This is a genomic window from Streptomyces sp. SLBN-118, assembly GCF_006715635.1.
In the GTDB taxonomy this organism is placed as follows: domain Bacteria; phylum Actinomycetota; class Actinomycetes; order Streptomycetales; family Streptomycetaceae; genus Streptomyces.
The window spans coordinates 3,830,070-3,945,412 of record NZ_VFNP01000001.1 but is presented as its reverse complement, the minus strand read 5'-3'; the positions used below and the strand labels follow the sequence as shown (position 1 = coordinate 3,945,412).

General features: G+C 67.8%; 101 protein-coding genes, 3 tRNA genes, 2 pseudogenes and 1 riboswitch (2 of these 107 cut by a window edge). Of the genes and pseudogenes, 59 read left to right on the top strand and 47 right to left on the bottom strand.

What is annotated here, in order from left to right; genetic code table 11:
* From FBY35_RS18070 to FBY35_RS18050, 5 genes are all read left to right on the top strand, one after another.
* Positions 1 to 1,296, top strand: partial view of a copper resistance protein CopC gene (locus FBY35_RS18070; protein ID WP_142214780.1) — the 3' portion only. The gene continues 630 nt to the left of window position 1, outside the view; the window shows 1,296 of its 1,926 coding nt (coding positions 631-1,926); its start codon lies off the left edge, out of view; the stop codon is at positions 1,294 to 1,296.
* 18 nt (positions 1,297 to 1,314) lie between these two features.
* Positions 1,315 to 2,574, top strand: a complete 1,260-nt coding sequence (efeB, locus tag FBY35_RS18065) for an iron uptake transporter deferrochelatase/peroxidase subunit (RefSeq protein WP_142215135.1) — start codon at positions 1,315 to 1,317, stop codon at positions 2,572 to 2,574.
* A gap of 131 nt (positions 2,575 to 2,705) precedes the next feature.
* Positions 2,706 to 3,641: a prephenate dehydratase gene (gene pheA, locus FBY35_RS18060; RefSeq protein ID WP_142214779.1), complete on the top strand. Its 936-nt coding sequence runs from the start codon at positions 2,706 to 2,708 to the stop codon at positions 3,639 to 3,641.
* Positions 3,642 to 4,211: 570 nt separating this feature from the next.
* Positions 4,212 to 5,489 (top strand): serine--tRNA ligase, encoded by a 1,278-nt coding sequence (serS, locus tag FBY35_RS18055; protein ID WP_142214778.1) that lies wholly within the window; start codon positions 4,212 to 4,214, stop codon positions 5,487 to 5,489.
* Positions 5,486 to 6,298 (top strand): HAD family hydrolase, encoded by an 813-nt coding sequence (locus FBY35_RS18050; RefSeq protein WP_142214777.1) that lies wholly within the window; start codon positions 5,486 to 5,488, stop codon positions 6,296 to 6,298. The genes serS and FBY35_RS18050 overlap by 4 nt, the downstream gene beginning before the upstream one ends.
* 103 nt (positions 6,299 to 6,401) lie before the next feature.
* On the opposite strand, the gene FBY35_RS18045 is transcribed toward FBY35_RS18050, so the two are convergent.
* The 6 genes from FBY35_RS18045 to FBY35_RS18020 all read right to left on the bottom strand — a co-directional run bounded on the left by FBY35_RS18045 (position 6,402) and on the right by FBY35_RS18020 (position 11,282).
* Positions 6,402 to 6,488 (bottom strand) — tRNA-Ser (locus FBY35_RS18045).
* A gap of 278 nt (positions 6,489 to 6,766) precedes the next feature.
* Positions 6,767 to 7,480, bottom strand: coding sequence for a hypothetical protein (locus tag FBY35_RS18040; protein WP_142214776.1), 714 nt, complete (start codon positions 7,478 to 7,480; stop codon positions 6,767 to 6,769).
* A 268-nt stretch (positions 7,481 to 7,748) separates the two neighbouring features.
* On the bottom strand, positions 7,749 to 8,468 hold the full coding sequence (locus FBY35_RS18035; protein ID WP_142214775.1) for an ABC transporter permease subunit: 720 nt from the start codon (positions 8,466 to 8,468) through the stop codon (positions 7,749 to 7,751).
* A 17-nt stretch (positions 8,469 to 8,485) separates the two neighbouring features.
* Positions 8,486 to 9,397 (bottom strand): ABC transporter ATP-binding protein, encoded by a 912-nt coding sequence (locus FBY35_RS18030; protein ID WP_142214774.1) that lies wholly within the window; start codon positions 9,395 to 9,397, stop codon positions 8,486 to 8,488.
* Positions 9,394 to 10,311, bottom strand: a complete 918-nt coding sequence (locus FBY35_RS18025; protein WP_142214773.1) for an ABC transporter permease — start codon at positions 10,309 to 10,311, stop codon at positions 9,394 to 9,396. The genes FBY35_RS18030 and FBY35_RS18025 overlap by 4 nt, the downstream gene beginning before the upstream one ends.
* Positions 10,308 to 11,282 carry an ABC transporter ATP-binding protein gene (locus FBY35_RS18020; RefSeq protein ID WP_142215134.1) on the bottom strand — a complete coding sequence of 325 codons (975 nt, stop codon included), beginning with the start codon at positions 11,280 to 11,282 and terminating at the stop codon, positions 10,308 to 10,310. Before FBY35_RS18020 ends, FBY35_RS18025 begins: the two co-directional genes overlap by 4 nt.
* Before the next feature lie 240 nt (positions 11,283 to 11,522).
* Between FBY35_RS18020 and FBY35_RS18015 the strand changes: the two genes are divergently transcribed.
* The 5 genes from FBY35_RS18015 to FBY35_RS17995 all read left to right on the top strand — a co-directional run bounded on the left by FBY35_RS18015 (position 11,523) and on the right by FBY35_RS17995 (position 16,793).
* Entirely contained in the window at positions 11,523 to 12,365 is an 843-nt protein-coding gene (locus FBY35_RS18015) for a M24 family metallopeptidase (protein ID WP_142214772.1), read from the top strand.
* Positions 12,366 to 12,379: 14 nt separating this feature from the next.
* Positions 12,380 to 14,152, top strand: a complete 1,773-nt coding sequence (locus FBY35_RS18010; RefSeq protein ID WP_142215133.1) for an SDR family oxidoreductase — start codon at positions 12,380 to 12,382, stop codon at positions 14,150 to 14,152.
* The gene (locus FBY35_RS18005; protein WP_142214771.1) at positions 14,149 to 15,066 is read left to right on the top strand and encodes a metal-dependent hydrolase; all 918 of its coding nucleotides are present in this window, start codon (positions 14,149 to 14,151) and stop codon (positions 15,064 to 15,066) included. The genes FBY35_RS18010 and FBY35_RS18005 overlap by 4 nt, the downstream gene beginning before the upstream one ends.
* A gap of 71 nt (positions 15,067 to 15,137) precedes the next feature.
* Positions 15,138 to 16,091, top strand: coding sequence for a MerR family transcriptional regulator (locus FBY35_RS18000; protein ID WP_142214770.1), 954 nt, complete (start codon positions 15,138 to 15,140; stop codon positions 16,089 to 16,091).
* 126 nt (positions 16,092 to 16,217) lie between these two features.
* Positions 16,218 to 16,793, top strand: a complete 576-nt coding sequence (locus FBY35_RS17995; RefSeq protein WP_142214769.1) for an RNA 2'-phosphotransferase — start codon at positions 16,218 to 16,220, stop codon at positions 16,791 to 16,793.
* A 14-nt stretch (positions 16,794 to 16,807) separates the two neighbouring features.
* Here the strand turns inward: FBY35_RS17995 and FBY35_RS17990 are convergent, their stop codons facing one another.
* On the bottom strand, positions 16,808 to 17,707 hold the full coding sequence (locus tag FBY35_RS17990) for an LLM class flavin-dependent oxidoreductase (protein WP_142214768.1): 900 nt from the start codon (positions 17,705 to 17,707) through the stop codon (positions 16,808 to 16,810).
* A 93-nt stretch (positions 17,708 to 17,800) separates the two neighbouring features.
* On the opposite strand from FBY35_RS17990, the gene FBY35_RS17985 reads away from it, so the two are divergent.
* A complete protein-coding gene (locus FBY35_RS17985) occupies positions 17,801 to 18,661 on the top strand; it encodes a Cof-type HAD-IIB family hydrolase (protein WP_142214767.1) in 861 nt (286 codons plus the stop codon).
* Positions 18,662 to 18,685: 24 nt separating this feature from the next.
* Here the strand turns inward: FBY35_RS17985 and FBY35_RS17980 are convergent, their stop codons facing one another.
* From FBY35_RS17980 to FBY35_RS17965, 4 genes are all read right to left on the bottom strand, one after another.
* Positions 18,686 to 19,732: a M23 family metallopeptidase gene (locus tag FBY35_RS17980; RefSeq protein WP_142214766.1), complete on the bottom strand. Its 1,047-nt coding sequence runs from the start codon at positions 19,730 to 19,732 to the stop codon at positions 18,686 to 18,688.
* Between the two features lie 79 nt (positions 19,733 to 19,811).
* Positions 19,812 to 23,393, bottom strand: a complete 3,582-nt coding sequence (cydD, locus tag FBY35_RS17975; protein WP_142214765.1) for a thiol reductant ABC exporter subunit CydD — start codon at positions 23,391 to 23,393, stop codon at positions 19,812 to 19,814.
* A gap of 15 nt (positions 23,394 to 23,408) precedes the next feature.
* Entirely contained in the window at positions 23,409 to 24,410 is a 1,002-nt protein-coding gene (gene cydB / locus FBY35_RS17970) for a cytochrome d ubiquinol oxidase subunit II (RefSeq protein ID WP_142214764.1), read from the bottom strand.
* Between the two features lie 22 nt (positions 24,411 to 24,432).
* Positions 24,433 to 25,941 (bottom strand): cytochrome ubiquinol oxidase subunit I, encoded by a 1,509-nt coding sequence (locus tag FBY35_RS17965; RefSeq protein ID WP_142214763.1) that lies wholly within the window; start codon positions 25,939 to 25,941, stop codon positions 24,433 to 24,435.
* A gap of 219 nt (positions 25,942 to 26,160) precedes the next feature.
* On the opposite strand from FBY35_RS17965, the pseudogene FBY35_RS17960 reads away from it, so the two are divergent.
* Positions 26,161 to 26,543, top strand: a pseudogene (locus tag FBY35_RS17960) (cyclophilin-like fold protein).
* Positions 26,544 to 26,566: 23 nt separating this feature from the next.
* Here FBY35_RS17960 and hisC read toward each other — a convergent pair.
* Positions 26,567 to 27,646 carry a histidinol-phosphate transaminase gene (gene hisC, locus FBY35_RS17955; RefSeq protein ID WP_142214762.1) on the bottom strand — a complete coding sequence of 360 codons (1,080 nt, stop codon included), beginning with the start codon at positions 27,644 to 27,646 and terminating at the stop codon, positions 26,567 to 26,569.
* Positions 27,647 to 28,016: 370 nt separating this feature from the next.
* Here hisC and FBY35_RS17950 point away from each other — a divergent pair, with 370 nt between their 5' ends.
* The 3 genes from FBY35_RS17950 to FBY35_RS17940 all read left to right on the top strand — a co-directional run bounded on the left by FBY35_RS17950 (position 28,017) and on the right by FBY35_RS17940 (position 31,355).
* Complete coding sequence (locus FBY35_RS17950) at positions 28,017 to 29,129, top strand: LacI family DNA-binding transcriptional regulator (protein ID WP_142214761.1); 1,113 nt, start codon at positions 28,017 to 28,019, stop codon at positions 29,127 to 29,129.
* Positions 29,130 to 29,303: 174 nt separating this feature from the next.
* Complete coding sequence (locus FBY35_RS17945) at positions 29,304 to 30,380, top strand: metallophosphoesterase (RefSeq protein ID WP_142214760.1); 1,077 nt, start codon at positions 29,304 to 29,306, stop codon at positions 30,378 to 30,380.
* 147 nt (positions 30,381 to 30,527) lie between these two features.
* On the top strand, positions 30,528 to 31,355 hold the full coding sequence (locus FBY35_RS17940) for a hypothetical protein (protein ID WP_186356960.1): 828 nt from the start codon (positions 30,528 to 30,530) through the stop codon (positions 31,353 to 31,355).
* A gap of 130 nt (positions 31,356 to 31,485) precedes the next feature.
* On the opposite strand, the gene thiC is transcribed toward FBY35_RS17940, so the two are convergent.
* Entirely contained in the window at positions 31,486 to 33,276 is a 1,791-nt protein-coding gene (thiC, locus tag FBY35_RS17935) for a phosphomethylpyrimidine synthase ThiC (protein WP_142214759.1), read from the bottom strand.
* Positions 33,270 to 33,404, bottom strand: a riboswitch (TPP riboswitch). (Overlaps the previous gene by 7 nt.)
* A gap of 70 nt (positions 33,405 to 33,474) precedes the next feature.
* On the opposite strand from thiC, the gene FBY35_RS17930 reads away from it, so the two are divergent.
* The gene (locus FBY35_RS17930; protein ID WP_142214758.1) at positions 33,475 to 34,803 is read left to right on the top strand and encodes a YibE/F family protein; all 1,329 of its coding nucleotides are present in this window, start codon (positions 33,475 to 33,477) and stop codon (positions 34,801 to 34,803) included.
* A gap of 66 nt (positions 34,804 to 34,869) precedes the next feature.
* Here the strand turns inward: FBY35_RS17930 and FBY35_RS17925 are convergent, their stop codons facing one another.
* The 4 genes and pseudogenes from FBY35_RS17925 to FBY35_RS17910 all read right to left on the bottom strand — a co-directional run bounded on the left by FBY35_RS17925 (position 34,870) and on the right by FBY35_RS17910 (position 36,777).
* Positions 34,870 to 35,304, bottom strand: coding sequence for an SsgA family sporulation/cell division regulator (locus FBY35_RS17925; protein WP_142215131.1), 435 nt, complete (start codon positions 35,302 to 35,304; stop codon positions 34,870 to 34,872).
* 229 nt (positions 35,305 to 35,533) lie between these two features.
* Positions 35,534 to 35,934, bottom strand: a pseudogene (locus tag FBY35_RS17920) (helix-turn-helix domain-containing protein); the annotation flags it as partial.
* Between the two features lie 184 nt (positions 35,935 to 36,118).
* Complete coding sequence (locus FBY35_RS17915) at positions 36,119 to 36,331, bottom strand: DUF5326 family protein (protein WP_142215130.1); 213 nt, start codon at positions 36,329 to 36,331, stop codon at positions 36,119 to 36,121.
* Positions 36,332 to 36,459: 128 nt separating this feature from the next.
* The gene (locus tag FBY35_RS17910) at positions 36,460 to 36,777 is read right to left on the bottom strand and encodes a cupin domain-containing protein (protein WP_142214757.1); all 318 of its coding nucleotides are present in this window, start codon (positions 36,775 to 36,777) and stop codon (positions 36,460 to 36,462) included.
* A gap of 51 nt (positions 36,778 to 36,828) precedes the next feature.
* Between FBY35_RS17910 and FBY35_RS17905 the strand changes: the two genes are divergently transcribed.
* From FBY35_RS17905 to FBY35_RS17885, 5 genes are all read left to right on the top strand, one after another.
* Complete coding sequence (locus FBY35_RS17905; protein WP_142214756.1) at positions 36,829 to 37,206, top strand: phage holin family protein; 378 nt, start codon at positions 36,829 to 36,831, stop codon at positions 37,204 to 37,206.
* A 64-nt stretch (positions 37,207 to 37,270) separates the two neighbouring features.
* Complete coding sequence (locus FBY35_RS17900; RefSeq protein WP_260848706.1) at positions 37,271 to 37,711, top strand: low molecular weight protein-tyrosine-phosphatase; 441 nt, start codon at positions 37,271 to 37,273, stop codon at positions 37,709 to 37,711.
* Entirely contained in the window at positions 37,708 to 38,862 is a 1,155-nt protein-coding gene (locus tag FBY35_RS17895; protein WP_142214754.1) for a cystathionine gamma-lyase, read from the top strand. The genes FBY35_RS17900 and FBY35_RS17895 overlap by 4 nt, the downstream gene beginning before the upstream one ends.
* A 307-nt stretch (positions 38,863 to 39,169) precedes the next feature.
* The gene (locus FBY35_RS17890; RefSeq protein ID WP_142214753.1) at positions 39,170 to 40,060 is read left to right on the top strand and encodes a LysR family transcriptional regulator; all 891 of its coding nucleotides are present in this window, start codon (positions 39,170 to 39,172) and stop codon (positions 40,058 to 40,060) included.
* Between the two features lie 52 nt (positions 40,061 to 40,112).
* The gene (locus tag FBY35_RS17885; protein WP_142214752.1) at positions 40,113 to 40,592 is read left to right on the top strand and encodes an NUDIX domain-containing protein; all 480 of its coding nucleotides are present in this window, start codon (positions 40,113 to 40,115) and stop codon (positions 40,590 to 40,592) included.
* A gap of 27 nt (positions 40,593 to 40,619) precedes the next feature.
* On the opposite strand, the gene FBY35_RS17880 is transcribed toward FBY35_RS17885, so the two are convergent.
* Positions 40,620 to 42,386 carry a globin domain-containing protein gene (locus FBY35_RS17880; RefSeq protein WP_142214751.1) on the bottom strand — a complete coding sequence of 589 codons (1,767 nt, stop codon included), beginning with the start codon at positions 42,384 to 42,386 and terminating at the stop codon, positions 40,620 to 40,622.
* A 241-nt stretch (positions 42,387 to 42,627) separates the two neighbouring features.
* A complete protein-coding gene (locus FBY35_RS17875; RefSeq protein ID WP_142214750.1) occupies positions 42,628 to 43,344 on the bottom strand; it encodes an HAD family phosphatase in 717 nt (238 codons plus the stop codon).
* A 180-nt stretch (positions 43,345 to 43,524) separates the two neighbouring features.
* On the opposite strand from FBY35_RS17875, the gene FBY35_RS17870 reads away from it, so the two are divergent.
* Genes FBY35_RS17870 through FBY35_RS17860 form a run of 3 tightly spaced genes read left to right on the top strand, consistent with a single transcriptional unit; the run spans position 43,525 to position 46,059 of the window.
* Positions 43,525 to 44,385, top strand: coding sequence for a GNAT family N-acetyltransferase (locus tag FBY35_RS17870; protein ID WP_142214749.1), 861 nt, complete (start codon positions 43,525 to 43,527; stop codon positions 44,383 to 44,385).
* A 45-nt stretch (positions 44,386 to 44,430) separates the two neighbouring features.
* Positions 44,431 to 44,883 (top strand): GNAT family N-acetyltransferase, encoded by a 453-nt coding sequence (locus FBY35_RS17865; RefSeq protein WP_142215129.1) that lies wholly within the window; start codon positions 44,431 to 44,433, stop codon positions 44,881 to 44,883.
* A 15-nt stretch (positions 44,884 to 44,898) separates the two neighbouring features.
* On the top strand, positions 44,899 to 46,059 hold the full coding sequence (locus FBY35_RS17860) for a winged helix DNA-binding domain-containing protein (protein WP_142214748.1): 1,161 nt from the start codon (positions 44,899 to 44,901) through the stop codon (positions 46,057 to 46,059).
* Between the two features lie 64 nt (positions 46,060 to 46,123).
* Here the strand turns inward: FBY35_RS17860 and FBY35_RS17855 are convergent, their stop codons facing one another.
* Positions 46,124 to 47,494, bottom strand: a complete 1,371-nt coding sequence (locus tag FBY35_RS17855; protein WP_142214747.1) for a serine hydrolase — start codon at positions 47,492 to 47,494, stop codon at positions 46,124 to 46,126.
* A 40-nt stretch (positions 47,495 to 47,534) separates the two neighbouring features.
* Positions 47,535 to 49,001, bottom strand: a complete 1,467-nt coding sequence (gene dnaB / locus FBY35_RS17850) for a replicative DNA helicase (protein WP_186357001.1) — start codon at positions 48,999 to 49,001, stop codon at positions 47,535 to 47,537.
* 444 nt (positions 49,002 to 49,445) lie between these two features.
* Between dnaB and FBY35_RS17840 the strand changes: the two genes are divergently transcribed.
* The gene (locus tag FBY35_RS17840) at positions 49,446 to 50,783 is read left to right on the top strand and encodes an MATE family efflux transporter (RefSeq protein WP_142214745.1); all 1,338 of its coding nucleotides are present in this window, start codon (positions 49,446 to 49,448) and stop codon (positions 50,781 to 50,783) included.
* A gap of 135 nt (positions 50,784 to 50,918) precedes the next feature.
* On the opposite strand, the gene rplI is transcribed toward FBY35_RS17840, so the two are convergent.
* The 4 genes from rplI to rpsF form a co-directional block, all read right to left on the bottom strand.
* A complete protein-coding gene (gene rplI, locus FBY35_RS17835) occupies positions 50,919 to 51,365 on the bottom strand; it encodes a 50S ribosomal protein L9 (RefSeq protein ID WP_142214744.1) in 447 nt (148 codons plus the stop codon).
* An 18-nt stretch (positions 51,366 to 51,383) separates the two neighbouring features.
* Positions 51,384 to 51,620: a 30S ribosomal protein S18 gene (gene rpsR, locus FBY35_RS17830; RefSeq protein WP_003956534.1), complete on the bottom strand. Its 237-nt coding sequence runs from the start codon at positions 51,618 to 51,620 to the stop codon at positions 51,384 to 51,386.
* Between the two features lie 43 nt (positions 51,621 to 51,663).
* Entirely contained in the window at positions 51,664 to 52,257 is a 594-nt protein-coding gene (locus tag FBY35_RS17825) for a single-stranded DNA-binding protein (protein ID WP_142214743.1), read from the bottom strand.
* Between the two features lie 73 nt (positions 52,258 to 52,330).
* Positions 52,331 to 52,621, bottom strand: a complete 291-nt coding sequence (rpsF, locus tag FBY35_RS17820; protein ID WP_004950685.1) for a 30S ribosomal protein S6 — start codon at positions 52,619 to 52,621, stop codon at positions 52,331 to 52,333.
* 258 nt (positions 52,622 to 52,879) lie between these two features.
* On the opposite strand from rpsF, the gene FBY35_RS17815 reads away from it, so the two are divergent.
* The 3 genes from FBY35_RS17815 (at position 52,880) to FBY35_RS17805 (ending at position 55,553) form a co-directional block, all read left to right on the top strand.
* Entirely contained in the window at positions 52,880 to 53,197 is a 318-nt protein-coding gene (locus tag FBY35_RS17815) for a hypothetical protein (RefSeq protein WP_142214742.1), read from the top strand.
* Positions 53,198 to 53,305: 108 nt separating this feature from the next.
* Positions 53,306 to 54,424 (top strand): peptidoglycan bridge formation glycyltransferase FemA/FemB family protein, encoded by a 1,119-nt coding sequence (locus FBY35_RS17810; protein ID WP_142214741.1) that lies wholly within the window; start codon positions 53,306 to 53,308, stop codon positions 54,422 to 54,424.
* A gap of 97 nt (positions 54,425 to 54,521) precedes the next feature.
* Positions 54,522 to 55,553, top strand: coding sequence for an alanine racemase (locus FBY35_RS17805; RefSeq protein ID WP_142214740.1), 1,032 nt, complete (start codon positions 54,522 to 54,524; stop codon positions 55,551 to 55,553).
* Between the two features lie 46 nt (positions 55,554 to 55,599).
* Here FBY35_RS17805 and FBY35_RS17800 read toward each other — a convergent pair whose 3' ends face one another.
* Together FBY35_RS17800 and FBY35_RS17795 are read right to left on the bottom strand one after the other, a co-directional pair.
* The gene (locus tag FBY35_RS17800) at positions 55,600 to 57,120 is read right to left on the bottom strand and encodes a glycosyltransferase family 87 protein (RefSeq protein ID WP_142214739.1); all 1,521 of its coding nucleotides are present in this window, start codon (positions 57,118 to 57,120) and stop codon (positions 55,600 to 55,602) included.
* Between the two features lie 119 nt (positions 57,121 to 57,239).
* Positions 57,240 to 59,939, bottom strand: a complete 2,700-nt coding sequence (locus FBY35_RS17795) for a transglycosylase domain-containing protein (RefSeq protein ID WP_142214738.1) — start codon at positions 59,937 to 59,939, stop codon at positions 57,240 to 57,242.
* 359 nt (positions 59,940 to 60,298) lie between these two features.
* Here FBY35_RS17795 and FBY35_RS17790 point away from each other — a divergent pair, with 359 nt between their 5' ends.
* The 3 genes from FBY35_RS17790 (at position 60,299) to FBY35_RS17780 (ending at position 63,501) form a co-directional block, all read left to right on the top strand.
* Positions 60,299 to 61,015 carry a PadR family transcriptional regulator gene (locus FBY35_RS17790; RefSeq protein ID WP_142214737.1) on the top strand — a complete coding sequence of 239 codons (717 nt, stop codon included), beginning with the start codon at positions 60,299 to 60,301 and terminating at the stop codon, positions 61,013 to 61,015.
* 58 nt (positions 61,016 to 61,073) lie between these two features.
* A complete protein-coding gene (locus tag FBY35_RS17785) occupies positions 61,074 to 62,156 on the top strand; it encodes an inositol-3-phosphate synthase (protein ID WP_142214736.1) in 1,083 nt (360 codons plus the stop codon).
* 76 nt (positions 62,157 to 62,232) lie between these two features.
* Positions 62,233 to 63,501: an MFS transporter gene (locus FBY35_RS17780; protein WP_142214735.1), complete on the top strand. Its 1,269-nt coding sequence runs from the start codon at positions 62,233 to 62,235 to the stop codon at positions 63,499 to 63,501.
* Positions 63,502 to 64,176: 675 nt separating this feature from the next.
* Here the strand turns inward: FBY35_RS17780 and FBY35_RS17775 are convergent.
* Positions 64,177 to 65,631: a CCA tRNA nucleotidyltransferase gene (locus FBY35_RS17775; protein WP_142214734.1), complete on the bottom strand. Its 1,455-nt coding sequence runs from the start codon at positions 65,629 to 65,631 to the stop codon at positions 64,177 to 64,179.
* Between the two features lie 178 nt (positions 65,632 to 65,809).
* Between FBY35_RS17775 and FBY35_RS17770 the strand changes: the two genes are divergently transcribed.
* From FBY35_RS17770 to trxA, 7 genes are all read left to right on the top strand, one after another.
* A complete protein-coding gene (locus FBY35_RS17770; protein ID WP_142214733.1) occupies positions 65,810 to 68,176 on the top strand; it encodes a DUF6049 family protein in 2,367 nt (788 codons plus the stop codon).
* Between the two features lie 45 nt (positions 68,177 to 68,221).
* Positions 68,222 to 70,354, top strand: coding sequence for a murein biosynthesis integral membrane protein MurJ (murJ, locus tag FBY35_RS17765; protein WP_142214732.1), 2,133 nt, complete (start codon positions 68,222 to 68,224; stop codon positions 70,352 to 70,354).
* A 119-nt stretch (positions 70,355 to 70,473) separates the two neighbouring features.
* The gene (locus FBY35_RS17760; protein ID WP_142214731.1) at positions 70,474 to 72,177 is read left to right on the top strand and encodes a protein kinase family protein; all 1,704 of its coding nucleotides are present in this window, start codon (positions 70,474 to 70,476) and stop codon (positions 72,175 to 72,177) included.
* A 25-nt stretch (positions 72,178 to 72,202) separates the two neighbouring features.
* A complete protein-coding gene (sigM, locus tag FBY35_RS17755) occupies positions 72,203 to 72,907 on the top strand; it encodes an RNA polymerase sigma factor SigM (RefSeq protein WP_142214730.1) in 705 nt (234 codons plus the stop codon).
* The gene (locus tag FBY35_RS17750) at positions 72,904 to 73,806 is read left to right on the top strand and encodes an anti-sigma factor (RefSeq protein ID WP_142214729.1); all 903 of its coding nucleotides are present in this window, start codon (positions 72,904 to 72,906) and stop codon (positions 73,804 to 73,806) included. The genes sigM and FBY35_RS17750 overlap by 4 nt, the downstream gene beginning before the upstream one ends.
* A 126-nt stretch (positions 73,807 to 73,932) precedes the next feature.
* Positions 73,933 to 74,907, top strand: a complete 975-nt coding sequence (gene trxB, locus FBY35_RS17745) for a thioredoxin-disulfide reductase (RefSeq protein WP_142214728.1) — start codon at positions 73,933 to 73,935, stop codon at positions 74,905 to 74,907.
* Between the two features lie 51 nt (positions 74,908 to 74,958).
* Entirely contained in the window at positions 74,959 to 75,291 is a 333-nt protein-coding gene (gene trxA, locus FBY35_RS17740; protein WP_142214727.1) for a thioredoxin, read from the top strand.
* 88 nt (positions 75,292 to 75,379) lie between these two features.
* Here trxA and FBY35_RS17735 read toward each other — a convergent pair whose 3' ends face one another.
* The 9 genes from FBY35_RS17735 to rpmH all read right to left on the bottom strand — a co-directional run bounded on the left by FBY35_RS17735 (position 75,380) and on the right by rpmH (position 82,248).
* Positions 75,380 to 75,997, bottom strand: a complete 618-nt coding sequence (locus FBY35_RS17735; protein WP_142214726.1) for a GNAT family N-acetyltransferase — start codon at positions 75,995 to 75,997, stop codon at positions 75,380 to 75,382.
* A 308-nt stretch (positions 75,998 to 76,305) separates the two neighbouring features.
* Positions 76,306 to 77,403 carry a ParB/RepB/Spo0J family partition protein gene (locus FBY35_RS17730; protein ID WP_142214725.1) on the bottom strand — a complete coding sequence of 366 codons (1,098 nt, stop codon included), beginning with the start codon at positions 77,401 to 77,403 and terminating at the stop codon, positions 76,306 to 76,308.
* Positions 77,400 to 78,476, bottom strand: coding sequence for a ParA family protein (locus FBY35_RS17725; RefSeq protein ID WP_142214724.1), 1,077 nt, complete (start codon positions 78,474 to 78,476; stop codon positions 77,400 to 77,402). Before FBY35_RS17725 ends, FBY35_RS17730 begins: the two co-directional genes overlap by 4 nt.
* Before the next feature lie 265 nt (positions 78,477 to 78,741).
* Positions 78,742 to 79,458: a 16S rRNA (guanine(527)-N(7))-methyltransferase RsmG gene (rsmG, locus tag FBY35_RS17720; protein ID WP_142214723.1), complete on the bottom strand. Its 717-nt coding sequence runs from the start codon at positions 79,456 to 79,458 to the stop codon at positions 78,742 to 78,744.
* A gap of 112 nt (positions 79,459 to 79,570) precedes the next feature.
* Positions 79,571 to 80,083 carry a R3H domain-containing nucleic acid-binding protein gene (locus FBY35_RS17715; protein ID WP_142214722.1) on the bottom strand — a complete coding sequence of 171 codons (513 nt, stop codon included), beginning with the start codon at positions 80,081 to 80,083 and terminating at the stop codon, positions 79,571 to 79,573.
* A gap of 18 nt (positions 80,084 to 80,101) precedes the next feature.
* A complete protein-coding gene (yidC, locus tag FBY35_RS17710) occupies positions 80,102 to 81,361 on the bottom strand; it encodes a membrane protein insertase YidC (RefSeq protein WP_142214721.1) in 1,260 nt (419 codons plus the stop codon).
* A 3-nt stretch (positions 81,362 to 81,364) separates the two neighbouring features.
* Complete coding sequence (yidD, locus tag FBY35_RS17705; RefSeq protein WP_142214720.1) at positions 81,365 to 81,724, bottom strand: membrane protein insertion efficiency factor YidD; 360 nt, start codon at positions 81,722 to 81,724, stop codon at positions 81,365 to 81,367.
* The gene (gene rnpA, locus FBY35_RS17700; protein ID WP_142214719.1) at positions 81,721 to 82,092 is read right to left on the bottom strand and encodes a ribonuclease P protein component; all 372 of its coding nucleotides are present in this window, start codon (positions 82,090 to 82,092) and stop codon (positions 81,721 to 81,723) included. The genes yidD and rnpA overlap by 4 nt, the downstream gene beginning before the upstream one ends.
* A gap of 18 nt (positions 82,093 to 82,110) precedes the next feature.
* Complete coding sequence (rpmH, locus tag FBY35_RS17695) at positions 82,111 to 82,248, bottom strand: 50S ribosomal protein L34 (RefSeq protein WP_006381191.1); 138 nt, start codon at positions 82,246 to 82,248, stop codon at positions 82,111 to 82,113.
* Positions 82,249 to 82,608: 360 nt separating this feature from the next.
* Here rpmH and dnaA point away from each other — a divergent pair, with 360 nt between their 5' ends.
* The 11 genes from dnaA (at position 82,609) to FBY35_RS17635 (ending at position 97,226) form a co-directional block, all read left to right on the top strand.
* Positions 82,609 to 84,405 carry a chromosomal replication initiator protein DnaA gene (gene dnaA, locus FBY35_RS17690; RefSeq protein WP_142214718.1) on the top strand — a complete coding sequence of 599 codons (1,797 nt, stop codon included), beginning with the start codon at positions 82,609 to 82,611 and terminating at the stop codon, positions 84,403 to 84,405.
* A gap of 864 nt (positions 84,406 to 85,269) precedes the next feature.
* Positions 85,270 to 86,400 carry a DNA polymerase III subunit beta gene (dnaN, locus tag FBY35_RS17680; protein WP_142214717.1) on the top strand — a complete coding sequence of 377 codons (1,131 nt, stop codon included), beginning with the start codon at positions 85,270 to 85,272 and terminating at the stop codon, positions 86,398 to 86,400.
* Positions 86,401 to 86,534: 134 nt separating this feature from the next.
* On the top strand, positions 86,535 to 87,413 hold the full coding sequence (gnd, locus tag FBY35_RS17675) for a phosphogluconate dehydrogenase (NAD(+)-dependent, decarboxylating) (protein WP_142214716.1): 879 nt from the start codon (positions 86,535 to 86,537) through the stop codon (positions 87,411 to 87,413).
* Positions 87,414 to 87,442: 29 nt separating this feature from the next.
* On the top strand, positions 87,443 to 88,606 hold the full coding sequence (recF, locus tag FBY35_RS17670) for a DNA replication/repair protein RecF (RefSeq protein WP_142214715.1): 1,164 nt from the start codon (positions 87,443 to 87,445) through the stop codon (positions 88,604 to 88,606).
* Positions 88,603 to 89,154, top strand: coding sequence for a DUF721 domain-containing protein (locus FBY35_RS17665; RefSeq protein ID WP_142214714.1), 552 nt, complete (start codon positions 88,603 to 88,605; stop codon positions 89,152 to 89,154). The genes recF and FBY35_RS17665 overlap by 4 nt, the downstream gene beginning before the upstream one ends.
* Positions 89,155 to 89,650: 496 nt before the next feature.
* Positions 89,651 to 91,717: a DNA topoisomerase (ATP-hydrolyzing) subunit B gene (gene gyrB, locus FBY35_RS17660; RefSeq protein WP_142214713.1), complete on the top strand. Its 2,067-nt coding sequence runs from the start codon at positions 89,651 to 89,653 to the stop codon at positions 91,715 to 91,717.
* Positions 91,718 to 91,758: 41 nt separating this feature from the next.
* Positions 91,759 to 94,341, top strand: coding sequence for a DNA gyrase subunit A (gene gyrA / locus FBY35_RS17655; protein WP_142214712.1), 2,583 nt, complete (start codon positions 91,759 to 91,761; stop codon positions 94,339 to 94,341).
* An 87-nt stretch (positions 94,342 to 94,428) separates the two neighbouring features.
* Entirely contained in the window at positions 94,429 to 94,974 is a 546-nt protein-coding gene (locus tag FBY35_RS17650; RefSeq protein ID WP_142215127.1) for a DUF3566 domain-containing protein, read from the top strand.
* Positions 94,975 to 95,043: 69 nt separating this feature from the next.
* Positions 95,044 to 95,120: transfer RNA gene (locus FBY35_RS17645), tRNA-Ile, on the top strand.
* Positions 95,121 to 95,296: 176 nt separating this feature from the next.
* A complete protein-coding gene (locus tag FBY35_RS36630; RefSeq protein ID WP_003958712.1) occupies positions 95,297 to 95,431 on the top strand; it encodes a DLW-39 family protein in 135 nt (44 codons plus the stop codon).
* Between the two features lie 325 nt (positions 95,432 to 95,756).
* Entirely contained in the window at positions 95,757 to 97,226 is a 1,470-nt protein-coding gene (locus FBY35_RS17635; protein ID WP_260848644.1) for a hypothetical protein, read from the top strand.
* Between the two features lie 18 nt (positions 97,227 to 97,244).
* Here FBY35_RS17635 and FBY35_RS17630 read toward each other — a convergent pair whose 3' ends face one another.
* Positions 97,245 to 98,588 (bottom strand): serine/threonine-protein kinase, encoded by a 1,344-nt coding sequence (locus FBY35_RS17630; protein WP_142214711.1) that lies wholly within the window; start codon positions 98,586 to 98,588, stop codon positions 97,245 to 97,247.
* A 54-nt stretch (positions 98,589 to 98,642) separates the two neighbouring features.
* Positions 98,643 to 99,191, bottom strand: a complete 549-nt coding sequence (locus tag FBY35_RS17625) for a DNA-binding protein (protein ID WP_142214710.1) — start codon at positions 99,189 to 99,191, stop codon at positions 98,643 to 98,645.
* A gap of 182 nt (positions 99,192 to 99,373) precedes the next feature.
* Between FBY35_RS17625 and FBY35_RS17620 the strand changes: the two genes are divergently transcribed.
* Together FBY35_RS17620 and FBY35_RS17615 are read left to right on the top strand one after the other, a co-directional pair.
* Positions 99,374 to 99,446, top strand: a tRNA-Ala gene (locus FBY35_RS17620).
* A gap of 214 nt (positions 99,447 to 99,660) precedes the next feature.
* Positions 99,661 to 100,044 carry a DUF6344 domain-containing protein gene (locus FBY35_RS17615; protein WP_186356959.1) on the top strand — a complete coding sequence of 128 codons (384 nt, stop codon included), beginning with the start codon at positions 99,661 to 99,663 and terminating at the stop codon, positions 100,042 to 100,044.
* Between the two features lie 53 nt (positions 100,045 to 100,097).
* Here FBY35_RS17615 and FBY35_RS17610 read toward each other — a convergent pair whose 3' ends face one another.
* Positions 100,098 to 100,778 (bottom strand): DUF5324 family protein, encoded by a 681-nt coding sequence (locus tag FBY35_RS17610; RefSeq protein WP_142214709.1) that lies wholly within the window; start codon positions 100,776 to 100,778, stop codon positions 100,098 to 100,100.
* Between the two features lie 273 nt (positions 100,779 to 101,051).
* Here FBY35_RS17610 and FBY35_RS17605 point away from each other — a divergent pair, with 273 nt between their 5' ends.
* Both FBY35_RS17605 and FBY35_RS17600 read left to right on the top strand, forming a co-directional pair.
* The gene (locus FBY35_RS17605) at positions 101,052 to 101,585 is read left to right on the top strand and encodes a peptidylprolyl isomerase (protein ID WP_142214708.1); all 534 of its coding nucleotides are present in this window, start codon (positions 101,052 to 101,054) and stop codon (positions 101,583 to 101,585) included.
* A 109-nt stretch (positions 101,586 to 101,694) separates the two neighbouring features.
* Positions 101,695 to 102,585, top strand: a complete 891-nt coding sequence (locus tag FBY35_RS17600; RefSeq protein ID WP_142214707.1) for a rhomboid family intramembrane serine protease — start codon at positions 101,695 to 101,697, stop codon at positions 102,583 to 102,585.
* A 255-nt stretch (positions 102,586 to 102,840) separates the two neighbouring features.
* Here FBY35_RS17600 and crgA read toward each other — a convergent pair whose 3' ends face one another.
* Positions 102,841 to 103,098 carry a cell division protein CrgA gene (crgA, locus tag FBY35_RS17595; protein WP_142214706.1) on the bottom strand — a complete coding sequence of 86 codons (258 nt, stop codon included), beginning with the start codon at positions 103,096 to 103,098 and terminating at the stop codon, positions 102,841 to 102,843.
* Positions 103,099 to 103,311: 213 nt separating this feature from the next.
* Between crgA and FBY35_RS17590 the strand changes: the two genes are divergently transcribed.
* Genes FBY35_RS17590 through FBY35_RS17570 form a run of 6 tightly spaced genes read left to right on the top strand, consistent with a single transcriptional unit; the run spans position 103,312 to position 107,572 of the window.
* On the top strand, positions 103,312 to 104,055 hold the full coding sequence (locus FBY35_RS17590; protein ID WP_186356958.1) for a DUF881 domain-containing protein: 744 nt from the start codon (positions 103,312 to 103,314) through the stop codon (positions 104,053 to 104,055).
* A gap of 31 nt (positions 104,056 to 104,086) precedes the next feature.
* On the top strand, positions 104,087 to 104,788 hold the full coding sequence (locus tag FBY35_RS17585) for a class E sortase (RefSeq protein ID WP_142214705.1): 702 nt from the start codon (positions 104,087 to 104,089) through the stop codon (positions 104,786 to 104,788).
* 56 nt (positions 104,789 to 104,844) lie between these two features.
* Complete coding sequence (locus tag FBY35_RS36445; protein WP_186356957.1) at positions 104,845 to 105,018, top strand: hypothetical protein; 174 nt, start codon at positions 104,845 to 104,847, stop codon at positions 105,016 to 105,018.
* Positions 105,015 to 105,653, top strand: coding sequence for an aminodeoxychorismate/anthranilate synthase component II (locus FBY35_RS17580; RefSeq protein ID WP_142214704.1), 639 nt, complete (start codon positions 105,015 to 105,017; stop codon positions 105,651 to 105,653). The genes FBY35_RS36445 and FBY35_RS17580 overlap by 4 nt, the downstream gene beginning before the upstream one ends.
* Positions 105,650 to 106,852 (top strand): class E sortase, encoded by a 1,203-nt coding sequence (locus tag FBY35_RS17575; RefSeq protein ID WP_399208285.1) that lies wholly within the window; start codon positions 105,650 to 105,652, stop codon positions 106,850 to 106,852. The genes FBY35_RS17580 and FBY35_RS17575 overlap by 4 nt, the downstream gene beginning before the upstream one ends.
* 42 nt (positions 106,853 to 106,894) lie before the next feature.
* Positions 106,895 to 107,572, top strand: coding sequence for a class E sortase (locus FBY35_RS17570; protein WP_142214703.1), 678 nt, complete (start codon positions 106,895 to 106,897; stop codon positions 107,570 to 107,572).
* Between the two features lie 105 nt (positions 107,573 to 107,677).
* On the opposite strand, the gene pknB is transcribed toward FBY35_RS17570, so the two are convergent.
* From pknB to FBY35_RS17535, 6 genes are all read right to left on the bottom strand, one after another.
* Positions 107,678 to 109,648: a Stk1 family PASTA domain-containing Ser/Thr kinase gene (gene pknB / locus FBY35_RS17565; protein ID WP_142214702.1), complete on the bottom strand. Its 1,971-nt coding sequence runs from the start codon at positions 109,646 to 109,648 to the stop codon at positions 107,678 to 107,680.
* Positions 109,649 to 109,816: 168 nt separating this feature from the next.
* Entirely contained in the window at positions 109,817 to 111,283 is a 1,467-nt protein-coding gene (locus tag FBY35_RS17555) for a penicillin-binding protein 2 (RefSeq protein ID WP_142214701.1), read from the bottom strand.
* Entirely contained in the window at positions 111,280 to 112,689 is a 1,410-nt protein-coding gene (locus tag FBY35_RS17550; RefSeq protein ID WP_142214700.1) for an FtsW/RodA/SpoVE family cell cycle protein, read from the bottom strand. Before FBY35_RS17550 ends, FBY35_RS17555 begins: the two co-directional genes overlap by 4 nt.
* A gap of 26 nt (positions 112,690 to 112,715) precedes the next feature.
* The gene (locus FBY35_RS17545; protein ID WP_142214699.1) at positions 112,716 to 114,215 is read right to left on the bottom strand and encodes a PP2C family serine/threonine-protein phosphatase; all 1,500 of its coding nucleotides are present in this window, start codon (positions 114,213 to 114,215) and stop codon (positions 112,716 to 112,718) included.
* Between the two features lie 129 nt (positions 114,216 to 114,344).
* Positions 114,345 to 114,857, bottom strand: a complete 513-nt coding sequence (locus tag FBY35_RS17540) for an FHA domain-containing protein (protein ID WP_142214698.1) — start codon at positions 114,855 to 114,857, stop codon at positions 114,345 to 114,347.
* Between the two features lie 10 nt (positions 114,858 to 114,867).
* A protein-coding gene (locus FBY35_RS17535; RefSeq protein WP_142214697.1) for a DUF3662 and FHA domain-containing protein crosses the window boundary here: on the bottom strand, positions 114,868 to 115,343 show its 3' portion. Its footprint extends 364 nt past the window's final position; only the last 476 of its 840 coding nucleotides appear in the window; its start codon lies beyond the right edge, outside the window — the gene reads right to left on this strand; it ends in the stop codon at positions 114,868 to 114,870.

Here is a 115,343-nt window from a genome sequence, read left to right as displayed (position 1 = left end):
ACTCTCGCGACGCTGCTGCTGCGCACCCCGTACACCGGCTCCGGGAAACTGCAGGACGCCTTCGACCTCGGCGGTCTGCGGGACGTCCTGCAGACCAAGACCGGCACGGCACTCAGCTCCCGGCTGATGCTGCTCGGGGCGGCCGCGCTGTTCATCGCCGTGCTCTTCGGGGCGTACGCGAGGCGGGAGGACGAGGGCGAGAAGAAGGACCTGACCTTCGGTCTCGCCGTCGGGGGCACGGTCGTCGCGGGCGGGATCGCGGCGACCTGGGCGCTGTCGGAGCATGCGTCGACCGGCATCCAGCCGGGACTTGCGATGCCCGTGGACGTCACTCATCTGCTGGCCGTCGCCACCTGGCTCGGCGGGCTCGCGGCGCTGCTCACCGCGCTCTTCCGTGCGCCGTCGATCGAGCGCGCCGCGGTACGGCGGTTCTCCAAGGTGGCGTTCGGCAGCGTCGTCGTCCTCGCGGCGACCGGGATCTACCAAGCCTGGCGGCAGGTCGGCTCCTTCTCGGCGCTGACCGGGACGTCGTACGGGCAACTACTGCTGATCAAGGTGGGCCTGGTCGCCGTCCTGGTGAGCGTCGCGTGGATCTCGCGCCGGTGGACGGCGCAGCTCGCCGAGACGGCGGAGGTGACCGAGGCTGCCGAGGAGGAAGCTACCGAGGAGACGGTTCCCGAGACCGGCTCCGACGATGCGGCCGATCCCGAGCGGGCCGCCCAACTCGCCCGGCAGAAGGCCGCGGTGGCCACGGCCCAGAAGAGGAAGACCCGGGACAAGGCCAGGGACGCGGACCCGGCGCGTTCCGGACTACGTCGTTCCGTACTGGCCGAGGCGGGCATCGCGGTGGTCCTGCTGGCCGTGACCACCATCCTGACCACCACCGAACCGGGCCGTACGGAAGAACGGGCGGCCAACGCCGCGGGCTCGCAGGCAGCCGTGCCCGTGCCGAACGGCCCCACCGAGATCAGGCTGCCCTTCGACACCGGGGGCAAGAACGGCAAGGGCACAGTCCGGCTCAGCCTCGACCCGGCCACCCCCGGCGCCAACGTGATGCACGTCTGGATCTACAACCCGGCCCTGAAGCCGATGGACGTGCCCGAAGTGAAGGTCTCCTTCACCCTGAAGGCCAAACAGATCGGCCCGCTGCCGATCACGCCCGACCGCATCGCCACGGGACACTGGAGCGCGGACGCCGTCCACATCCCGATGCCCGGCGACTGGCAGGTCCAGGTGACTGTGCGGACCTCCGACATCGACCAGACCACCACCGCCGAGAACATCAAGATCGGCTGACCACACGTGAGTGACCCTGTGCGCGACAACGACATCTCCAGGCGGCGGCTGCTCGGCACCGTGGGTACGGCCGGCGCCACCGGCCTTGTGCTGGGGGCCGCGGGCGGCGCCGCCGCGCATGCCGCGGCATCCGGCGACGCCCCCACCTCACTGACGACGCTCGGCTCGACCGCCGTCCCCTTCCACGGCACCCATCAGGCGGGCATCACCACACCGCTGCAGGCGCGCGGCCATCTGATCGCCTTCGACCTGGTGCCCGGCGCAGGCCGCAAGGAAGCGGCCGCGCTGATGCGCCGCTGGTCCACGCTGGCGAGCGAGCTGATGGCGGGCCGGGGGGCGGGCGAGGGCGACACGGGCGTCGCGCTGGACGCCGGGCCGTCCTCGCTGACGGTCACGTTCGGCTTCGGCCGCACCTTCTTCGACCGTACGGGGCTGGTGGCGCAGCGCCCGCCGCAGCTGGACCCGCTGCCCGCCTTCTCCTCGGACCAGCTGGACAAGAAGCGGTCGGACGGCGATCTGTGGGTGCAGATCGGCGCGGACGACGCACTGGTCGCCTTCCACGCACTGCGCGCGATCCACAAGGCGGCGGGGGACGCGGCACGGGTGCGCTGGCAGATGAACGGATTCAACCGGTCGCCGGGGGCCACCGGGAAGCCGATGACCGCGCGCAATCTGATGGGCCAGATCGACGGCACCCGCAATCCGAAACCGTTGGAGCCCGAGTTCGACAAGCGGATCTTCGTGCCGTCCGAGACGTCGGGGACGTCGGGGACGTCGGGGACGAAGTACGCATGGATGGCGGGTGGCTCGTACGCCGTCGTACGCCGGATCCGGATGCTGCTCGACGACTGGGAGCGGCTTTCGCTCACGAAGCAGGAGCAGGTCATCGGCCGCCGCAAGTCCGACGGTGCTCCACTCAGCGGCGGCAGCGAGACGACCGAGCTTGCGCTGGACAAGACCGGCCCTGACGGCAGGCTGATCATCCCGGACAACGCCCACGCCCGGATCTCCGCGCCGGAGCAGAACGGCGGCGCGGCGATGCTCCGGCGGCCGTTCTCCTTCCACGACGGGATCGGCGCCGACGGGACGCCGGACGCCGGGCTGCTGTTCGTCTGCTGGCAGGGCGATCCCCTGCGCGGCTTCGTTCCGGTGCAGCGCAAGCTCGACCGGGGCGATGCGCTGTCGGCCTTCATCCGGCACGAGGCGAGCGGACTGTTCGCGGTGCCGGGCGGGCCCAAGGAGGGTGAGTACGTGGGTCAGCGGCTCCTGGAGTCCTGAGGACTCCGGGCCCATTAGGGTGACGGTATGTCGGCCACGCGTTGCAAACATTGGGGGACAACCCCCGGCCCCCCGCCGGGGGCGTGCGCGGTCACCGACGCCGACCTCTGCCGCTGCATCGAGGATGACGTATGTCAGCCACTCGTTATACCTACCTCGGCCCCGAGGGCACGTTCACCGAGGCCGCCCTGCGTACGCTTCCGGAAGCCGCCACACGGGAACTGGTCCCGATGGTGTCCGTGCCCGCCGCGCTCGATGCCGTACGCAACGGCGACGCCGCGGCTGCCCTCGTACCGATCGAGAACTCCGTCGAGGGCGGCGTCACCGCGACCCTCGACGAGCTGGCCTCCGGTGAACCGCTGATGATCTACCGCGAGGTGCTGCTGCCCATCGCCTTCGCGCTGCTGGTACGCCCGGGCATCAAGCTGTCCGAAGTGAAGACGGTGACCGGTCATCCGGTGGCCCAGCCGCAGGTGCGCAACTGGCTGCGGGCCAATCTCCCGGACGCCCTGTGGGAGTCCGCGGCATCGAACGCGGACGGCGCGCGCCTGGTGCAGGAGGGCCGGTACGACGCGGCCTTCGCGGGCGAGTTCGCGGCGGTGACCTACGGCCTTGAGCCGCTGGTCACCGAGATCCATGACGCCGAGAACGCGGAGACCCGCTTCGTGCTGGTCGGCCGGCCGGCCAGGCCGGCGGCGCCGACCGGTGCGGACAAGACCTCGGTGGTCATCTGGCTGGGCGACGACCACCCGGGTGCGTTGCTCGAACTGCTGCAGGAGTTCGCCGTGCGCGGGGTCAACCTGATGCTGATCCAGTCCCGGCCGACGGGTGCGGGGATCGGGAACTACTGCTTCGCCGTGGATGCCGAGGGCCATATTTCGGACCGCCGGGTGGGCGAGGCGCTGATGGGGCTGAAGCGGATCTGTCCGAAGGTGCGGTTCCTCGGTTCGTATCCGCGGGCGGGTGTGGCGGTCGGGGACGTACGCGCCCTGCGCGCGGGGACGTCGGACGCCGAGTTCACGGCGGCGTCCGACTGGCTGGCGCGCTGCCAGGACGGCCGCGCCTGAACCGGCTTCGCAGCCCAGGATCCGACGACCGGTCTTACCTGCAGATTTTCGTTGTCCACAGAAGTTATCCACAGGCGCGCTTCTCGACCTGGGGACAAGTCGACAACGCAGCCCGACATGGTCGACAAATCGGCCCAGTCACCCCACTTCCGTCCACAGGTACGCACGGTGCCCCGTGTCACCTCAATTCCATTGATCAACTCTTTGGAGCGAGGAATTCCCACCCGAAAGAGGGTGTGAGGTGGGTTTAGGAGGGGAATCCTCCGGCGCACGCACGGCATTGAAAACGATCATTTCCGTGGTCCACAGACGCCGCACACAGCCTGTGGATAACCTTGCGAGAGTTCGCATCCCTGTGGACAAGCGGCCACCAGGTCCCGCGCCTCCGCAAGGGAAGCGGGTCAATTCGGACAACGGCCGGATGCCCCATTTCGGCGAGAAGTCGAGCGCTTATTGACGCCCGCCCGGGTAATTGGGTGTCGGCTTTCTAAATTCCGGCAATTCGGACAAAGTGATACGCAAGGCAATATCGAGTGAGGTTGAACGAGTCGGCACCGGTAGCCTGGTGGGGTGATTGACCTTCGCCTGCTCCGTGAGGACCCCGACCGTGTTCGCGCCTCCCAGCGCGCCCGTGGAGAGGACGTCGCGCTCGTCGACGCCCTGCTCCGGGCCGATGAGCGGCGCAGGTCGTCCGGCGTCCGCTTCGACGAACTGCGTTCCGAGCAGAAGCAGCTCGGCAAGCTCATCCCCAAGGCCACTCCCGAAGAGCGCGCCGAGCTGCTGAAGAGGGCCGAGCAGCTGAAGACCGACGTCAAGGCTGCCGACGCGGCCCAGGACGAGGCCGACGAAGAGACCAAGCGGCTGCTGCTCCAGCTCGGGAACATCGTCCACGAGGACGTCCCGGTCGGCGGCGAGGAGGACTTCGTCGTCCTCGAGACGCACGGCACGATCCGCGACTTCGGCGCCGAGGGCTTCGAGCCCAAGGACCACCTGGAGCTCGGCGAGGCGCTCGGCGCCATCGACGTCGAGCGAGGCGCCAAGGTGTCGGGGTCGCGCTTCTACTACCTGACGGGCGTCGGCGCGCTGCTCGAGCTCGCGCTCGTCAACGCCGCGATCGCGCAGGCGACCGAGGCCGGGTTCATCCCGATGCTGACGCCCGCGCTGGTCCGTCCGCGCGCCATGGAGGGCACGGGCTTCCTCGGCCAGGCCTCCGAGAACGTCTACCACCTGGAGAAGGACGACTACTACCTGGTCGGCACCTCCGAGGTCCCGCTCGCGGCGTACCACATGGACGAGATCATCGACGCGGACAAGCTGCCGCTGCGGTACGCCGGCTTCTCGCCGTGCTTCCGCCGCGAGGCCGGGACGTACGGCAAGGACACCCGCGGCATCTTCCGGGTGCACCAGTTCGACAAGGTCGAGATGTTCTCGTACGTCGCTCCCGAGGACGCGGAGGCCGAGCACAAGCGGCTCCTCGACTGGGAGAAGCAGTGGCTGACCGGCCTGGAACTGCCGTTCCAGGTGATCGATGTGGCCACCGGCGACCTGGGCGCGTCCGCCTCGCGCAAGTACGACTGCGAGGCGTGGATCCCGACGCAGGGCAAGTACCGCGAACTGACCTCCGCCTCGAACTGCGACGGCTTCCAGGCGCGCCGCCTGGCGGTCCGGATGCGTGACGGCAAGAAGGTACAGCCGCTGGCGACCCTGAACGGGACGCTGTGCGCCGTACCGCGCACGATCGTGGCAATCCTGGAGAACCACCAGCTTGCGGACGGTTCGGTGCGCGTGCCCGAGGTGCTGCGGCCGTATCTCGGCGGTCGTGAAGTGCTCGAGCCGGTCTCCACGTGAGCCCCGCGCCCTTTCCGTACGGCCTGATAGCGACAGATCTCGACGGCACGCTGCTGCGGGGCGACGAGACGGTCTCCCCGCGCACGCGCGACGCGCTCGCCGCAGCTACCGCGACGGGCGCCGCGCACATCATCGTCACCGGACGCGCGGTGCCCTGGACCCGGCACATCCTGGACGACCTCGGCTACGACGGACTGGCCGTCTGCGGCCAGGGCGCGCAGATCTACCACGCGGGCGAACACCGGCTGCTGACGTCCCTGACGCTGGACCGGCAGCTGGCCGGTCTCGCGCTCTCCAAGATCGAGGCGGAGGTGGGCCCGCTGGCGCTGGCCGCGAGCCGCGACGGGCTCGACGGCGATGTGCTGGTCGGACCGGGATACCGGGTGCAGGAAGGCCCGCTGCCCGTGGTGGCGTTTCAGGACCCGGCTGAGCTGTGGTCGGCCCCGCTGAACAAGGTGTACATCCAGCATCCGGAGCTGGACGACGACGCGCTGGCGAATGCGGCCAGGGCGACGGTCGGCAGCCTCGTGGACGTGGTGATGGCGGGCGAGGGCATCGTCGAGATCCTGCCGCTGGGGCTGAGCAAGGCGACAGGGCTCTCGCTGGCGGCGAGGCGACTGGGGCTGCGGGCAGCGGACACGATCGCTTTCGGCGACATGCCGAACGACATCCCGATGTTCGGGTGGGCCGCGCACGGGGTGGCGATGGCCAATGCGCATGAAGAGCTGAAGGCCGTGGCGCACGAGATCACGGCGTCCAACGAAGATGACGGCATCGCGGTGGTACTGGAGCGGTTGCTGGCGCGCTGACGCGCCCGTTGTGGGCTCAACGCCCCGGCACAGGTGGCCTTTTTGCGTCGGGTGGTCACGGCGAAGGGCCAGAATACGGTCTGCGGCCCGCCCAAGGGCCCTGCGGAGGATGCGCGGATCGAACGCGCGCGGAGCTTCCGCCCCGACGACGGCTTAGCAAGCCGCTGCCTTACCACTCGGCCAATCCTCCGGGAGGGGGCGGCCCGCGCAGATGCGCGCTCGAAGCGGCCGCCCCCGGGCAGCTGCCTGGGGGCGGCTTCGCGGAGTCGTCGGTGGCTACTCCGCTGGCTGCCCGGCGCTGCCCTGTCGGGAGCTCGACGGACTCGCACTCGTACTCTCGGTCATCGCCGCGCTCCTCTCCCGGTCGGTGGCGTCGGTCGCACTGGCGTGCGCCCGACTCAACCACTGTGCCCCGGGCGGCGATTCGGTGCCACCGAATTTCCTGTCCGAGTACCTGTCCGCCTGGTGTCAGCGGCGCTTACGGCACTGGCTGCGCTGCAGTTCTCTCAGCTGATGGGCGAAGTCGTCCATCCTCCTGTCCATCCGGCGCTCCATCCGCCGCATGTCGTCGGAGAGATCGCAGAGCCGGTTGCTGATGGCTCCGACGACCTGGTTGGTGGTGTTGAGCCGCCGGTCGAGTCGGTCCAGCCGCACCGAGATCCCGTTGATCACCGGGCCGAGTTCCTGCAGCGCGCGGCCGACGGTGTCCTGATTCGCCTCGACGGCGGTGACCCGGCGGTCGAGGGATGTGTACCCCTTGCGCCAGCCTTCCTCGGCGTCGAGGAGGTAGGTACGGACGCAGCGGGCGATGTCGCTGTCGCGAAGAAGCATCGCGACGTTGAGCACCGACCGACGGGTGTACAGCCTGAGCTGGGTGACCGCCTGTGGATAACTTTCCCCCTCGTTGACGCTCCATAGCGACAGGATGTCGCTATGGAAGGTGCGCAGCTCAGCGCCGCGCAGCACCCTCATCCCGTTCTCGGTGAACTCCTTGTGATGCCGGTCGGTCAACCTCCTGATGACGACTGTGGATACTTCGAAGTACCGCGCCACTTCCTCTGTGCGAACGTGAACTCCGTCCGGGAGCATGACAAGAGCCTTCACCTTGTCGAGGACGTCGACGCGTCCCAGATGCTCGTCGCGCATCGTGCGCGATTCGAGCAGGGCGACTTCCGATGGCATGGGGATGCCTTCCGTTCGTGAAACCGGTCATGGACGGCCCTCTCCCCGGGCACAGGGGTGGAGGTCGGCTCACGGTGCTACTCACCCAATGACCGGCCCGGCTTTCGATCCAGTACCGGCAATCCCCAACTTCACGAACTCTCGTCGCCACGAACTGCAGTTGCCTCCACGCACGGTGAACAACGAGCCGATAAACGTACAGTTACGCGTATATGCGTCAACCCCCGTCCACTGGACGGGGGTTGACCGACAAGGCAAGGTCTTCGTCTCATTCCTCGCCGGCGAGCTTCAGCACCCTCAGTTTCTGACCGGCGTACCAGGTCGCCACGACCGTGACCCCCGCCAGCAGCGTCACGGCGAGCGGCAGCCCCACGTCCGAGCCGATCAGCCCCTCCCCGCCGATCTTCTCGGCGAGCGCCAGCGACCACTGCTGCACGCTCAGCGTGCGCGCCCCCGGCACGAGGCTGCCGAAGAGCGTCTCCCACACCAGCGCGTAGACGAGTCCGATGACGACCGCATGGCGGCTGACCGTCCCGAGGAGAAGGAACAGCGCGCTGTACGCGATCGAGGCGACCAGCGCCGCGACCGTGTAGGCGATCGCGACCTGCTGGCCGTTGCCGTTGAGGATGAATCCGGCGATCAGTGTGGGAATCGCGGAGAAGGCCATGGTGATGGCGATGGCCACGATCAGCTTGGTGACGATGATCGTCGGGCGCTTCACCGGCTTGGCGAGCAGGTAGACGATCGACCCGTCGTCGATCTCGGGCCCGATCGCACCGGTGCCCGCGATCACTCCGATCAGCGGAACCATCGTGGCGATGGCGAATCCGCCCAGGACGTCGGCCGCGACCTGGTCGTCCAGGCCGTTGAAGCTCCGGACCGCCGCAGCGATGAGCAGCAGCAGACCGGGCAGTACGAACAGGATCGCCGCGCGGCGCCTGCCGAGCACCGCCCGATAGGTGAGCCGGGCGACTGTGGGGTTGTACATGGACGTCACAGCTCCTTTCAGGCCGCTACGAGGTAGGAGAAAACCGATTCGAGGGACTCGTCCGAGGGCGAGACCGTGAGCAGCCGGATCGAGTGCTCGCGGGCGACCCGGGGCAGCAGCTCGGTGAACCGGCCGAAGTCGACGGCCTGGATGCGCAGCGCGCCCTCTACCAGGTCGACTTCGATGCCCGCCGTCGACGGGTCGGCGATCAGGGCAGCGGCGAGCGCCCGGTCGTCGCTGGACCGTACGAGATAGCGGTGCGGCCGGTCCGTCATCAGCCGGCGGATCTTGCGGAAGTCGCCCGATGCGGCATGCCGTCCGGCCACGATCACCTCGATGTGCGAGGCGAGTTGCTCGACCTCCTCCAGGATGTGCGAGGAGAACAGCACCGTGCGGCCCTCCGCGCCCATCCGCCGCAGCAGGTCCATCAGCTGCATGCGCTGGCGCGGGTCCATACCGTTGAACGGCTCGTCGAGCAGCAGCACGGACGGCTCGTGAACCAGGGCGGATGCCATCTTGACGCGCTGCCGCATGCCTTTGCTGTACGTCGCGATCTTGCGGTCCTGCGCGTACTCCATCTCGACCGTGGCGAGCGCCTTCTGAGCGGCCTTCTTGCCCAGGTTGTGCAACTCGGCGTTGGCGACGACGAATTCGCGGCCGGTGAGGAAGTCGTACATGGCTTCCCGCTCCGGGACGACGCCGATCTGCCGGTAGACCGACTCGTTGCGCCAGATCGCCTGGCCGTCGAGCGTGACGCTTCCCGTCGAGGGGGCGAGGAAGCCGCCCATCATGTTGATGATCGTGGACTTTCCGGCGCCGTTGGGACCGAGCAGTCCGGTGACGCCCGGGCCGATGGTCATGGTCACGTCGTTGACGGCCACGACATTCCCGAACCACCGCGAGGTGTGTTCGATGTTGATGGTTGTCACAGCCCGACCTTTCGGTAGCGGCGCATCAGTACGGCGTACGAGCCGGCGACGAGCGCGAGGACGACGAGCAGGTAGACCATGCCCGGGCCCGCGCCTGGGCCCGCCTCGCCGGGGAAGGCGGAGGTGGCGCCGAGGAAGGCGGTCTGGACGCCGTCGATGAGGGTGACCGGCGAGAAGAGACCGAGCCACTTGATCACTCCGGGCGATCCGGTCTCCCAGGCGATCGCCTGGACGGTGGAGACCGCGCCGTAGGTGATCGTCATCGTCGCGATGACGGCGGCGACGCCGAAGCCCCGGCGCGGGGTGAGCGCGGCCATCACCAGGCCGATGCCGCCGAAGAGCACCGACAGCAGCGCGACGGAGACCATGCCCTGCGCGAAGCCCTTCGTCTGGTCCGCGAAGTCCATCTTGGCGAGCAGCGAACCGATGTAGAGGATGACCAGGGGCGCGCCGGTGAGTACGAACAGCGCCGAGGCCATGGCCCCGTATTTGGCGAGCACGTAGTCGATGCGCTCGATGGGACGGGAGAAGTACAGCGGAACCGTCTTGAAACGCAGATCGCGCGAGACGGACTGTGGGGCCTGTGCGGCGAGGTACAGCCCGATGACCGCCTGGGTGACGATCGCATAGCGGGTGTAGTCGAGCGGCAGGTCCTTGAGCTTCGTGGCGACGGCGACCGCGACGATGATCGCCGCCGGCAGGCACATCACCGCGAAAAGGATCATCGGCAGGACCTTGGACTTGGCCGAACGGCCCAGTCCGTACGCGCCGCGCAGCGACTGCGAGTAGAGCGAGCGGCGGGCGTACGCGCGGCCGAGCCGCGGGCCTTCGTAATTGCGGTATCCGATGTTGTGGATCCGGGTGGTCTCGTTCTGGACCCCGCTGCTCTGGACCCCGGTGAGCTCTGTGCTCATCGCGCCTGCACCTCCATCGGCTGGGCCGCTGCCTGGGGACCTTCGGGACGGAAGACCTCCGCGATGTGGTGGCGGCGCTGTTCCATCCGTACGAGACCGAGGCCGAGCCCGGCGACGGTGTCGCGCACGACGTCGTATGTCTCCTCGCCCGTCGCCTCGACGAGCAGGATGTGGCCCGCTCCGGGCAGACCTTCCTCCACGCGTGCGTGGAGCGTGATTCCGGCGGCGGCGAGCGCCTCACGGAGCACCGCGGTGCCGTCGGGATGGGTGTCCGTGTCGGTGACCTCGACCGCGAGGGTCGTGGTGATCTGGGTGAAGTCGCTGGTGGAACTGGAGCGCAGCAGTGAGCCACCGTCGATGACGACGACATGGTCACAGGTGCGCTCGAGTTCGCCGAGGAGGTGCGAGGTGACCAGAACCGAGATGCCGAAGTCGGTGTGGACGCGGCGGATCAGGTTCAGCATCTCGTCGCGGCCGACCGGGTCGAGCCCGTTGGTCGGCTCGTCCAGGAGGACCAGCTTCGGGTCGTGGACCAGGGCCTGGGCGAGCTTGACGCGCTGCTTCATGCCGGTCGAATAGCCGCCGATGGGGCGGTACCGCTCCTCGTACAGGCCGACATGGCGCAGGGTGTCGGCGGTGCGCTCGCGGGCGGCCGTCGGCGGCAGCCCGGACATGCGCGCCATGTGGACCACGAACTCGGTGGCCGAGACATCGGGCGGCAGGCAGTCGTGCTCGGGCATGTACCCCACCTGTTCCCGGATGGCGGCGCCGCTCGTGGCGACGTCGAGGCCGAGCACGGCGGCCCGGCCCTCCGTGGCGGGGGACAGACCCAGCAGGATCTTGATCAACGTGGACTTGCCGGCTCCGTTGGCGCCCACCAGGCCGGTCACACCGGGTCCGATGTCCAAAGAGAGCCGGTCAAGCGCGGTCACCCGGGGGAACCGCTTGCTCAGGCTTTCGGTCGCGATCACAGTCACAACTCGAAGGTAGTGGCGCACGACACAACCGGCGTCAGCCTTGGCGGCTGGATCCGTGTCCGACTCCAGAGGTACGGACCCGTAAGGGGCTGCTACCTGAGTCCATGGCTCCCGGCCCCCCTCCTCCCGGTTTTCCACAGGCTGAGTCACGGGCCTTGACGCAGCCGCCGCGCATTGTCACATTCATCAGTGTCAACTTCAGAGCGAGCACCGCACACGAGACGGGCGGGCGGCATGATCTCAGCAGTGGCAGGCGAACTGACCACGGAACTACGGGGGTTCAGGGAGGTTCAGCGTCTCGCGTACGAATGCGCGGAGGCGGTGGCGGCACAGCTCAAGCCAGGCGTGACGGAGCGCGGGGCGGCGCGGATGCAGCGCGAGTGGCTGCGGGAGCGTGGTGTGCGCGACTGGTTCCACCTCCCGTTCGCCTGGTTCGGGGACCGAACGGCCTTCGTCAACTTCCGCATACCGCTGCAGTTCTTCCCGACCAACCGCGCCCTCGAAGCGGGCATGCCCTTCATTCTCGACCTGGCCCCCGTCCACCAGGGCTTCACCGCGGACATCGGGTACTCGGGCTGTCTCGGCCCGAGGCCCCTGCACAACAAGCTGCTGGCCGACCTTCAGGCGCACCGCGAGCTGATCCTGCGCGAGGTACGGGAGCGGCGCTCGCTGCGCGAGATATACGAGGACGTGGACCGGCTGATGGTCCGGCAGGGCTACGCCAACCGGCACCGTGCCTATCCCTTCGGTGTCATTGCCCACAAGATCGACCGGGTGAAGCAGCGGCGCTGGGCGCCACAGCTCTTCGGCTTCGGCACCCGGTCGCTGAAGGGACTGGCGAGCGACGCCCTGCGCGGTCACCGGGAGGGCTGGTCGCCGCTGTGCAGCCCGTACACATTCTCGGACCATCCGCCGAGGCCGGGGCTGTGGGCGGTCGAGCCGCACCTCGGATTCCGGGGCACGGGCGCGAAGTTCGAGGAGATCCTTGTGGTCACGGACTCCAAGGACCCCGGGCAGAGCGCGTTCTGGCTGGACGATGATCTGCCGCATGTGCGGCGCTGGGCGGAGGACTTGTGAGCGAGGGAGTCGGCGTGGGTCTCGACGGTGCGAGGGAGCGCTGGGTCCGTGCGGGCGGTGTCGAGCTGTGCGTCGCCGAGCTGGGCGACGCGGCGCACCCGACCGTGCTGCTCGTGCACGGCTATCCGGACAGCAAGGAGGTCTGGTCGGATGTCGCGCGGCGGCTCGCGGACCGTTTCCATGTGGTGCTCTACGACGTCAGGGGGCACGGTCGTTCGACCGCCCCGGTCCCGCTGCGCGGCGGCTTCACGCTGGAGAAGCTGACGGACGACTTTCTGGCGGTCGTGGACGCGGTGAGCCCCGACAACCCGGTGCATCTGGTGGGTCACGACTGGGGTTCGGTGCAGTCGTGGGAGTTCGTGACGGTCAAGCGCGCCGAGGGCCGCATAGCCTCCTTCACCTCGATGTCCGGTCCCTCGCTTGACCACTTCGGGCACTGGATCAAGAAGCGGATGAGCCGGCCCACACCGCGCCGGGTCGGCCAGCTGCTCGGCCAGGGCGCCAAGTCCTGGTACGTGTGCATGCTGCTCACGCCCGTACTGCCGGAGCTCGCCTGGCGCGGGCCGCTCGGCAGGCAGTGGCCGAAGATCCTTCAGCGGGTGGAGAAGGTGCCGTCGGCCGCCTATCCCACCCCCTCGCTGCCGCAGGACGCGGCACACGGCGCCTGGCTCTACCGCGACAATGTCCGGGCCAGACTGCGCCGCCCGCGCACCGACGCGTACGCCCATGTGCCCGTCCAGCTGATCACGCCGACCGGCGACGTCTTTCTGTCCGAGCGGCTCTACGACGAACTGGGCGAATGGGCACCGCAGTTGACGTGCCGATCACTGCCGGCCAAGCACTGGGTGCCGCGCACGCGGCCGGACCAGCTGTCGGCCTGGATCAGCGAGTTCGTCACCGCAAGCGAGGGCAGCGGCGCCGGGGTGGCACGAGCGGCCGGGACTGTGGCCCGAGGACCGTATGCCGAACGGTTCGGGGGGCAGCTGGTCCTGGTGACGGGCGCGGCCAGCGGCATCGGACGGGCCACGGCCTTCGCCTTCGCCGAGGCGGGGGCGCGGATCGTCGCAGTGGACCGGGACGCGGAGGGGGCGGCCAGGACCGCGGAGATGTCACGGCTGATCGGCGCACCCGAGGCCTGGGGCGAGCCGGTCGACGTGAGCGACGAACAGGCGATGGAGAAGCTGGCCGTGAAGGTCGCCGGCGAGTACGGCGTGGTGGACGTCCTGGTCAACAATGCCGGGATCGGCCTGGCCGGTCCCTTCCTCCGGACCAGCCCCGCGGACTGGAAGCAGGTCCTCGACGTCAATCTGTGGGGTGTCATCCACGGCTGCCGGCTTTTCGGCAGGCAGATGGCCGAACGCGGACAGGGCGGCCATATCGTCAACACCGCATCGGCTGCGGCCTATCAGCCCTCGAAGGCGCTGCCCGCCTACAGCACGTCCAAGGCGGCGGTACTGATGCTCAGCGAATGCCTGCGCGCCGAGCTGGCAGGACAAGGGATCGGGGTCTCGGCGATCTGCCCCGGCCTTGTCAACACCAACATCACGTCCACGGCGCGGTTCGCGGGAGTCGACGAGGCCGAGGAGAAGCGCCGCCAGAAGAAGTCCGCCCGGCTGTACAACCTGCGCAACTACCCGCCGGAGAAGGTCGCCGAGGCGATTGTGCGGGCCGTCGTGAAGAACCAGGCGGTGGTGCCCGTGACGCCCGAGGCGCGCGCTACCCACTTCATGTCCCGTTTCACGCCCAGGACCCTGCGGGCGATCGCGCGATTGGAGCCGCCGCTGTGAGCGCCGAGGAGCCCGCCGGCCACTACCCCATCACACCGCGCCGTGTTTCCTTCGACTGGCACCGGACCCCGCTGCACTGGATACCGGACGAGCCCACGGCCACGCATGTGATCAATGTGCTGCATCTGCTTCTGCCTGCCGGGGAGCGGTGGTTCGTCAAGGTCTTCAAGGAGGCCCTGCCACTGGTCCGTGATCCCGTCCTGAAGAAGGACGTCAAGGGCTTCATGGGCCAGGAGGCCACACACAGTGTCCAGCACGCGTATGTACTGGACCACCTGGCCGCCCAGCGGCTCGACACCGAGGGTTTCACCAAGTACGTCGAGTTCCTCTTCGAGAAGCTCCTCGGCGAGAAGCCACCGTTCGGGGCGCCGGTACCGGCCCGGGAGTGGCTTCGCTTCCGGCTGGCGATCATCGCCGCGATCGAGCAGTTCACGGCGGTCCTCGGCGACTGGGTGCTGCACGCCGAGGGACTGGACCGGGCGGACGCCGACACGATCATGCTGGATCTGCTGCGCTGGCACGGCGCGGAGGAGGTCGAACACCGGGCCGTCGCCTTCGACATGTACCAGCACTGCGGAGGCGAGGGCCTCGTGCGCTATGCACGCCGTATCGAGGGCATGGTCGTCACCGCACCCGTGCTGCTCTGGCTGTGGGCGTGGGGTACGGCCTATCTGATCCGGCACGATCCCCAGCTCGCCGGGCGGATGCGCCACTCCCTGCGCGAGCACAACCGCGCGGTGGGCAAGGGACTGCTGCCCACCTGGCGGGAGTTGGGCGCGGCCGTACCCCGCTACCTCCGGCGGTCGTACCATCCCTCGCAGGAGGGCTCGCTGCGCAAGGCCGTCGACTATCTCGCGACCTCGCCCGCGGCCCGCGCCGCGGCGGGGGCGGTGGGGCGGGCCGCCATGTCATAGAGACGCCTCTCACCGGCCTCGCAAGAGGTCCCGCATCAACGTGTCATCCATCTGTCCTCGAGGGGGCGGGCTTGTCCGAGCAGTCAGGGGCCCAGTCAGTGGCCGAGTACCGGATCGAGGATCTGGCGCGCCACAGCGGCGCCACCGTCCGTACGATCCGCGCCTACCAGGACCGGGGACTGCTGCCCAAGCCGGAGCGCCGCGGCCGGGCCAACGTCTACGGCTCGTCGCACCTCGCCCGGCTGCGGCAGATCGCCGACCTGCTCGACCGCGGCTACACCCTGGCCTCGATCAAGGAACTACTCGAGGCCTGGGACGCAGGGCGGGGGCTGGGAGGCGTACTGGGTCTGGTCGCGGAGGTGCAGGGCCCTTGGACGGACGAGGAGGCGGCCAGAATCAGCCGTACGGAGTTGGACGAGAAGTTCGGCGGGCAGTCGGACGAGGAGGCCGTCGCGGAGGCGGTCGAGCTCGGAGTGCTGGAGCGCATCCCGGGACGGGACGACGAATTTCTCGTGCCGAGCCCCCAAGAGCTGGCGGTGGCCGCCGAGTTGCACGCGGCAGGCGTACCGCTGTCGGCAATCTCTGGTCATCTGCGGGAACTTCGCGGACAGGTCGAGCACATCGCCTCCCGCTTCCTGGAGTTCACCACCGAGCATGTCTTCGCCCGCTATCTGGGTCACCGTCCGCCGACCGATGCGGATGCGGCAGAGGCGGCCGCGATGGTGCGTCGGCTGCGGCCGCTGGCACAGCAGACGGTCGACGCCGAACTGGCGCGAGCCATGCGGACGTTCGCCACTCGCCACCTCCAGCACCATCTGGTTTCCGAGGGGCCGCCGCCGACGGACAGTGAACCCCGTTCGGTGACCTTGCCGCCGGAGACAATACGAGCGGTGCAGGGCCTGGTTGGGCAGGAGCACGCGGCAGAGTTCATCGCGGCGGCGGCCGAACGGGAGGTACAGGCCAGGACATTGGATGCCCTTGCCTCAAAAGCGCATGTTTACCAGCAAATTGACCAAACCACCTAAATCAGACCGCCGTTGTCCACAGAAACGCCAATTCCCTTGTGGATAACTACAGTTGGCTGTGGATCAAACCTATGGAGCGATTTTTTTCGGTGGCACGGGGAGGCGATAGAGAGGCACGCTGGCGGGATGAACCAAAGACCCGACGAGAAAGACAGGACAAATGAGAGACGCACCGTCAAGGTGTCCAAGTACCTCTCGAAACATCTGCGGCACCAGCCGGAGCGGATCGGCATCACCCTCGACGAGAACGGCTGGGTGGCGGTAGACGAGCTGATGCGCGCCGCAGCGGCGCACGGCTTCCGGTTCACCCGCGCCGAGCTCGATCATGTCGTCGCCGTCAACGACAAGAAGCGCTTCACCATCGACGGCACGCGCATCCGTGCCAACCAGGGCCACACCGTCGAGGTCGACCTGGACCTCCCCACAGCCGAGCCGCCCGCGTATCTCTACCACGGCACCGTCGCCCGCAGCCTGGACGCGATCCGCGCCGAGGGCCTGCGTCCCATGAAGCGCCACCACGTCCATCTCTCGCCCGACCGCGAGACCGCGACCCGCGTGGGCGCCCGCCGCGGCCGCCCCGTCGTTCTCTCTGTGGACGCCGGAGCGATGCACCGGGCGGGCCACCTCTTCCGCGTCAGCGCCAACGGCGTCTGGCTGGCCGACGCCGTACCGCCGGAGTTTCTGCGCTTCCCCGGCGCTTAGGGCGTGGGGCGCACTCAGCGACGCAGCTGGGCGAGGCCCTCCGTCGCGATCTGCTCGAAGACGGCCTGGTCGGCTGCGAAGTCCGAGTCCGGGATCGGTGCGTGGATCACGATCTCCGTGAAGCCGAGCTCGAAGTGCTTGCCCGCGAAGTCCACAAAGGCATCGAGCGACTCCAGCACCTTGCCCGGTTCCGGCGTGAAGCCGGTGAGCAGGATCTTGTCCAGCTCGGCCACGTCCCGGCCGATGTCGGCGCACGCCTTGGAGAGCTTCTCGATCTGACCCCGCATCGCCTCGACGGACTGCTCGGGCGTACCCGTCTCGAAGAGCTTCGGGTCGCCGGTGGTCACCCATGCCTGCCCGTGCCTGGCCGCGAGCCTCAGCCCGCGCGGCCCGGTGGCGGCGACCGCGAAGGGAAGCCGAGGCCGCTGTACACAACCGGGGATGTTGCGGGCCTCCACCGCCGAGTAGAAGGTCCCCTCGTATGTCACGGAGTCCTCGGTCAGCAGGCGGTCGAGGAGCGGGACGAACTCACCGAAGCGGTCGGCACGTTCGCGAGGCGTCCAGGCCTCCTGGCCCAGCACCGTGGCGTCGAAGCCCATGCCGCCCGCGCCGATGCCCAGCGTGATCCGGCCGCCGGAGATGTCGTCGAGCGAGATCAGCTCCTTGGCGAGGGTCACCGGATGCCGGAAGTTCGGCGAGGTGACCAGGGTGCCCAGGCGCATCCGCTCGGTCGCGGAGGCGGCCGCGGTCAGCGTCGGGACCGCGCCGTACCACGGGCCGTCGCGGAAGGTACGCCACGAAAGGTGGTCGTAGGTGTACGCGGTGTGGAAGCCGAGCTGCTCGGCCCGGGTCCACTCGTCGTGGCCACCGTCGTGCCAGGGACGGACAGGAAGGATCACGGTACTCAAACGCATGCTTCGAGGTTACGTGGCCCCGCAGGCGCCCACGCCCACTCAAATGTGCGACCGCCCGCACGCCCGTGCGCCGGCGTACGGGAGAATGGATCTGTGACCTCAGCTACCGATCCCCGCGCCCTGCCCGTTTCTCCCCGGCTGATCGCCACCGATCTCGACGGCACCCTGCTGCGCGACGACAAGTCGGTCTCGGACCGCACCATCGCCGCACTTGCCGACGCCGAGGAGGCCGGGATCGAGGTCTTCTTCGTCACGGGCCGCCCGGCCCGCTGGATGGACGTCGTCAGCGACCACGTCCACGGCCACGGTCTGGCAATCTGTGCGAACGGCGCGGCCGTCGTAGATCTTCACGCCGGCGGGAAGGTGATCGAGGTCCGTCCCCTGGAGCGGGATACGGCCCTCGATGTCGTACGCACGCTGCGCGATGCCGCCGCCGGCACGTCGTTCGCCGTCGAGACGACCACCGGCATCCACTACGAGCCGTACTATCCGCCGTTCCACGCCGACCCCGGCGCGACCGTGGCGGTCGCCGAGAAGCTGCTCCGCGAGGAGGAGCCCGGCTCCGGAGCCCCGGTGATCAAGCTCCTCGCCCATCACCCCGAGCTCACGCCCGACGGTTTCCTCACCCTGGCCCGTACGGCAGCCGGTGAGCTCGCCTCTTTCACCCGCTCCAGCCAGAGCGCGCTGCTGGAGATCAGCGGCCCGGGTGTGAGCAAGGCCAGCACGCTGGCGCTCTGCTGCGCCGAGCGCGGGATCTCCGCCGACGAGGTTGTCGCCTTCGGTGACATGCCCAATGACGTGGAGATGCTGACCTGGGCGGGAACCTCGTACGCGATGGGCAACGCCCATCCGGACGTGGTCGCCGCGGCATCCGGGCGGACCGTCGCCAACAACGAGGACGGCGTGGCGGTCGTGATCGAGCAGATACTCGCCCGCCGCCTGGAGCACAACTAAGGCAACGACACCCTTCAGCCACGGCTAGAGCGGGACCCCGTGCTCGCGCAGCCAGACGGCCGGATCCACCCCGGACCCCAGATACGGCGTGAGCCGCACCTCGAAATGCAGGTGCGGCCCCGTCGAATTCCCCGTCGTGCCCGCCTGCCCGATCCACTGCCCGGTCCGCACCTGCTGGCCCTGGTCGACGGTGACCGCAGCCAGATGCCCGTACTGCGTGTAATAACCGCCCGGGTGCTCCACCACGATCTGGATCCCGAAGCTGCCGCCACAGGAGACCGAGATCACGCGCCCCGCCCCGACCGAGCGCACCGGGGTTCCGATGCTCACCGCGAAATCCTGTCCGGTGTGCCGCTTTGCCCAGTGTTCACCGGTGCTGTCGAACCCGGCCGACAGCGCGTAGTGCTCCACCGGCGTCACCCACGCGGTGCCCGGAGGCGGCGGGCTCCCGGTCTTGTCGAGATGTACGGCACCCGCGCACTTTCCCGCCGCGACGCTCTCTTCCGCCTCCGCCTGAAGCTGCCACTGGGCGGCCTCCAGCTTTGTCTCGATGCCCTGCTTGATCGCGGCGAGCCGCTCCTTGCGTACGTCGAGTTCACGCCAGGCCGACCTGGCCCGCCCCTCGGCGACGGCGAGCCGCCGCTCGGCCGCCCGGGCCCGGCCGATCAGCTCGTTCACAGCCCTCTCCGCCTGCCATGCCAGCCGCCGTCCGCGCATCAGCTCGTCGGGGTTCTTGGCGAGCAGCATCCCGGCGGTGAGCGCGAGCGGGCCGCCGGTGCGGTACTGAGCACGGGCCACAGCGCCCACCGCGTCGTGGATCGCGGCGAATTCGAGCCGCTGCCGGTTCAGCCGCTCCTCCAGCAGGCCCGCGGCGGTGCGCTGTGCGTCGGCCGCGCGCCTGCCCTGTTCGTACGTCTCGGTGGCCTTGGCAGCGTCCTCGTACAACCGCGCCACCTCGGCACTGGTGCTGCTCGGCCCGTCGGACGCCGTGGCCGGGGCCACCGCCGTACCCATGAGCGCGCACAGCAGCACTGGGACGAGCAGTAGCCGGTCGCGGTGTCTCAGGCACATGCCCGGATCGTCACCCGGCACCGGGACAATTGCGGGTACCCGTGAGGTGTCGTACACCCGACTGGCCCAGCAATTAGTCCTATTTCACCAAGAAAGCCGGTTGCTCGGCCTCGTCGATCCGGGCGGCGAGCAGGTCGGCGGCCCGTTCACGCTCCAGCATCAGGCGGAGGGGGCCGTCGGCCACGGCGAGCTCCTTGTACGAGCCTCTCTGCACGGTACGTCCCGCCTCCAGGACGATGATCTCGTCCACGGCATCGAGTCCCTGCAGCCTGTGTGTGATCAGCAGCGTCGTCCGGCCCTCGGTCGCCGTCAGCAGATCCGCCGTCAGCGCGTCGGCCGTCGCCAGGTCGAGATGCTCGGCGGGCTCATCGAGAACGAGCACCGGGAAGTCGGCCAGGAGCGCACGCGCCAGCGCCAGCCTCTGCCGCTGGCCGCCGGAGAGCTGCGCGCCGTGCTCGCCGACGAGAGTGTCGAGGCCGTCGGGAAGCGCGTCGACCCACTCCAGCAGCCGTGCCCTGCCCAGTGCCTGCCGGAGTTCGTCCTCCGTCGCCTGCGTCCGCGCGAGCCTCAGGTTCTCCCGTACGGAACTGTCGAAGAGGTGGGCGTCCTGCGCGCACAGTCCGACAAACCGCCGGACCGTGTCCCCGTCGAGGGCGGCCGCTTCCACTCCGCCGATCGTGTACGTCCCCTCCCTGGCGTCCAGGAAGCGGAGCAGCACCTGCGCGAGCGTGGTCTTGCCCGAACCCGAAGTGCCGACCACGGCGATGCGCCTGCCCGCGCTCAGGGTGAACTCGAAGCCGTCGAGCGCGTCCCGCTCCTGCCCTGCGTACCGGGCGCTCAGTCCCCGTACTTCGAGCGGGAACGCCCTCGCGGGCGGCGTGGCAGCGTGCTCCGGCTCGTGTACGGGAAGAGGCGTGTCCAGGACCTCGTGGATGCGCTGGGCACTGCGCTTGACCAGCTGCCGGTACTGCACAGCCTGCGGCAGTGGGGTGACTGCCTCGAAGGCGGCGAGCGGAGTGAGCACCACGACAGCCAGGAACACCCCGTCGAGGCGTCCGTCCCGCACCGCCTGTACTCCGGCGAACGCCGCGCACACCACGGTCAGCCCGCAGGCCAGGGCACAGAGCCCGCCACCCAGCGCCGTGGCCGCCGCGCCGCGCGAGGCGATGCGTGTCAGCCGAAGGTCGGCCTCCCGTGTCTTCTCGATCCGGCCCTTCAGAGCTCCGGCGACGGTCAACTCGGCGGTCCCACCCAGGAGATCGACGACCCGGGTGGCCAATGCCCCACGGGCGGGCGCCAGTTGCCGTTCGGCCCGCCGGGCGAAGGTCCCGCTGATCAACGGTACGGCAAGACCTGCGACAAGCAGGCCGACAGCAAGAACGGCCCCGGCCTCCGGCAGCAGCCATGCGGTGAATCCGACCGATCCCGCACCCACAACGACGGCCACGCCCGCCGGCAGCAGCCACCGCAGCCAGTAGTCCTGCAGCGCGTCCACATCGGCGACGAGCCGGGTGAGCAGATCCCCGCGCCTGGTCTGCCGCAGGCCGGCGGGCGCGATGCGCTCCAGCCTGCGGTAGACGGCCACCCTCAGCTCGGCGAGCATCCGCAGCACGGCGTCGTGCGAGACGAGGCGCTCGGCGTAGCGGAAGACGGCCCGACCGATTCCGAAGGCCCTGGTCGCCGTCACGGCCACCATGAGATAGAGAACCGGGGGCTGCTCGGAGGCGCGCGAGATCAGCCACCCCGAAACGGCCATGAGCCCTACGGCGGACCCCAGCGCGAGGCTCCCCAGCAGCAGCGCGAGCGCGAACCGCCCGCGCAGGTGACCGGCCATCCCCCGCACCCGCGCAAGCCCACCGGTTCCTGAGAGGGAGGAGCCCGGGACAAGGCCCCCTGCACGTCCCGGCCCGCAGGGAAGAATCGCACCGTCCGGTGAAGCTGATGAGGCACCCTCCTCGAAGGGAGAAACCGCGCCGCCGCCCCCTCTGTCCGACGAAGCCGACGGCCCCGGCACCACAGGTGAGCCCGCGCGAAGGCCCACCTCCACCACGCGGTCCGCCACCGCCAGAAGCGCCGGCCGGTGGACGACCAGAAGCACCGTCCGGCCGGAGGCCAGCCGCCGAACCGCGTCGACGATGCCCGCCTCGGTCTCGCCGTCCAGCGCCGCCGTCGGCTCGTCGAGCAGCAGCAGGGGCCGGTCCGCGAGGAACGCCCTGGCCAGCGCGAGACGTTGCCGCTGACCGGCCGAGAGACCGGCCCCGTCCTCGCCGAGCCGCGTGTCCACACCCTGGGGGAGTTCCGCCACGAAGTCGTACGCCCCCGCCTGGCGCAGCGCCTCCCGCACCGCAGCCTCATCGGCGTCCGGCCGTGCCAGCCGCACGTTTTCCGCGACCGTTCCGGCGAAGAGGTACGGCCGCTGCGGCACCCACGCGATCCGCTGCCGCCACCGCTCCAGGTCCAGTGAGGAGAGGTCCACGCCCCCGACCCGCACCTGCCCTGCCGCGGGCTCCACGAACCCGAGCAGCACATTCAGCAGCGTCGACTTCCCGGCGCCGCTCGGCCCGACCAGTGCGACCGTCTCCCCGGGCTCGACCACCAGGGATGCCCCGTCCAACGACGCCTCACTGCGCCCCGCATGGCGGACGGTCACCCCGTCCAGCTCGAGGCGCAGGCTGCCCGGAGTCTCCCCCGTACCGCCCGCCCGCGGCTTCGTTTCCAGGACCTGGAAGATCTCCTCCGCGGCCGAAAGCCCCTCTGCCGCCGCGTGGTACTGCGCCCCCACCTGCCGGATCGGCAGATACGCCTCGGGCGCGAGGATCAGGATCACCAGCCCCGTATACAGATCCAGATCCCCGTGCACGAGCCGCATCCCGATGCCGACGGCGACCAGTGCCACCGAGAGCGTCGACAGCAACTCCAGGGCGAAGGAGGAGAGGAAGGCGATCCGCAGCGTCCGCAGGGTGGCCCGCCGGTACTCCGCGGTGATGGAGCGGATCGACTCGGCCTGCGCCTTCGCCCGCCCGAAGACCTTCAGGGTCGGCAGACCGGCGACCACATCGAGGAAGTGCCCCGACAGCCGGGACAGCAGCCGCCACTGGCGGTCCATCCGGTCCTGGGTGGCCCATCCGATGAGGACCATGAACACAGGGATCAACGGCAGCGTCACTACGATGACCGCCGCCGAGACCCAGTCCTCGGTCACGATCCGCGCCAGCACCGCCACCGGCACCACGACCGCCAGCCCCAACTGCGGGAGATAACGCGAGAAGTAGTCGTCGAGGGCGTCGACTCCCCGCGTGGCGAGCGCGACCAACGACCCCGTGCGCTGCCCGCTCAGCCAGCCCGGCCCCAGCTCGGCGGCCCGCTCCAGCAACCGCCCCCGTAGCTCCGACTTGACCGCCGCGCTCGCACGGTGGGCGGCCAGTTCGGTCAGCCAGGAGACCAGTGCCCGGCCGATGGCGACCGCGGCGAGGAGGAGCAGCGGTGTCCCGAGACCGGAGGTGGAGAGCCCCTTCTGGAAGGCTCCCACCACCACGTCGGCGATCAGCATCGCCTGGGCGACGACCAGCGCCGCCCCGACAAGACCGAGGAGCACCACCGCGATCAGGAATCGGCGGGTGGCCCGGGCGTAGCGGAGCAGACGCGGGTCGATCGGTTTCACGTGAAACATCCCCCACTAATGGGCATCGACGATGTGCTGCGTACCGATCCGCTTGCGGAAGACCCAGTACGTCCAGCCCTGGTAGAGCAGCACCAGCGGAGTGGCGATGCCGGCACACCAGGTCATGATCTTCAGGGTGTACGGACTCGACGAGGCATTGGTGACCGTCAGGCTCCACTCCTCATTGAGCGTGGACGGCATGACGTTCGGAAAGAGCGTGAGGAACAGCATCGCGACCGCGGCCGTGATCGTGACACCGGAGAGCGCGAACGACCATCCCTCACGTCCTGCCGTGATGGCCACGATCGCGCCGACGAGTGCCACCACAGCGATCACCATCGCGACCAGACTCTTACCGTCGCCGTGAGAGGCCTGGGTCCAGAGAAGGAAGCCGAGCGCCAGGGCCGCCGTGAGCAGCCCCAGCTTCAGGGCCAGAGTCCGTGCCCGTGCGCGGATGTCTCCCACCGTCTTCAGTGCGGCGAACACCGCACCGTGGAAGGTGAACAGAGTCAGCGTGACCAGCCCGCCCAGAATCGCGTACGGGTTGAGCAGGTCGAAGAAGTTGCCGACGTACTCCATCTGTCCGTCGATCTTCACCCCACGCACGATGTTGCCGAAGGCGACGCCCCACAGCAGGGCAGGCAGCAGCGAGGTCCAGAAGATCGCATGCTCCCAGTTGGTCTGCCAGCGCTCCTCCTCCCGCTTGTGCCGGTATTCGAAGGCCACTCCGCGCACGATCAGGCAGACCAGGATGAGCAGCAGCGGCAGATAGAAGCCGGAGAAGAGCGTGGCGTACCACTCGGGGAAGGCGGCGAAGGTCGCACCGCCTGCGGTCAGCAGCCACACCTCGTTGCCGTCCCAGACGGGTCCGATGGTGTTGATCAGGACCCGCCGCTCGGTCCGGTCCCTGGCCAGCAGCTTGGTGAGGACGCCGACCCCGAAGTCGAAGCCCTCCAGGAAGAAGTAGCCGATCCACAGGACGGCGATGAGTACGAACCAGACGTCGTGAAGTTCCATGCCTCAGCAGCTCCTCAGGGCCTCAGTACGAGAAGGCCATCGGCCGGTCGGCGTCGCGGTCGTCGCCGCCGATCTTGGTGGGCGGGTTGAGGTCGGCCTCGGTGAGCTCAGGCGGTCCGGCCTTGATGTACTTGACGAGCAGCTTGACCTCGACGACGGCGAGCACTGCGTAGAGCAGGGTGAACACGAGCATCGAGGTGAGGACTTCACCCTGCGAGACACCGGGGGAGACCGCGTCACGGGTGCGCAGCACGCCGTACACGACCCAGGGCTGCCTCCCCATCTCGGTGAAGATCCAGCCCCAGGAGTTGGCGATCAGCGGGAAGGCCATCGTCCACAGGGCGATGATCCAGTACCACTTCGTGAGCCTGGGGTTCAGCGCCTTGCTCTTGAAGAGCACCAGATGGGGCACTTCGTCCTCGCCCGTCCGCAGGTGGGCCGGCAGCATGAACTTCTTGCGGGTGAGCCAGAGTCCGATCAGGCCGATGGTGAGGGATGCCATCCCGAAGCCGATCATCCAGCGGAAGCCCCAGTAGGCCACGGGGATATTGGGCCGGTAGTCGCCGGGACCGAACTTCTCCTGCTCGGACTTGTTGACGTCGTTGATGCCGGGGACGAACGAGGTGAAGTCGTCGTTGGCCAGGAAGGACAGCAGTCCTGGGATCTCTATGGCGACCTTGTTGTGGCCCCTTTCGACATCGCCGTAGGCGAAGACCGAGAAGGGCGCGGGCGCCTCGCCGTCCCACAGCGCCTCAGCTGCGGCCATCTTCATCGGCTGCTGCTTGAACATGACCTTGCCGAGCAGATCCCCGCTGACAGCGGTGAGCAGTCCGGCAACGACGATGGTGACCAGCCCGAGCCGCAGCGAGCTCCGCATCACGGGGATGTGCTTCTTGCGCGCCAGATGGAAGGCTGCGATGCCGACCATGAAGGCGCCACCGACGAGGAAGGCGGCCGTGATGGTGTGGAAGAACTGGGTGAGCGCGGTGTTCTGGGTGAGTACGTGCCAGAAGTCGGTGAGTTCGGCCCGGCCGCGCTCCTTGTTGATCCGGTAGCCGACGGGGTGCTGCATCCAGGAGTTGGCGGCCAGGATGAAGTACGCGGAGAGGATGGTGCCGATCGACACCATCCAGATGCAGGCGAGGTGGATCTTCTTCGGCAGCTTGTCCCAGCCGAAGATCCACAGTCCGATGAAGGTGGACTCGAAGAAGAACGCGATCAGCGCCTCGAAGGCGAGCGGGGCGCCGAAGATGTCACCGACGAAGCGCGAGTAGTCGGACCAGTTCATGCCGAACTGGAACTCCTGGACGATGCCGGTGACGACACCCATGGCGATGTTGATCAGGAAGAGCTTGCCCCAGAACTTCGTGGCCTTGAGATACTTCTCGTTCTGAGTCCGGACCCAGGCGGTCTGCAGGCCGGCGGTGAGCGCGGCGAGCGAGATCGTCAGAGGAACGAAGAGGAAGTGGTAGACGGTGGTGATGCCGAACTGCCATCGGGCCAGAGTCTCGGGGGCCAGGGCTATGTCCACGTCATCTTCTCCTTGCATCGCCGGAGTGATCGGCAGCTTGCCCCTCTCATCCCACCGATCTCGGGACAATCGAGACGCGCTTGTGAACGCGTTCACATTCACAAGCAATTATGACCCATGCGAAATCCATCCTGTCAGGGGGGTACCTCTTCTCGAGAACGTCAACATCTTGTTGAAGTTCGCGGGTGCAGATACGCATCTCATAATCCGGCCGGGCACCTGCCCGCAACCCTCGACGAAACCCCCACGAGCAAGGCGCTCGCGGGGTCTCTGCCACTCACCTCCACCGCCCTGACCTGGGGCAACGAGGACTGTTTCGACACGAACGTCTCCCCCGCCCTGGAGGCGGACACACAACACGTGGTCGCGCCGGGCACAGTCGCGTTCTGGACCGAGGGCAACGCGCTCACGCTGCCTTCGGTGCCACTCCGATCTCGCGCGGCTGGGGGTCTCCCAGCACGGAGTTCGAGGGAGAATGCCGCCGCGCGAGCCCGTGCAATGTCCTCGGCCGGATCGACGGCGACCCCCGCCTGCTGGCGACGGTCCGCCCCGGCGACCCGGTCCGCGTCGAACGAGCCGACGCGGCCCAGGAGGTCTTCTAGGTCTCTTCCAGGTCCTGTCCGCCCTAGATCTCCTTGCGGAACGCCTCGGTGGTGTGCAGGAAGAGGTCGTTGGCCTCGGTCTCCCCGATCGTGACCCGCACGCCCTCACCGGCGAAGGGCCGGACCACTACACCGGCCTTCTCGCACACTGCCGCGAAGTCGAGTGTGCGGTCGCCGAGCCGCAGCCAGACGAAGTTCGCCTGGGTCTCGGGCACCGTCCAGCCCTGCCGGACCAGGCCGTCGTAGACCCGCGCGCGCTCGCACACGAGCGAGCCGACCCGGCCGAGCAGTTCATCCTCGGCACGCAGCGAGGCGACCGCCGCGTCCTGCGCGAGCTGCGAGACACCGAAGGGCACCGCGGTCTTGCGCAATGCCGCGGCCACCGGCTCATGCGCGATCGCGAAGCCGACCCGCAGTCCCGCCAGGCCGTACGCCTTGGAGAAGGTGCGCAGCACCGCCACATTGGGCCGGTTGCGGTAGATCTCGATACCGTCCGGAACGTCGGCATCGCGGATGAACTCGCGGTACGCCTCGTCCAGCACCACCAGAACGTCCGACGGCACACGGTCGAGGAACCGCTCCAGCTCGGCCCTGCGCACCACGGTGCCGGTCGGGTTGTTGGGGTTGCAGACGAAGATCAGCCGGGTCCTGTCGGTGATCGCATCGGCCATCGCGTCCAGATCGTGCACATCACCGGCGGTCAGCGGCACCTGCACCGACTTCGCTCCGCTGATCTGGGTGATGATCGGGTACGCCTCGAAGGACCGCCAGGCATAGATGACCTCGTCCCCCGGACCCGAGGTGGCCTGTAGCAAGGACTGCGCGACGCCGACCGAGCCGGTGCCCGTGGCCAGATGCGTCACCGGCACACCGAAGCGGTCTGCCAGCTCATTCATCAGGCCGGTGCAGGCCATGTCCGGGTAGCGGTTGAACCCGTGCGCCGCGGCGATCGCGCTCTCGATCACACCGGGCAACGGCGGATAGGGGTTCTCGTTGGACGACAGCTTGTACGCGACCGGGCCGCCGGCAGCCGCGGGCTTGCCCGGCTTATAGGTGGGGATGCCGTCCAGCTCAGCGCGCAGCTTGGGGCTCGTCTCGCTCACCGCAGGTCCTCCTCGTGCTTCTCGTAGCTTCTCGCACCGTGGGCAGGTTCGATTACTGCTCACCTTATGAGGATTCCCGGCCACTGCGAATGGCGGTGGCCAGGAAAGGGGGGAGCGCTCGTCTCCGTGGCGCGCGCCGGTAGCTCACGCCGTGGCGCGCATCACCCGTAGTGGTGAGTTGAGACCTCTTCGAAACATCGACCATTCGACAGGCCTGTGTGGCCCGGTACCCGGGACGGTGCGAGTGCAGCACCCAACTCCCTTGATTTCCAAGGCAGTTAAGCGTGAATGATCATGCAGAAACGTGCCTGTCGATGGGTGAATATGCGACCGGCTCAACCGCCCACACGAGCCCTACTATCGGCTCGCCATGACAGCAGCAGGGAAGCACCAGGTGAGCCGGACGGAGACATCCCGCCGGAGCAGCCGGCAGAGTCGGGCGGGCATCCGAGACGTGGCCGCCGCAGCCGGTGTCTCGATCACGACTGTCTCAGACGCGCTCAACGGCAAGGGCCGGCTCCCGGACGCCACCCGCCAACATGTCCGCGAAGTCGCCGACCGGCTGGGCTACCGCCCTTCCGCAGCGGCCCGAACCCTCCGTACCGGAAAATCGGGCCTCATCGGCCTGACGGTGACGACGTACGGGGATGAACCTTTCACCTTCACCGAATTCGCGTACTTCGCCGAAATGGCGAGAGCCGCGACCTCGGCCGCGCTCGCCCGCGGCTACGCGCTCGTCATCCTGCCCGCCACCTCACGCCACGACGTCTGGTCGAACGTCGCCCTCGACGGCACCGTCGTCATCGACCCCTCCGACCATGATCCTGTGGTTACCGAACTCGTCCGCCAAGGCCTGCCCGTAGTCTCCGACGGACGGCCGGGCGGCACGCTTCCGGTCACCGCCTGGGTCGACAACGACCACGAAGCCGCCGTACTCGACTTGCTCGACCACCTCGCCGACGCAGGAGCCCGCCGGATCGGCCTGCTCACCGGCACCACCACCGACACCTACACCCGCCTGTCCACCACCGCGTATCTGAACTGGTGCGAGCGCGTGGGCCAGGATCCGGTCTACGAGTCCTACCCCGCCCACGACCCGTGCGCCGGCGCAGTCGCCGCCGACCGGCTGCTCGCCCGCCCGGACAGACCCGACGCGGTCTACGGGCTCTTCGACCCCAACGGCACCGATCTGCTGGCCGCCGCCCGGCGGTACGGCCTGCGCGTCCCCGAGGATCTGCTGCTCGTCTGCTGCAGCGAATCGACCGTGTATGCCACCACCGAACCGCCCATCACCACGCTCTCGCTCAAACCGCGCAGGATCGGCACGGCGGTCGTCCAGCTCCTCATCGACGCCATCGAAGGCGTCGACGAGGACCGGCCGGTGGAACAGGTGATACCCACTGAATTGATCGTGCGGACGTCCTCGCAGCGCCGCCCTCCGCGAACGACCGTGAGCGCCCCGCGATCACCTTCACCGGACTAGACCTTACGAATCGGGATGAAACAACCGGCGAACCAGGGGTGCTGATGGATTCACCACCCCTGGTGCGTCACAGAGCGCCGACCTCATTCCTATGATGGGCGCACGACACCGCGGACCACCCCGACCAGGCTGGGCCGAGAGGTGAACGGCGGCGCGACGGTGGTGGAGGGGTCGATGACTCAGGGGGCCGGTCAAGGACCCGTGGTGCGGACGGCGACATTGCGCGATTTCCGCGTGCCGCCCTATGCGCAGGTGCCCGTGCAGTCACAACAGCCCACACCTTCCTCCCATCCCGGCAACGCGGTCCCCGAGGGCGAAACCCCTGACGGCTACACCCCCACCGAGCGCGACCTACCGGTGATCAGCTCCGGCGGTCCCGGCGACACCGTCCAGGTGGAGATCACACCCGACGAGGCGCCAGCGCCCGACGGCCTCGGCCCGCTCTATGTCGTCGGCGATGTCCACGGCTATCTCGACGAACTCGTGGCCGCCCTCACCGGACAGGGCCTCATCGACGCCGAGGGCCACTGGGCCGCGGGCCATGCCCGCCTCTGGTTCCTCGGCGACTTCACCGACCGCGGTCCCGACGGCATCGGCGTCATCGACCTCGTCATGCGGCTCTCCGCCGAGGCGGCGGCCGCCGGCGGCTACTGCAAGGCCCTGATGGGCAATCACGAACTGCTGCTCCTCGGCGCCAAACGGTTCGGTGACACACCGGTCAATTCCGGCGCCGGCACCGCCACCTTCCAGGCCGCCTGGCTGCTCAACGGCGGTCAGAAGTCGGACATGGACCGGCTCCAGGAGGTCCATCTGCAGTGGATGGCCCGCCTGGACGCGGTGATCGAGGAGGACGAGCATCTGCTGATGCACTCCGACACCACCGCGTATCTGGACTACGGCTCCAGCATCGAGGACGTCAACGACACGGTGCACGCGATCCTCACCCGCAATGACGCCGACGAGTGCTGGGACCTGTTCCGCAAATTCACCAAGCGCTTCGCCTTCCGCGACGACGCGGGACCGCAGGCCGTACGCGAACTGCTCTCGGCCTACGGCGGCAAGCGCGTCGTGCACGGCCACAGCCCCATTCCGTATCTGCTCGGCGAGGTGGGCACCGAGGACGGCGAGGACGGGGCGCGTCCGGTTGTCGAAGGCCCGCATGTGTACGCGGACGGGCTCGCGATCGCGATGGACGGGGGCGTGACGATGGCCGGAAAGCTGCTTGTCGTTCAACTCCCGCTGTCCAACTGAGCCGAGCCCGACAGGCGATTTACCGAAACCCCCTGTCACGCCGTGCCGTAACGGCTCTACCATCGCCTTATCCGTAGCAGGCTCTCCTCCGTTTCTGCCCGACCGCCCGATCGACTCGGGCAACCCGGCCCTACGGAGCATCGGGGGATGCACATGAACAGCGCTCCGCACCTGCTGACCGAGGACCGCGCCGAGTACGAGCGCATCCTCGACGACGCACTGCGCAACGCCCATGACCGCCCGGATCTCGCCGCCGTGGGGCAGCGCCTGAACGCCGAACAGCTGCGCACGATGGCTCTGAACGCGACGGCGCTGATCACCACGGCGGCGGCCGCCGAGTACGAGCACTACACAAAGATCCGCGAGGAGATGCGTTCCCCCGCGGCCGCAGCTTCCTTGCGGCAATCCGTGCCGGCCTCCCCCGAGGTCGGGGTGTCCCAGAGCGGTGCCGGGTTCGGCGCCGTCATAGCCGTGCTCGCACCGGTACTCGCGGGGACAGCCGCACTGATCTTTCTGCTGGTCGGCTACATCCTGAAGATGCTCAGCCCCGCACCCTCCTTCGCACAGACCCTGGTCTCGGCGGGCTGGTTCTTCGCGGCCCTCACAGCGGCCGCCATTCTGGCCGCCGCGATAGGGCTGCTGCTGACCGCGCTGCGCAACGGCGCGACCCAGGTCCAGGCCGAGGAATCGACGGGCGAACTACCCGACGAGGTGTCCCGGGCCAAAGAGGCCTGGCGGCACGCCCTGCTGGAGCGCGGTCTCCTGCCCTTCCTCAGAGCGGCGCTCGACGACCCCAGCGCAGACCCGACCTCCGCGACCCCGCCACGCCATGTCAGCCGCATCCCGAAGGTCGGCTACAGCGGTCCGGACTACTCCAGCCCGAGCGAGGGCTCGACGACGGGCCAGCGGCCCACTTTCACCAGCCCGGACTTCACGAGCCCGGACTTCGGCGGCCCCGAGCACCAGCCCGAGTGATCCCCGGTTCTTGGATCCCCCTGACGCCGTGTTCCGCCCACCAGGTCCCGGTCCGGCCGGCGGTACGAGCACGGCCCGCGCCTGCGACAGGGCTGGGGCCCCGGAGGCACGGACCGTCTACGCGTGCGCCTCAGTCAGCCAGCGGCAGATAGACCCGGTTTCCCGCTTCGGCGAACTCCTTCGACTTCCGGAGCATCCCCTCAGCGACTTCCTCAGCCGTCGCCCCCGCCGCCGCAGTGCCGCCGAACTGCTCGTTGATGCTCTGGCTGATCTTCATGCTGCAGAACTTCGGACCGCACATCGAGCAGAAGTGCGCGGTCTTCGCCGGCTCGGCCGGGAGCGTCTCGTCGTGGAACTCCCGTGCCGTGTCCGGGTCGAGGGCCAGATTGAACTGGTCCTCCCACCGGAACTCGAACCGGGCGTCGGACAGCGCGTCGTCCCACTCCTGCGCGCCCGGGTGCCCCTTGGCGAGGTCGGCGGCATGAGCAGCGATCTTGTAGGTGATGACGCCCGTCTTGACGTCGTCACGGTTGGGCAGGCCCAGGTGCTCCTTGGGCGTGACGTAGCAGAGCATCGCAGTGCCCCACCAGGCGATCATCGCCGCCCCGATGCCGGAGGTGATGTGGTCATACGCGGGGGCCACGTCCGTGGTGAGCGGGCCGAGCGTATAGAAGGGGGCCTCCTCGCAGATCTCCTGCTGGAGGTCGATGTTCTCCTTGATCTTGTGCATCGGGACGTGACCGGGTCCTTCGATCATCGTCTGGACGTTGAAACGCTTGGCGATCGAGTTGAGTTCCCCGAGCGTGCGCAACTCCGCGAACTGCGCCTCGTCGTTGGCGTCCGCGATCGAGCCGGGCCGCAGACCGTCGCCGAGGGAGTAGGTCACGTCGTACGCGGCGAGGATCTCGCAGAGTTCCTCGAAGTTCTCGTACAGGAACGACTCCTTGTGGTGCGCGAGACACCAGGCCGCCATGATCGAGCCGCCGCGCGAGACGATGCCGGTCTTGCGGTTGGCGGTCAGGGGGACGTACGGCAGGCGCACACCCGCGTGGACCGTCATGTAGTCGACGCCCTGCTCGGCCTGCTCGATGACCGTGTCCTTGTAGATCTCCCAGGTCAGTTCCTCTGCCTTGCCGTCGACCTTTTCGAGCGCCTGGTAGAGCGGCACGGTGCCGATCGGCACGGGAGAATTGCGAAGCACCCACTCACGGGTGGTGTGGATGTTGCGGCCGGTGGAGAGATCCATGACCGTGTCCGCGCCCCAGCGCGTCGCCCAGGTCATCTTCTCAACCTCCTCCTCGATGGAGGAAGTGACCGCGGAGTTGCCGATGTTGGCGTTGACCTTCACCAGGAACCGCTTGCCGATGATCATCGGCTCGATCTCCGGGTGGTTGACGTTGGCGGGAAGGACCGCGCGGCCTGCGGCGATCTCCTCGCGTACGACCTCGGGGGAGACGTTCTCGCGGATCGCGACATACTCCATCTCCGGCGTGATCTCGCCACGGCGGGCGTACGCGAGCTGCGTCACCGCCTGCCCCTCGCGTCCCCGCCGGGGCTGGCGGGGGCGGCCGGGGAAGACCGCGTCGAGGTTGCGCAGACCGCCCCTCGGCGAGGTGTGCTTGATCCCGTCGTCCTCGGGGCGGACCGGGCGGCCCGCGTACTCCTCGGTGTCGCCGCGGCCGATGATCCAGTTCTCCCGCAGTGGCGCAAGCCCGCGGCGGACGTCGGTCTCGACGTTCGGATCGGTGTACGGGCCGGACGTGTCGTACAGCGTCACGTCTTTGCCGTTGGTGAGGTGCACCTGGCGGACGGGCACCTGGAGGTCGGGACGCGAGCCCTCGACGTATCCCTTGTGCCAGCCGATGGACTTCCCGGCCTCTGGCTGATTCGAGGCAGGCGTGCGTGCGTCCTGAACGGTCATCGTGACCTACTCCCTACGCCGGCATTACCCGGTAACAGGTTCGGCGGTCGGCGCAGCCGCTTCCGTACGGTTCGTACGGATTTCAGCGCCCTCTCAGCCCGGTGCTCCGAGCTCCCGCGTGTGCAAAGGTGTCACCACGCTAGCGTCATTTCGAGCGTGCTGAACAGAGGCCCCCCTCGTTCTTGCGATGATCTGCCGGTGACCTCATCGCCGACACCCGCGCCGCAGACGCCCGAGCCCCATGGCCATTCCCACAGCCATGGGCCCGCCGTACCTGTGTCACAGCACCTCCGCAAGGTCATCGCCGCAGTGCTGATTCCTTTCGCCGCGGCCGTGGTCGTCGGCCTCGTCGTGCTCTGGCCGGGCGGCGCTCCGGGCCATGAGCGCACCGGTGTCGGCTTCGACCGACAGACCGAGCAGGGCAAGGTGGTGCGGGTCGAGAAGGTCAACTGCAAAGACGTGAACGCCGCGCAGGTTTCGCCGACCGGCGACACCTCCACACCGGAGGGGGGCGAGGCGGCCGATGCCCGGCAGGGCAGGTGCGCGAAGGCGACGGTCAAGGTCACCACCGGCAAGGACAAGGGCCGCACCTTCGTCGAGATCGTCCAGCCGGACGCGCCCCGTCAGTTGAGCGAGGGCCAGGGTGTGGTGGTGGCGTACGCACCCGACGCACCCCGGGAACTTCAGTACTCCGTTACCGATGTGGACCGCGAGTTCCCGATGGCGCTGCTGGCCGGGATCTTCGCGCTCGCTGTGGTGCTGGTGGGGCGCATGCGTGGCCTGATGGCACTGATCGCGCTCGCCGCCTCCTTCGCCGTACTGACCCTGTTCATCCTGCCCGCGATCCTGCAGGGCTCCAATCCGCTGATCGTCGCGGTGGTCGGAGCGAGCGCGATCATGCTGATCGCGCTCTATCTGTGCCACGGGCTGACCGCGCGCACCTCGGTCGCGGTGATCGGCACTCTGATCTCGCTGCTGCTGATCGGGCTGCTCGGCTCGCTGTTCATCGGCTGGGCGAGTCTGTCCGGCAACACCGACGACAGCACCGGCCTGATCCACGGCCTGTTTCCGAACATCGACCTCAGCGGTCTGCTGCTGGCGGGTGTCATCATCGGCTCGCTCGGTGTGCTCGACGATGTGACGGTGACCCAGACCTCGGCGGTGTGGGAACTGCGCCAGGCGGACCCGCTGATGGGCCGACGGGCGCTCTACCGGGCCGGTATCCGCATCGGCAGGGACCACATCGCCTCAGTCGTCAACACGCTCGTACTGGCTTACGCGGGCGCCGCGTTGCCGCTGCTGCTGCTCTTCTCGATCGCCCAGAGCAGTGTCGGAACGGTGGCCACCAGCGAGTTGGTGGCGGAGGAGATCGTGCGGACCCTCATCGGGTCGATCGGCCTGGTCGCCTCGGTGCCGGTGACCACCGCGCTGGCGGCGCTGGTGGTATCCGCGGACCGGCCGGGTCCTCCGGCGGCGACGGGCAGGGCGGCCGTACGAGGCGGCGGTGGCCGCCGACGCAAGAGGTAGCAGCGCGAGGTGGTGAGCAGAGAGGCAGCGCGCCCAGAAGTAGGCGCCGTGTGAAGGAGCGGCAGCTCAGCCTGCGTTTTCCTCCGCGAGAATGCGCCCGAGGGCCTCTTCGAGATTGCCCTCGAAGTCACCGACCGTACGCTCCTGCCCCAGCGGCACCAGTTTGTCCGTACGGTCGAGAAAGGCCACGAGCGGCGCCGCACTCACCCGGAACAGCGCCCGCTCACAGCCGACCTGGAGCCGGACGGTCACATCGGACAGCCTCCCGGGGCGCGTCGGCGCAATGTGCACATCGCCGTCCCCGCTCGGGCCGTTGATGCCGTCCACCAGCAACTCCCGGCCGAAAGTCCAGGTCACAGGCGCATCTCCGGGCAGGTGAAAGGTCATCCGCACGGCGAACGGATCCTTCGTCTCGTACCGGAGCTCCACCGGGATCCGGAACGAGAGCTCCTCGGAGACAAGGAAACTCATCCGGACCTCGGCCTGGACCGACTCGCGCATCATGTACCCCGCAGTGGATGAAGCAGTGAACGGAAGGTTCGGCAGCAGGGGGCCAGGAAAGATCCCCATGGCCCTGTGGACGTAATCGTCCAGTACGGGCGCGAAGATCACAAGGAGTGAGTTTTCAGATACCGATAGAGAACATGAGGGAGCCGCGAAGCCCCGTTGTCCCACAGGGTAGTTGTTCGACCGCAGGCAGCAACCGCACTTCGCGGTTAAGGGGAGGGCCGGCCCACTCGTCGACCGCGGGGACACAGGAGGTGTCGGCGAAGGCGACGATGCCGATCTCACCATCGCGGTAGACCGCGAAGCAGACCGGGCCGCCGATGGCGTCCGGCCGGCGGTCGCGCGAGGCCTCGGGCCTGCTGCGACGATTCTGCAGAGCTCCGCCGAGAGCCAGCCGGCGGACCGCGTCACCGAGGACGAACACGCCGTTCTCGCGGCGCAGATAGTCCTCATGCGTCAGTGTCCTGAGCAGGTGGTACGCGGTGGGAAGCGGAAGGCCGGCCTCGCGCGCGAGCTGTTTCGCCCGGGCTCCGTTCCGATGGGAGCCACAGCCTCCAGAAGCCGCAGTGCCCGCTGCACCGAACCGATCAGGGTAGGGACAGCGGCTTGGGTAGCCGTGGCCAAAGGTCACCCCCAGGCATGGTGACGGGCAGATTGCCCGGCCGCTGCACGGACTTCCCAAGGGGCGGATTTCCCGAGGGGCGGCAGCGGATTGTCACTGTAATGGCCGCCCCTGTACGGGACTGAGGCTTTATCGGGCTGTTCCCCCGGCCGGGCTAACGCCCGTCCGGATATGTCCTCTTGGTGACTACCAGTCGCTGCCCGAGCTGGAGGACGACATGAACTTCCGTACGACAAAGACGAGTCCGCCGACCAGTGCGACGAACAGCAGGACCTTGAAGAGCAGTCCGATCACAAAACCGATCACGCTCGCGATCAGGCCGCCGAACAGCACCAGGGCGATGACGGGCACGGCGACCCACTTCACCCACCACGGCATCCCCGCGAATATCTCCCGCACAGCCATCGTTCTTACCTCGTTTCTCTGGGTTCCTGGCTTCGATGCTAGGCGGGAGGGGATGGTGTCCGGGGGCCCGAGAGCCCTTGATCTCCCCTGATCGAACCCCTAGGGACAAGGCAGGGTCCCGGTCAGCTCTCAGGTGGAGAGAAGACCACCATGACCCGCAGGTCCTCGGTGATGTGGTGGAATTTATGGGCCACTCCGGCCGGGACATAGACCACACTGCCCCGTCCGACCTGGGTCGTTTCCGTCCCGACCGTGATGGAGGCGCGGCCGCTGACGACGAAGTAGACCTCGTCCTGGCTGTGGGGCAGCTGGGGGTCGAGATCGCCGGCATCCAGTGCGTACAGTCCGACCGACATGTTCCGCTCGCGCAGGAATTGGAGATATGCGCCGTCGTTGGCGGCGCGCTCCGCCTCCAGTTCGTCCAGTCGGAATGCCTTCATGGTCCGTCCGCCCCTGCCCTTCGTCCGATCACGTCTGCCACGATCAGACACATGATGAATTTCCTAGTCAAGACGATCGCCAATGCGGCAGCCCTGCTGGTGGCCATCTGGCTGCTGGAGGACATAACCCTCACCGGGGACAGCACCGGCAAGAAGGCCTGGACCCTGGTCCTGGTGGCGCTGCTCTTCGGTCTGGTCAACTTCCTCGTCAAGCCGGTCGTGACGCTGCTGACACTGCCGCTGTTCATCCTCACCCTCGGGTTGATCACGCTGGTCATCAACGCCCTGATGCTGCTGCTGACCTCGTGGCTGGCCGACCAGCTCGATCTCAACTTCCATGTGGAGGGCTTCTGGACCGCCGTCCTCGGCGGCTTGATCATCTCTGTCGTTTCCTGGGCGATGAATGTCGCTCTGCCGGACAAGGACTGAACACCGAGTGAGTTCTGCGTATCGCGTCTGCTTCGTCTGCACCGGCAACATCTGCCGCTCGCCCATGGCCGAGTCCGTCTTCCGCGCGCGCCTGGAGGAAGCCGGACTCGACGGGGTGGTCGAGGTGGACAGCGCCGGCACCGGAGGCCGGCACGAGGGCGACGGTGCGGACCTCCGCACCGTCGCCGTGCTGGAGGCGAACGGCTACGAGTCCGGGCACAGCGCGCGGAAGTTCCGCGCCTCCTGGTTCCCGCTCCTCGATCTGGTGATCGCGTTGGACGAGGGGCATCTGCGGGAGTTGCGGCGGCTCGCGCCGACGACCGCGGACGCCGCGAAAGTGCGTCTGATGCGGTCGTACGACCCGTCCGCGGCCGGGGACCTGAATGTTCCCGATCCGTATTACGGCAGTATGGACGGTTTCGAGGAGTGCCTGGAGATGGTGGAGGCGTCGAGCGCGGGTCTGCTCGACGCCGTACGGATGGCAGTCGAGGAGCGTGCCGCATGAGCGAGCGGAAGGGTTTGGGCAGGAGCGGGACCGTGGGCGAGGGCACAAGGGCCGTACGGGCCGGACTGCCCGAGCCGGTCAAGTACGAACCCACCCTGCCGGGACCGGTCTTCGCGGCCCATTTCCACCTCCCCGGCGAACCCACCGGTCCGTACACCTACGGCCGTGACGAGAACCCGACCTGGAGTCATCTGGAGCGGGCGATCGGTGAACTCGAGGCGCCAGGGGAATCCGTCGGGACGGTGGCCTTCGCCTCGGGGATGGCGGCGATCTCGGCGGTGCTCTTCTCGCAACTGAAGGCGGGGGAAGCGGTGGTGCTGCCGGACGACGGCTACCAGGCGTTGCCGCTGCTGCGGGAACGTCTGGAGGCCTACGGCGTCGAGGTCAGGACCGCGCCGACAGGCGGCGACGCGCAACTGGACGTGCTCGACGGGGCGCGGCTGCTGTGGATCGAGACGCCGTCCAATCCGGGGCTCGACGTGTGCGACGTTCGGCGGCTCGTGAAGGCGGCGCACTCCGCGGGCGCGCTCGTCGCGGTCGACAACACCCTCGCGACGCCGCTCGGCCAGCGGCCGCTGGAGCTCGGCGCGGACTTCTCGGTGGCCAGCGACACCAAGGGCATGACGGGCCACGGAGACATCCTGCTCGGCCATGTGACCTGCCGGGACCCGGAGTTGGTGGCGGGAGTACGGCGCTGGCGCAAGGTCGTCGGGGCGATTCCCGGCCCGATGGAGGCCTGGCTCGCCCACCGGTCGCTGGCCACACTTCAGCTGCGGATCGAGCGGCAGTGCGCGAATGCGCTGGCGCTCGCGGAGGCGCTCGGCAGCCGGGGCGAGGTGAGCGGGCTGCGGTATCCGGGGCTGCCGTCGGACCCCTCGTACACGATCGCCTCGCAGCAGATGCGGCACTTCGGCTCCGTGGTCTCCTTCGTGCTGCCGGATCGCGGGCACGCGGAACGCTTCCTGAGCGGGCTGCGGCTGGTGGACGACGCGACGAGCTTCGGCGGGGTGCGTTCCTCCGCCGAGCGTCGCGGGCGCTGGGGCGGCGATGCGGTTCCCGAGGGCTTCATCCGCTTCTCGGTGGGTGCCGAGGACGCGGTGGACCTGGTGGCGGATGTGCTGCGGGCGCTGGACGAGGCGGCGGCGCGGTAGGGCGGGTGGCCGGTTCAGGGTGGTTCGGGTCGAGGACGGGCGCACCGGGCCGCGTGGCGTAGACCGGTGGCGTGGGCCCCGGGGTCGTACGCCGGAGTACGACGGTGCGCTGAGCGACGCTACGTAGAACGGGCGGCCCGAGCCTCCCCCCTCATGGCTCGGACCGCCCTCGGTTCCACGCCCGAAGAACCGTGCGACCAAGGCTAGTTGACTCTCCGTCAGTGTCCAATCACAGTAGCGACAGCGACCTATCGACATATTTATAGTTGTCCGGTCCGCGGGCATCGTCGGTCGAGAGGGGCTCGGCATGGATCTGGCCCTGCTGCGCACATTCGTCACGGTGCACCGGGCCGGCTCCTTCACCCGTGCCGCCGCACTCCTGGGCCTCTCGCAGCCCGCCGTCACCGGGCAGATCCGCACGCTGGAGAAGCAACTGGGACGGCCGCTGTTCCTGCGCCAGGCCCGCGGTGTGACTGCCACGAGCATCGGGGACGAACTCGCCCACCGGGCAGCCCCTCATCTGGACGCCCTGGTGGAGATCGCCGAGACCGGGCTCGACGAGGAATCGGGCGTACGGACCCTGCATCTCGCGGGTCCCCCGGAGTTCGTGTCGCTGCGCGCCCTGCCCGCCCTCACCCCGCTGACTTCTCAGGGCCTCGCGCTGCGGGCCTCGTTCGGCAATGCCGACGAGACGCTGGAGGGGCTCGCCGCCGGACACCACGATCTGGCCATCACCACGGCCCGGCCGCGCGGCGGGCTGCTCACGGCGACACCGCTCTGCGACGAGGAACATGTCCTGGTCGCCTCGCCGCGCTGGGCGGCCCGGCTGGGGCCCGGAGTACTCCGCGGCGGGCATGTGGTGCTCGCGCAGCTGCCCGTCGTGGAAGTCCACGAATCCCTGCCGTTTGTCTCGCGCTACTGGTCCGCCGTCTTCGACTCCCGGCCTGCAGCCGCGGGCTCCGTGATCGCCCCCGACCTGCGTGCCGTCCTGGAGACCGCAGCCTCGGGCGCGGGCCTCGCCGTGCTGCCGCGCTATCTGTGCGAGGAGGAGCTCCGCACCGGGCGGCTGGTGGCGCTTCTCGACCCTCCCGTGCCCCCGCTGCGTACGTACTTTCTCGTCGTACGGACCGGCACACTCGCACTCCCGCACATCGCGCGGGCGCACGAGTGGCTGCTGCGTGCTGCGGTCGGCTGGTGAACGCAGGGCCGACAGGAGTTTCAGAACGGTCCTGGCGGGCCATTTTCTAGCCATGACCGAACGGCCAGTGGTCAAGCGCACCGCACGCGCCATCCTGCTCGACGGCGACGATCTCGTCCTCATCAAGCGCACCAAGCCCGGCGTGGATCCCTACTGGGTCACGCCCGGCGGCGGAGTCGAGCCCGAGGACGCCACCGTGGTGGACGCACTCCACCGGGAGGTGGACGAGGAGCTCGGCGCCAAGATCACCGATGTGGTGCCCTGCTTCGTCGACACCGTCGAGCACATCGCCGACGGCGGTGTGACGGGGGTGAAGGTGCAGCACTTCTTCGTCTGCCGGCTGGAGTCCATGGACCCCTCGCGACGGCACGGCCCGGAGATCGACCAGCCCTGCGGGGAGTACGAGGTCGTACGGGTGCCGTTCAGCCGGGTCGGCATCGCCGCCGTTCATCTCGTACCGCTGTCACTGCGGCACTACCTGGACGGCAATATCGAGGGGGTGCGCGCGATGCACGCCCCTGACCTGGGCTGACCCGCCGCCCGCCCGGGCTGTCGCGCGCTAGTCGCCCGCCGCGACAAGCTCTTCGAGGGAATCGTGGCGGATCCTGTCGAACGGGATACCCACGCCGCGCAGCGCGTCCACACCGCTGCGGATCATGCCGGGCGGACCCGAGAGATAGGCGTCGTACTCGTACCACGGGCCGAACTCCCGCACGGCGTCCGGGAACTGCGCGCGGTCGTCCACGATCGGGCGCACCGACAGCCAGGGGTGCGTCTGCTGGAGCCTGAGCATGGTGTCGATGTCGTACAGGTCGTAGTCGGTACGCGCCCCGTAGAAGACCTCCACCGGGCGCCTCTCGCCGTGCTCGGCGACGTCCTCGACCAGCGCCTTGATGGGCGCGATACCGGTGCCACCGCCCAGACAGAGCAGGCCGTTGTCGGTGGAGTGGTCGACGGTCATGGATCCCGCAGGCGGCCCGAGCCGCAGGACGTCACCGGGGCGCGCGTGGTGGACCAGGGCGTTGGAGACCCAGCCCGCCGGGACCGCCTTGACGTGGAAGGAGAGCAGACCGTCGGCGCGGGGCGCCCCGGCGAAGGAGTAATGCCGCCAGATCCGCGGCCACCAGGGGGTCTCCAGGCTCGTGTACTGACCGGCCACGAACGCGTAGGGCTGGTCCGGGCGCACGGTGACGACCGCGATGTCGGGAGTCCGGAGATCGTGCGAGACCACCTCGGCATGCCACCAGGCCGGCGCCTGCCGCTCGTTCTCGGCGGCCGCGTCGATCATGATCTGGGAGATCGTGGTGTAGGTGCGCACCCACGCAGCCTCGGTCTCCTTGTCCCAGGTCGTCGTGGCATACCGGGTCAGCGCGCCGAGCAGGGCCTCGCCGACGGCGGGGTAGTGCGCGGGCTCGGTGCCGTATTTGCGGTGGCCGCGGCCCAGGTGCTGGAGGTATTCGGTGAGCACCTCCGCGTTGTCCATGTGCTCGGCCGCGGTGAGCAGTGCCTTGAGGAGCCGGTCACGCTGGGCGTCCATGGCGGCGGGGAAGAGGCTCCGCAGCTCGGGGTGGCGGACGAAGAGCAGAGCGTAGAAGTACGAGGTGACCTTGTCCGCGACGGGCCCGATCTCCGCCATGGTGCGGCGGATGAGGCTCGCGTCGGGCGACGCGTCGGAGGCGGGCCCGGCGGGCTGCGGGTGGGGGCTGTGATGTTCTGCCGGGACCTCTCGCGAGGCTTCGCCCGACGGCGCGCCCTGGCGGGCGGACCGGGCTTCGTGCGGCAGGGCGGCTTCGCGCGGTTCTACGACTTCGTGGGGCCGTTTCGCGGCTTCCCGAGGCCCCTCGTGGCCCACGCCATGAAGCGGCATCGTGCTCTCGGCGGGCCAGACCGCATCAAGGGGCCATGGGGCCTGGTGGGCGTGGGGAGCCTCATGCCGGCCCGGCACGCGAGGATCCGCCTGGTTGTGGCCGGCGCCGGGATTCTGGCGCGGTCCTGCGGCCTCATGGATCCCCTGGCCGTTGTGGGCCTGCTCGGCCCGAAAGTCTTCCGGGGGCAGTTCCCCGCCGGCCGGCGGGGCCTCGGCGGGGGGCGCGGGTCGCGTCTCATCCCTCGCCGGCGGCGCCGGACGCGTGGTGACGGAGCCGACCGGGCGTATGGAGGCGGGACGCCTCGGGGCCACTATCCGCTCCTGATCCGCGTCACCCGCGGAAGTCCCCTCACCGGGGTCGGTCCGGTTCTGGACCGGCCGCTTAGGGGTGAACCACCCGCCCCCGCTGCTCTCGTCCGAAGTGCCATTGTCGGCCGACGTGGTGGTCGGAGCGTCCATTGTCTGCCTCGCCTCGAACATCTTTCGGTCGGTCCGCACATCCGCCGGCTCGGAACGTGCTTCATTCCCCGCTTCGCTCAGGACTACTGCCAGCCCACACTAACCACGACCGCAAGCTGAATCGGGACGACTGAGCCAGAAATGTGACATTGCCCGCAGCGCCGGTCATCGCAGCTTGCCAGGCAGAACTGTCACGAGGGACAAAGAGCGGAAAGTCCGGGCATCCGAACCCGCTTTTTCGTTAGGCTCCATGGCCCCCATGTCCACATTCCGGGTCTCCCGGACCACCCCCGGGCTCGCTCCTGAACCAGCTGCGGTATCGCACCAGTTCATACGCCTCGCGCAGATCGCCCCCCGTATAGGCATGCGTGGCGAGACCCGACAGATGGTGATCGGCATTCATCGCCACCGTTGTGGGCACTACCGCGAAGATCTCCGCGTCGGACATGGAATCACCATATGCAACACAAGTGTCCAGACCCACCCCAAACTCTGCACAGAGCTGATGCGCGATCTTCACTTTCGGGGTCGCGTTGAGAATGCCCGACGGCTCCACGGGCTGGGTGAAGGGCACGTCGGGAAAGCGGGATCCGTGTGCCGCATGAGCCCCCCAGTCCAGCAGCCGCTCCACAAAGAAGGAGGGTGAGAGTGAAATGACGGCGCAGTAGTCCCCGCTCTCACGGATCTCCCGCCATACGTCCTGGATGCCGTCGAGCCAGGGTGCTGCCTCGAACGCTGCCGAGACATGAGCCTGGGTGAGATCGTCCCAGAGCGCGTGCACACGCACCGCATACTCCGGCGGGCCTATCGTTCGGGCGATCAACTCCCGCTCCAGTTCGCCGATCTCCTCGAGTAGCCCCAACTGCCGCGATATCTCCACCGTCGCTGCCGAGCCACGGATCAAGGTGCCGTCGAGATCGAAGATGTGAAGCCTGGGTCTTCTCTTGTGGTACGCCATGTACGCCGAGGTTAGTGCGCGCGGTCACTCCCGCCGTCAGGCGCGATACACCGCCCTCAGGGCGCGGTGTTTCACGTGAAACGTCTCAAAGGCCCTCTCGCCGGGCTCTCCGGTCTGCGCCCTGGCAACTTCCGGGAAAGCGCTGGACGAGCGATCACTGCGTCCGACAGCCTGACCCTTATGTCGACACCACTCTCCGAACTGCCCATCCGCCGTCTGACCACCGACGATCTCACGTCCTGCGCAGATCTCTCCGAGGACCGGGGATGGCCGCGCGAGGAGCACAAATGGGGTCTGTTGCTCACGGCCGGTGCGGGGTACGGAATCGACGATCCGGAAGGCAAGGGTCTGGTGACCGCCTGCGTGGTCACCTCCTACGGCCCCGAGCTCGCCGCGATCGGGATGGTGCTCGTCGCCGAGCGATACGCCCGCAGGGGCGTGGGGCGCCGCATGATGCAGCACGTTGTTTACGAGGCCGGAGACACCCCGCTCACGCTGCACGCGACGCCGTACGGGCAGCCCCTCTACGAGCAGCTGGGCTTCGTCGACGTCGGCCGCGCCGAGTTGGTCCGCGGCCACCTGCGGGCCCCGGAGCCGGCCCCCGTGGCACGGGTGACCACCCGCCCGGCGACGGCCGAGGACCTCCCGGCGATCGTGGGTCTCGACACCGAGGTCTTCGGCCTCGACCGCACCCACATGATCACGCGTTTGCCGGCCTTCGCCGATCAGCTCCGGGTAGCGGAGGAAGACGGGGTCCTCACCGGGTACGCCGCGGCCTGGCCCAATATGCAGACCCATGTCGTCGGACCACTGATCGCCCGGGACACGGAGACCGCGAAGACTCTCGTCGCCTCACTGGCGGCGGGCACGGACCGCCCGCTCCGCACGGACATCGACGTACGGCACGAGGCGCTCATCGCGTGGCTCAAGGAACACGGCCTGGAAACGGTCGCCTTCAACACGGTGATGACCTATGGCGTCCCGGCCCTCCCCGGTGACTGGACTCGCCGCTTCGCGCCGCTGTCGGTGGCCGCGGGCTAGGGTCAGGCCATGGAGGAACTGCGGGTCCCGCGTAATCTGCGGATCATGAGCGATCTGGACATACGCCCCGCGGTACTCGACGACATCCCGGCCATCGTGGCGATGCTCGCCGACGACCCGCTGGGCGCGCAGCGCGAAACGCTGGAGGACCTCACCCCTTACACCGCCGCCTTCGAACGGCTGAGCAAGGACCCGAACCAGATCCAGGCCATCGCCGTCCGCGAGGACCGGGTGGTCGGGACCCTCCAGCTCACGATCATCCCCGGGCTTTCCCGGCGCGGCTCGAACCGCTCGATCATCGAAGGCGTACGGATCCACGCCGATGAGCGCGGCAGCGGTCTGGGTACCCGGCTCATGCAGTGGGCCGTCGACGAATCCCGGCGCCAGAACTGCCAGTTGGTGCAGCTGACCTCCGACGCCTCGCGCACCGACGCCCGCCGCTTCTACGAGCGGCTCGGCTTCGAGGCATCCCATGTCGGTTTCAAACTCCAGCTCTGACCAAGGGAGTTCATTGTGCACCGGATCAGTGACGAGCAGCGCCGCATCCGGCTCGGCCGTCGCCATCTGCTGGCTCCGTCCGTACGGGCCGGCTCCCCGGCGGCGGTCGCCGACGCGCTCGTCGCACTGCACGCCACGGATGCCGCGACGGTGTTCCTCTCCGCCTGCGCCCGCCTCACCGACCCCAGCGTCCAGGCGGTGGAACAGTCGCTCTACGAGGACGTGACCCTCGTCCGGCTGCTCTCCATGCGGCGCACGCTCTTCGCCGTCTCCGCCGAACTCGCCCCGTACGTCGACGTCTCGACCGCACGAGCCATCGCGATCAAGGAGCGCAGGACACTGCTCAGCCATCTGAAGGAGGACGCGAACGGGCTGGACGAGACATGGCTGGCCGAGGCCGAGGAGTCGGTGCTCGCCGCCCTTGCCGCACGCGGCTCAGCCACAGGCAGCCAGCTCTCCGCCGATGTACCTGCACTGAGGACGAAGATCACGGTCTTCCCCGGCAAGAAGTACGAGACGGTGCAGGGCGTCGCCACCCGTGTGATCCGACTGCTCGCCGCGGACTGCCGCATCCGGAGAGACCGGCCGCGCGGCTCCTGGACCTCCAGCCAGTTCCGCTGGACGGTGAGCGAACCCTGGCCTGCGCTGTCACCCATAGAGGCACGGGCCGAACTGGCTCGCCGCTGGCTCCTGTCATATGGACCGGCCACGGAGTCCGACCTCAAGTGGTGGACGGGTTGGACCCTCGGGGACGTACGCAAGGCGCTGTCGGCCGTCGGGGCGGAGGAGGTCGAACTCGATGCGGGCACCGGCTATGTGGCTAACGGCGACACCGCGCCCGAAGAGCCCCTGGAGCCCTGGGCTGCCCTGCTGCCCGCGCTGGACCCGAGTGCCATGGCCTTTGCCGACCGCGGCTTTCACTTGACCGAGGAGCACAGCGCGGCGCTTTTCGACCGATCGGGCAACGTCGGCCCCACCGTGTGGTGGAACGGGCACATCATCGGCGGCTGGGCCCAACGCGCGGACGGCGAGATCGTCTGGCGGCTGCTCACGGACCCTGGACGTGAGGCCGCTGCCGCCATCGCTGCAGAGGCGTCACGGCTGTCGGGCTGGGTGGCCGAGGCCCGGTTTACGCCCCGTTTCCGTACCCCACTGGAGCGGGAGTTGACGGCCTGAGTGGGTTCAGGCATGGTCCCACTCGCGTTTCACGTGAAACATCAGATCCGTTTCACGCTGTGCGTCAGCGCCAGCCCTCCTCGTCCACTCCACCCGGAATCGCTGCACCCGGCTCATACGGCTCACGTGTGAAGACGAACGAGCCCAGATCGAGATGGCTCACCGGGCCGTCCTCCACCCGCACCACGCGCAAGGTCTCCCCCGCGTAGTAACCGTCGAGTCCGGTCCAGGTACCGTCCCCCTGCGCGGCAAAGCGCGACCCGCGGCCGGTGCCGCCCAGCGGCTGCAGTTCCACGCCTCCGTCGACAAGCAGATGCAGCCCGAAGGACTGAGTCCCCCAGTACCAGGGCCCAGTCAGCTCCAGCAGCGCGTGGTCGACCTCGGGCAGCGGCCGCCAGGGAGCGGGGATGCGCGGTTCGGCCTCGGCCACAATCCGTACGAGATCGGCAGCCACTGCCGAGGCAAGCGGCCCCGACGTGGCGTTGGCGAGCGCGACGGCCGCGATGCCGTCCTCCACGCTTACCCAGAGCCCCGCGAGGAAGCCGGGCAATGAACCCGAGTGCCCGACGAGGGTGCGGCCGTCCTTCCGTACGATCTGCATCCCCAGGCCATAGGTGCTGTCCCACTCCCCGGCCCCGGCCGGGACGGACGGCGTCCTCATCTCCCGCACGGACGCCGCGCTCAGCACACGCTCGTCGCCCTCGGCGAGGAAGGCGGCGAAGCGGCAGAGGTCGGCGGCCGTCGACCAGAGTTGTCCGGCCGGGGCCATCAGACCGAGGTCCTCGACGGGTTCGGGGAGCATCACATCGGCCCAGGGGTGCACCGCCCAGCCACCGGCATGCGGGGCCTCTGGCTGTGGGCTCGTACGGTAGAGGCCGAGCGGTTCGAGGATCTCGCTCCGCAGCACGTCCTCCCAGGATGCCTTCCGTACCGCCTCGATCAGTGAACCCAACACCGTATAGCCGGGGTTGGAGTAGTGGTGACGCCGCCCGGCCGGATGCATCCGCGACTGGTCTCCGAGGACATCGGCGAGTTCGGGGCGCAGCGAGCCGGGCGTGCGCTCCCACCACGGCCCCGGCGTCTCCGCGCTCAGGCCGGCGCTGTGACCGAGGAGCTGAGCGATGGTCACATCCCCGACCCCGGTGCCGGGAAGGTGCTGCTCCAGCGGGTCGTTCAAGTCGAGCAGACCCTCGTCCCGCAGCCTCAGCACCAGGACTGCCGTGAAGGTCTTGGTGATGGAGCCGATGCGGAACTGGGTATCGGCATCCGGCGCATGCCCGTCGACGCAACTACGGGAGCCCGACCACGCGAACTGCCCGTCGCGCTGCACCCCGGCGACAAAGGAGGGCGCGCGACCTTCGGACTGGGCAACGGCGATGCGATGAAGAAGGGCCCGCCGCGTGGCAGGAAGGAGCTCTTCACTGGGGGAGGTCATGAGGCAGGTCTATCCGGGCCGCCTCGTCACGTCGAGCTCATTACGTCTGTGCCATGTCCACGAAGCGGGAGTAGTGCCCCTGGAAGGCGACCGTGATCGTCGCCGTCGGACCGTTACGGTGCTTGGCGACGATCAGGTCCGCCTCGCCCGCGCGCGGAGACTCCTTCTCGTACGCATCCTCGCGGTGCAGCAGGATGACCATGTCGGCATCCTGCTCGATGGAGCCTGATTCACGCAGGTCGGAGACCATCGGCTTCTTGTCCGTACGCTGCTCGGGACCACGGTTCAGCTGCGACAGCGCGATCACCGGGAGCTCCAGCTCCTTCGCCAGAAGCTTGAGATTTCGCGACATGTCAGAAACCTCCTGCTGACGGCTCTCGGCACGCTTCGAACCACCGGACTGCATCAGCTGCAGATAGTCGATGACGACCAGCTTCAGATCATTGCGCTGCTTGAGGCGCCGGCACTTCGCCCGGATCTCCATCATCGAGAGGTTCGGGGAGTCGTCGATATAGAGCGGGGCCTGCGACACATCCGGCATCCGGCGTGCGAGCCGGGTCCAGTCGTCGTCCGTCATCGTTCCCGAGCGCATGTGGTGCAGCGCCACCCGCGCCTCGGCGGACAGCAGACGCATCGCGATCTCGTTGCGACCCATTTCGAGGGAGAAGATCACGCTCGGCAGATTGTTCTTGATGGAACAGGCGCGGGCGAAGTCCAGTGCCAGCGTGGACTTACCCATGGCGGGACGGGCCGCGATGACGATCATCTGGCCCGGGTGAAGGCCATTGGTGAGTGAGTCGAAGTCGGTGAACCCGGTGGGAACACCGGTCATCTCGCCACTGCGTGACCCGATCGCCTCGATCTCGTCGAGCGCGCCCTCCATGATGTCGCCGAGCGGCAGATAGTCCTCACTGGTGCGCTGCTCGGTAACGGCATAGATCTCGGCCTGGGCGGAGTTGACGATCTCGTCGACATCGCCGTCCGCCGCGTAGCCCATCTGCGTGATCTTGGTGCCTGCCTCGACGAGGCGACGCAGCACCGCACGCTCATGGACGATCTCCGCGTAATACGAGGCGTTGGCCGCGGTCGGGACCGACTGGACCAGGGTGTGCAAGTACGGAGCACCACCGACCCTGGTGATTTCGCCACGCTTGACCAGTTCGGCAGCAACGGTGATGGGGTCGGCCGGCTCGCCCTTGGCATAGAGGTCGAGGATCGCCGTATAGACGGTCTCGTGAGCGGGCCGGTAGAAGTCATGACCCTTGATGATCTCCACGACATCGGCGATGGCGTCCTTGGAGAGGAGCATGCCGCCGAGGACGGACTGCTCGGCGTCCAGGTCCTGCGGAGGCACTCGCTCGAAGCCGGGCAAGCCACCGTCCCAGCCGCCGGTGTCCCTGCCACGCTCGTGCTGGTCCTCGCGGCCGGCACGGCTTTCGCTGCGGCGCTGTCGGGAGACGGGAAGGCGGTCGCTGGGACCGCCGTCGGCTGCCCAGGGGTCGTCCAAGGGCTCGGAAATGCTCACCCGGGCCACCTCCCTCCCGTCCGCCCCGCGGACCTCGCCGTGCCAACTCTTTCTACGGCACGACACTGACAAAACGAACGGCCAGACTCCGCTTCGGGCGCGTCGGGCGACGGTCCACGGTAGGCCCGCCGGCACCGTCAGCCAATCTGGTTATCCACAGGCCGTGTGGACGAAGGTCCAGATGCTGTGGAGAACTCTCCGGAACCTGTGCACGGACCGGGGGACAGCTCTGTGGACAAAGTCGAAGGCATCCCGCCACACATGCTCTGACCTGGCACTTTTCCGTCCACCGGCTGTGGGGGAGAAAAACTTTCCCGACTGGGCCAAGATCAGAACAAAGGGCACACAGCCGAGCCCGCGCCTTGACCATCAGTAAGGACTGCAAACCATTTGCATCTCTTACCTGTGGAAGATTAGATTGCTGCCATGACTCAGGCTCCGGCGGCAACGAAGGCTCTCCGGCGACGCCACGACCGAGAGATCGTCGCGCTCGCCCTTCCCGCCTTCGGCGCCCTCGTCGCCGAGCCGCTCTTCGTGATGGTCGACAGCGCCATCGTCGGCCATCTCGGCACCCCGCAACTCGCCGGCCTGGGAGTCGCGGCGGCACTTCTGATGACCTCCGTGAGCGTCTTCGTCTTCCTCGCCTACGCCACCACGGCCGCTGTCGCCCGCCGCGTGGGCGCGGGCGATCTCGCCGCCGCCATACGCCAGGGGATGGACGGCATCTGGCTCGCGCTGCTCCTCGGCGTCGCCGTTGTCGCCGTCACCCTGCCCACGGCGCCCTGGCTCGTCCAGGCCTTCGGGGCCTCCGACACCGCCGCCCCGTACGCCACCACCTACCTCCGGATCTCCAGTTTCGGCATCCCCGCGATGCTGATGGTGCTGGCCGCCACCGGAGTACTGCGCGGCCTCCAGGACACCCGGACCCCGCTGTACGTAGCCATCGGCGGCTTCACCCTCAACGCGGCGCTCAACGTGGGACTCGTCTACGGCGCCGGCCTCGGCATCGCAGGCTCCGCCTGGGGCACCGTCATCGCACAGGCCGCCATGGCTGCCGCCTACCTGACCGTCGTTATACGAGGAGCCCGGCGCCACGGCGCCTCGCTGAGCCCCGATGCCGCGGGCATACGAGCCAGCGCCCAGGCCGGCGTCCCCCTCCTTGTCCGCACCCTCTCGCTGCGTGCCGTCCTGATGATCGCCACCGCCGTGGCCGCCCGCCTCGGGGACACCGAAATCGCGGCCCACCAGATCGTTCTGTCCCTGTGGAGCCTGATGGCTTTCGCGCTCGATGCGATCGCCATCGCCGGACAGGCGATCATCGGCCGATATCTCGGGGCGGGCGACGCCGAGGGCGCCCGTCAGGCCTGCCGCCGCATGGTGCAGTGGGGCATCGCGTCCGGTGTGGTGCTCGCCATCCTGGTGGTGGCATCCCGGCCCCTCCTCATCCCGCTGTTCAGCAGCGACTCGGCCGTGCACGAGACCCTTCTCCCGGCCCTGCTGGTCGTTGCCGTCTCCCAGCCGATCGCGGGCGTGGTCTTTGTCCTCGACGGCGTACTGATGGGAGCGGGCGACGGCCCCTACCTGGCCGGGGCGATGCTCCTGACCCTGGCGGTCTTCGCGCCGGTCGCGCTGCTCATTCCCACGCTGGGCGGCGGCCTGACTGCCCTGTGGTGGGCCATGACGCTGATGATGACGGTCCGCATGCTGACGCTCTGGCTGCGAGCGCGCTCCGGCCGGTGGATCGTCACCGGCGCGACCCGCTGAGCCGCGACCCGTGAGCGTCGATGTTTCACGTGAAACCCAATGGACGTGAAACACGGTGAAACGTGACGACGGCACAGCAGAAGGGCTGCACCCCACGGGGTACAGCCCTTCGTACTACATCAGCCGAGCGCAGCGTTACGCGGCGACGACCTCGACGCCCAGCTTCGCGGCAACCTCGGGGTGCAGACGCACGGACACCTGGTGCGAGCCCAGGGTCTTGATCGGCGAACCGAGCTCAACGCGACGCTTGTCGACGTCCGGGCCACCGGCGGTCTTGATCGCCGAGGCGATGTCGGCCGGGGTGACGGAGCCGAAGAGACGGCCGGCGTCGCCGGAGCGAACGGCCAGACGCACCTTCACGGCCTCGAGCCGGGCCTTGATCTCATTGGCCTGCTCGATCGTCGCGATCTCGTGGATCTTGCGGGCGCGGCGGATCTGCGCCACGTCCTTCTCGCCACCCTTGGTCCAGCGGATCGCGAAACCACGCGGGACCAGGTAGTTGCGAGCGTAACCGTCCTTGACGTCGACGACGTCGCCGGCAGCACCGAGGCCAGAGACCTCGTGGGTGAGGATGATCTTCATGATTCGGTCACCATCCCCTTATCGCGCGGTGGACGTGTAGGGCAGCAGCGCCATCTCACGGCTGTTCTTCACGGCCGTGGCGACGTCACGCTGGTGCTGCGTGCAGTTGCCGGTAACGCGGCGGGCACGGATCTTGCCGCGGTCGGAAATGAACTTCCGCAGCATGTTCGTGTCCTTGTAGTCCACGTATACGGTCTTGTCCTTGCAGAAAGCGCAGACCTTCTTCTTAGGCTTGCGCACAGGCGGCTTCGCCATGGTGTATCTCCTGTGTGATCAAGAAGTGGGGTACGAGCAGCCCTTAGAAGGGAGGCTCGTCCGAGTAGCCGCCGCCGGAACCGCCGGAACTTCCGCCCCAGCCGCCCCCACTGCCCTGCTGCTGGCCGCCGCCGGCCGGCGCGCTGGTGGCCCAGGGATCGTCGGCGGGTGCACCGCCGCCGCCCTGCTGCTGGCCACCGCCACTGGGACCGCCGCCCCAGTTGCCGCCACCCTGCTGCTGACCGCCGCCGTAGCCACCCTGGCCACCGCGACCGGTGGTCTTGGTGACCTTGGCCGTGGCGTTCTTGAGGCTGGGGCCGACTTCCTCGACGTCCAGTTCATAGACCGTGCGCTTGACGCCCTCGCGGTCCTCGTAGGACCGCTGCTTCAGCCGGCCCTGCACGACAACGCGCATGCCTCGCTGGAGCGACTCGGCGACGTTCTCCGCCGCCTGACGCCAGACCGAGCAGGTCAGGAAGAGGCTTTCGCCGTCCTTCCACTCATTGGTCTGACGGTCGAAGGTGCGGGGAGTGGACGCGACGCGGAACTTCGCGACCGCCGCACCGGACGGGGTGAAGCGCAGCTCGGGGTCGTCGACGAGATTGCCGACGACCGTGATGACGGTCTCGCCTGCCATGGGTGAACCTCTCGGCGGGATTGCTGCTGGCTGCTTGCTGCTACTCGAACCCGATGACCTCTGAGCTAGATGCTCAGTGGGTCTCGGGACGGAGGACCTTGGTCCGGAGGACCGACTCGTTCAGGTTCATCTGGCGGTCGAGCTCCTTGACGACCGCAGGCTCGGCCTGCAGGTCGATGACCGAGTAGATGCCCTCGGGCTTCTTCTTGATCTCGTAAGCGAGACGACGACGGCCCCAGGTGTCGACCTTCTCAACCTTTCCGTTGCCCTCACGGACGACGGAGAGGAAGTTCTCGATCAGCGGGGAGACTGCGCGCTCCTCGAGATCGGGGTCGAGGATGACCATCACTTCGTAGTGACGCATGTGGAACCCACCTCCTTTGGACTCAGCGGCCACGGTCGTTCCGTGGCAGGAGGGTCGTGATGCGTAAGCAACGGTAGCCGCCGCCACTGACAATCCCGGGGGATCGTCCCTGGCTCAGGCAGACACCGGTGCAGACCGTTCAGAGTACCCGCAGACGTGCTTCCGGTTGAAATCCGGTGCTCACGGGCCGCACCCTGTACGCATCGGGTGTGCGCGGCGTCACAGTGTGCCGCGTTCCGGACCGCCAGGAGGTGCTTCATGGCACAAACAATGCGACCGAACCCCACGGGCTCTCTCTTCGCCACGGACGGCAAGCCCCATCCGCTCCAGGACACCCTGATGGTGGTGACCCTGGTGCTGGGCGCGATTTCATTCACGACCGCCCAGTTCGACAACCTTCACATCCTCAGCTCGTGGTCCGGTCTCATCGGAATTCTCGCGGGCGCGTACGGCCAGTTCATCTCGGCCACGACCCGTGAACGCTTCCTCCTGATTCTCGGACTCGGCGCCTCCGCCTTCGGCTTCTACCTCGGCATGGCAGACGGCGGGCTCTTTGGTGGCTTGATCGGCTACTAGCCCCGTTCTCCCACGGCAACGCGGGGCGTTCTCACGGCCCAGTAGGCTTCGGCGCGAGAGCCGGAGCCCCTGAACCCATGGGGACACACCTGCCGAGGAGCGCCCCGCATGAGCCTGACCCTGAGGACCATCAGCCGAGAGCAGCATCTGGCGTACATCCAGACCCTGCCCTCGGCAAGTCATTGCCAGGTCCCGGCATGGGCTGATGTGAAGACCGAATGGCGGTCGGAGAACCTGGGCTGGTTCGACAGGAGCGGTGAACTGGTGGGCGTGGGCCTGGTGTTGTACCGCCAGCTGCCCAAGATCAAGCGCTATCTCGCGTATCTGCCCGAGGGCCCGGTGATCAATTGGTACGCCCCGAACCTGGACGACTGGCTGCAGCCGATGCTCGCCCACCTCAAGCAGCAGGGCGCCTTCTCGGTGAAAATGGGCCCCCCGGTGGTCATCCGCCGCTGGGAGGCACCGGCGATCAAGGCCGGCATCCAGGACCCGGACGTGAAACGCCTGCGCGATGTCGAGGCGACCCACATCGAGCCCCGCGCCTTCGAAGTCGCCGACCGGCTGCGGAAGATGGGCTGGCAGCAGGGCGAGGACGGCGGTGCCGGCTTCGGCGACGTACAACCGCGGTACGTCTATCAGGTGCCGCTGGCGAACCGGTCGCTCGACGACGTCCTCAAGGGCTTCAACCAGCTGTGGCGACGCAACATCAAGAAGGCCGAGAAGGCCGGCGTCGAGGTCGTCCAGGGTGGTTATGACGACCTGGCCGAGTGGCAGAGGCTGTACGAGATCACCGCTGTGCGCGATCACTTCCGGCCGCGCCCGCTCTCGTACTTCCAGCGCATGTGGACCGTCCTGAACAACGAGGACCCCAACCGCATGCGGCTGTACTTCGCGCGGCACGACGGCGTGAACCTGTCCGCGGCCACCATGCTGGTCGTCGGCGGTCATGTCTGGTACTCCTACGGCGCCTCCGACAACATCGGCCGCGAGGTCCGTCCCTCGAACGCGATGCAGTGGCGGATGCTGCGCGACGCCTACGCGATGGGCGCGACCGTCTACGACCTGCGCGGCATCAGCGACTCGCTCGACGAGACCGACCATCTCTTCGGTCTGATCCAGTTCAAGGTCGGCACGGGCGGCGAAGCCGTCGAGTACGTCGGCGAGTGGGACTTCCCGCTCAACAAGCTGCTGCACAAGGCGCTCGACATCTACATGTCCCGACGCTGACGATGCGGCCGACGTCCTCGCGGGCAACGCCGTAATCTCGTAGATCTCGCACATACCTCTGACAGACCGCAGCCACCAGAAAGGTTCCGGGCCGGCCATGGCGCTCTCCCTCTACGTCGATACCGCGCGCTGGCGGGCGCACCAGAAGTCCGTGATCGACCAGTTCCCCGGACTTGTGCCTGTATGCAAGGGCAATGGGTACGGCTTCGGTCACGAGCGGCTCTCTGAGGAGGCCTCCCGCTTCGGCTCCGACATGCTGGCCGTCGGCACCACCTATGAGGCGGCCCGGATCAAGGACTGGTTCAGCGGCGATCTCCTTGTCCTCACGCCCTTCCGCCGGGGTGAGGAACCGGTTCCGCTGCCCGACCGCGTCATCCGTTCCGTCTCCTCGGTCGACGGAGTGCACGCGCTGGTGGGCGCGCGGGTCGTCATCGAGTGCATGAGCTCCATGAAGCGCCACGGCGTCTCCGAAGCGGACCTGGGCCAGCTGCACGCCGCCATAGAGGATGTACGGCTCGAAGGCTTCGCGCTGCATCTGCCGCTGGACCGCACGGACGGCTCCGACGCGGTCGAGGAGGTCATCGGCTGGATGGACCGTCTGCGTGCGGCCCGGCTGCCGCTGCACACCATGTTCGTCAGCCATCTGCGCGCCGAGGAACTGGCCCGGCTCCAGCAGCAGTTCCCGCAGACACGCTTCCGCGCCCGTATCGGCACGCGCCTGTGGCTGGGCGACCACGAGGCGACGGAGTACCGCGGCGCTGTCCTCGACGTCACCCGAGTCTCCAAGGGCGACCGCTTCGGTTACCGCCAGCAGAAGGCGGCATCAGACGGCTGGCTGGTGGTGGTCGCGGGCGGTACCTCCCACGGCGTCGGCCTGGAGGCCCCCAAAGCGCTGCACGGTGTGATGCCGCGCGCCAAGGGCGTCGCCCGAGCGGGCCTCGCGACCGTCAACCGGAACCTTTCGCCCTTCGTATGGGCAGGCAAGCAGCGCTGGTTCGCCGAGCCCCCGCACATGCAGGTCTCGATCCTCTTCGTGCCGGCGGACTCCCAGGAGCCCAACGTGGGCGACGAGCTGGTGGCTCATCTGCGCCACACCACGACGCAGTTCGACCGCCTCGTGGACCGCTAGAGGCTACGAAAGCGGCCGGGGGCCCTCCGGGGCGCCGAGGCCTGCGCTAGGCCGACGGGCGGGCATCCTCGGGCCCCTGGGGCTGCGTTCCCCACTCCACCCGGGGCCCGTCCACCGCATGCGCCGCATGCCGGGGCGGATGGGCCGCCCGTCCCACCACGAAGACGTCCTCAGCCCCGTCGAGTACACCGCCCGACGGGTCGTCCGACCCGTCCTGGCGAACGCCGTCCCGCTCCGGCATCAGGATGTCCCGGACGACGACGGCGCACAGATACAGCGTCCCCAGCAGATGCAGGGCGATCGCCAGCTGGTAGCCCTCCGGCGGCAGCCCCTGGTGCTTGGGGCTCGTGGTGTACGCGAGGTACATCCAGATGCCCACGAAGTACATGACCTCGCACGCCTGCCAGATCAGGAAGTCCCGCCAGCGCGGCCTGGCCAGCGCGGCGAGCGGAATCAGCCACAGTACGTACTGCGGCGAGTAGACCTTGTTCGTGAGGATGAACGCGGCGACGACCAGGAACACGAGCTGCGCGAAGCGTGGCCGCCTGGCCGCGCCGAGCGCAAGCGCCGCGATTCCCGCGCAGGCCAGGAGCATTAGCAGGGTCGCGTAGGTGTTCACCGAATCGACGTCGAGCGGCTCGCCCGTGCGCTGCGTGATGATCAGCCAGAACGAGCCGAAGTCGACCTGCCGCTCCTGACTGAACGTGTAGAACTTCTTCCACCCCTCGGGGGCCATCAGCATCACTGGCAGGTTCACGACCAGCCAAGCGCCTGCCGCGCCGAGCGACGCCATGGCGAACTCCCGCCACTTGCCGGCCCGCCAGCACAGCAGCAGCAGCGGCCCCAGTAGCAGCGCGGGATAGAGCTTGGCAGCGGTCGCCAGCCCGATGAGGATACCGAAGGCCAGAGCCCGGCCACGAGACCACATCAGCATCGCGGCGGCCGTGAGCGCTACCGCCAGCAGGTCCCAGTTGATGGTCGCGGTGAGCGCGAAGGCGGGCGCCAGAGCCAGCAGCAGCGCATCCCAGGGGCGGTGGCGGTGGGTGCGGGCCACACAGACGGCGATGACCGCGGTGCAGATCATCAGCATGCCCGCATTGACCATCCAGTACGTCTGCTCCTGGTTCTGCACGGAGCCGCCGGCCAGATCGAGCCACGAGGCGACCTGCATGAACAGGCCCGTCAGGACGGGGTACTCGAGGTACTGCATGTCGCCTGGCAGCTGGTCGAAGTACGGAATGAGCCCTTCGGAGAAACCGCGCCCCACGTAGAGGTGCGGAATGTCGGAATAGCAGGCGTGCGTGTACTGGGAACTGGCTCCCCTGAACCAGGCCCAGTTGTAACAAGGCATCTTCTGCACCATGCCCAGCGCAAACATCCCGATCGCCACCAGTGCGACGACGCGTACGGGCGTGAACCAGCCGCCGCTGCCGCGCAGGGCGAAGCGGCCCGCCGGACCGCCGATCAGCTCGCTGCCGGAGGCGGCGACGGAGTCCCGCCGCGTGGGCCGTACGTCCGGCCGCTGCGTCCGGTCCTGGTACACGCTCGTCTCTTCTGCGCTGGGCATGCTGCACATCCTGCCGTACGAAGTCGGGGATACGGCGAGGGCCGCCGCCCCCGTGTACGCACATGCTGTGTGTTCCGGGTGCGGCGGCCCTGGCCTCACGGAGGGCTGGTCAGGGGCGGCTACCCCGAGCCTCCGATAAAGCCACCGTTGCCATTGCCGCCGTTGCCGTTGGTGCCCGGCGCTGTTGTCGAAGGACTGATCGTCGGCGTGCTGGTGGGATCGCTCGTACTTCCACCGCTGCCGTTGCCCCCATTGCCCGAGGTACCGCAGGTGAAGTTCTCCCACGGATTGCAGGACTGGCTCGGGCTGGGCCTTCCGGTCGGGAAGCCGGAGGGCGTGTTCGACGGAGTTGAGGACGGGGTGCCGGACGGGGTGGCGGTCGGCGACGGGGGCGGGCTGGAGGCGCCGCCGCCCCAGATTGCCTCACCGTCGATGGGCTCCGGCTCGGGGAAGGTCTTGAACGGCGCGCCCTTGAGTGCATCCGACATGTACGTCTGCCAGATCTCGGACGGGAAGGACGCACCGTGGATCTTGTCCTGACCACCGGTGCCGTACATCTCGAGGAACTTGCGCTTCTTGTTCTTCTCGTTGTCGTCGAGGCGGTACATGTCGATCGCGGTCGACAGCTGCGGCGTGTAGCCCACGAACCAGGCCGACTTGTTGCCGTCGGTCGTACCGGTCTTGCCTGCGACCTGGCGGCCGGGAATCCGGGCGTTCCTACCAGTGCCCTCGGGCTCGTCGACGACGGACCTGAGTACGTCGGTCACATTGCTCGCGACGGCGGTGGAGAAGGCCTGGTTGGGCTTCACCTCGTGCTCGTAGACCTTCCTGCCCTGGTGTTCGACCCTGGTGACAGAGAACGGGTCGTTCTGCTTGCCGTTCGCCGCGAAGGTCGCGTAGGCGCCGGCCATGCGGATGGCACTCGGGGAGGAGATACCGATCGAGAAGGAAGGGACATTCGACTTGTTCAGGCTGGACTCGAGCAGACCCGCGTCGATGGCCGACTGCCTGACGGTCGGGATACCGAGGTCCATGCCCAGCTGCACGAAGGGCGAGTTCGCGGAGTGGACCATGGCCTCACGCAGGTCGATGTCCCCGTACGACTCGCCGCCGTCGTTGGTCTGGAGCCACTCCTTACCTTCCTCGTTGTGCCAGATGGTTCCGTCGTAGTCCTTGATCTTCAGCTTGTTCTTGCCGCTGTACTTGCTCTTGTCGGGGTCGACGATGTGGCGCTCGGACTTGCCCTGCTCCGCTTGCAGCTTGGGGTCGCGCACACCGTCCCGCATGGCCGCGGCCAGGACGAATGGCTTGAAGGTCGATCCGACCTGGGCACCGGTCTCGTTGGCGTTGTTGGTGAAGTGCTTGGTCGCGTCCTCACCGCCGTAGATGGCGACGATCGCTCCGGTCTCCGGATCGACCGAGGCACCACCGAACTGGACATGAGTGTCCGTGTCCGGGCGCTTCTTGGGCTTGATGTTGGCGTCCCGGACCTTCTTGACCGACTCCGCGAGCTTCTTGACCTTGTCCTTGTCGAAGGTCGTGTGGATCGCGTAGCCACCCTGGGAGAGCTTCTTGGCGTCGATGCCCTGGTCGTTGTTGTTGAGGAAGTAGGACTTGGCGATGTCCACCAGATAGCCGATCTGACCACCCAGCTGTGCCTTCTTCGTGATCGGCTTGGGCATCTTGAACTGGGTGAACTTGGCCCGTTCCGCAGCCGGAAGATGACCGTCCTTGACCATCTCATCGAGGATCCAGCTCCACCGTTTGATGACTCTGGCCTTGTTTGCCTCCGGCGTCGCCGCGGGGTCGATATCCGTGGAGCCGGCCGGGTCGTAGTAGGTCGAGCCCTTCAGAAGGGATGCGAGGAAGGCACACTCGCCCGCGTCGAGTTTCTCGGCGTCCTTGCCCCAGTACGTCCGGGCTGCGGCCTGGATTCCGTAAGCGCCGCGTCCGTAGTACGAGGTGTTCAGGTAGCCGTGCATGATGTCCGGCTTGTCAAGCTTTGTGCCCACCTTGATGGAGATGAACAACTCCTTGAACTTACGGCTCAGTGTCTGGGACTGGTCCCCGAGCCGGGCGTTCTTCACATACTGCTGGGTGATCGTGGAGCCACCCTGGGTCTGCCCGCCCGTGGCCATGTTCTTCAGGGCTCGGGCGATGCCCATCGGATCGATGCCTCGGTCGGTCTTGAACGTCTTGTTCTCCGCCGAGATCACCGCGTTCTGCATGTTCTCGGGGATCTGCTCGATCGGGATGATCTGCCGGTTGATCTCACCACCGGTGGCAGCCATCTGCGAGCCGTCTTTGTAGTAGTAGACGTTGTTCTGCGCCGCGGCCGTCTTGTTCGGGTCCGGGATGTCAACCCAGGCGTACGCGATGCTCGCGGCCGCCATCAGGCTTCCGACAAAACCCAGGGTGAGCCCGGTCACCAGCTTCCACGACGGCACCCAGCGCCGCCATCCGTACTTGTTGTGGCGCGGATAGTCGATCAGGCGCTTCTTGGCCGGCCCTCCGCCACGACCGCGGCCCGGGCCGTCATACCCCCCACCGCCTCCGCCGCGGCGCCCGCCGCCCCGGCCTCCGTGACCGGCGCCCGCGCCTTCGTCCACGCGCCTGCGGCTGCCGCCGCGCTGCGCGGCGCGGCGGGCCTCGGCCCGGCTGCCGTACGGACGCTCCTCGCCGTACGAGGCTGAGGGTGATCCCGAACTGGAACCCCGGGACGGGGCTGCGCGGCGGCCAGAAGGCTGCGGGGCAGCGCGCCTGGACCCTGCATGCCCGCCACCCTGCGACTGGGGCGGTTTGCGACGGTGCTCGCTCATCGAACGACTACTCCTCGGGCAGGCGAGACGCCTGGAAGCGGCAGTTGAGTTCCGGTCCCCCCGAAATAAATACGGACCAGCCCCGTAAGGGGCTCATCCGTTGCGCATCCCCGGCGAGGACGCCCACAGGCGTCTCGTGGTTCCCGGTGGACTGCATGGCGCACAGACTACGCACGGTCAAAACTGGTCTAGCGTCGAAGTTCCACACAAATCAGACAAATCTCCGCGGATGAATTGCTGATGTGATGCCGTTCACCATGGCCCCACTTGTCGCAGGAGGAACGCCGTTCTATCGTGCTGATGTATCGAGTCGATACATCAGCACGGCATAAGCAACTGGGACGGCGAGGGAGGCTACGGTGAGCAGACGCTCCGGCATCCTTGAGTTCGCCGTGCTCGGTCTGCTCCGTGAGGCCCCCATGCACGGGTATGAGCTGCGGAAACGGCTCAACACCTCGCTGGGAGTCTTCCGGGCCTTCAGTTACGGGACGCTCTACCCCTGCCTCAAGACGCTGGTTTCCAACGGCTGGTTGATCGAGGAGCCGGGAAGCGCGCCGGAGGACGCGCTCGCCGCTTCACTCGCGGGGCGCCGAGCCAAGATCGTCTACCGGTTGACGGCAGAAGGTAAGGAGCACTTCGAGGAGCTGCTCTCGCACACCGGCCCCGACACCTGGGAGGACGAGCACTTCGCGGCTCGTTTCGCCTTCTTCGGGCAGACGGAGCGCGAGGTGCGGATGCGGGTGCTTGAGGGCCGCCGCAGTCGGCTGGAGGAGCGCTTGGAGAAGATGCGCGCCTCGCTGGCTCGCACCCGCGAGCGCCTCGACGACTACACGCTTGAGCTGCAGCGACACGGAATGGAATCCGTGGAGCGCGAGGTGCGCTGGCTGAACGAGCTCATTGAGAGCGAGCGAGCGGGGCGGGATCAGCGACAGCCCGCCTCTGAGAGCTCCGCTCGGCACGACAACACATCTGGAGAGACGGGCGGCCTGCCCCGGCACAGGGGTGCCGAGTCCTCCGGGGGCACACCCCCCGGAAGCTCCACCCCGCCGGATCCGTCCGACGACACCGCCAAGTGAAGCGCTGCGATCCGCAGGGTTTCATCGGAATACCGAGATCACACAGGGAGCAACCGGAATGGGTTCGGTTCGCGTAGCAATCGTCGGCGTGGGCAACTGCGCCGCCTCGCTGGTGCAGGGCGTCGAGTTCTACAAGGACGCCGACCCGGCCGGCAAGGTGCCGGGTCTGATGCACGTCCAGTTCGGCGACTACCACGTCTCTGACATCGAGTTCGTGGCCGCCCTGGACGTGGACGCCAAGAAGGTCGGCCTCGACCTGGCGGACGCCATCGGTGCCAGCGAGAACAACACCATCAAGATCTGCGACGTGCCGAACACCGGCGTCACCGTGCAGCGCGGACACACCCTGGACGGCCTGGGCAAGTACTACCGCCAGACCATCGAGGAGTCCGCCGAGGCTCCGGTCGACATCGTCCAGATCCTCAAGGACAAGCAGGTCGACGTTCTGGTCTGCTACCTGCCCGTCGGCTCCGAGGACGCTGCGAAGTACTACGCGCAGTGCGCCATCGACGCCAAGGTCGCGTTCGTCAACGCCCTCCCGGTCTTCATCGCCGGTACCAAGGAGTGGGCGGACAAGTTCACCGAGGCGGGCGTCCCGATCGTCGGCGACGACATCAAGTCCCAGGTCGGCGCAACCATCACGCACCGCGTGATGGCGAAGCTCTTCGAGGACCGGGGCGTCATCCTGGACCGCACGATGCAGCTGAACGTCGGCGGCAACATGGACTTCAAGAACATGCTCGAGCGCGAGCGCCTTGAGTCCAAGAAGATCTCCAAGACGCAGGCCGTCACCTCGCAGATCCGCGACCGCGAGATGGGCGAGGACAACGTCCACATCGGTCCGTCCGACTACGTGGCATGGCTCGACGACCGCAAGTGGGCGTACGTCCGCCTCGAGGGCCGTGCCTTCGGTGAGGTCCCGCTGAACCTCGAGTACAAGCTCGAGGTCTGGGACTCCCCGAACTCCGCGGGCATCATCATCGACGCCGTGCGCGCCGCGAAGATCGCCAAGGACCGCGGGATCGGCGGCCCGATCCTCTCCGCGTCCTCGTACTTCATGAAGTCCCCGCCGGTCCAGTACTTCGACGACGAGGCCCGCGAGAACGTCGAGAAGTTCATCAAGGGCGAGGTCGAGCGCTAAGCGTTCAGCTGATCGTCTGCCGAGGGTCCCCGGGTAATCCACCCGGGGACCCTCCGCGTGTGTGACGCTTGACCGCATGCCTGTCGTACGTGATCTGCGCGTACTCCTGCGCCTTGCCGACTTTCGCCGGCTGCTGACCGTCCGGCTGCTCTCCCAGTCGGCCGACGGCGTCTACCAGGTCGCGCTTGCCACGTACGTGGTGTTCTCCCCGGAGAAACAGACCTCGCCCGCCGCCATCGCGTCGGCCATGGCCGTGCTGCTGCTGCCGTACTCCGTGATCGGCCCTTTTGCGGGCGTCATGCTGGACCGCTGGCAGCGCAGACAGGTCTTCCTGTACGGGAATCTCCTGCGGGCCCTTCTCGCGAGCGGCACCGCGGTACTGATCCTCCTCGCGGTACCCGACTGGCTCTTCTATGCCTCGGCCCTCTCCGTCACAGCCGTCAATCGCTTCGTGCTGGCCGGTATCTCCGCCGCGCTGCCGCGGGTTGTCGACGCGGACCGTCTCGTCATGGCCAACTCCCTCTCACCGACAGCGGGCACACTCGCGGCGACCGCCGGCGGCGGACTGGCCTTCGCGGTACGCCTGGTGTCCGAGGACTCCGATGCGGCCGTGGTGATGCTGGGCGCGGTGCTCTATCTCTGTTCCGCGCTTGCCTCTCTGCGGATGGCGCGTGAACTGCTCGGCCCCGACCAGCCGTTGGTCCAGCCCCGGCTGGGTGCCGCCCTGGCATCGACGGCACGCGGTCTGGCGGGCGGGGTGCGGCATCTAATCGAGCGCCGCGCTGCCACCCAGGTGCTGTTCGCGATGACTCTGATGCGCTTCTGCTACGGCGCCCTGACCGTGATGGTGCTGATGCTGTGCCGGTACGCCTGGTACGAGAAGCAGTCGGACGGGCTGGCCCTGCTCGGTGTGGCCGTCCTCATCTCCGGCGCCGGATTCTTCGCAGCGGCGGCGGTGACTCCGTATGCCGTGGGCCGGCTCGGGCAGTTCGGCTGGATGGTGGCGTGCGCGGGAGTGGCGGCTGTCCTCGAACCCGCCCTGGGGCTGCCCTTCGAGCCCGGGCCGATACTGGTCGCCGCGTTCATCCTGGGGCTCATCACCCAAGGCGCGAAGATCGCCACCGACACGGTGATCCAGACGTCGGTGGACGACGCCTACCGCGGCCGGGTGTTCTCCCTGTACGACGTGCTGTTCAACGTCGCCTTCGTGGGCGCTGCGGCGATCGCCGCACTGATGCTGCCCCCTGACGGCCGGTCGGTTCAGCTGGTGGTCGTGGTGGCGGTCATCTACGCGGCGGTGGCGGCAACGATGGCCCGTTGGAGGCGTGTTGGCGCGGTGATATAGCGCGCGCACCACCGCTGAAAATCGGAAGCGCGGGCCGAGCAAGACCGGCCCGCGCTCTCCAGGCGCTACCCGCGACCACTAGCGAGTCTGGTAGCCCCCCTTGAACATGTAGTCATGGCCCTTGCACGCAGCAGCCGAGGTAGAGGTTCTGACGGCAACCCAAACGTCATACTTCGTATACGTACTGCCATCTTGGCGTCGGCAGTTAGCGTAGGCCCTAAATTCTCCTGATCCACCACCACATGCGGTTTCAGTCCACATCGGGTAGCTGGTCTTGTACCACTGCGTAAGACATTTATTGGGCACCGCTTGCGCGTCCGTCGGCAAGGCAATCAGGGCAGCTATTGCCCCCATGGTCGCCAAAATTGCCGGTCGAGATCGCTTCATACTTCCCCCTAACAGTTCCATGGATGGTCATTCCAAGATCAGACCTTGCCCCATTGGAGCAACTGCCGCAGCAGCCCCCTCGCACCATGACTCAAGTCACAGGAACTTGCGGCGACCGAATGGCTTCGCAACTAGAAGTCGCGGCCTGCGCATGGCGCTTAACCTCACGAGAACGCACTGACGGCCATCAGGCGTCTACGCGCCGGGGCGATGTTTCACGTGAAACATCGCCCCCCGCCCCGTCGATCCGGCGCCATGTTTCACGTGAAACATGGCGCCGATTCAGGCTCAGCGCGCACGCTCGGCTTCGGTCGCCCACCATTTCTTCAGCGCTGCGACCGCCGCATCATGCTCCATCGGCCCGTTCTCCAGGCGCAGCTCCAGCAGGAACGCGTATGCCTTGCCGATCACGGGGCCGGGACCAACACCCAGGATCTCCTGGATCTGGTTGCCGTCCAGATCGGGCCGGATCGCGTCCAGCTCCTCCTGCTCCTTCAGCTGGGCGATGCGCTCCTCAAGCCCGTCATAGGCCCGGGACAGGGCACTCGCCTTGCGCTTATTGCGCGTGGTGCAGTCGGAGCGGGTCAGCTTGTGGAGCCGGTCCAGCAGCGGGCCTGCGTCGCGTACGTACCGGCGCACCGCCGAGTCGGTCCACTCGCCGGTCCCGTAGCCGTGGAACCGCAGATGCAGCTCCACGAGCCGTGAGACGTCCTTGACCATGTCGTTGGAGTACTTGAGAGCACTCATCCGCTTCTTGGTCATCTTCGCGCCCACCACCTCGTGGTGATGGAAGGAGACCCTGCCATCCGTCTCGAAACGCCGGGTGCGCGGCTTTCCGATGTCGTGGAGCAGCGCGGCCAGCCGCAGGACCAGATCCGGGCCGTTCTCCTCCAGGTCGATGGCTTGTTCCAGGACGATCAGAGAGTGCTCGTACACATCCTTGTGCCGGTGGTGCTCATCACTCTCCAGCCGCAGCGCCGGCAGCTCAGGCAGGACATGGTCGGCCAGGCCGGAGTCGACGAGCAGCCCCAGCCCCTTGCGCGGATGGGCGGAGAGGATCAGCTTGTTCAGCTCGTCGCGCACGCGTTCGGCGGAGACGATCTCGATGCGTTCCGCCATCCCCTTCATCGCGGTGACGACGTCGGGCGCGACCTCGAAGTCCAGCTGCGCGGCAAAGCGAGCGGCCCGCATCATGCGCAGCGGATCGTCGGAGAAGGATTCCTCGGGCGTACCGGGAGTCCTCAGGACGCGTTCGGAGAGATCCTCCAGGCCCCCGTGCGGATCGATGAACTCCTTCTCCGGCAGCGCCACGGCCATCGCGTTCACGCTGAAATCGCGCCGTATGAGGTCTTCCTCGATCGAGTCGCCGTATGACACCTCGGGCTTGCGTGACGTCCTGTCGTACGCCTCGGAGCGGTACGTGGTGACCTCGATCTGGTAGCCCTGCTTCTGGCAGCCCACCGTGCCGAAGGCGATCCCGACTTCCCACACGGTGTCGGCCCACGGCCGGATGATCTTGAGTACGTCCTCGGGGCGGGCGTCGGTCGTGAAATCCAGGTCATTGCCGAGCCGGCCGAGCAGCGCATCCCGGACCGAGCCGCCGACCAGGGCAAGACTGAACCCGGCCTCCTTGAAGCGGCGGGCAAGGTCGTCGGCGACAGGGGACACCCGCAGCAGTTCGCTCACCGCGCGGCGCTGCACCTGACTCAGTGCAGTGGGGTTGTCTTCATTGGCGTTCGGCACAACAGAAAAGGGTACGTGCCCCGGCCGGCCGGAGCGTCCCGGTTTATTGCCGCCCGAAGGCTCGTCCGATCTTGTGGAGCACTCCGCGGCACTTCGACACGGCGCACCTCGTTACCATGCGTGGACGCAGGAACCGAGAACCACCACCGGCAGCAGACGACAAGGGACGGGCAAGCGCGTGGCCGAGGCGGCAGACTTCCAGGGGATGAGTCCCTCTCCTGCCCGCCGGTGGCTGCGCCGCACAGCCTCCCTGCTCCTGGGCGCACCGCTTGTGGCCGGACTGCTGTGCGGTCCCGTCACACCGGCCGCACAGGCCGCCGAGAGCGCCTCCGGGTCCCACGGGGTCGATGTGTCTCTCGACACTCTTACGCCGGCCACCCCCGGCAAGAGCGACACGCTCGCGATCTCCGGCACGGTGATCAACAAGGGCAAGCAGACCGTCACCGACGCCGAGATCGATCTACGGGTCGGACCGGCGCTGTCCGGCAGGATCGCCGTGGACCGCGCCGCCGAGCGAACGGACAATGCGGCTGACCTCGATGCCTCAAAGGTCGACGACAAGTACACGATCAAGCTGCCGAAGCTAATCTCCGGCGTCGGCAGGGACTTCACACTCCGTGTCCCGGTCAGTGAGCTGAACCTCGACGACGACGGTGTCTACCAGCTCGGCGTCTACCTCTCGGGCCAGACGGCTGCCCAGCCGTTCGAGCAGGTGCTGGGCGTTGAGCGGACCTTCCTGCCCTGGCAGCCCGACGCGACCGAGAAGAGGACCCAGCTCACCTATCTCTGGCCGCTGATTTCCTCGACCCATCTCACCTCGGAGACCGGGTCGGACGAGCAGCAGACCCCTGTCTTCGAGGACGAGACGCTGGCCGAGGAGCTTGCCCCGGGCGGCCGCTTGGAACAGCTCGTCGCTCTCGGAAGCCAGTTGCCTGTCACCTGGGTGATCGATCCGGACCTGCTGGCCACGGTCGACGCGATGACCAGGAGCTATCAGGTCAAGAGCGGTAGCACCACCGTCGCCGGCAAGAACCAGGCGATCGCCAAGCGCTGGCTGAGCTCTGTCGAAGCCGCCGTCCGGGGCAGCAAGGTCGTCGCCCTGCCGTTCGCCGACCCGGATCTGGCGTCCCTGGCGCATCGGGGCAAGAACGTCTCCGGATCCCTGAGCCATCTGCAGCCTGCCACCGAAGTCGCCGAGACGACCGTGGAGACGATCATCCATGTGAAGCCGTCCACCGACTTCGCCTGGCCCGTGGACGGCGCGATCGACTCGTCGATCGTGGATGTGGCCACCTCCGCGGGCGCCCACAAAGTGATCGCTCGAAGCGACAGCCTGAGCGACAGCCTGTCGTACACGCCCACCGCCGCGCGCCCGATCGGCGGCGGAACAACGGCCGTGGTCTCCGACACCCGGCTCTCCACTGCCTTCCAGGGCGACATGATCAACACGGAGAGCTCCACGCTCGCCATCCAGAAGTTCCTCGCCCAGACGCTGGCGCTGACCCTTCAGGATCCGGACAAGCAGCGGAGCATCGTCGTCGCCCCCCAACGCCAGCCGACCGCCTCCCAGGCCCAGTCCATGGCACGCGCGCTCCAGGCACTGAACGCTCAGCGCTGGACGCAGCCGCTCGATCTGGTCGCGGCCGCAGGTGCCACTCCCGACGCGGACGCCACGACCAAGATCCCGGCCACGTCCCGCTATCCCGATCGGCTGCGCAAGTACGAGCTGCCGGTCGGGGCGTTCCAGGACATCAGAGCCACGCAGAACACCCTCGACAACTTCAAGGTCATCCTCACTGCCAAGGACCGGGTGGAGACCCCCTTCGGCAGGGCGATCGACCGGGAGATGTCCACCTCATGGCGGGGCAACCGGGCGGAGGCCCAGTTGTACCGCGACCAGGTGCAGGGCTATCTGCTGAGCCTCACCAGCGAAGTGCAGCTGGTCGAGAAGTCGCTCATCACGCTCTCGGGGCGCAGCGCGACGATCCCGGTCACGGTGCAGAACCGGCTGGTCCAGGGCGTCGACCACCTGGTGCTGCGGCTGAGGTCGGAGAATCCCACCCGTCTCAACCTCGACAACGAGAAGGGCATCGCCGAGGAGCCGATCAAGGTCGAGGGAGGCCACAGCCAGTCGGTGAAGTTCGCCGCGGCGGCCAACGCCAACGGTCCGGTCCAGATGAGAGCACAGCTCTTCACCGAGGACGGCAAGCCGTATGGCGACCCCATGATGTTCACGGTCAAGGTCTCCGAGGTCACCCCCACTGTGATGCTCGTCATCGCCGGCGGCGTCCTGCTTCTCGTCCTCGCAGGGGTCAAGATGTACAGCCAGCGCAAGCGGGCTGCTGCCCGCCAGGCGGCCGCGGAGGGACCCCAGTCCTCCGAGGCCGGGGACGACTCGGCAGACTCTGACCACGCGGACGGCGCAGAAGGCTCGGGCCGAGGAGGCATCGACAGCCCCGATCCCGGGCAGCCGAGTGACCTGACACCGGACACCGGACCCGAAAGCGGTGACCCGTCGGGCACGGGTGAGAAAGTGGACCGTTGAGCGATGTCGTGGCCGGCCGGCCGGGGACGATGAGGTGGGGTAGCAATGAACGCGCCGTACGACGGTGACCGCGGTCAGGGCCCGGGCTCAGACCCGGCAGCCCAGCCCGCCCCCGACCCGTACTCACAGGACCCGTACCTCCAGGACGCCTACGCTCCCGATCCCTACCAGGCACAGGACCTGTCCGCACAGGACCCGGTGGCCGAGGCCCTCTACGACCGCGCCTCGCACCCTCCGCCGCCTCCAGGCACGTACCAGGAGTCTCAGCCGCTCTACCAGCAGCCGCCCAGCCCCCAGCACGCTCCGGACCCTCGTATCTGGGCGCAGACCCCGCCGCCCGAGCCCTCCGGTCCCTCCCGCCTCCTACCCTACGGGGACGACGCCAGGACCACCGAGTTCACCGGTGTGGACGACCTGGTCACCCGGGCCGGTGAGGAGGAGCCCGAGCCCGACGCCTTCGCCCACCTCTTCCGGGACCAGCAGAACGCCGGCCGGCCGGCTCCCGAACCCGAGCCGGTCCCGGCGGCACCCGCCCCCAAGAAGCCCGTCGGGCGGGCTTCGGGCCTGCTGAAGTCCAGCGCGGTCATGGCGGCCGGCACGCTGGTCTCCCGCCTCACTGGTTTCGTACGCAGCCTGGTGATCACAGCGGCTCTCGGTGCCGCTCTCCTAGGCGACACCTTCACCGTCGCGTACACCCTGCCGACGATGATCTACATCCTCACCGTCGGCGGCGGCCTCAATTCCGTCTTCGTCCCGCAGCTGGTGCGCGCGATGAAGAACGACGAGGACGGCGGTGTGGCTTACGCCAATCGTCTGCTGACCCTGGTCATGGTGTCGCTCGCCGCCATCGTCGCCGTGGCCGTCTTCGCGGCCCCCCTGCTGGTCCAGCTGATGTCGGACACCATCGCCGGCGACGAGGCGGCCAACAGCGTCGCTGTCACCTTCGCCCGCTACTGCCTGCCCACGATCTTCTTCATGGGCGTACACGTGGTGATGGGCCAAATCCTCAACGCCCGCGGGAAGTTCGGCGCGATGATGTGGACCCCGGTCCTGAACAACATCGTCATGATCACCACGTTCGGCCTCTTCATCTGGGTGTACGGAACGTCCGCCGAGTCGCACATGGGCGTCCAGTCGATCCCGCCGGAGGGTGTCCGGCTGCTGGGTATCGGCACCTTGCTCGGCCTTACCGTCCAGGCACTCGCGATGATCCCTTACCTGCGTGAGACCGGATTCAGGTTCCGCCCACGCTTCGACTGGAAGGGCCACGGCCTCGGCAAGACGGTCAAGCTCGCAAAGTGGACCGTGCTGTTCGTCCTCGCGAACCAGGCGGGTGTGCTGGTCGTCACGCAGCTGGCCACCGCTGCCGGTGAGTCCTCCGGCAGGCAGGGCGCGGGCTTCATCGCCTACACCAACGCGCAGTTGATCTGGGGCATGCCGCAGGCCATCATCACGGTCTCGGTCATGGCCGCCCTCCTGCCCCGTATCTCTCGCGCCGCACACGACAACGACCCGGGCGCCGTACGCGACGACATCTCCCAGGGGCTGCGCAACTCCGCGGTCGCGATCGTCCCGGTCGCCTTCGCCTTTCTGGCGCTCGGCCTCCCGATGTCCACGCTGCTGTTCTCCTCGAGCGGCCTCGAGGCGGCCCGGGGCATGGGCTTCATCCTTATGGCGTTCGGTCTCGGTCTCATCCCGTACTCCGTGCAGTACGTCGTGCTGCGCGGCTTCTACGCGTACGAGGACACCCGCACGCCCTTCTACAACACGGTCATCGTCGCCGCGGTCAACGCGGCTGCATCGGCGCTCTGTTACGCGCTCCTGCCCGCCCAGTGGGCAGTAGTCGGCATGGGCGCCGCCTACGGTCTCGCCTACGCGGTCGGCGTGGGCATCGCCTGGCGCCGGCTGAAGAACCGCCTCGGCGGCGATCTGGACGGCGCCCATGTCATGCGTACGTACGCACGCCTGTGCATGGCTTCCGTCCCCGCCGCGGCGGCCGGAGGCGCGGTCGCGTACGTCGTCCTCAAGGGGCTCGGCAGCGGGGCGCTGGGTTCGCTCGTCGCGCTGGTCGGCGGCGGAATCGTGTTGCTTGGCGTCTTCTTCGTCGCGGCGAAGCGGATGCGTATCGATGAACTGAACGCCATGGTCGGCATGGTGCGCGGGCGCCTCGGACGCTAGGAAGACGAGCGCGCCGCACAACCATCGCCGGTCGTTGTGTGTCGTGCATAGCGGCCGACTGTGGGCACAATTGGCATGGCTGTTGGATATGCGCAACGGATGGGGAGGCAGGAACGACGGTGGCGGAACGTAGCACGGCTGCCGTCGACGTGGCCGACAACAGCGGAGATGATCCGCTGACCGCGAAGGCGGGCAAGGCCACGACCGACGGGGCGGCGGAATCCCAGGACACGGCGGAGAAGACCGCACCGGACACGGACAGCGAACGGCAGGGCACCGAACCCACCATCGCCACGCCCGAACTGCACAGTGGTCACAAACTCGCCAGACGCTACCGACTCGAAGAGTGCGTCACCCGTCTGGACGGTTTCAGCAGCTGGCGTGCGGTCGACGAGAAACTGCGCCGCGCCGTCGGCGTGCATCTGCTCCCTGCCGACCACCCTCGGGCCCGTTCCGTACTCGCGGCGGCCCGCTCCTCGGCACTTCTCGGTGACCCGCGCTTCGTACAGGTCCTCGACGCCGTCGAGGAGAACGACCTCGTCTATGTCGTCCATGAGTGGCTGCCGGACGCGACCGAGCTCACCGCTCTGCTCGCCATGGGGCCCATGGAGCCACACGACGCCTACCAGCTCGTCGATCAGCTGGCCCAGGCCATGGCCGCGGCCCACAGAGAGGGACTGGCTCACCTCAGGCTCACCCCCGGAGCGGTGCTGCGGACGTCGACCGGGCAGTACAGGATCCGCGGCCTCGCCGTGAATGCCGCCCTCCGCGGAATCACGGCCGACGGACCTCAGCGCGCCGACACCGAAGCCATCGGCGCCCTGTTGTACGCGGCGCTGACCCAGCGGTGGCCGTACGAGAACGACGCGTACGGTCTCTCCGGGCTGCCCAAGGGCGTCGGGCTCATCGCCCCCGACCAGGTACGGGCCGGCGTGCACCGCGGGCTCTCCGAACTCGCCATGCGCGCACTGGTCAACGACGGCGCCACGGCCTCCCGGCAGGAGCCGCCCTGCACCACACCGGACGAACTTGCCAAGGCCGTCGCGGCGATGCCCCGCATCCGCCCGCCGGAGCCCGCGTTCACCTCCCCGCCTGAATACCAGCGGACCACGTACCAGCAGGGCGCTTACGGCCGCCCTGCGCCCGGTCCCGGACCGGCGGCAACCCAGCAGGTGGCTGCCCCGCCGCCACCGCTCCAGAGCCGCACGGGCAAGGTCCTCAAGTGGACCGTGGCCGCGTTGCTCATCGCCGCGCTGGGGCTGGGCAGCTGGCAGATTGCCGACAAGCTGATCGACCGCGACAGGGACCCGGTCGACCCTGGCACCTCGCAGTCGAACAGCGGCGAGAAGAACGCCGAGGACACGTCCGGTAAGCCGGTCGCCATTGACGACGCGCATGACTTCGACCCCTTCGGCCAGGACCGCTCCGAGAAGCCCGCCGGCATAAAGAACAGCTACGACGGCGACCCGAGCACGTCCTGGAACACCGACGGATACCTCAGCGCGGACTTCGGGCGGCTGAAGTCCGGCGTCGGCATTGTTCTGGACCTGGGTAAGGCCCAGCAGGTAGGCACCGTGGACGTCTCCTTCCTCGGTGGCGACACATCAGTGCAACTGCTCGCCGCTCCCGAGGATGCGCCGTCGGAGCCCACGACCTTCGACGGCTTCCACAAGCTGACCGTGGGAACCGGTACGAACGTGTCCCTCAAGCCCGCCAAGGCGGTACAGGCGCGATACGTTCTGCTCTGGCTGACCAAACTCCCGCCGTCCGGCGACGACGGAAAATGGCGGGGCAAGGTCTCGGAGATCAAGATCACCAGCTGACGGCACCAAGGGAGGGGGCTCACCGTTGGATGACGCGACACTCGGCGACACAAGCGACCAGGACCTTCTGGCCCGCCACGTCGCGGGGGACCCGGACGCCTTCGGTGAGCTGGTACGCCGCCACCGCGACAGGCTCTGGGCCGTCGCCCTGCGCACCCTGGGAGACCGGGAGGAAGCCGCCGACGCTGTCCAGGACGCTCTGGTGTCCGCCTTCCGGGCCGCCCATACGTTCAGGGGCCAGTCCGCCGTCACCACCTGGCTTCATCGCATCACCGTGAACGCCTGTCTCGACCGGGCCCGCAAGGCGGCCTCACGCAAGACCTCCCCCGTCGACGACACAGAGCGCCTGGAGCAGCTCCTCGAGCCTCATGAGTCCGCCGAGGCCCCGGCGGAGAGACAGGATCTGCATCGCGAGCTCCTCGCGGCGCTGGCGAAACTGCCCGTGGATCAGCGGGCAGCACTGGTGCTGGTGGACATGCAGGGCTATCCGGTCGCGGAGGCGGCCCGTGTCCTCGATGTACCGACCGGAACCGTGAAAAGCCGGTGTGCTCGCGGTCGGGCACGGCTGTTGCCGATGCTCACTCATCTGCGCGGTGATGCCGGGGATAACACCGAGCTCGACGGGGGAAGGAACCGGACGCCGGGGACATCCGTCCCACCGGCGTCGGGACAAAGGGACGCAGGGCCGAATGACCCTGCAGCTGTGAAGGGCGGAGGTGGGCGCACGTGACATCGACGACCGACACGAGTCGGCACCCGGACGTCTCGGAAATCTCCGACCTCGCCGAGGGCCTGCTTCCCCAGTCCCGTACAGCCGATGTGCGTGAGCACCTGGACGGCTGCCCCTTGTGCGCCGACGTACGCGCGTCCCTCCAGGAAATCCGCGGACTGCTCGGAACACTGCCGGGCGCCCATCGGATGCCCGCCGACATCGTCGGCCGCATCGACGCCGCTCTGGCCGCCGAGGCACTCCTGGACTCCACCACGCCCGAAGAGCCGGCCCATGTTTCACGTGAAACAGCGCCCGCCCCTCAGCCGGCCGAGACCACTCCCGCCGACCGCCCCTCGGGACGCCCGCGCGGTGCAACGGGACCCGGACGCAGCCGACGCGGAGGGCGACGGCGCAAAGCCGTCCTCGGCGCAGTGTTCGGCGCAGCCGCAATCGGTATGAGCGTCCTGCTTCTCCAGTCGCTGCAGTCCACCAGCGTCAACGACGCCGACTCTTCAACGAAGGATGCGAGCGTCAGCGCCGCCGAGGGCGACGCTCAGGACTTCTCGGGCTCCGACCTCAAGGGCCATGTCCTGGCACTGCTCACAGTCGGCTCAAATCAACCGGAGCCGCGGATCGAGAAGGGGCCATCGGTCAACAGCGAGCCCAAGACCCTTTCGCCCGGGCAGAAGCCGACCGTGGCTGTGCCGCCCTGTATCCAGAAGGGCACCGGCCGCACCGATGCCCCGATCGCCGTCGAAAAGGGCGAGTACAAGGGTGACGACGCGTACCTCGTCGTACTGCCGCACTCCACGGACAACGGGCAGGTCCAGGCGTATGTGATCGATGCGGCCTGCGTCGAGTCCGCGCCCGCATCCAGTGGGAAGCTCTTGCTCACCAACTCGTACCCTCTGCGCTGACACATGCCGCCGCGCCGCGCGAGCATCACGGGAATGCAGGCCCCGTAGGATCCGTTGGGTGGGAAGAGAGTCCTAGACCCACTCCCGGTAGGCAGCGGTTAGTCCGCAGAGACGAGGAAGAAACCCGTGAGCGACGTCCGTAACGTGATCATCATCGGCTCCGGGCCGGCCGGCTACACGGCGGCGCTTTACACCGCGCGCGCTTCGCTGCAGCCGCTGGTCTTCGAGGGAGCCGTCACCGCCGGCGGTGCACTGATGACCACGACCGAGGTGGAAAACTTCCCCGGCTTCCGCGACGGCATCATGGGTCCGGACCTGATGGACAACATGCGTGCGCAGGCCGAGCGCTTCGGCGCCGAGCTGGTCCCGGACGACGTTGTTTCCGTCGACCTCAGCGGCGAGATCAAGACCGTCACCGACACAGCGGGCACCGTCCACCGGGCCAAGGCCGTCATCGTCACCACCGGCTCCCAGCACCGCAAGCTCGGCCTTCCGAACGAGGACGCGCTTTCCGGGCGCGGCGTCTCCTGGTGTGCGACGTGTGACGGGTTCTTCTTCAAGGACCAGGACATCGCCGTCATCGGCGGCGGCGACACCGCGATGGAGGAGGCGACCTTCCTCTCGCGGTTCGCCAAGAGCGTCACCGTTGTCCACCGGCGTGACACCCTGCGGGCCTCCAAGGCCATGCAGGACCGTGCCTTCGCCGATCCGAAGATTTCCTTCGCCTGGGACAGCGAAGTCGCGGTGATCCACGGCGAGCAGAAGCTTTCCGGTCTGACGCTGCGCAACACCAAGACCGGCGAGACCTCTGAGCTCGCTGTCACCGGGCTTTTCATCGCCGTTGGCCATGACCCGCGCACCGAGCTCTTCAAGGGCCAGCTCGAGCAGGACGACGAGGGCTACCTGAAGGTGAAGGCGCCGTCGACGCTCACCAACCTGACCGGTGTCTTCGCTGCGGGTGACGTCGTCGACCACACCTACCGCCAGGCCATCACTGCGGCCGGCACCGGCTGCTCGGCCGCACTCGACGCCGAGCGATACCTCGCCGCTCTTGCCGACGGTGAGAAGGCCGCTGAGCCGGAGAAGACCTCCGCGGTCTGACCCTCTACACCTCATCCCCCTCATAGCCCGCAAAGTAGTAAGGAGGCCGCCGTGGCCGGCGCCCTGAAGAACGTGACCGACGACACCTTCGAAGAGGATGTCCTCAAGAGCGACAAGCCCGTACTGGTGGACTTCTGGGCCGCCTGGTGCGGACCGTGCCGCCAGATCGCGCCGTCCCTCGAAGCCATCGCGGCCGAGCACGGCGACAAGATCGAGATCGTGAAGCTCAACATCGACGAGAACCCGGCCACTGCCGCCAAGTACGGCGTCATGTCCATCCCGACGCTGAACGTGTACCAGAACGGCGAAGTCGCCAAGACCATCGTCGGTGCCAAGCCGAAGGCTGCCATCGTGCGGGACCTCGAGGGCTTCATCGGCGAGTAGTCGGCGAGCAGTCACAGCGCCGCTGTTTCACGTGAAACACGCATGGGCCCATCCCCAGTCGGGGATGGGCCCATGTTCGCGTGCGCGGTCATAGCGGCCGGAGGACAGGCTCCTTCTGCACAGCTCCGAGCAGACGGTCCAGAGCCAGCTCGACATCTTCCTTCCAGGAGAGCGTCGTCCGCAGCTCCAGCCTCAGGCGGGGATACGTCGGATGCGGCCGCACCGTCTTGAAGCCGACTGCCAGAAGATGGTCGGCGGGCAGTACGCAGGCGGGCTCCTTCCAGCGCGCATCTCCGAATGCCTCGATCGCACGGAAGCCCCGCCGCAGCAGATCCTTGGCCACGGTCTGCACGATGACCCGGCCGAGTCCTTGCCCTTGATAGCCAGGACTGATCCAGGCCGTCATCAGCTGGACCGCGTCCGGTGAGACCGGACTGGTGGGGAAGGCGGTCGAACGCGGCACATAGGCCGGTGGCGCGTACAGGACGAAGCCGACCGGAACCTCGTCGACGTAGACGACTCGCCCGCAGGAGCCCCACTCCAGCAGCACGGCCGAGATCCAGGCCTCCTTCTCCAGCTCAGGAGTACCCGCCTTTACCGCGGCTTCCCCGCTGACCGGATCAAGCTCCCAGAAGACACACGCACGACAACGCTTGGGGAGGTCCGAAAGGTTGTCCAGCGTGAGCGGTACAAGCCGACGCCCCATGAAGGCTGTTCCTCGCTTCCTTCACCCGCCGCGCTACGAGCGGCTGCCAGCGCGCTCCGCTCCTGGAGCAGGCTGCTGATAAAGCCTCCCACTGCTCCCAGGCTCAAGCCCGCTGTCACCAGTTGGCTGCGGCTCACCGTTCGCATGACCCCCGCCCTCCCTCTGAGGTGGATCAAGGTGGATGCGCCATACCAGAACGCATCGTATCCACCCAGCCCTGACACGGATACAGGCCTACAGCAAAGGGCGGGCCATGTCCGGTCAACCCGCCGGAACATGGCCCGCCCTTTACCCGATTGGCGAGAGCCTCAGCCTTCGTCGTCCTCACCCGGCTCCTCGGCGAGGCTCTTCTCCAGAACTCGTCCCTCACCGGGGGCAAGGGTGCCGAGGATGCGCTCCAGATCGTCTATCGAGGCGAACTCGACGACGATCTTTCCCTTCTTCTGACCGAGGTCAACCTTTACCCGGGTCTCGAAACGGTCGGAGAGCCGCGATGCGAGATCGGTGAGCGCCGGCGACAGCCGCGCTCCTGCCCGCGGGCTCTTCGGCTTGGTCGTGCTTTTGGGGCTCGAGTTGATCAGCGTGACGATCTCCTCGACCGCCCGGACAGAGAGCCCCTCGGCAACGATCCGATGCGCAAGCCTGTCCTGCTCCTCGGAGTCCTCCACCGAGAGCAGAGCCCTCGCATGACCGGCCGAGAGCACCCCGGCAGCGACCCTGCGCTGAACGGGAGGCGACAGACGCAGCAGGCGCAGAGTGTTGGACACCTGAGGACGCGAGCGTCCGATCCGGTCGGCCAACTGGTCGTGGGTGCAGTTGAAGTCCTTGAGCAGCTGGTCGTAGGCGGCAGCCTCTTCCAGCGGGTTCAGCTGCGCGCGGTGAAGGTTCTCCAGCAGCGCATCCAGAAGGAGCTTCTCATCGTCCGTGTCCCGAACGATCGCAGGAATCCGCTCCAGACCGGCCTCACGGCAGGCCCTCCAGCGGCGCTCGCCCATGATGAGCTCGTAGCGATCCGCACTCAACTGCCGCACCACGACGGGCTGGAGAAGACCCACTTCCTTGATAGAAGTGACCAGCTCCGCGAGAGCGTCCTCGTCGAAAACCTCACGCGGCTGACGCGGGTTGGGCGTAATGGCATCAAGAGGCAGCTCGGCGAAGTGCGCCCCGGCCGGCTCCGCGGGCTGCGGTACGGCATCCGGCTCCGGTGCCGGCATGATCGAATCCGGCGCAACGGCGGCCGAAGGCAGCGTCGCCACCTTGGCGGCCGCAACACCCCGCTCCGCGGTCAGCACCGGGGCCACTCCCGGAGAGCTCGAAGCCCCGGCAGAGGGCGCCTGCTTCTCCTGGGGAGCGGCAGGGATCAGCGCACCGAGCCCACGCCCCAATCCTCTACGTCGCTCGCTCACTGGATCCCCTCCGAAATGTTCTGCTGGCTGTTCTGGCCGACCGCGTGGGCATGCTGCGGGTCGTAGTGGATCCCGACCCCTCTCAGCGCGATCTCGCGAGCCGCTTCGAGGTAGGACAAGGATCCACTGGAACCTGGATCGTAGGTCAGCACGGTTTGCCCATAGCTGGGGGCCTCCGAAATACGCACCGAGCGCGGGATGCTCGTACGGAGCACCTCCTCGCCGAAGTGGCTGCGCACTTCGTCCGCCACCTGTGAGGCAAGCCGGGTTCTGCCGTCGTACATGGTCAGCAGAATCGTCGACACATGCAGGGTCGGGTTGAGATGCCCGCGCACCAGGTCCACGTTCCTCAGCAGCTGCCCCAGACCTTCCAGCGCGTAGTACTCGCACTGGATGGGGATCAGCACCTCCGCACCGGCGACCAGCGCGTTGACGGTCAGCAGACCGAGCGAGGGCGGGCAGTCGATGAGGATGTAGTCCAGTGGCTGCTCATAGGCCTGGATGGCTCGCTGCAGTCGGCTCTCCCGCGCCACCAGCGACACCAGCTCGATCTCCGCACCGGCGAGATCGATGGTGGCGGGAGCGCAGAAGAGACCTTCGACGTCCGGGACCGGCTGGACCACCTCGGAGAGCGGCTTGCTCTCCACCAGGACGTCATAGATCGAAGGAACTTCGGCGTGGTGATCGATCCCCAGCGCCGTGGAGGCGTTGCCCTGTGGATCCAGATCGACAACCAGTACACGCGCGCCATGGAGGGCGAGCGAAGCGGCGAGGTTGACCGTGGTGGTGGTCTTCCCTACACCGCCCTTCTGGTTGGCGACAACCATGACGCGTGTCTGCTCAGGTCGGGGCAGACCCTCGCCGGCACGCCCCAGCGCCTCCACGGCCAGCTGGGCAGCACGGCCGATGGGGGTGTCGTCCATCGGGGGCGGTGTTTCACGTGAAACATCCTCCCCCGGTGACTCAGTACGGGGACCGGGGACCGGGTCGGTCATCGGTCCCGCGATGTTGGCGTCGGACCGCAAGGATTCACTCTCCTCGACTTCAGGCTCGCGATGAACAGAGCCTGCCATGCTTTCGGGGTCGTGAACCAGCGAGGCAGGTGGTTCTGTGGGTGAATCCACCTCTGTGGACAACTCCGTGGCCCTCACGAGGGGCTTACGGTCCCGCATCGGGGCGGCAGCACGGCCGCGACTGATGATTCCCTGCAGCAGTGAGCGACGTTTCACGTGAAACACGATGCACGCGCCGCAGGACTACGCTCGCACGACACTCCGAAATGCGTACGTATGGCAGCTTGTATGGAGCATTACTCATAGGCAGTACGAACTGTATGGATCAGCGACGCCGACGAGTGCGGCTGGTCCTGGCAGCCTTGGCCCGCTTCGCAGCGAAGCGCACTCCACCAGGGCTCTCCCCGACCTCCACTCGGACCACCGTCGACAGGGGATCGACAATCCCCTCACCGACGTGCAGGACCGAGGTCTCCACCACGCCGAGCTTGCTCAGGGCGGCACGTGCCCCCTGGATCTCCTCCTCGGCAGTGTCTCCCTTGAGGGCGAGCATTTCTCCGTACGGTCGCAGCAGGGGCACTCCCCAGCCCGCCAGCCGGTCCAGTGGCGCCACAGCCCGTGCGGTCACCACATGCACCGGAGGCAGCTTGCCCAGCACTTCCTCGGCCCGGCCCCGGACCACAGTCACATGCTCCAAGCCCAGTAGTTCGACGACTTCCTGGAGGAAGTTCGTACGGCGAAGCAGCGGTTCGAGGAGCGTGATCTTCAGATCTGGGCGCACCAGTGCCAAAGGAATGCCCGGGAGGCCGGCCCCCGAGCCCACATCGCAGACCGTGACGCCCTCCGGCACAACCTCAGAGAGGACGGCGCAGTTAAGCAGATGCCGTTCCCACAGTCGCGGCACCTCACGAGGACCGATCAGTCCACGCTTCACTCCGGTATCCGCGAGCAGCTCCGCATACCGCACGGCCTCCGGAAAGAAGTCTCCGAAAACCGTCCGCGCCTCTACTGGCGCCTGGGGAAGCTCTGCTGCCTCCGTCACGGGAACCGTCCTTCCGTACCGCAGTGTCGCTCTGTGGACTGTGGTGGCTGACTATCAGGCTGACAAAGATCGGCCCCGCCTGCGAACAGACGGGGCCGAGGGACGATCGAGGTCAGGCAGGGAGTACGACGACGAAGCGCTGCGGCTCCTCGCCCTCGGACTCACTGCGCAGACCAGCGGCCGCGACCGCGTCGTGGACGACCTTGCGCTCGAAGGGCGTCATCGGGTCGAGCTTGACCGGCTCACCGGTGCTCTTCACCTCGGCGGCGGCCTTGGCGCCGAGCTCGGCGAGTTCGGTGCGCTTCTTGGCCCGGAAGCCCGCGATGTCCAGCATCAGCCGGCTGCGGTCCCCGGTCTCCCGGTGCACGGCGAGCCGCGTGAGCTCCTGCAGTGCCTCCAGGACCTCGCCGTCACGGCCGACGAGCTTCTGCAGATCACGGCTGCCCGAGTCACTGATGATCGAGACCGCGGCCCGGTCGGCCTCGACGTCCATGTCGATGTCACCGTCGAGATCGGCGATGTCGAGCAGACCCTCGAGGTAGTCGGCCGCGATCTCCCCTTCCTGCTCGAGGCGGGTCAGGGTGTCGCCACCCTCGGCGGCGGCGGAGATGGTGCCTTCCGTCACGGATGGACTCCTTCTTGCTTACTTCTTGGACGAGGGGTGCTTGGGCCGCTGCTGGCCCTTGCGCTGCCCGGACTTGGGCTGCTGGCGTGGGGTACCCGAGGCAGGCTTGCCCGGCTTTGCGCCCTGAGGCGTGTCCTTCTGCAGCGAAGGCTTCGGGGCCGAGTCGGCGGGCTCGGTGCTCTTGGGCGCGCTCTGCTGGGCGCTGGCGGACTGACGCTTCGCCTTGGTCTGACGCTTGGGCTGCTGCCGCTTCTGAGCGGCACCGCCCTCGGCCTCGGCCACAGCGACGTCACCCTTGACCACCGAGCCGTCGGCCTGAGCGGCGAAGCCCGCTTTGGAGAGGCCGTTGATGAACCGGCGCTCGTTCTCGTTGCGGTCCGGGCCCTTGGCGACGATCGCCTGGATCACATTCTTCTTGCGCCGCGACTTCACCTCGCTGTGGGCGGCCACGGTCTTCAGCAGCCGCTGCAGGTACTGGTCCTGGGCCTTGCTGCCCGGCGTCGGGTTCTGGTTGATCACGTACATCTGCTGGCCCATGGTCCACACGTTGGTGGTCAGCCAGTAGACGAGGACACCGACAGGGAAGTTGATGCCCATGACGGCGAAGATGACCGGGAAGATGTACATGAGCATCTTCTGCTGCTGCATATACGGCGTCTTGACCGTCAGGTCGACGTTCTTCTGCATCAGCTGGCGCTGCGTGTAGAACTGCGACGCCGACATCATGACGATCATGACCGCGGTGACGATACGGACGTCCACCAGCGAGGCGTCGAGGGAAGCGACCTTCGCCGCGCTGTCCGTGAACTTGGCCGCCAGCGGGGCGCCGAAAATGTGCGCCTGACGCGCGCTGTCGAGCAGCGACTCATTGATGACGCCGACGGTCTTGCCCGAGGCGATGCTGGAGAGCACGTGGTAGAGGGCGAAGAAGAACGGCGACTGCGCGAGGATCGGAAGGCACGAGGAGAGCGGGTTGGTGCCCGTCTCCTTGTACAGCTTCATCATCTCTTCGGACTGACGCTGCTTGTCGTTCTTGTAGCGCTCCTGGATCGCCTTCATCTTCGGCTGGAGCGCCTGCATGTTCCTGGTCGACTTGATCTGCTTCACAAAGAGCGGGATCAGACAGATCCGGATAAGGACCACCAGCGACACGATGGACAGTCCCCAGGCCCAGCCCGTGTTGGGGCCGAAGATTGCCCCGTACAGCGAGTGGAACTGGACGATGACCCACGAAACAGGTGTGGTGATAAAGCTGAAGAGACTGGCAATCGTGTCCACTAATCAGGCTCCTTGAGCATTGGGCGAGGTCTCTGCTGCCGGACTCGGGGGTTCGGGGGTCAACCCCCGGGTAGGCACATCGGCGGCGGAGTGCCCGCCCTTGCTGCCACGCAAGGCATCACGCAGCATTTCGTGCCACCGCGGACGCTTGCGCGGCGGCACATGATCCACGCCACCCGGCGACCATGGATTGCATCGCAGGATGCGCCAGGCGGTCAGTACTGTGCCCTTGACCGCGCCGTGGCGGTCGATTGCCGTGTATCCGTAGTGGGAGCACGACGGGTAGTACCGGCAGACGGGGCCCAGCAGCGGGCTGATTGTCCACTGGTACAGCTTGATCAGAGCCAGCAGCGGGTACTTCATCGCGCGCCCCCTCCCAGCAGCCGCTGGAGGGCGGCATCCAGGTCTCGGGCCAGCTGTTCATAGGAGGCGTCGCCCGCGCCGGGCAGCGCCCGTACGACCACCAGGCTACCGGGGGGCAGCTCGGTGAGTCGTTCACGTATCAGGTGACGCAGTCTCCGCTTGACCCTGTTGCGGACGACTGCGCCGCCGACGGCCTTGCTTACGACGAAACCCGCACACGTCGGGGGAGCGCTCTCCCCAGGCGCGTGCGGGTCCGTTGCACCGCTGTGTAGATGGACGACAAGGAGCGGGCGACCGGCCCTGCGTCCTCGGCGTACCGCGGTCGCGAAGTCCTCGCGCCGCCTCAGCCGATTCTCGGTAGGCAGCACGTCATGACCTGTAAGTGATCAGGCGGACAGGCTGGCGCGACCCTTGCCACGGCGGTTCGCGAGAATCGCGCGGCCGGCACGGGTACGCATCCGCAGGCGGAAGCCGTGGGTCTTCGCGCGACGACGGTTGTTCGGCTGGAAGGTGCGCTTGCTCACTCGGGGGCTCCAGAATTGATTCGTAAATGGCGGGACATCGCCTGGCTGTCACCGTGCGCCCACGAGTAGCTCGCGTTTACGCCCGAGTGCACCGCTTCACGATCACAGACCGTGATCTTTGCCCATCGGAGGCAGGCGGCAGCAGCCATCGACAACTCGACCTGGTTACGGTACGCGCGGCTACGCCATCCGGTCAAACCAGGATGATGGCGTGCTCCACTGTGCACAGGCTGTGGACAGCAACTTGAACCGCGCGGGTCGCCCTGACTACCGTGGCTGAACTCGAATTCCTTTCCTGCCTGTCTTCCCATCCCGTCCCGAGAACCACACATTCGTGGGACCTGCGAGAGAGCGTGCCTTGTGGCTGACGTACCTGCCGATCTTGCCGCAGTGTGGCCACGAGTGCTGGAACAGCTCCTTGCAGAGGGCCAGCAGGGCATCGAGCCCAAGGACAAACAGTGGATCGAGCGCTGCCAGCCACTCGCACTGGTGGCCGACACAGCGCTTCTCGCCGTCCCCAATGAATGGGGCAAGCGCGTGCTCGAGGGCCGGCTGGCTCCGCTGATCAGCGAGACGCTCAGCCGTGAGTGCGGCCGCCCGATCCGGATCGCCATCACGGTGGACGACTCCGTGGGCGAGCCCCCGGCATCACAGCAGCCCCCGGCCCAGCAGGCTCCCCGCTACCAGGGCCCGCAGCACGAGGATCCTCGCGACTCCCGGCAGAACGACCCCTACGACAGCTACGGGCACCGGCCCGGCGACGACGGACTGCCGGACGTCCGCCCCGCCTACCCCGAGTACCAGCAGCGACAGCAGCAGCGCCCGGAACCCGGCGCCTGGCCCCGTACGCAGGAAGATCTCTCCTGGCAGCAGCCGCGGCTCGGCGGCTTCCAGGACCGCGATCCGTCCGCGGAGCAATGGCGCGAGCCGTACGCCACCGCCCGGCCGCGCCGGCCCCAGCACGACTACCGGCAGCCGCAGTCGCCCGAGCGCCAGCCGTACGAGCAGCAGCGCCCGGAGCGGCACGAGCTGCCCGACCACCAGACGCCGCACCGCGGCACTCCCACGGGCGCTCCCGGACCGCTGGGCGCGCAGCCGTCGCCGGCGCCCGGCCCGGGTGAGCCGCATGCCCGGCTGAACCCGAAGTACCTCTTCGACACCTTCGTCATCGGCGCGTCCAACAGGTTCGCGCACGCCGCGGCGGTCGCGGTCGCCGAGGCGCCCGCCAAGGCGTACAACCCCCTGTTCATCTATGGGGAGTCGGGACTCGGCAAGACGCACCTGCTGCATGCCATCGGGCACTACGCGCGCAGCCTCTACCCGGGGACGCGCGTGCGGTATGTGAGTTCCGAGGAGTTCACCAACGAGTTCATCAACTCGATCCGTGACGGCAAGGGCGACACGTTCCGCAAGCGCTACCGCGACGTGGACATCCTGCTGGTCGACGACATCCAGTTCCTGGCGAGCAAGGAGTCGACGCAGGAGGAGTTCTTCCACACCTTCAACACGCTCCACAACGCCAACAAGCAGATCGTGCTCTCCTCGGACCGGCCGCCCAAGCAGCTGATGACGCTGGAGGACCGGTTGAGGAACCGTTTCGAGTGGGGCCTGACCACCGATGTGCAGCCCCCGGAGCTGGAGACGCGCATCGCGATTCTGCGCAAGAAGGCGGTGCAGGAGCAGCTCAACGCCCCGCCGGAGGTGCTGGAGTTCATCGCGTCCCGTATCTCGCGCAACATCCGCGAACTGGAGGGTGCGCTGATCCGGGTGACGGCGTTCGCGTCGCTCAACCGGCAGCCGGTGGATCTCGGGCTCACCGAGATCGTGCTGAAGGACCTGATCCCCGGTGGCGAGGACTCGGCCCCCGAGATCACCGCGAGCGCCATCATGGCGGCGACCGCCGACTACTTCGGTCTGACGGTGGAGGATCTCTGCGGATCCTCGCGCAGCCGGGTGCTGGTCACCGCCCGCCAGATCGCGATGTACCTCTGCCGCGAGCTGACTGATCTCTCGCTGCCGAAGATCGGCGCGCAGTTCGGCGGCCGCGACCATACGACGGTGATGCACGCCGATCGCAAGATCCGCGCGCTGATGGCCGAGCGGCGGTCCATCTACAACCAGGTCACCGAGCTCACCAACCGCATCAAGAACGGCTGACGCAAGGGGTCGGCTCACCGGCACAAGAGGCTTTCGAGGGCGCTCCGGGGACGAGGTTCCGGGGCGCCCTTCGGCGTTCGGCACCTGGTTGCCCACCTGTCCTGCGGGTGTCCGGTGTTCGAATACCCGGCGACGGGAGGGTGTTCTCCACAGATCTGGGGACGATCTTCCGTCCACAGCCTGGGGACTGGAGAGTTGTCCAGACTGCGTCCACAGGGGCTGCTGCCTAGATTTCATCACGCCAGGTCAGGTGGCTGTGGATTTGTGGCCAACCGTGCTCCACAGTCTGTGGACGCAGGATTCGTCCACAAGGCGTGATCGGCATTGTCCACCGGCGGCCCACAGGCAGAGCCGCGTTGCCCACAGGTTTTCGTGGCTTCTCCACATCTCTGTCCACTGTTCGGCAACGAAAAGCTCGAGCTCACCGTGTCGAGTGAAAGGCGTCACACCAACGTGGTCGGTTGACCTGTGGGGAACGTGGGTAAAGCTGGGGACAGCACTGGGGAGAACTCCCCCTCGTCTGTGCATCGCATGTGCAGAACTTTCGGGCGTCCACAGAAGCACCGGGTTGTCCACCGGTGCCACCCACAGGCCCGGTGGACAAAAAAGAGGGTCTGACCTGCACGGACGACGTTATCCACGGTTTCCACAGGGCCTACTACTACTCCCACTTAGAGTTACCGGGGAATTCGCTTCGAAGAGGGTCCTGTGCACAACTCGAGCCCGGAGCCCCCGACACCTCTTGCCACGACTTGACCCCGACCCGCACCGACTGTCGGTGCCGTACGTCAGACTGGTCCCCGGCGACACAGCCGACGACGAAGGCCAGCAAGGGCGAGCGAGCAACAGCAGGAGGCGGTTCCGGTGAAGATCCGGGTGGAGCGCGATGTACTCGCGGAGGCGGTGGCCTGGGTGGCCCGCAGCCTCCCGGCCCGTCCGCCGGCGCCCGTACTCGCGGGCCTTCTTCTGAAGGCGGAGGACGGCGCCCTCAGCTTCTCGAGCTTCGACTACGAGGTCTCGGCGCGCGTTTCCGTGGAGGCGGAGGTGGACGAGGACGGCACGGTGCTCGTCTCCGGTCGGCTCCTCGCCGACATCTGTCGCGCTCTCCCCAACCGCCCCGTGGAGATTTCCACAGACGGTGTACGGGCGACCGTGGTCTGCGGCTCCTCGCGCTTCACACTCCACACCCTGCCCGTGGAGGAGTACCCGGCGCTGCCGCAGATGCCGACCGCGACCGGCACTGTGCCCGGTGAGGTCTTCGCCTCCGCCGCGGCACAGGTCGCCATCGCCGCCGGCCGTGACGACACACTCCCCGTCCTCACCGGTGTACGGATCGAGATCGAGGGCGACACCGTCACGCTGGCCTCGACCGACCGCTACCGCTTCGCGGTCCGTGAGTTCCTGTGGAAGCCCGAGAACCCGGAAGCATCTGCAGTGGCGCTGGTGCCCGCCAAGACGCTGCTGGACACCGCCAAGGCTCTGACCAGCGGTGACACGGTCACGCTCGCTCTCTCCGGCTCGGGTGCCGGAGAGGGGCTCATCGGTTTCGAGGGCGCCGGACGCAGGACCACGACACGTCTGCTCGAAGGCGATCTGCCGAAGTACCGGACGCTGTTCCCCACCGAGTTCAATTCCGTCGCCGTCATCGAGACCGCGCCCTTCGTCGAGGCCGTGAAGCGTGTCGCGCTGGTCGCCGAGCGGAACACTCCGGTCCGGCTCAGCTTCGAGCAGGGCGTGCTGATCCTGGAGGCCGGTTCCAGCGACGATGCACAGGCTGTGGAGCGCGTCGACGCGAACCTGGAGGGCGACGACATCTCGATCGCCTTCAACCCGACTTTCCTGCTCGACGGCCTGAGCGCCATCGACTCGCCGGTCGCCCAGCTGTCGTTCACGACCTCCACCAAGCCGGCGCTGCTGAGCGGCAAGCCCGCCATGGACGCCGAGGCCGACGAGGCGTACAAGTACCTGATCATGCCCGTGCGGCTGTCCGGCTGAGACGACGAAGACGGCCGAATGGCTGATCCTGACGGGCCCGCTCACCCTGAGCAGGCCCGTCAAGCCGTCCGTACCGGCCGGGCGTAGGCTCGGAGCCGGGTACGAATCGGCATACAACGCGTAAGGAATCTGTGATGGAGCTCGGTCTCGTCGGCCTTGGCAAGATGGGCGGCAACATGCGCGAGCGCATCCGCCGCGCAGGCCACACCGTCCTCGGCTACGACCGCAACCCGGACCTCGCCGATGTCCACAGCCTCGGCGAGCTTGTTGGGAAGCTCAAGGGCCCGCGCCTGGTGTGGGTGATGGTCCCCGCCGGAGCCGCGACCCAGTCCACGATCGACGAGCTGGCCGAGCTGCTGGAGCCGGGCGATGTGGTTGTCGACGGCGGCAACTCCCGCTGGACGGACGACGAGAAGCACGCGGTCGAGCTGGGCATCAAGGGCATCGGCTTTGTCGACTGCGGTGTCTCCGGCGGTGTCTGGGGCCTCGAGAACGGCTACGCGCTGATGTACGGCGGCCATGCCGAGCACGTCGCCAAGGTTCAGCCGATCTTCGACGCGCTCAAGCCCGAGGGCGAGTTCGGCTCCGTCCACGCGGGCAAGGTCGGCGCCGGCCACTTCGCGAAGATGGTCCACAACGGCATCGAGTACGCCATGATGCAGGCTTACGCCGAGGGCTGGGAGCTCCTGGAGAAGGTTCACTCGGTCACCGACGTACGCGAGGTCTTCCGCTCCTGGCAGGAGGGCACGGTCATCCGTTCCTGGCTGCTGGACCTGGCGGTCAACGCGCTGGACGACGACGAGCACCTGGAGAAGCTGCGCGGTTATGCACAGGACTCCGGCGAGGGCCGGTGGACTGTGGAAGCCGCGATCGACCACGCGGTGCCGCTGCCCGCGATCACCGCGTCGCTGTTCGCGCGCTTCGCGTCCCGGCAGGACGACTCCCCGCAGATGAAGATGATCGCGGCGCTGCGTAACCAGTTCGGCGGCCACGCGGTCGAGAACACGAAGTAGTCACAGCCGGGGGAGGTCGGCGTACATCCATGCACGTCACGCATTTGTCGCTGGCCGACTTCCGCTCGTACGCCCGGGTCGAGGTCCCTCTCGACCCGGGTGTCACCGCCTTTGTTGGGGCGAACGGGCAGGGGAAGACCAATCTCGTCGAGGCGGTGGGATATCTCGCGACGCTGGCGAGCCACCGGGTCTCATCCGATGCGCCGCTGGTGCGGATGGGCGCTGACCGTGCGGTGATCCGGGCGGCTGTCACCCAGGGCGAGCGTTCCCAGCTGATCGAGCTCGAGCTCAATCCGGGGAAGGCCAACAGGGCCCGTATCAACAGGTCCTCGCAGGTCAGACCGCGTGATGTGCTGGGGATAGTACGGACGGTGCTGTTCGCGCCGGAGGATCTTGCGCTGGTGAAGGGCGATCCCGGCGAGCGTCGGCGGTTTCTGGACGAACTGATCACGGCGCGCTCGCCGCGGATGGCGGGGGTGCGCTCCGACTACGAGCGGGTGCTCAAGCAGCGCAATACCTTGCTGAAGTCCGCGGCCATGGCGCGGCGGCACGGTGGGCGTGGGATGGACCTGTCGACGCTGGACGTGTGGGACCAGCATCTGGCGCGTGCCGGGGCGGAGTTGCTGGCGAGGCGGATCGATCTGATCGCGGCGCTGCAGCCGCTGGCGGACAAGGCGTACGAGCAACTGGCCCCGGGAGGCGGGCCGGTTGCGCTGGAGTACCGTTCCTCCTCCGGCGCCGCGGCCGGTGCTGGAGCCGGTACCGATGATGTGGGCGATGGCTCGGTGCATGGCCGGGACGCCCTGTGCGAGCAGCTGATGGGCGCGCTGTCCGAGGTGCGCAAGCAGGAGATCGAGCGGGGCGTGACGCTGGTCGGGCCCCACCGCGACGACCTGGTGCTCAAGCTGGGGCAGATGCCGGCCAAGGGGTACGCCAGCCACGGCGAGTCCTGGTCGTACGCGCTCGCGCTGCGGCTGGCCTCGTACGACCTGCTGAGGGCCGAGGGCAACGAGCCGGTGCTGGTCCTCGACGACGTCTTCGCCGAGCTGGACGCGCGGCGCCGCGAGCGGCTGGCGGAACTGGTCGCTCCGGGCGAGCAGGTGCTGGTGACGGCGGCAGTGGACGACGATGTGCCGGCGGTACTGGCCGGGGCACGGTGCCTGGTGGCGGACGGGACGGTGGAGCGCATATGAGCGAGGAGCCGAAGGATCCGGCCGGGCCGTCGGCGGTGCCCGAGTCCTCGGGCGTCGACCTGGCCCGGGTCGCGTTGCGCGCCGCGAAGGAACAGGCAAAGGCGCGCGGCGCTGCGGCACAGCAGAAGAAGCAGGCCAGGCGGGGTGGCGGGCTGCGATCGGGCGCGCGGGCGGACGGGCGCGATCCGCTGCCGCTGGGTGCGGCGATCAACCGACTGATCACCGAGCGCGGCTGGGAGACACCGGCCGCGGTGGGCGGTGTGATGGGCCGCTGGCCGCAGATCGTGGGCGCGGACCTGGCGAACCACTGTGTGCCGCTGCGCTACGACGAGGATCCGGACCAGCGGGTGCTGACCGTGCAGTGCGACTCAACGGCGTGGGCGACGCAGCTGAGGCTGCTGGCGCCGCGGCTGGTGGCGCGGCTGAACGAGGACCTGGGGCACGGGACGGTACGGCTGATCAAGGTTCTGGGGCCGGGCGGGCCGCCGAGGACGTACGGGTCGTTGCGGGCGCCGGGGAGTGTGGGGCCGGGCGACACATACGGGTGAGCGGGGCCTTCCACGGCTTCTCCCCCGGCCCCGCCAAGGGCGAGCGGGCGTTCGCTCAAGGCTGATTTGTTCCCCCGGCCGCTTCCCGACTCCCCGGGGGTGCTGCCCCGCCGTCCCCAGTCGGCAGCTTCGCGCCGTGACCCCCGACACAGAGCGCGCCCGGCCGGACCGGCCCGCGGTCCGTGAACAGCTCACCCTGGCTTCCCGTGCAGCGCGGCCCATCCCGTAACACCCCAATCCCCCCGATGCGCGTGAGGTGTCCCTCACCGTAGCCAGTGGTTGACAGCCCGAAGCGCTCAATGCCCGTGTGAGCCTCCTGGAGCCCCTTCCCGGATATGGGGAGTCGGACCGACACGGTTCAGGGCGGCACATGAGGACTCAGCTACCGGCAAACCCCCACTCGGGTCGGCGGTACCGGTAGACTGACGAATAATCCCGCCCACCCGCGGAACATGTCGAACGACGCAGCCGCTCCCGCTTGCCCGGAGAACGGCTTGTGCTGTGCCAGAAAGGGCGCTTCGTGGCCGATTCCGGCAACCCCAACGAGAACATTCCGTCCACTCCTGCCGGTGGGAACGGCGAGGTAACCGCCTCGTACGACGCCAGCGCGATCACCGTCCTCGAGGGTCTGGACGCAGTCCGCAAGCGGCCCGGCATGTACATCGGTTCGACCGGTGAGCGGGGCCTGCACCACCTCGTCCAGGAGGTCGTCGACAACTCCGTCGACGAGGCCATGGCCGGGCACGCGGACACCATCGACGTCACGATCCTCGCCGACGGCGGCGTACGTGTCATCGACAACGGCCGCGGCATCCCCGTGGGCATCGTCCCGTCCGAGAACAAGCCGGCCGTCGAGGTAGTGCTCACCGTCCTGCACGCGGGCGGCAAGTTCGGCGGCGGCGGCTACGCCGTCTCCGGCGGTCTGCACGGCGTCGGCGTCTCGGTCGTCAATGCCCTGTCGTCGAAGGTCTCCGTCGAGGTCAAGACCGACGGCTACCGCTGGACGCAGGACTACAAGCTCGGTGTCCCGACCGCGCCCCTCGCTCAGAACGAGGCCACGGACGAGACCGGCACCACGGTGACGTTCTGGGCTGATCCGGACATTTTCGAGACGACCGAGTACTCCTTCGAGACGCTCTCCCGCCGTTTCCAGGAAATGGCCTTCCTCAACAAGGGCCTCACCCTGACGCTGACGGACGAGCGCGAGTCGGCGAAGGCCACCGTAGGTGCCGACGCCCCCGAGGAGCCGGACGAGGAGACGCCCGCGCGCGCGGTGAAGTACTACTACGAAGGCGGCATCGTCGACTTCGTCAAGTACCTCAACTCCCGCAAGGGCGAGCTCATCCACCCGACCGTCATCGACATCGAGGCCGAGGACAAGGAGCGCCTGCTCTCGGCCGAGATCGCGATGCAGTGGAACTCCCAGTACACCGAGGGCGTGTACTCCTTCGCGAACACCATCCACACCCACGAGGGCGGTACCCACGAAGAGGGCTTCAGGGCCGCTCTGACGGGCCTGGTCAACCGGTACGCGCGCGACAAGAAGCTGCTGCGCGAGAAGGACGACAACCTCTCCGGCGAGGACATCCGCGAGGGTCTGACCGCGATCATCTCGGTCAAGCTGGGCGAGCCGCAGTTCGAGGGCCAGACCAAGACCAAGCTGGGCAACACGGAGGCGAAGACCTTCGTGCAGAAGGTCGTGCACGAGCACCTCACCGACTGGTTCGACCGCAACCCCAACGAGGCGGCGGACATCATCCGCAAGTCCATCCAGGCGCAGACGGCACGCGTCGCGGCCCGCAAGGCCCGTGACCTGACCCGTCGCAAGGGCCTGCTGGAGTCGGCTTCCCTGCCGGGCAAGCTCAGCGACTGCCAGTCGAACGACCCCACCAAGTGCGAGATCTTCATCGTCGAGGGTGACTCCGCCGGCGGCTCGGCGAAGTCCGGCCGTAACCCGATGTACCAGGCGATCCTGCCGATCCGAGGCAAGATCCTGAACGTCGAGAAGGCGCGGATCGACAAGATCCTTCAGAACACCGAGGTCCAGGCGCTGATCTCGGCCTTCGGTACCGGGGTCCACGAGGACTTCGACATCGAGAAGCTCCGCTATCACAAGATCATCCTGATGGCGGACGCCGACGTCGACGGTCAGCACATCAACACCCTGCTGCTGACCTTCCTGTTCCGCTTCATGCGGCCACTGGTCGAGGCCGGGCACGTGTACCTCTCACGCCCGCCGCTCTACAAGATCAAGTGGGGCCGCGACGACTTCGAGTACGCGTACTCCGACCGCGAGCGCGACGCCCTGGTCGAGCTGGGCAAGCAGAACGGCAAGCGGATCAAGGAAGACTCGATCCAGCGCTTCAAGGGTCTCGGCGAGATGAACGCCGAGGAGTTGCGCATCACCACTATGGATCTGGACCACCGCGTTCTCGGCCAGGTCACGCTGGACGACGCCGCGCAGGCCGACGACCTGTTCTCGGTGCTGATGGGTGAGGACGTGGAGGCACGGCGCTCGTTCATCCAGCGCAATGCCAAGGACGTCCGCTTCCTCGACATCTGAGTCGGTCTCAGCTGACCGCACGAAAGGACTGAAGACCAGCAATGGCCGACGAGAACACTCCCGCCACGACCGAAGAAGAAGAGCCGGTACTGCGGATCGAGCCCGTCGGGCTCGAGACCGAGATGCAGCGCTCGTATCTCGACTACGCGATGTCCGTCATCGTCTCGCGTGCGCTGCCCGACGTACGGGACGGTCTCAAGCCCGTCCACCGGCGTGTGCTCTACGCGATGTACGACGGCGGCTACCGGCCCGAGAAGGGCTTCTACAAGTGCGCCCGCGTCGTCGGTGACGTCATGGGTACGTACCACCCGCACGGCGACTCCTCGATCTACGACGCGCTCGTCCGCCTCGCCCAGCCGTGGTCGATGCGCATGCCGCTCGTGGACTCCAACGGCAACTTCGGTTCCCCGGGCAACGACCCGGCCGCCGCCATGCGGTACACCGAGTGCAAGCTGATGCCGCAGTCGATGGAGATGCTCCGGGACATCGACGAGGAGACCGTCGACTTCCAGGACAACTACGACGGCCGTAACCAGGAGCCGACGGTTCTGCCGGCGCGGTTCCCGAACCTGCTGGTCAACGGCTCGGCGGGGATCGCTGTCGGTATGGCCACCAACATCCCGCCGCACAATCTGCGCGAGGTCGCGGCCGGCGCGCAGTGGGCGCTGGAGCACCCCGACGCCACCCACGAGGAGCTGCTCGACGCGCTCATCGAGCGGATCAAGGGCCCGGACTTCCCGTCCGGCGCTCTGGTCGTGGGCCGCAAGGGCATCGAGGAGGCGTACCGTACCGGTCGCGGCTCCATCACGATGCGCGCGGTCGTCGAGGTCGAGGAGATCCAGAACCGCCAGTGCCTGGTAGTCACGGAGCTTCCGTACCAGACCAACCCGGACAACCTCGCGCAGAAGATCGCCGACCTGGTCAAGGACGGCAAGATCGGCGGCATCGCCGACGTTCGCGACGAGACCTCGTCCCGTACCGGCCAGCGACTGGTCATCGTGCTCAAGCGCGACGCCGTGGCCAAGGTCGTGCTGAACAACCTCTACAAGCACACCGACCTGCAGACGAACTTCGGCGCGAACATGCTGGCGCTGGTCGACGGCGTGCCGCGTACGCTCTCGCTCGACGCCTTCATCCGCCACTGGGTGCACCACCAGATCGAGGTCATCGTCCGGCGTACGAAGTTCCGCCTGCGCAAGGCGGAGGAGCGGGCGCACATCCTGCGCGGTCTGCTCAAGGCGCTGGACGCGATCGACGAGGTCATCGCGCTGATCCGGCGCAGTGACACGGTCGAGATCGCGCGCGAGGGCCTGATGGGCCTGCTGGAGATCGACGAGATCCAGGCCAACGCCATCCTCGAGATGCAGCTGCGCCGACTGGCCGCCCTGGAGCGCCAGAAGATCGTCGCCGAGCACGACGAGCTGCAGGCCAAGATCAATGAGTACAACGCGATCCTGGCCTCGCCCGAGAAGCAGCGCCGGATCGTCAGCGAGGAACTGAACGTCATCGTCGAGAAGTTCGGTGACGACCGGCGCTCCAAGCTGGTGCCCTTCGACGGTGACATGTCCATCGAGGACCTGATCGCCGAGGAGGACATCGTCGTCACCATCACGCGTGGCGGCTATGTGAAGCGTACGAAGACGGACGACTACCGCTCTCAGAAGCGCGGCGGCAAGGGCGTACGCGGTACGAAGCTGAAGGAAGACGACATCGTCGACCACTTCTTCGTCTCCACGACGCACCACTGGCTGCTGTTCTTCACCAACAAGGGCCGGGTCTACCGCGCCAAGGCCTACGAGCTGCCGGACGCGGGCAGGGACGCGCGCGGTCAGCACGTCGCCAACCTGCTGGCCTTCCAGCCGGACGAGCAGATCGCCGAGATCCTGGCGATCCGCGACTACAACGCCGCGCCCTACCTGGTGCTCGCCACCAAGGGCGGTCTGGTGAAGAAGACGCCGCTCAAGGACTATGACTCACCACGGTCGGGCGGTGTCATCGCGATCAATCTCCGCGAGACGGAGGACGGCAGCGACGACGAGCTGATCGGCGCCGAGCTGGTCTCGGCGGATGACGATCTGCTGCTGATCAGCAAGAAGGCGCAGTCGATCCGGTTCACCGCGACCGACGACGCGCTGCGTCCCATGGGGCGTGCCACATCGGGCGTGAAGGGCATGAGTTTCCGAGAGGGAGACGAGCTCCTCTCGATGAATGTGGTGCGGCCCGGTACGTTCGTGTTCACTGCTACCGATGGTGGGTACGCGAAGCGGACCGCCGTCGACGAGTACCGCGTCCAGGGTCGTGGCGGCCTCGGTATCAAGGCCGCCAAGATTGTGGAAGACCGTGGTTCACTCGTGGGCGCGCTGGTGGTCGAGGAGACGGATGAGATCCTCGCCATCACGCTGGGCGGCGGTGTGATTCGTACGCGAGTCAACGAAGTCAGGGAGACAGGCCGTGACACCATGGGCGTCCAACTGATCAACCTGGGCAAGCGCGATGCCGTGGTAGGTATCGCTCGTAATGCCGAGGCCGGTCGCGAGGCCGAAGAGGTCGAAGGGACCGAATTGGCCGGCGCCGAGGCGGTAGTCGAGGGCAGTGAGCCCTCGGCAGGGGAGCACGAGGAGTAAAGCGTGAGTGGAGCCACGGGCGCCGGATCGGCCGCATCCGGAGCGAACGGTGCCCGTGGCCCTGCCGCGGACTCCCAGGGGGTTACGGTGACGGACACCCGGGGGCCCAAGCCCCCCTATGAGACGTATGGCGGCGAGCAGCCCGCCCAGCAGCAGCCGGCGCAGCCGTATCACCCGCCGCAGGCGTATCCCTCGCCCCCGGGCGCGCCGCAGCCGGGCGCCGCCGTACGTCGGCCGCGCACCGGGGCCCGTACGACGCCGCGGACGCGCAAGGCGCGGCTGCGGGTGGCCAAGGCCGATCCCTGGTCGGTGATGAAGGTCAGCTTCCTGCTCTCCATCGCGCTGGGCATCTGCACGGTGATCGCGTCTGCGGTGCTGTGGATGGTCATGGACGCCATGGGAGTCTTCTCCACCGTCGGCGGGACGATCAGCGAGGCAACCGGCTCGAACGAGAGCAATGGTTTCGACCTTCAGTCGTTCCTGTCGCTGCCGCGGGTGCTCATTTTCACCTCGGTCATCGCGGTGATCGATGTGGTGCTGGCCACAGCGCTGGCCACCCTCGGGGCCTTTATCTACAACCTCTCCGCCGGTTTCGTGGGCGGCGTCGAGCTCACGCTCGCCGAGGACGAGTGAGACAGGACAACCGATTTTGGGACTGGCCCCGACGTGCGCTAATCTTCATGAGTCAGCGCGCAGCGCGGCGGGGCTATAGCTCAGTTGGTTAGAGCGCATCCCTGATAAGGATGAGGCCACAGGTTCAAATCCTGTTAGCCCCACCAGCTTGATTCGGCCCGGACGGAGTTTCTCCGTCCGGGCCGATCGCTTTGTCCGGGGCCGGAGTTGGGGCGCGCGAAGGTCGTACGCAGGTCCTACGCAGGTCACCGATCGGTATCGGTCGGTGTGTATAGTCGGGCGCCAGAAGTCCTCATACGTCAAGGAAAGACGAGGTCGCGCGGTGAAGAAGCTTCTCCTGGTCGCACTGGCCGCCATCGGCGGGCTCCTCGTGTACCGCCAGATCCAGGCGGATCGCGCCGAGCAGGATCTGTGGACGGAGGCGACCGACTCCGTGCCCGCAGGTTCGGGTGTGTGAGACGCAGCAGTCTTGTAACCACTGAGCCCCGGCCGCTGAAGCGGCCGGGGCTCAGTGCTGTCCGCCCTCTCGTGCAGGCCGCACGGTGCCGTTGCTCAACCGTGATTCCTGGCCTTGAGTTCACTTAAGCAAATCAATAGATTGCAAGAGCAAACGTCATGGAGGCGCGGGTGAGGGGGACAAGCAGGGTGATTCGGCCGCCCGCGAAGACAGCAAAGCGGCTGCCGGGGCAGGATGGTCCGGCACCGCGACCGTCGCGGCGTCCGGCTGCGCGGTCGACCGTGGGAATGGTGCTCGTACTCGTACGGCGGACAAGGAGAAGCGCGTGAAGAGGCAGCGCGGCACGGGCCGGGTGACGCTGGCGGCCATGGCGGCCATGGCGGCGATGTGCGCGGTGGCGGCGCTGCCCGGGCAGTCATGGGCGGCCGGCGAGCCCAATCCGTACGCCTTCGACAGCGAGGCCAAGACCGTCACGGGCGCCGCGGTCAACACCGACGGGCCGCCCCTGAATGCCGGATCGACGTACAAGGACACGATCAAGCCCGGTGAGAAGCGCTATTACCGGGTCGATCTCGATGCCAAGACCAATGCGTACATCTCGGCCGTGGCCGTACCCAAGCTGGCGACCAAGGTGTCGTACGCGGACAAGCTCTCGGTGAGCATCGAGGACCGCTCGGCGTCCAAGTGCGGTGACGAGGACGCCCAGTTCGGATCGGCCTCCTATGCCAGGCCGGTCGCCGCGTACGCGGCCCGGACGATCGAGAAGGACAGCAGCAGCAGCTGCCGGGACGCGGGCGCGTACTACGTGCTTCTGAAACGGTCGAGCGAGGCCACCTCGTCGCACGAGCCGTGGGATGTGGAGATCCGTTTCGCCTCCGAGCCCGGTCTGAAGTCCCAAGGCCCCACCGCGCCGCCCGAGAACTGGCCGTCCGCGTCTCCCGCGGCGCCCGGAGGCGGCACCGGGAAGCGGCACGGCGGCACGAGCTTCACCGACGCCACGAGCTTGAAGCAAGGCGAGTGGCAGGACGAGATCACTCCTGGCGAGACGCTCTTCTACCGGGTGCCGGTGGACTGGGGACAGCAGCTGTTCGCCAGCGCCGACCTCGGCACGAGCGCGGCGCCCGACAGCGCCAAGAGCGTCAGCAATGCGCTGGTGCTGTCCCTGCACAACCCGGCCCGTGGATACGTCGACGCGGAATCGGGCGTGTACTACGACGGCAAGCAGAAGTCGATGGCACTCGATCCGCTGCCGCCGGTGGCGTACGAGAACCGGTACGACTCCACGAATTCGACGAGTGCCATGCGGTTCGCCGGCTGGTACTACCTCTCGGCCACACTCAACCCGGAGGTCGGCAAGGAGTACGGCAACAAGCCCGTCCCGCTGACGCTGCGCGTCAACGTCGAGGGCGAGGCGAATGGCGCCCCGGCGTACAACGGGCCCGCGGGCGACTTCCAGGTCACCAAGGACGACCAGGAAGCCGCGGACAGCGGGAAGAGCGCTCCGGAGGCGGCGAAGAGCGACACCATGCAGCTGGTCGCCGCCGCCGGGATTGGCGCGGGGACCGTGCTGGTGCTGGGGCTCGGCGTGTGGACCCTGCTGGCGCGGCGGCGGACGGCGGGGGCGCCGGCGCAGGGACCTGCTCCGGCGGCGCCGGTGGCTCCCGTCACGGATGCTGCCGCTCAGTTCCCCGCGCAGGGGCCGACGGCGGGGCAGGTGCCCGGTGGGCACGGTCAGGTTCCGGGGCAGGCACCGAGCCGGCCGCCCGGGCAGTACGGCCCGCCGCCCACCTGGTAGTTCAGGGCACCGCGGGGGTCAAGCCTGGGTCAGCGCCCAGATGCCCACCGCGAAGCAGAGCAGCGCGACAAGCAGCACCGGGACCGCGACCTTCGGGGGCGGTCCCGGTCGTTTGCGGTCAACCGCCGGAATCGGCGCGTGTGCGTGCGCGTGCGGAACCTGCGGGCTCTGCGCGGTGTAAGCGCGAGTAAGAGCTTGGTCGTACTGCATCGGGGCGGTCGGAGCGGTCTGGGATTGCGCGGGCTGCCCGGGCGCGGGGGCGTACAGAGGGGAACCGCTCTGCGCCGGTACAGGCGTGGGAGTCGGCGTCGGCGTCGGCTCCGAGGCCCCCGGCATCGGCGGCGGGGTCGATGGATGGGCCGTGTAGGGGAGTTGGACGGACGGCTGCTGAGGTGGCGGGGCCAGATGGAAGCTGCCCGTCTGCGACGGAGGGAGCGGCTGCTGTACGTGAGCCTGCTCGGCCTGGGCAGCCGGAGCGGGACCCGTTGGGCCGCCCGGGCCGAATCCGGCGGGGAGCGGGCCGATCTGGTCGAAGATCTCGACGGGCTCTTCGTCGGCGCCGGGCTCCGGGAGCATCTCGACAGCCGCAGTGAGCGCCTTGCGCGCGCCCGTGGCCGTGCGGAACCGCACGTGCGGATCGGGCTGGAGCAGGCCGGCGAGCACCTGCCACAGCGATTCGGGGATGCCCTGAGGGGCACCAGGAGTGCCGATGTTGGCGAAGTGCTCGATCAGCGCCCTGGAGTCGGGCTTCTTGCCCTCGAGCAGATAGAGCGCGACGAGACCGACCGCGAAGAGATCGGCAGTGAAGTCCGGCTCCGCGCCCATCATCTGCTCGGGCGCGAAGTAACCGGGCGTACCCACCACATAGTTGGTCTCGGTGAGCCGCGGCTCGCCCTTGCGCATCGAGATACCGAAGTCGGACAGCCGCAGGTGCGGCCGTCCGGTCCCGGTGGCCTCCATCAGGATGTTCGCCGGCTTGATGTCGCGGTGCACGACCCCCTCTGCGTGCACCGCGGCCAGACCGGACAGCAGCTGATCGAGCAGCGTGCACACAAAACGGGGCGGCAGCGGGCCGTAGTCCCCGATGACGTGTGCCAGCGACCCGCCGCTCACCAGGTCCATGGTGAACAGCACCTTGTCGTCGTCCGCGGCCCAGCTGGCCGGGGCGAGGACATGGGGATGATCGATCCGCAGGGCCTGCTCGCGGACGAAGCGCAGCAGCGTGTGCGCGTCGCTCTGCTGCAGCACCTTGGCCGCCACATAGCGACGGCGCCGTTGGTCCCAGGCTCGCCAGACCGCACCGACACCGCCGCGACCGATCGGGTCGATCAGTTCGTACCGCCCAGCGAAGACCTCACCCATGGCGCTGCGCCTGCTCCCCGTTCCCTTGTGAGGCCGCTGCCTCGGTCAGATGCGTCAGCTCTGATGCGACTCGTAGTGGGCGACAGCCTCGGCCGTGCGACCGGCGCCGTACACCCGCAGGAACTCTGCCAGCTCGGGGTGGCTCGGGGCGAGCGAGTCCGCCGCATCGATGATGTCGCCCGCCGCGGCCACCGAACGAAGCAGCGACTGGATCTCGCGTACGACCCGGCGAACTGTCGGCGCTCCGGAGCTGCTTGTGCTCTGGCTGGTGCCGGTCAGTACGGAGCCGCCCTGCGACTTCTTGATCTCTTCCATCCGGTCCGTGGCCTCGACCGCGCTGACACTGCCGTCGGCGACCTGGCTCGCCAGGTCCTGGAGTGCCTGCACCCGCTGGACCACGGCGGGGTTGCCGATCTTGGCGCGCTGGCCGCTCATCAGCTGGGAGAGCATCGGCGCCGACAGCCCGAGCACCGCAGCAAGGCGGGCCTGGTTCAGGCCCAGATCATCGATGAGCCGACGAAAGAGCGCCCCCAGCGGCTCTCCGTACCAGCTGCGCTGCAGCTCTCTGGCTCTTGCGGTTGTTTCCTGCTGCACGGCGTCCATTTGCGTCTCCCCATCGCTTCCCCAGAGCGGGCTTCGCTGCCGCGAACCCCGACGAGCATCTTACGGAGAGTGGTCGCCCATCGGGAGTCCCAATCCTTTTGCAGGATTCATGGGGTTACCCGGTACTCTGGTCTGCGGCGGTGGCCGAGGCGGGTTTCTGCTCGGCCGTACCCACCCCTCCCGGGGCCTTAGCTCAGTTGGTAGAGCGCTGTCTTTGCATGGCAGATGTCAGGGGTTCGACTCCCCTAGGCTCCACAGACGAGGGCGCTCCGATCTGTCGAGAACAGATCGGAGCGCCCTTTCTTGCTGTCCAGTACTGCCTCGCCGCCCTGCCCGCACCGTGGAATGGGCCGTCCGGGTGGTGTTCATCGGAAGAACTGCGCAGTGGCGGCGTCGCTCCCGCACTTCCCGAGATGCGTACACATCATGAGAAAGGTATGTAGATCGCTCAACCCGAAAGCGAGGGGTCATGGCCGCCCTGAAGGTCAGGAATCTGTGGACCGCGTTCATCACCGCGTTCTTTGCGCTGCTTGCCTCGGTGGGGCTCACCACCGCCACGCGCCGGCCGGCCGTGCGGACGCCGGAGGTGCCGGTCGTGCCGGTCGTCCCGAAGCAGCATCGTCGGCAGGCTGTCCGGCCGACCGTGCCTTCGCCCAGTACGCCATGGAGCAGAGCCGCACGTGACAGATCGCTGCCGCCCACGATCAAGCAGCGCATCCGCGCCGAGGCCCATGGATCGTCGCCGGCCACCCGTCACCTGCCCGCGGCCGACGCCGACAGTGCCGATCTCGCGGACATTGCGCCGGGTCCTGCCGCCGACCGCGTGACCGATACGGCGTCCGCCTCGGCATGAGGCGCCGGGACGCTCAGCTCTCCTGGCGCCACCTGCCCACGGGCGGTGTGCGATCAGCGCTGATCGTCGCCCTCGCCGGCCTCCGCCTCGTCCTGCTTCGCCTGCACCTCGGGGTCCAGGTCTCCTTGCTCACTGCCGTCGACGGACGCCAGCGGGGCTCGGTCGGAGATCTCCGTGGCAGCGGGCGGTTCCACCAGCCAGTCGGGGTTGGCCTGCTTGTCCCACCACCTCCAGAGCGCGAAAGCCGCACCGGCCAGCACACCGATGACCGCCAGACCCTTGCCGAGCCGCGCGGTCTTCGAGCGCCGCTCGTGCTTCCTCACCAGCTTCTGAATGTCCTTCGCCGTCACCTGTCCGCGCAGCGCGGCCAGTGCCGCAGCGGAGCGGGCCAGAGCCTCCTCCCGTACGGGCTGAGCGACGGCCACCGCCTGCTCGAAGCGCGGAACGGTGTAGTCCGCCGCCTGACGAGCCGCCTTCCGGGCCTGAACCGCGGCTCGGTGCGCTGCCTCGTCCACTTTCGGCGGCACATGCGGCGCAACACGTGCGTCGTACTGAACACGGGCCTGAGCAGCGGCCTTGGAGACTTTGGGCGCGAGCCGTACGCGGGCCTCGTGCGCATATAGCGCGGCCTGGTCCTTGGCCGTACCGGCGTATGGCGCCACCACGTCCGCGGCGTGCAGCACGCTGTCCTTCGCCGTACCGGTCGCGGCGCGCACGCTGTCCATGCGGGTCACGGGATCCTCCTCCTCGGTGGCGTACTGGGTGGCTGGGGTTTACTTCCAGTTAGGCACAGTTTCGCCTTTCCACCCGTCTGGAAATCATGCCTGTTGAGTGCGCCCTCGGCATGCCGGGCGGGCATCCGGGTCATGCAGGGACCTTGCGGACGACGATGCCACGGTTCGTCCCACAACGCGCCGCTTCGTCGACGACTCGACGCCTTTTATCCGTAGGCAGCTCTCGCGTGCGAGGATCGTGTGACGTCAGAGCAGACTTACGGAAGGCAGATCGTGGCCGAGCAGCTGTACGCCACCCTGAAGACCAACCAAGGCGACATCGAGATCCGGCTTCTGCCGAACCACGCGCCCAAGACGGTCAAGAACTTCGTGGAGCTCGCCAAGGGCGAGCGTGAGTGGACCCACCCGGCGACCGGCAAGAAGTCCACGGACAAGCTGTACGACGGCACGGTCTTCCACCGCGTGATCAGCGGCTTCATGATCCAGGGCGGCGATCCGCTGGGCAACGGCACGGGCGGCCCGGGGTACGAGTTCCAGGACGAGTTCCACCCGGACCTCGCCTTCGACAAGCCGTACCTGCTGGCCATGGCGAACGCCGGCCCGGGCACCAACGGCTCGCAGTTCTTCATCACCGTGTCACCCACCGCCTGGCTGACCCGCAAGCACACCATCTTCGGCGAGGTCACCAGCGAGACGGGCAAGAAGGTCGTGGACACGATCGCGGCCACCCAGACCAACGCGCGCACCGACCGCCCGGTCAGCGATGTCGTGATCGAGTCGGTCGTCGTGGAGACCCGCGAGGGCTGAACCCCGTGGGCCCCGGGGATCCTCGGCGACCCCGACGGGAACCAATTCGCCCCGCTCATCCGTATGGATGGGCGGGGCGGTGTGTTGAGTTAGAGAGACAGAGGGACCCATGGACCAGGCGCCAGGCAGTGGGCAGCAGCCGCAGGACGCGCACGGCCTCAGCTGCTACCGGCATCCGGACCGCGAGACGGGCATCAGCTGCACCCGTTGCGACCGGCCGATCTGCCCGGAGTGCATGGTCAGCGCGTCGGTCGGCTTCCAGTGCCCGGAGTGCGTCCGTTCGGGATCCGGTACGGGACACGGGCCGGCCGCGAACCGGCCGCGGACCGTGGCCGGAGGCGCGGTGGCCGCCAGCCCCCACCTGGTCACCAAGATCCTCATGGCGATCAACCTCGCCGTGTTCGTCGCCGCGCTGGCGAGCGACCGCGTGGTCAGCGATCTGGCGCTGATCGCGCAGTGGCCGCCCGCGCCGTTCGTCCCGGTGGACGGGGTCGCCGAGGGCGAGTGGTACCGGCTCTTCACGTCGATGTTCCTGCACCAGCAGATCTGGCACATCGCCTTCAACATGCTGGGCCTGTGGTGGCTGGGAGGCCCCCTGGAGCAGGCGCTGGGCCGCATTCGCTACCTCGTGCTCTATCTGCTCTCCGGGCTGGCCGGCAGCGCCCTGACCTATCTGCTCGAGGCTCCGGACAAGGCCTCGCTCGGCGCCTCCGGAGCCATCTTCGGACTGCTCGGCGCCACCGCCGTACTGATGCGCCGCCTCAACTACGACATGCGGCCGGTCATCGCGCTGCTCGCGCTGAACCTGCTCTTCACCTTCACCTGGTCGGGCATCGCCTGGGAGGCGCACGTCGGCGGCCTGGCCGCGGGCACGGCCATTGCCTTCGGGCTGGTGCACGCTCCCCGCGAGCACCGCAATCTCGTGCAGGCCGGCACGTGTGTCCTGGTCCTTGTGGCGACGGTCGTGATAGTCGTGGCCAGGACCGCCGCGCTCACCTGAGCGAGATCTTTCCCCAAACTTGTCCACAGCGTGTGGTCGATCTTGTGCATGCTGTGGGGAACAAGCGTGCCCCTTGTCGCTGAGCTGGTTTTTCCCAGCAGGGACAAGGGGCGGGGCGCTTCATCAAGATGGCCGATGCAGTCACACCGGCGTCAATGCTTTGAGGGTTATCCACAGATCGTCTGAGTTTTCCCCACTGTGGACAACGCTGTGGATAACCTTAGGGCAGGGCTTGACGGCGACGCTGCGGAGAAGCTACTTCCACTGGGTGGATACGCCGAAGCCGGCGGCGATGAAGCCGAAGCCGGCCACGATGTTCCAGTTGCCGAAGCTCTTGATCGGAAGGTCGCCCTCGGTGACATAGAAGAGGACGATCCAGGCAAGACCGATCAGGAACAGCGCGAGCATCACCGGTGCGACCCAGCTGCGGCTGGTCAGCTTGATGCTGGTCGCCTGCTTCGACGCCGGCGGCGGCGTGAAGTCGGCCTTCTTGCGGATACGTGACTTCGGCACGAGGGACTCTCCTGTCGATGCGCTGCGTGACCGCGCAGGGAACTGTGGCTTGACGCCAGGGGCTGGAGCGAGGGGGACCACCGCCTCCCCCGGGCGTCCGTTAGCGTAGTGCTTCCGCGGCGCCTGAGGAGATAAGGGTACGTTGAGCAATTCTGCCGACTACCCCCAAGGTCCGGACAACCGCTTCGACGGACAGGAAGGTGGCGAAGCCCGATGAGGGGTGGTGGCCGGGTGACGGGCGGGACCGTCCGGTTCCTTACGGCTGCTGTGTTCGCCCTTGCCGGGCTGATCTTCGTGACCAGCTTCAACACGGCCAAGGGCACCAACATCCGTCAGGACGCGTCGATGCTGAAGCTCTCCGACCTGATCCAGCAGCGCAGCACGAAGAACGCCGACCTCGACGAGTCCACCGCGGCGGTGCGCTCCGACGTCGACGCCCTCGCCCGGCGCGACGACGGCTCCACCAAGGCCGAGGACATCCGGCTCGGCGCCCTGGAGAAGGCCGCGGGCACCTCGAAGGTCAGCGGGCCCGCCCTCAGCGTCACCCTCAACGATGCCCCGCCCAACGCCCAGGCAGCCCCCGGCTACCCCGAGCCGCAGGCCAACGACCTGGTCATCCACCAGCAGGACCTGCAGGCCGTCGTGAACGCGCTGTGGCAGGGCGGCGCCAGGGGCATCCAGGTCATGGACCAGCGGCTGATCTCCACCAGCGCCGTGCGCTGCGTGGGCAACACACTGATCCTCCAGGGACGCGTCTACTCCCCGCCGTACAAGGTCACCGCCGTCGGCAACAGGGGCGCGCTCAAGAAAGCGCTCGCCGCCTCCCCCGCGATCCAGAACTACCAGCTGTATGTGAAGGCCTACGGGCTCGGCTGGAAAGTCGACGAGCGCGAGGCGGTGACTCTCCCCGGCTACTCCGGCACAGTGGATCTCCACTACGCGAAGCGCGTGGAGTAGCCCTGGGGGGACGGTGCGACGGACGGTACCGGTGCGGTTGATCGTCAGGACCTTCAGTGAACTGTGCATCACCGTTGGCACCTTGATCGTGCTCTTTGTCGTGTACGTGCTGTTCTGGACCGGAATCAAGGCGGCCGACGCCACCGGCGGACAGATCGCCAGTCTCCAGGAGGAGTGGTCGCAGGGCCCGGTCGGGGCTCCCGCCGCCACCCCCGTTCCGGAGCGCACGACCACGCCCGCTCCGGCCGCTCCCAAGGAGTACCGCGACGGCAAGCCCTTCGCGGTCATGTACATCCCCCGCTTCGGCGGCAGTTGGGACTGGCCGGTCCTGGAAGGCACCTCCACGGGCACCCTCAAGAAGGGGCTCGGGCACTACGCCTCCACCACAGCCCTCGGCGGCAGCGGCAACTTCTCGGTCGCGGGCCACCGGCGCACCTACGGCGATCCCTTCAAGGACTTCCCCGAGCTGCGGCCGGGGGACGCGGTGGTGCTGACGGACGGGACGACCTGGTTCACGTACCGCATCGACCGGGAGCCCTACCGGACCCTCCCGAGCGACATCGGCGTCATCGACCCCGTCCCCAGGAAGTCCGGCTTCGCCGGGCCGGGGCGCTATCTGACGCTGACCACCTGTGATCCGGAATGGGGCAGCAGCCACCGGCTGATCGCCTGGGCGCATCTGGACGCCACCCAGCCTGTGACCGACGGCAAACCGGAAGCTTTGCGCGGCTGACCCATGTGCCCCTGGCGCCCCTTAGTCTGGTGCGGTACCGAACGGAAAGGGACAGCATGTACGGCTGGATCTGGCGGCATCTGCCGGGCAACGCATGGGTGCGGGCGTTTCTCTCGCTCGTGCTGATCCTCGCGGTCGTCTACGTGCTGTTCCAGTACGTCTTCCCGTGGGCGGAGCCGCTGCTTCCGTTCAACGATGTGACGGTCGACGGAGCGGGGGCGGCCCGATGAGCGCCCGCATCCTGGTCGTCGACAACTACGACAGCTTCGTCTTCAACCTCGTCCAGTACCTGTACCAGCTCGGTGCGGAGTGCGAGGTGGTGCGCAACGACGAGGTGGCGCCCGCGCATGCGCAGGACGGCTTCGACGGGGTGCTGCTGTCCCCCGGGCCCGGAGCGCCCGAGCAGGCCGGTGTGTGCATCGAGATGGTGCGCCACTGCGCAGGGACCGGAGTTCCGGTCTTCGGCGTCTGCCTGGGGATGCAGTCGATGGCCGTGGCGTACGGCGGTGTGGTGGGCCGCGCACCCGAGCTGCTGCACGGCAAGACCTCGCCGGTCACGCACGAGGGCAAGGGCGTGTTCGCGGGGCTGCCTTCGCCGTTCACCGCGACGCGCTACCACTCGCTGGCCGCCGAGCCGGCGGAGCTGCCGGACGAGTTGGAGGTCACGGCACGGACCGCGGACGGAATCATCATGGGACTGCGTCACCGTGAACTGGCCGTCGAGGGTGTGCAGTTCCACCCCGAGTCGGTCCTCACCGAGCACGGCCACCTGATGCTCGCCAACTGGCTCGAGCAGTGCGGCGACACCGGGGCGGTCGGGCGTTCGGCGGGGCTCGCACCGGTGGTGGGCAAGGCCCTGGCGTGAACGCTCAGCGTCCTGAGGACGGGTATGAGTACGACCCGCTGACGGATCCTTCCCCCACGCCGTGGGGAGACCCCATGCCGCCGGGGGAGCGCGGGACGCCGTGGTTCAGTGCGGCGAACACCCCGGACGAGGAGCAGGCTCGCGGCCCTCAGGCTCCGACCGCTCAGCCTCAGGAGTGGTCTGGCCACCGCCAGTACTCCGTAGACGACCCGGAGGGCTATCAGCGGGACTGGTACGCCCGGACGCAACCCGAAGCGGAACCCGGGGCGGCGTCGTACGAGACCGTCGCGATGCCTCAGCAGAGGTCCGAGCCGATACCGGTACCGGACGACGAAACCGTCGCCCTGCGGACGGCGGACACCCGGCGCGCGGCACAGACGCCTGCGGGTCCCGGCCGTGCCGAGCGGCGCCGGGCCGCCAAGGCCCGGGGGCGTAGGCACGCCGCGCCCGCTGCCGCCGCCTCGGACGCCCCCGCGCCCGCCAGGCCCCTGTCACGCGTCGAGGCCCGCCGCGCGGCGCGTGCCGCGAAGGACAGCCCCGCCGTCATCGCGAGCCGCGCCATCGGTGAACTCTTCATCAGCTTCGGCGTGCTGATGCTGCTGTTCGTCACGTACCAGCTCTGGTGGACGAACATACGCGCAGGGCAGCAGGCCAACCAGGCGACGAACAAGATCCAGGACGACTGGGCGAAGGGCCGCAAGCCCGGTGTGTTCGAGCCCGGGCAGGGATTCGCGATCATGCACATCCCCAAACTGGACGTGGTCGTCCCGATCGCCGAGGGCATCAGCAAGCACAAGGTCCTCGACCGGGGCATGGTGGGCCATTACGGCGAGGGGAAGCTGAAGACCGCGATGCCCTCGGACAAGGTGGGCAACTTCGCGGTCGCGGGTCACCGCAACACCCACGGCGAACCGTTCCGGTACATCAACCGTCTCCAGCCGGGGGACCCGATCGTTGTCGAGACACAGGACGCGTACTACACGTACAAGATGGCGAGCATCCTCCCCCAGACGTCGCCGTCGAACGTGAGCGTGATCGCTCCGGTGCCGGAGGGCTCCGGATTCGGCGGACCGGGCCGCTACATCACCCTGACGACGTGTACGCCGGAATTCACGAGTACGTACCGAATGATCGTGTGGGGCAAGATGGTCGACGAACGACCGCGCAGCAAGGGCAAGCCCGACGCGCTCGTCGGCTGAACGCGGTAGGTGCGGTGGGACTTCAAGACGGGAACAGGTGCAGTGTCACGTGCGCGTAGCCGGGTCGCCGGTGTCATCAGTGTCTTCGGCGAACTGCTGATCACCGCGGGCGTGGTGCTGGGGCTCTTCGTCGTCTACTCGCTGTGGTGGACGAACGTCCTTGCCGAGCGCGAGGCCTCCAAACAGGGCGACCACATGCGCGACGGCTGGGCGAGCACCGCCCCCGGCGCCCTCGACACCAAGGACGGCATCGGCTTCCTCCACGTACCCGCGATGAAGAACGGCGAGGTGCTGGTGAAGAAGGGCACCGACTCCAACAGCCTCAACGACGGCATCGCGGGCTACTACACGGACCCGATCAAGTCGACGCTCCCCTGGGCCGGCAAGGGTAACTTCACGCTGGCGGCGCACCGCGACGGCCACGGAGCGAAGTTCCACAACATCCACAAGCTGAAGGACGGGGACCCGATCGTCTTCGAGACGCGGGACACCTGGTACGTCTACAAGGTCTACAACGAGCTTCAGGAGACCTCGAAGTACAACGTGGACGTACTGCAGCCGATCCCGAAGGAGTCGGGCAAGACGAAGCCGGGCCGGTACATCACGCTGACGACGTGTACGCCCATCTACACCTCGGACTACCGCTACATCGTGTGGGGCGAGCTGGTGCGTACGGAGAAGGTCGACGCGGACCGCACGCCGCCGGCGGAGCTGCGCTAGGCCCCTGTCCGGCGAGGTGCCCGCGCTTTCCGGGCAGCGGTCACAGCAGGAGGCCCCGGCCACCCGATGAGGGTGCCGGGGCCTCCTGCCGAAGTGGGCCTGGCGCTATCCGAAGATTCCGCCGTCGCCCCCGCCGCCGTTGTTCCCGCCCCCGCCCCCGCCACCGTCAATGGTCTGCACGTTGACCTGCTGGCCGGGAGTCGCCTGCGAACCGGCCGCCGGGTCCTGAACGATGATCCGGGCCTTGTCGTCGTTCGGACCGTTGACGGCACCGAGTTGCAGACCGGCCTGAGCGAGGAGCTGCCTGGCTTCGCCGATCGTCTTGTTGAACAGCTGAGGCACCTGAGCGGTCTGCTGCGGGCCCTTGGAGACCTTCAGCGTGACCGTGGCGCCCTTGGCTGCCTTGGAATTGCCCGCCGGGTCCTGCTCGATGACCGTGCCCGCCGGCTGGTCGGAGTCCACATCGACCCGCGCGACCGTGAACTCGAGGGTCTCCAGCTGGCTCTTGGCGTCGTCGATCAGCCGGCCCACGACCGGAGGCACGGTGACCTTGGCCTGCTTGGCCACGGTGAGGGTGACCTCGGTGCCCTTCTCGACCTTGGTGCCGCCCTGCGGGTCCTGACTGAGCACGGTGCCCGGGTCCTCGTTCGAGGACTCGGACTCCTCGATCTTGACCTTGAAGCCCTTGTCGGTCAGGGCCTTCTCGGCGTTCTGCCGCGACTTCTCGGTGACGTCTGGGACCTCGACCTTGGGCGCGCCCTCGGAGACGACGACCTGGACGGTTTCGCCCTGCTGCATATTGCCGCTGGCCGGCGTCTGGCTGCAGATGCTGCCCTTGGGCTGATCGCAGCGCTGTTTACCGGACTCGGCAACCTTGACACCCGCGTTCTTCGCGAGTGTCTGGGCTTCCGCGAAGGGCTTGCCGACGAGCTGCGGCACCGGCACATCGCCGGCGCCGCCGTCACCGCCGCCGAAGACCGCCTTGCCGATCAGCACCGCGCCGACCAGCACCAGGATGCCCGCGAGGACCAGCAGGATCGTCGAGGTGTTGGACTTCTTCTGGCGGCGGCGGTCCGGGCGGTCGTCGTAGCCGTAGCCCCCGTCGTCCGGGTTCATCGGCGGAAGCATCGACGTCTGGCCCGCCGGGTCGGCCTGGCGCAGCGCCGTGGTCGGCTGGTCCTCCGGGGAGTACCCGCCGTAGCCGACCGCGCCCATCGCCGCCGTCGCCGCGACCGGCTGGCCGTCGAGGCAGGCCTCGATGTCCGCGCGCATCTCGTCGGCCGACTGGTAGCGGTAGTCGGGGTCCTTGACCAGGGCCCGCAGGACGATGGCGTCCATCTCGGGCGTGATCTCGGGGTCGAAGTTGCTCGGCGGCTGCGGCTCCTCGCGGACATGCTGATACGCCACCGCCACCGGGGAGTCGCCCACGAAAGGCGGACGGACGGTGAGGAGCTCGTACAGCAGACAGCCGGTGGAGTACAGGTCGGAGCGGGCGTCGACCTGCTCGCCCTTGGCCTGCTCCGGGGAGAGGTACTGTGCGGTGCCGATCACTGCCGCGGTCTGGGTCATCGTCATCCCGGAGTCGCCCATGGCGCGGGCGATGCCGAAGTCCATGACCTTGACCTGGCCGGTGCGCGTCAGCATGACGTTCGCCGGCTTGATGTCGCGGTGGACGATCCCGTTGCGGTGGGAGTACTCGAGCGCCTGGAGGATGCCGATGGTCATCTCGAGCGTGCGCTCTGGAAGCAGCTTGCGCCCGGAGTGCAGCAGCTCTCTGAGCGTGGAGCCGTCGACGTACTCCATGACGATGTACGGGATCGAGACCCCGTCGACATAGTCCTCGCCCGTGTCGTAGACCGCGACGATCGCCGGGTGGTTGAGCGAGGCGGCCGACTGGGCCTCACGGCGGAACCGGGCCTGGAAGGACGGGTCACGGGCGAGATCGGCCCGCAGCGTCTTCACGGCGACGGTGCGGCCGAGCCGGGTGTCGTGGGCGAGGTAGACCTCCGCCATGCCACCACGGCCGAGCACCGAGCCCAGTTCGTACCGGCCGCCGAGGCGACGCGGCTCTTCCATAACTGTTCCAGCCCTCTCCGTCAGTCCCGACCGCACCCGTGTGTGGTCCGGCGGTGCGCTGTTCGCGCATACGCTACCGGGCACGCACCACCTGATCGGCCCGCGACCGTCACCTGATACCCGACCGGTATCGCAATGTGCAGGTATGGACGTCGGACGTGATCCGCGTCACTTCTTGCTGTCCAGTACTGCCTTCATCACGTCGCGGGCGATGGGGCCTGCGAGACCGCCGCCGGTGATGTCGTCGCGCTTGGCCTCGCTGTCCTCGACGACGACCGCTACGGCGACCGGGGACCCGTCGGCGGTCTTGGCGTACGAGATGAACCAGGCGTACGGGTTCTTGCTGTTGTTCTCGCCGTGCTGGGCGGTACCGGTCTTGCCGCCGACCGTCACATTGTCGATCTTGGCCTTGCCGCCGGTGCCGTTCGGGCTCTCGACGACGTTCTCCATCATTTTCTGGAGGAGCTGCGCGTTCTTCTGGGAGAGCGGTCGGCTCATCTCCTGGGGCTCGGTCTTCTTGATGACGTCCAGCTTGGGCGTTTCCAGCTGGTCGATCATGTACGGCTTCATGAGCTTGCCGTCGTTGGCGATCGCCGCGGCGACCATGGCCATCTGAAGAGGCGTGGTGGCCGTGTTGAACTGGCCGATGGAGGAGAGCGCGTTGCCGGGCCTGTCCATGTTCTTGTCGTAGACGGAGGCGGCGGCACGCACCGGGGTGTCGATCTCGGGGTCGTTGAAGCCGAACTTCTGCGCCGTCTCCAGCATCTTGTCCCGGCCGACCTCGTCACCGAGCTTGGCGAAGACGGAGTTGCAGGAGACCTCGAGCGCCTTCATCAGGCTGGCGTTCTTGCAGCCGTTGGCGTGGTTGACCATCGGCCTGGTGGTGTTGGGAAGGATGTACGGCTCGGGGGTGTCGGTCGCCGCGTCGATGTCGTCGATCACGCCGTGCTCCAGCGCGGCGGCCGCCGTGACCACCTTGAACGTGGAGCCGGGCGGGTAGACCTCGCGCAGCGCGCGGTTGAGCTTCGGCTTGTTCTTGTCCCTCTCGAGTGCGTTCCACGCCTTCTCGTCCGAAGCGCCGTAGCCGGCGAAGGTGGTGGGGTCGTACGAGGGGGTGGACGCCAGAGCCAGGATCTTGCCGGTCTGCGGGTCGATGGCCGCGACCGCGCCCTTCTTGGAGCCGAGGCCTTCATAGGCGGCCTTCTGCGCGGCGCCGTTGAGCGTCGTGACGACGTTGCCGCCCTTTTTCTTGTCGCCGGTGAACATGGCCATCGTGCGGTCGAAGAAGAGCTGGTCGGAGTTGCCGGTGAGGATGCCGTCCTCGAGCTTCTCGATCTGGTTGGCGTCGAATGCCTGGGAGGCGTACCCGGTGACCGGCGCCCACATGGGGCCGTTGACGTAGGTGCGCTTGAACTTGAAGTCCGTGTCGTTCGTCTCGACGGAGCCGGTGATCGGCTTGCCGTCGACGATGATGTTGCCGCGCTCGGCGGCGTACCGCTCGATCAGGACACGGCGGTTCTTCGAGTTGGTATTGAGGTCGTCGGCCTGGACGTACTGGAGCCAGTTGGTGCGCACCAGCAGAGCAAGTACCAGGAGCCCGCAGAAGATCGCGATCCGGCGCAGGGGCTTGTTCACGGTCGGACCACCTGGGTCATCTCGGCGTCGGGGGAAGGAGCGGGAGCGGGCGCGGGACGGCGCGCGGTGTCGCTGATACGGATCAGGATGCCGATCAGCGCCCAGTTGGCGATCACGGACGAACCGCCGTAGGCCACGAACGGCATGGTCATTCCGGTGAGCGGGATGAGGCCCATGACACCGCCGGCGACGACGAAGACCTGGATGGCGAAGGCGCCGGAGAGGCCGATGGCGAGGAGCTTGCCGAAGGGGTCGCGGGCGGCGAGCGCGGTGCGTACGCCACGCTCCACGATCAGGCCGTAGAGGAGCAGGAACGCCATCATCCCGGCCAGGCCCATCTCTTCACCGAAGGTGGAGAGGATGAAGTCGGAGTTGGCGGCGAAGCCGATGAGGTCGGAGTCCCCCTGGCCGAGGCCGGTGCCGAGGGTACCCCCGGAGCCGAAGGACATCAGAGCCTGGCCGATCTGTTCGCTCTGCCGCCAGGTCTCTTCGGCGAACGGGTTGAGCCAGAAATCCACGCGCTGCTGGACGTGCGGTTCGAAGGAAGCGACGCCTACCGCGCCGACCGCGGACATCAGCAGACCGAAGACGATCCAGCTGGTGCGCTCCGTGGCGACGTACAGCATGATCACGAAGAGGCCGAAGAACAGCAGCGAGGTGCCGAGGTCGGTCTCGAAGACCAGGATGAGGATCGACATCGCCCAGACCATGAGGATCGGTCCGAGGTCACGGCCGCGAGGCAGGTACAGGCCCATGAAGCGGCGGCTGGCCAGCGCGAGGGCGTCCCGCTTCACCATCAGGTAGCCGGAGAAGAAGATCGCAATGATGATCTTCGCGAACTCGCCGGGCTGGATGGTGAAGGGACCGAGACTGATCCAGATCTTGGCGCCGTTCACCGCCGGGAAGAACACCGGCAGGATCAGCAGGACGAGAGCCGCTGCCATCGAGATGTAGGTGTAGCGCTGCAGGATGCGGTGGTCCTTGAGCAGCATCAGTACGCCGACGAAGAGGCCGATGCCGATCGCGGAGTACAGCAGCTGCTTGGGGGCGTCAGGGCTGAAGCCTCCGAAGAGCTTCTCGGCGCGCTGGATCAGCCGGGGCGATTGGTCCAGGCGCCAGATCATCACCAGACCGAGGCCGTTGAGCAGCGCGGCCAGCGGAAGCAGCAGCGGGTCGGCGTACTTGGCGAACTTGCGTACCGCGAGATGCGCCACACCGGCGAGCAGACCGAGGCCGACGCCGTAGCCGAGCACTCCAGCAGGCAGCTTGCCGTCGAGTGCGAGACCCACGTTGATGTACGCGAACACCGGGATGATGACGGCGAAGGCGAGCAGCATCAGCTCGGTGTTGCGGCGGCTCGGTGCTTCGATCGCGCCGATCGTGGTGGTGTTGGTGACAACGCTCATGGTGGAGAAAGGCCCCCTACGGCCGATTACTGCTTTCCGCAGTTCGCGGCCAGCTTCTGCTCCTCCTCCGAGAGGGTGGGGCCCGGAGTGGGAGTAGGTGCGGTCGGCTTGGTCGTGGCTTTCTGGGTGGTGGGCTTGCCGGTGGTGCCACCGGCCTGGCCCTCACCGGGCGGCGGAGTGCTGGCGCGGTCCGCGGCGTCGCGGCGCTGCTCGTCCTTCTTGCAGGCGGCGGCCTGGTCGGCAAGCTCGTCGACCTTCGCGCGGGCCTTGACGAGGCTGTCGGCGGTGATGGTCGCCTCGACCTGCTTGCGCTGGTAGGGCGGGAGGTACTTGAGTTCGATCTCGGGGTGGTCCTTCTCGACGTCCGAGAGCGAGACCCAGGCCAGGTCCTGGCTGATGCCCTGGTAGAGCGCGACGTGCTCGTCCTTGGATCCGACGTAGTACTGGGTCTGCGTCCAGCGGTAGCCGCCGTACAGACCACCGCCGACGACCGCCAGCGCGAGCACGGTGTAGAAGCTTCTCTTCAGCCACTTGCGGCCGCCGCGCGGCTTGATGAAGTCGTCGTCGGTGTACGACCCGAAGCTGCCCTCGGGCGGCATTCCGCCGTAGCCCATGCCGTCGCCGCTGCCGGGCGGGCCGAAGCCGCCGCCGCGCTGCTGCGGAGCTGCCGGGCGGCCCAGTCCCGCCGCCCGGCCCGCCGGGGTCTGCATGGCGCCGCCATCGTTCAGCTGGAGCTGGTTCTCGGCGACCGCGCCGACGACGACCGGGGTGTCGCTCAGCTGCCCGGCCAGGGTGTCGTTGGAGTCGGTGTCGAGGACGTCCGCGACGATGCACGTGATGTTGTCGGGGCCGCCGCCGCGCAGCGCGAGCTGGATCAGGTCCTGGACCGTCGCCTGCGGGCCCTGGTAGCTGGCGAGCGTCTCCTCCATCGTCTGGTGGGAGACCACGCCGGACAGTCCGTCCGAGCAGATCAGGTAGCGGTCGCCGGCGCGGACCTCGCGGATGGAGAGGTCGGGCTCGACATGGTCGCCGCTGCCCAGCGCGCGCATCAGCAGGGAGCGCTGCGGGTGGGTGGTGGCTTCCTCCTCGGTGATCCGGCCCTCGTCGACGAGGCGCTGCACCCAGGTGTGGTCCTGCGTGATCTGCGTCAGTACGCCGTCGCGCAGCAGATAGGCGCGCGAGTCACCGACGTGTACGAGGCCGAGGCGCTGGCCCGTCCAGAGCAGGGCGGTGAGCGTGGTGCCCATGCCTTCGAGCTGGGGGTCCTCCTCGACCATGAGCCGCAGCTGGTCATTGGCACGCTGTACCGCGGTGCCGAGTGAGGTGAGGATGTCCGAGCCGGGCACGTCGTCGTCGAGTGTGACGAGCGTGGAGATGACCTCCGACGACGCGACCTCGCCGGCGGCCTGGCCGCCCATGCCGTCGGCGATGGCCAGAAGGCGGGGGCCGGCGTAGCCGGAGTCCTCGTTGCCCTCCCGGATCATGCCCTTGTGCGATCCGGCGGCGAAACGCAGAGACAGACTCATGCGCACCTCGCCCGTCGGCTCGGGGTACAGCCGGTCTCGAGCCACACTGCCCACCCTCCGGTCGGGAGCCCGTCCCGGTCCGCTGTCGGGACCGCCGCGGCTCGCTCGCTCCGCTCGCTCATTGTCGTACTACTTCCGCAGCTCGATGACGGTCTTGCCGATGCGGATCGGCGCGCCCAGCGGAATCGGTGTCGGGGTGGTGAGTCGGGTCCGGTCGAGATATGTGCCGTTGGTGGACCCGAGATCCTCGACGATCCACTGGCCGTCACGGTCCGGGTAGATCCTGGCATGCCTGCTGGACGCGTAGTCGTCGTCCAGCACGATTGTGGAGTCATGTGCCCGGCCCAGCGTGATCGTCTGGCCCTGCAGCGACACCGTGGTGCCCGTGAGGGTGCCCTCGGAGACGACCAGTTTGGTGGGCGCACCGCGCCTCTGGCGGCTGCTCGCCTGCTGCCGCTGCTGCGGAGGCGCGGCGCTCTGGCGCGCCTGCTGGGGACGCGCGTCGGCATTGCGGCGCGAGCCGCGTTGTGTGACGCGCGTACCGAACAGGTCGCTGCGGATGACCTGAACGGCCACGATGACGAACAGCCACAGAACGGCCAGGAAACCTAGCCGCATGACCGTCAGGGTCAGCTCTGACATTGCCCCCGCTTCACCCTTCGGCTTGCCGGTAAACGATGGTGGTGCTGCCCACGACGATCCGCGAGCCGTCGCGGAGCGTAGCGCGGGTGGTGTGCTGCCCGTCTACCACGATGCCGTTGGTAGACCCGAGATCCTGGATCGTCGAGGGCGTTCCGGTCCGGATCTCACAGTGCCGGCGCGATACGCCGGGGTCGTCGATCCGCACATCGGCGTCGGTGCTGCGACCCAGCACCAGCGTCGGGCGGGAGATCTGATGGCGGGTGCCGTTGATCTCGATCCAACGTCTTACCTGAGTGCTCGGCATCGGGCCGGGGCCCGGTGCCGGACGGCGGTCCGCGACCGGCGCGGGGCCGGGCCGGCCGACGCCCGGAGGGGGCGCCACCGGCATGGGAGGTGCCCCGGCGGGCGGGTAGCCGTAACCGCCGCGGACGCCGCCCTGAGGGCCGGCAGGTGCCCGCTCGGGCGACTGTGACGAACTCGACGCGA

Bases quoted from the DNA above. Each gene is read 5' to 3' on its own strand.
- pheA (WP_142214779.1), top strand. From the start codon at position 2,706: ATGTCAGCCACTCGTTATACCTACCTCGGCCCCGAGGGCACGTTCACC.
- FBY35_RS18040 (WP_142214776.1), bottom strand. From the start codon at position 7,480: ATGCCATCGGAAGTCGCCCTGCTCGAATCGCGCACGATGCGCGACGAG.
- FBY35_RS18035 (WP_142214775.1), bottom strand. From the start codon at position 8,468: ATGTACAACCCCACAGTCGCCCGGCTCACCTATCGGGCGGTGCTCGGC.
- FBY35_RS18025 (WP_142214773.1), bottom strand. From the start codon at position 10,311: ATGAGCACAGAGCTCACCGGGGTCCAGAGCAGCGGGGTCCAGAACGAG.
- FBY35_RS18015 (WP_142214772.1), top strand. From the start codon at position 11,523: ATGATCTCAGCAGTGGCAGGCGAACTGACCACGGAACTACGGGGGTTC.
- FBY35_RS17995 (WP_142214769.1), top strand. From the start codon at position 16,218: ATGAACCAAAGACCCGACGAGAAAGACAGGACAAATGAGAGACGCACC.
- FBY35_RS17990 (WP_142214768.1), bottom strand. From the start codon at position 17,707: ATGCGTTTGAGTACCGTGATCCTTCCTGTCCGTCCCTGGCACGACGGT.
- FBY35_RS17980 (WP_142214766.1), bottom strand. From the start codon at position 19,732: ATGTGCCTGAGACACCGCGACCGGCTACTGCTCGTCCCAGTGCTGCTG.
- cydB (WP_142214764.1), bottom strand. From the start codon at position 24,410: ATGGAACTTCACGACGTCTGGTTCGTACTCATCGCCGTCCTGTGGATC.
- FBY35_RS17950 (WP_142214761.1), top strand. From the start codon at position 28,017: ATGACAGCAGCAGGGAAGCACCAGGTGAGCCGGACGGAGACATCCCGC.
- FBY35_RS17945 (WP_142214760.1), top strand. From the start codon at position 29,304: ATGACTCAGGGGGCCGGTCAAGGACCCGTGGTGCGGACGGCGACATTG.
- FBY35_RS17940 (WP_186356960.1), top strand. From the start codon at position 30,528: ATGCACATGAACAGCGCTCCGCACCTGCTGACCGAGGACCGCGCCGAG.
- thiC (WP_142214759.1), bottom strand. From the start codon at position 33,276: ATGACCGTTCAGGACGCACGCACGCCTGCCTCGAATCAGCCAGAGGCC.
- FBY35_RS17925 (WP_142215131.1), bottom strand. From the start codon at position 35,304: ATGCGCGAGTCGGTCCAGGCCGAGGTCCGGATGAGTTTCCTTGTCTCC.
- FBY35_RS17910 (WP_142214757.1), bottom strand. From the start codon at position 36,777: ATGAAGGCATTCCGACTGGACGAACTGGAGGCGGAGCGCGCCGCCAAC.
- FBY35_RS17905 (WP_142214756.1), top strand. From the start codon at position 36,829: ATGATGAATTTCCTAGTCAAGACGATCGCCAATGCGGCAGCCCTGCTG.
- FBY35_RS17900 (WP_260848706.1), top strand. From the start codon at position 37,271: ATGGCCGAGTCCGTCTTCCGCGCGCGCCTGGAGGAAGCCGGACTCGAC.
- FBY35_RS17895 (WP_142214754.1), top strand. From the start codon at position 37,708: ATGAGCGAGCGGAAGGGTTTGGGCAGGAGCGGGACCGTGGGCGAGGGC.
- FBY35_RS17890 (WP_142214753.1), top strand. From the start codon at position 39,170: ATGGATCTGGCCCTGCTGCGCACATTCGTCACGGTGCACCGGGCCGGC.
- FBY35_RS17885 (WP_142214752.1), top strand. From the start codon at position 40,113: ATGACCGAACGGCCAGTGGTCAAGCGCACCGCACGCGCCATCCTGCTC.
- FBY35_RS17880 (WP_142214751.1), bottom strand. From the start codon at position 42,386: ATGGACGCTCCGACCACCACGTCGGCCGACAATGGCACTTCGGACGAG.
- FBY35_RS17875 (WP_142214750.1), bottom strand. From the start codon at position 43,344: ATGGCGTACCACAAGAGAAGACCCAGGCTTCACATCTTCGATCTCGAC.
- FBY35_RS17870 (WP_142214749.1), top strand. From the start codon at position 43,525: ATGTCGACACCACTCTCCGAACTGCCCATCCGCCGTCTGACCACCGAC.
- FBY35_RS17865 (WP_142215129.1), top strand. From the start codon at position 44,431: ATGAGCGATCTGGACATACGCCCCGCGGTACTCGACGACATCCCGGCC.
- FBY35_RS17855 (WP_142214747.1), bottom strand. From the start codon at position 47,494: ATGACCTCCCCCAGTGAAGAGCTCCTTCCTGCCACGCGGCGGGCCCTT.
- FBY35_RS17840 (WP_142214745.1), top strand. From the start codon at position 49,446: ATGACTCAGGCTCCGGCGGCAACGAAGGCTCTCCGGCGACGCCACGAC.
- rplI (WP_142214744.1), bottom strand. From the start codon at position 51,365: ATGAAGATCATCCTCACCCACGAGGTCTCTGGCCTCGGTGCTGCCGGC.
- rpsR (WP_003956534.1), bottom strand. From the start codon at position 51,620: ATGGCGAAGCCGCCTGTGCGCAAGCCTAAGAAGAAGGTCTGCGCTTTC.
- FBY35_RS17825 (WP_142214743.1), bottom strand. From the start codon at position 52,257: ATGGCAGGCGAGACCGTCATCACGGTCGTCGGCAATCTCGTCGACGAC.
- rpsF (WP_004950685.1), bottom strand. From the start codon at position 52,621: ATGCGTCACTACGAAGTGATGGTCATCCTCGACCCCGATCTCGAGGAG.
- FBY35_RS17815 (WP_142214742.1), top strand. From the start codon at position 52,880: ATGGCACAAACAATGCGACCGAACCCCACGGGCTCTCTCTTCGCCACG.
- FBY35_RS17810 (WP_142214741.1), top strand. From the start codon at position 53,306: ATGAGCCTGACCCTGAGGACCATCAGCCGAGAGCAGCATCTGGCGTAC.
- FBY35_RS17805 (WP_142214740.1), top strand. From the start codon at position 54,522: ATGGCGCTCTCCCTCTACGTCGATACCGCGCGCTGGCGGGCGCACCAG.
- FBY35_RS17800 (WP_142214739.1), bottom strand. From the start codon at position 57,120: ATGCCCAGCGCAGAAGAGACGAGCGTGTACCAGGACCGGACGCAGCGG.
- FBY35_RS17795 (WP_142214738.1), bottom strand. From the start codon at position 59,939: ATGAGCGAGCACCGTCGCAAACCGCCCCAGTCGCAGGGTGGCGGGCAT.
- FBY35_RS17785 (WP_142214736.1), top strand. From the start codon at position 61,074: ATGGGTTCGGTTCGCGTAGCAATCGTCGGCGTGGGCAACTGCGCCGCC.
- FBY35_RS17780 (WP_142214735.1), top strand. From the start codon at position 62,233: ATGCCTGTCGTACGTGATCTGCGCGTACTCCTGCGCCTTGCCGACTTT.
- murJ (WP_142214732.1), top strand. From the start codon at position 68,222: ATGAACGCGCCGTACGACGGTGACCGCGGTCAGGGCCCGGGCTCAGAC.
- FBY35_RS17735 (WP_142214726.1), bottom strand. From the start codon at position 75,997: ATGGGGCGTCGGCTTGTACCGCTCACGCTGGACAACCTTTCGGACCTC.
- FBY35_RS17725 (WP_142214724.1), bottom strand. From the start codon at position 78,476: ATGGCAGGCTCTGTTCATCGCGAGCCTGAAGTCGAGGAGAGTGAATCC.
- yidD (WP_142214720.1), bottom strand. From the start codon at position 81,724: ATGAAGTACCCGCTGCTGGCTCTGATCAAGCTGTACCAGTGGACAATC.
- gnd (WP_142214716.1), top strand. From the start codon at position 86,535: ATGGAGCTCGGTCTCGTCGGCCTTGGCAAGATGGGCGGCAACATGCGC.
- recF (WP_142214715.1), top strand. From the start codon at position 87,443: ATGCACGTCACGCATTTGTCGCTGGCCGACTTCCGCTCGTACGCCCGG.
- FBY35_RS17665 (WP_142214714.1), top strand. From the start codon at position 88,603: ATGAGCGAGGAGCCGAAGGATCCGGCCGGGCCGTCGGCGGTGCCCGAG.
- gyrA (WP_142214712.1), top strand. From the start codon at position 91,759: ATGGCCGACGAGAACACTCCCGCCACGACCGAAGAAGAAGAGCCGGTA.
- FBY35_RS17630 (WP_142214711.1), bottom strand. From the start codon at position 98,588: ATGGGTGAGGTCTTCGCTGGGCGGTACGAACTGATCGACCCGATCGGT.
- FBY35_RS17625 (WP_142214710.1), bottom strand. From the start codon at position 99,191: ATGGACGCCGTGCAGCAGGAAACAACCGCAAGAGCCAGAGAGCTGCAG.
- FBY35_RS17615 (WP_186356959.1), top strand. From the start codon at position 99,661: ATGGCCGCCCTGAAGGTCAGGAATCTGTGGACCGCGTTCATCACCGCG.
- FBY35_RS17600 (WP_142214707.1), top strand. From the start codon at position 101,695: ATGGACCAGGCGCCAGGCAGTGGGCAGCAGCCGCAGGACGCGCACGGC.
- FBY35_RS17590 (WP_186356958.1), top strand. From the start codon at position 103,312: ATGAGGGGTGGTGGCCGGGTGACGGGCGGGACCGTCCGGTTCCTTACG.
- FBY35_RS36445 (WP_186356957.1), top strand. From the start codon at position 104,845: ATGTACGGCTGGATCTGGCGGCATCTGCCGGGCAACGCATGGGTGCGG.
- FBY35_RS17580 (WP_142214704.1), top strand. From the start codon at position 105,015: ATGAGCGCCCGCATCCTGGTCGTCGACAACTACGACAGCTTCGTCTTC.
- pknB (WP_142214702.1), bottom strand. From the start codon at position 109,648: ATGGAAGAGCCGCGTCGCCTCGGCGGCCGGTACGAACTGGGCTCGGTG.
- FBY35_RS17550 (WP_142214700.1), bottom strand. From the start codon at position 112,689: ATGAGCGTTGTCACCAACACCACCACGATCGGCGCGATCGAAGCACCG.
- FBY35_RS17545 (WP_142214699.1), bottom strand. From the start codon at position 114,215: ATGAGTCTGTCTCTGCGTTTCGCCGCCGGATCGCACAAGGGCATGATC.
- FBY35_RS17540 (WP_142214698.1), bottom strand. From the start codon at position 114,857: ATGTCAGAGCTGACCCTGACGGTCATGCGGCTAGGTTTCCTGGCCGTT.